Source organism: Rhodococcus sp. P1Y (assembly GCF_003641205.1).
Lineage (GTDB): Bacteria > Actinomycetota > Actinomycetes > Mycobacteriales > Mycobacteriaceae > Rhodococcoides.
Genome location: NZ_CP032762.1, coordinates 3735473 through 3850815, shown reverse-complemented (window position 1 = coordinate 3850815; position 115343 = coordinate 3735473). Strand labels below are relative to the sequence as shown.

102 protein-coding genes, 1 pseudogene and 1 riboswitch (2 of these 104 running past the window's edge) are annotated in these 115343 nt (G+C 62.8%); of the genes and pseudogenes, 53 read left to right on the top strand and 50 right to left on the bottom strand.

All coding sequences use genetic code 11. From position 1 onward, the window contains the following. Position 1: a 1-nt sliver of an enoyl-CoA hydratase-related protein gene (locus D8W71_RS17750; protein WP_121115205.1), read on the top strand. It extends 707 nt beyond the left edge of the window; a 1-nt sliver of its 708-nt coding sequence is all that appears in the window; its start codon lies off the left edge, out of view; its stop codon straddles the left edge of the window (only 1 of its three bases is visible, at position 1). A gap of 43 nt (positions 2 to 44) precedes the next feature. Here the strand turns inward: D8W71_RS17750 and D8W71_RS17745 are convergent, their stop codons facing one another. After that, positions 45 to 470 (bottom strand): SRPBCC family protein, encoded by a 426-nt coding sequence (locus D8W71_RS17745; RefSeq protein WP_121119481.1) that lies wholly within the window; start codon positions 468 to 470, stop codon positions 45 to 47. 125 nt (positions 471 to 595) lie between these two features. Continuing rightward, positions 596 to 1000 carry an SRPBCC family protein gene (locus D8W71_RS17740; protein WP_121115203.1) on the bottom strand — a complete coding sequence of 135 codons (405 nt, stop codon included), beginning with the start codon at positions 998 to 1000 and terminating at the stop codon, positions 596 to 598. 143 nt (positions 1001 to 1143) lie between these two features. Between D8W71_RS17740 and D8W71_RS17735 the strand changes: the two genes are divergently transcribed. Beyond that, on the top strand, positions 1144 to 2217 hold the full coding sequence (locus D8W71_RS17735; RefSeq protein ID WP_121115201.1) for an alkene reductase: 1074 nt from the start codon (positions 1144 to 1146) through the stop codon (positions 2215 to 2217). 19 nt (positions 2218 to 2236) lie between these two features. On the opposite strand, the gene D8W71_RS17730 is transcribed toward D8W71_RS17735, so the two are convergent. Then, entirely contained in the window at positions 2237 to 3562 is a 1326-nt protein-coding gene (locus D8W71_RS17730) for a flavin monoamine oxidase family protein (protein WP_236077491.1), read from the bottom strand. Positions 3563 to 3719: 157 nt separating this feature from the next. Here D8W71_RS17730 and D8W71_RS17725 point away from each other — a divergent pair, with 157 nt between their 5' ends. Beyond that, positions 3720 to 5003, top strand: coding sequence for an MFS transporter (locus tag D8W71_RS17725; protein ID WP_121115197.1), 1284 nt, complete (start codon positions 3720 to 3722; stop codon positions 5001 to 5003). Here D8W71_RS17725 and D8W71_RS17720 read toward each other — a convergent pair. Next, the gene (locus D8W71_RS17720) at positions 4987 to 6237 is read right to left on the bottom strand and encodes an NAD(P)/FAD-dependent oxidoreductase (RefSeq protein ID WP_121115195.1); all 1251 of its coding nucleotides are present in this window, start codon (positions 6235 to 6237) and stop codon (positions 4987 to 4989) included. The two genes, D8W71_RS17725 and D8W71_RS17720, sit on opposite strands and share 17 nt — an antisense overlap. Positions 6238 to 6330: 93 nt before the next feature. After that, on the bottom strand, positions 6331 to 7284 hold the full coding sequence (locus D8W71_RS17715) for a ferritin-like domain-containing protein (protein WP_121115193.1): 954 nt from the start codon (positions 7282 to 7284) through the stop codon (positions 6331 to 6333). Positions 7285 to 7531: 247 nt separating this feature from the next. On the opposite strand from D8W71_RS17715, the gene D8W71_RS17710 reads away from it, so the two are divergent. Further along, positions 7532 to 8095, top strand: a complete 564-nt coding sequence (locus D8W71_RS17710; RefSeq protein ID WP_121115191.1) for a dihydrofolate reductase family protein — start codon at positions 7532 to 7534, stop codon at positions 8093 to 8095. Between the two features lie 71 nt (positions 8096 to 8166). Here D8W71_RS17710 and D8W71_RS17705 read toward each other — a convergent pair whose 3' ends face one another. After that, positions 8167 to 9144, bottom strand: coding sequence for a LacI family DNA-binding transcriptional regulator (locus D8W71_RS17705; RefSeq protein ID WP_121119480.1), 978 nt, complete (start codon positions 9142 to 9144; stop codon positions 8167 to 8169). Positions 9145 to 9367: 223 nt separating this feature from the next. On the opposite strand from D8W71_RS17705, the pseudogene D8W71_RS17700 reads away from it, so the two are divergent. Both D8W71_RS17700 and D8W71_RS17695 read left to right on the top strand, forming a co-directional pair. Further along, positions 9368 to 10272, top strand: a pseudogene (locus tag D8W71_RS17700) (sugar phosphate isomerase/epimerase family protein). 81 nt (positions 10273 to 10353) lie between these two features. Beyond that, on the top strand, positions 10354 to 11379 hold the full coding sequence (locus tag D8W71_RS17695; protein WP_121115189.1) for a Gfo/Idh/MocA family protein: 1026 nt from the start codon (positions 10354 to 10356) through the stop codon (positions 11377 to 11379). A 48-nt stretch (positions 11380 to 11427) separates the two neighbouring features. Here the strand turns inward: D8W71_RS17695 and D8W71_RS17690 are convergent, their stop codons facing one another. Continuing rightward, positions 11428 to 12279 carry a DUF4436 family protein gene (locus tag D8W71_RS17690; protein WP_236077490.1) on the bottom strand — a complete coding sequence of 284 codons (852 nt, stop codon included), beginning with the start codon at positions 12277 to 12279 and terminating at the stop codon, positions 11428 to 11430. 151 nt (positions 12280 to 12430) lie between these two features. Here D8W71_RS17690 and D8W71_RS17685 point away from each other — a divergent pair, with 151 nt between their 5' ends. Together D8W71_RS17685 and D8W71_RS17680 are read left to right on the top strand one after the other, a co-directional pair. Then, positions 12431 to 13372 carry a CPBP family intramembrane glutamic endopeptidase gene (locus tag D8W71_RS17685; RefSeq protein WP_121115187.1) on the top strand — a complete coding sequence of 314 codons (942 nt, stop codon included), beginning with the start codon at positions 12431 to 12433 and terminating at the stop codon, positions 13370 to 13372. Positions 13373 to 13490: 118 nt separating this feature from the next. After that, positions 13491 to 14852, top strand: a complete 1362-nt coding sequence (locus D8W71_RS17680) for an MCE family protein (protein ID WP_121115185.1) — start codon at positions 13491 to 13493, stop codon at positions 14850 to 14852. Between the two features lie 76 nt (positions 14853 to 14928). Here D8W71_RS17680 and D8W71_RS17675 read toward each other — a convergent pair whose 3' ends face one another. From D8W71_RS17675 to D8W71_RS17665, 3 genes are all read right to left on the bottom strand, one after another. Beyond that, a complete protein-coding gene (locus D8W71_RS17675) occupies positions 14929 to 16083 on the bottom strand; it encodes an alpha/beta hydrolase (RefSeq protein WP_121115183.1) in 1155 nt (384 codons plus the stop codon). Between the two features lie 68 nt (positions 16084 to 16151). Beyond that, positions 16152 to 16997, bottom strand: a complete 846-nt coding sequence (locus tag D8W71_RS17670) for a GGDEF domain-containing protein (RefSeq protein WP_121115181.1) — start codon at positions 16995 to 16997, stop codon at positions 16152 to 16154. Between the two features lie 89 nt (positions 16998 to 17086). Next, positions 17087 to 17839, bottom strand: coding sequence for a PIG-L family deacetylase (locus tag D8W71_RS17665; RefSeq protein WP_121115179.1), 753 nt, complete (start codon positions 17837 to 17839; stop codon positions 17087 to 17089). Positions 17840 to 18030: 191 nt separating this feature from the next. On the opposite strand from D8W71_RS17665, the gene D8W71_RS17660 reads away from it, so the two are divergent. Next, complete coding sequence (locus D8W71_RS17660) at positions 18031 to 18315, top strand: DUF1490 family protein (RefSeq protein ID WP_121115177.1); 285 nt, start codon at positions 18031 to 18033, stop codon at positions 18313 to 18315. A gap of 65 nt (positions 18316 to 18380) precedes the next feature. Further along, positions 18381 to 20573 carry a heavy metal translocating P-type ATPase gene (locus D8W71_RS17655; RefSeq protein ID WP_121119475.1) on the top strand — a complete coding sequence of 731 codons (2193 nt, stop codon included), beginning with the start codon at positions 18381 to 18383 and terminating at the stop codon, positions 20571 to 20573. A gap of 7 nt (positions 20574 to 20580) precedes the next feature. Here the strand turns inward: D8W71_RS17655 and D8W71_RS17650 are convergent, their stop codons facing one another. Beyond that, the gene (locus D8W71_RS17650; RefSeq protein WP_121115175.1) at positions 20581 to 20877 is read right to left on the bottom strand and encodes a protealysin inhibitor emfourin; all 297 of its coding nucleotides are present in this window, start codon (positions 20875 to 20877) and stop codon (positions 20581 to 20583) included. An 80-nt stretch (positions 20878 to 20957) separates the two neighbouring features. Continuing rightward, the gene (locus D8W71_RS17645) at positions 20958 to 22097 is read right to left on the bottom strand and encodes a M4 family metallopeptidase (protein ID WP_236077489.1); all 1140 of its coding nucleotides are present in this window, start codon (positions 22095 to 22097) and stop codon (positions 20958 to 20960) included. Between the two features lie 371 nt (positions 22098 to 22468). Here D8W71_RS17645 and D8W71_RS17640 point away from each other — a divergent pair, with 371 nt between their 5' ends. The 12 genes from D8W71_RS17640 (at position 22469) to gcvP (ending at position 32893) form a co-directional block, all read left to right on the top strand. Continuing rightward, entirely contained in the window at positions 22469 to 22876 is a 408-nt protein-coding gene (locus tag D8W71_RS17640; RefSeq protein WP_121115171.1) for a nitroreductase family deazaflavin-dependent oxidoreductase, read from the top strand. Positions 22877 to 22904: 28 nt separating this feature from the next. Beyond that, positions 22905 to 23525, top strand: coding sequence for an NUDIX hydrolase (locus D8W71_RS17635; RefSeq protein WP_121115169.1), 621 nt, complete (start codon positions 22905 to 22907; stop codon positions 23523 to 23525). A 229-nt stretch (positions 23526 to 23754) separates the two neighbouring features. Further along, complete coding sequence (locus D8W71_RS17630) at positions 23755 to 24315, top strand: CDP-alcohol phosphatidyltransferase family protein (RefSeq protein ID WP_121119471.1); 561 nt, start codon at positions 23755 to 23757, stop codon at positions 24313 to 24315. Further along, on the top strand, positions 24308 to 25147 hold the full coding sequence (locus tag D8W71_RS17625) for a DUF881 domain-containing protein (protein WP_236077488.1): 840 nt from the start codon (positions 24308 to 24310) through the stop codon (positions 25145 to 25147). The genes D8W71_RS17630 and D8W71_RS17625 overlap by 8 nt, the downstream gene beginning before the upstream one ends. Before the next feature lie 86 nt (positions 25148 to 25233). Further along, positions 25234 to 25569 carry a small basic family protein gene (locus D8W71_RS17620; protein WP_236078057.1) on the top strand — a complete coding sequence of 112 codons (336 nt, stop codon included), beginning with the start codon at positions 25234 to 25236 and terminating at the stop codon, positions 25567 to 25569. Positions 25570 to 25577: 8 nt separating this feature from the next. Further along, entirely contained in the window at positions 25578 to 26312 is a 735-nt protein-coding gene (locus D8W71_RS17615) for a DUF881 domain-containing protein (protein WP_121115167.1), read from the top strand. A 29-nt stretch (positions 26313 to 26341) separates the two neighbouring features. After that, the gene (gene gcvH, locus D8W71_RS17610; RefSeq protein WP_201265115.1) at positions 26342 to 26764 is read left to right on the top strand and encodes a glycine cleavage system protein GcvH; all 423 of its coding nucleotides are present in this window, start codon (positions 26342 to 26344) and stop codon (positions 26762 to 26764) included. A gap of 199 nt (positions 26765 to 26963) precedes the next feature. Next, positions 26964 to 27461, top strand: coding sequence for an oxoglutarate dehydrogenase inhibitor Odhl (gene odhI / locus D8W71_RS17605; protein WP_121115165.1), 498 nt, complete (start codon positions 26964 to 26966; stop codon positions 27459 to 27461). Continuing rightward, positions 27458 to 28195, top strand: coding sequence for a transcriptional regulator FtsR (gene ftsR / locus D8W71_RS17600; protein WP_121115163.1), 738 nt, complete (start codon positions 27458 to 27460; stop codon positions 28193 to 28195). The genes odhI and ftsR overlap by 4 nt, the downstream gene beginning before the upstream one ends. Before the next feature lie 120 nt (positions 28196 to 28315). Continuing rightward, positions 28316 to 28789 carry a bifunctional nuclease family protein gene (locus D8W71_RS17595; protein ID WP_121119465.1) on the top strand — a complete coding sequence of 158 codons (474 nt, stop codon included), beginning with the start codon at positions 28316 to 28318 and terminating at the stop codon, positions 28787 to 28789. Between the two features lie 270 nt (positions 28790 to 29059). Further along, the gene (locus D8W71_RS17590; RefSeq protein WP_442972058.1) at positions 29060 to 29749 is read left to right on the top strand and encodes a MerR family transcriptional regulator; all 690 of its coding nucleotides are present in this window, start codon (positions 29060 to 29062) and stop codon (positions 29747 to 29749) included. 12 nt (positions 29750 to 29761) lie between these two features. Then, positions 29762 to 29859, top strand: a riboswitch (glycine riboswitch). A gap of 244 nt (positions 29860 to 30103) precedes the next feature. Then, positions 30104 to 32893, top strand: coding sequence for an aminomethyl-transferring glycine dehydrogenase (gcvP, locus tag D8W71_RS17585; protein WP_236078050.1), 2790 nt, complete (start codon positions 30104 to 30106; stop codon positions 32891 to 32893). Positions 32894 to 32933: 40 nt separating this feature from the next. On the opposite strand, the gene D8W71_RS17580 is transcribed toward gcvP, so the two are convergent. The 9 genes from D8W71_RS17580 to D8W71_RS17540 form a co-directional block, all read right to left on the bottom strand. Further along, the gene (locus tag D8W71_RS17580; RefSeq protein ID WP_121115161.1) at positions 32934 to 34073 is read right to left on the bottom strand and encodes a metallophosphoesterase; all 1140 of its coding nucleotides are present in this window, start codon (positions 34071 to 34073) and stop codon (positions 32934 to 32936) included. 3 nt (positions 34074 to 34076) lie between these two features. After that, positions 34077 to 35795: a substrate-binding domain-containing protein gene (locus D8W71_RS17575; protein ID WP_236077487.1), complete on the bottom strand. Its 1719-nt coding sequence runs from the start codon at positions 35793 to 35795 to the stop codon at positions 34077 to 34079. A 20-nt stretch (positions 35796 to 35815) separates the two neighbouring features. Then, positions 35816 to 37990 carry a malate synthase G gene (locus tag D8W71_RS17570; RefSeq protein ID WP_121119459.1) on the bottom strand — a complete coding sequence of 725 codons (2175 nt, stop codon included), beginning with the start codon at positions 37988 to 37990 and terminating at the stop codon, positions 35816 to 35818. Positions 37991 to 38054: 64 nt separating this feature from the next. Further along, a complete protein-coding gene (locus D8W71_RS17565) occupies positions 38055 to 38951 on the bottom strand; it encodes a 3-methyladenine DNA glycosylase (protein ID WP_121115159.1) in 897 nt (298 codons plus the stop codon). 2 nt (positions 38952 to 38953) lie between these two features. After that, the gene (locus D8W71_RS17560) at positions 38954 to 40054 is read right to left on the bottom strand and encodes a hemolysin family protein (RefSeq protein ID WP_121115156.1); all 1101 of its coding nucleotides are present in this window, start codon (positions 40052 to 40054) and stop codon (positions 38954 to 38956) included. Continuing rightward, entirely contained in the window at positions 40047 to 41429 is a 1383-nt protein-coding gene (locus tag D8W71_RS17555; RefSeq protein WP_121115154.1) for a hemolysin family protein, read from the bottom strand. The genes D8W71_RS17560 and D8W71_RS17555 overlap by 8 nt, the downstream gene beginning before the upstream one ends. A 344-nt stretch (positions 41430 to 41773) precedes the next feature. Next, a complete protein-coding gene (locus D8W71_RS17550; protein WP_121115152.1) occupies positions 41774 to 43210 on the bottom strand; it encodes a GuaB1 family IMP dehydrogenase-related protein in 1437 nt (478 codons plus the stop codon). Between the two features lie 18 nt (positions 43211 to 43228). Next, positions 43229 to 44095, bottom strand: a complete 867-nt coding sequence (locus tag D8W71_RS17545; RefSeq protein ID WP_121115150.1) for a DMT family transporter — start codon at positions 44093 to 44095, stop codon at positions 43229 to 43231. Beyond that, on the bottom strand, positions 44092 to 45381 hold the full coding sequence (locus tag D8W71_RS17540) for a DEAD/DEAH box helicase (RefSeq protein ID WP_121115148.1): 1290 nt from the start codon (positions 45379 to 45381) through the stop codon (positions 44092 to 44094). Before D8W71_RS17540 ends, D8W71_RS17545 begins: the two co-directional genes overlap by 4 nt. Before the next feature lie 170 nt (positions 45382 to 45551). Between D8W71_RS17540 and D8W71_RS17535 the strand changes: the two genes are divergently transcribed. Beyond that, entirely contained in the window at positions 45552 to 46073 is a 522-nt protein-coding gene (locus D8W71_RS17535) for a DUF4262 domain-containing protein (RefSeq protein ID WP_236077486.1), read from the top strand. 134 nt (positions 46074 to 46207) lie between these two features. Here the strand turns inward: D8W71_RS17535 and gndA are convergent, their stop codons facing one another. From gndA to D8W71_RS17515, 4 genes are all read right to left on the bottom strand, one after another. Then, entirely contained in the window at positions 46208 to 47659 is a 1452-nt protein-coding gene (gene gndA, locus D8W71_RS17530; RefSeq protein ID WP_121115146.1) for an NADP-dependent phosphogluconate dehydrogenase, read from the bottom strand. A 160-nt stretch (positions 47660 to 47819) separates the two neighbouring features. Continuing rightward, positions 47820 to 49604 (bottom strand): DEAD/DEAH box helicase, encoded by a 1785-nt coding sequence (locus D8W71_RS17525; RefSeq protein ID WP_442971982.1) that lies wholly within the window; start codon positions 49602 to 49604, stop codon positions 47820 to 47822. Between the two features lie 261 nt (positions 49605 to 49865). Further along, positions 49866 to 50828 (bottom strand): M56 family metallopeptidase, encoded by a 963-nt coding sequence (locus tag D8W71_RS17520; RefSeq protein ID WP_121115142.1) that lies wholly within the window; start codon positions 50826 to 50828, stop codon positions 49866 to 49868. A 24-nt stretch (positions 50829 to 50852) separates the two neighbouring features. Then, on the bottom strand, positions 50853 to 51269 hold the full coding sequence (locus tag D8W71_RS17515) for a BlaI/MecI/CopY family transcriptional regulator (protein ID WP_121115140.1): 417 nt from the start codon (positions 51267 to 51269) through the stop codon (positions 50853 to 50855). 193 nt (positions 51270 to 51462) lie between these two features. On the opposite strand from D8W71_RS17515, the gene D8W71_RS17510 reads away from it, so the two are divergent. Both D8W71_RS17510 and D8W71_RS17505 read left to right on the top strand, forming a co-directional pair. Then, the gene (locus tag D8W71_RS17510; protein ID WP_121119455.1) at positions 51463 to 52764 is read left to right on the top strand and encodes an alpha/beta hydrolase; all 1302 of its coding nucleotides are present in this window, start codon (positions 51463 to 51465) and stop codon (positions 52762 to 52764) included. A 95-nt stretch (positions 52765 to 52859) separates the two neighbouring features. Continuing rightward, a complete protein-coding gene (locus tag D8W71_RS17505; RefSeq protein ID WP_236078034.1) occupies positions 52860 to 55376 on the top strand; it encodes a bifunctional lysylphosphatidylglycerol flippase/synthetase MprF in 2517 nt (838 codons plus the stop codon). On the opposite strand, the gene D8W71_RS17500 is transcribed toward D8W71_RS17505, so the two are convergent. The 3 genes from D8W71_RS17500 to D8W71_RS17490 all read right to left on the bottom strand — a co-directional run bounded on the left by D8W71_RS17500 (position 55373) and on the right by D8W71_RS17490 (position 58802). Further along, the gene (locus tag D8W71_RS17500; RefSeq protein WP_121115136.1) at positions 55373 to 56227 is read right to left on the bottom strand and encodes an ABC transporter ATP-binding protein; all 855 of its coding nucleotides are present in this window, start codon (positions 56225 to 56227) and stop codon (positions 55373 to 55375) included. The genes D8W71_RS17505 and D8W71_RS17500 overlap by 4 nt on opposite strands. Continuing rightward, positions 56224 to 57219, bottom strand: coding sequence for a FecCD family ABC transporter permease (locus tag D8W71_RS17495; RefSeq protein ID WP_328588831.1), 996 nt, complete (start codon positions 57217 to 57219; stop codon positions 56224 to 56226). The genes D8W71_RS17500 and D8W71_RS17495 overlap by 4 nt, the downstream gene beginning before the upstream one ends. A gap of 107 nt (positions 57220 to 57326) precedes the next feature. After that, a complete protein-coding gene (locus D8W71_RS17490) occupies positions 57327 to 58802 on the bottom strand; it encodes an iron chelate uptake ABC transporter family permease subunit (RefSeq protein WP_442971981.1) in 1476 nt (491 codons plus the stop codon). A 208-nt stretch (positions 58803 to 59010) separates the two neighbouring features. Between D8W71_RS17490 and D8W71_RS17485 the strand changes: the two genes are divergently transcribed. From D8W71_RS17485 to D8W71_RS17445, 9 genes are all read left to right on the top strand, one after another. Continuing rightward, positions 59011 to 59772: a hypothetical protein gene (locus D8W71_RS17485; protein WP_121115130.1), complete on the top strand. Its 762-nt coding sequence runs from the start codon at positions 59011 to 59013 to the stop codon at positions 59770 to 59772. A gap of 267 nt (positions 59773 to 60039) precedes the next feature. Next, positions 60040 to 60441, top strand: a complete 402-nt coding sequence (locus tag D8W71_RS17480; protein ID WP_442972057.1) for a PaaI family thioesterase — start codon at positions 60040 to 60042, stop codon at positions 60439 to 60441. 13 nt (positions 60442 to 60454) lie between these two features. After that, a complete protein-coding gene (locus D8W71_RS17475; protein WP_201265421.1) occupies positions 60455 to 61717 on the top strand; it encodes a DUF6986 family protein in 1263 nt (420 codons plus the stop codon). A gap of 109 nt (positions 61718 to 61826) precedes the next feature. Next, complete coding sequence (locus D8W71_RS17470) at positions 61827 to 62459, top strand: urease subunit gamma (protein ID WP_121119453.1); 633 nt, start codon at positions 61827 to 61829, stop codon at positions 62457 to 62459. Next, a complete protein-coding gene (locus D8W71_RS17465; protein WP_121115123.1) occupies positions 62459 to 64180 on the top strand; it encodes an urease subunit alpha in 1722 nt (573 codons plus the stop codon). The genes D8W71_RS17470 and D8W71_RS17465 overlap by 1 nt, the downstream gene beginning before the upstream one ends. After that, on the top strand, positions 64177 to 64833 hold the full coding sequence (locus D8W71_RS17460; RefSeq protein WP_121115121.1) for an urease accessory protein UreF: 657 nt from the start codon (positions 64177 to 64179) through the stop codon (positions 64831 to 64833). The genes D8W71_RS17465 and D8W71_RS17460 overlap by 4 nt, the downstream gene beginning before the upstream one ends. A 39-nt stretch (positions 64834 to 64872) precedes the next feature. Then, positions 64873 to 65565 (top strand): urease accessory protein UreG, encoded by a 693-nt coding sequence (gene ureG / locus D8W71_RS17455; protein WP_121115119.1) that lies wholly within the window; start codon positions 64873 to 64875, stop codon positions 65563 to 65565. Further along, the gene (locus D8W71_RS17450) at positions 65555 to 66217 is read left to right on the top strand and encodes an urease accessory protein UreD (RefSeq protein ID WP_121115117.1); all 663 of its coding nucleotides are present in this window, start codon (positions 65555 to 65557) and stop codon (positions 66215 to 66217) included. The genes ureG and D8W71_RS17450 overlap by 11 nt, the downstream gene beginning before the upstream one ends. Continuing rightward, positions 66214 to 66591 (top strand): ArsR/SmtB family transcription factor, encoded by a 378-nt coding sequence (locus D8W71_RS17445; protein WP_121115114.1) that lies wholly within the window; start codon positions 66214 to 66216, stop codon positions 66589 to 66591. The genes D8W71_RS17450 and D8W71_RS17445 overlap by 4 nt, the downstream gene beginning before the upstream one ends. A gap of 28 nt (positions 66592 to 66619) precedes the next feature. Here D8W71_RS17445 and D8W71_RS17440 read toward each other — a convergent pair whose 3' ends face one another. Further along, positions 66620 to 68029 (bottom strand): NAD(P)/FAD-dependent oxidoreductase, encoded by a 1410-nt coding sequence (locus D8W71_RS17440; RefSeq protein ID WP_121115112.1) that lies wholly within the window; start codon positions 68027 to 68029, stop codon positions 66620 to 66622. A 277-nt stretch (positions 68030 to 68306) separates the two neighbouring features. Between D8W71_RS17440 and D8W71_RS17435 the strand changes: the two genes are divergently transcribed. The 7 genes from D8W71_RS17435 to D8W71_RS17405 all read left to right on the top strand — a co-directional run bounded on the left by D8W71_RS17435 (position 68307) and on the right by D8W71_RS17405 (position 75304). Then, positions 68307 to 70205, top strand: coding sequence for a hypothetical protein (locus D8W71_RS17435; protein ID WP_121115110.1), 1899 nt, complete (start codon positions 68307 to 68309; stop codon positions 70203 to 70205). Further along, on the top strand, positions 70202 to 70396 hold the full coding sequence (locus D8W71_RS17430; protein WP_121115108.1) for a hypothetical protein: 195 nt from the start codon (positions 70202 to 70204) through the stop codon (positions 70394 to 70396). Before D8W71_RS17435 ends, D8W71_RS17430 begins: the two co-directional genes overlap by 4 nt. After that, positions 70397 to 70813, top strand: a complete 417-nt coding sequence (locus tag D8W71_RS17425) for a hypothetical protein (protein WP_236077485.1) — start codon at positions 70397 to 70399, stop codon at positions 70811 to 70813. It begins immediately after the preceding gene. Beyond that, positions 70810 to 72153 carry a hypothetical protein gene (locus tag D8W71_RS17420; RefSeq protein ID WP_121115106.1) on the top strand — a complete coding sequence of 448 codons (1344 nt, stop codon included), beginning with the start codon at positions 70810 to 70812 and terminating at the stop codon, positions 72151 to 72153. The genes D8W71_RS17425 and D8W71_RS17420 overlap by 4 nt, the downstream gene beginning before the upstream one ends. Before the next feature lie 165 nt (positions 72154 to 72318). Continuing rightward, positions 72319 to 73356, top strand: a complete 1038-nt coding sequence (locus D8W71_RS17415) for a substrate-binding domain-containing protein (protein WP_121115104.1) — start codon at positions 72319 to 72321, stop codon at positions 73354 to 73356. A gap of 67 nt (positions 73357 to 73423) precedes the next feature. Further along, a complete protein-coding gene (locus D8W71_RS17410) occupies positions 73424 to 74482 on the top strand; it encodes an ABC transporter permease (protein WP_121115102.1) in 1059 nt (352 codons plus the stop codon). Between the two features lie 3 nt (positions 74483 to 74485). Next, a complete protein-coding gene (locus tag D8W71_RS17405) occupies positions 74486 to 75304 on the top strand; it encodes an ATP-binding cassette domain-containing protein (protein ID WP_121115100.1) in 819 nt (272 codons plus the stop codon). 46 nt (positions 75305 to 75350) lie between these two features. On the opposite strand, the gene D8W71_RS17400 is transcribed toward D8W71_RS17405, so the two are convergent. Further along, a complete protein-coding gene (locus D8W71_RS17400) occupies positions 75351 to 76145 on the bottom strand; it encodes a HugZ family pyridoxamine 5'-phosphate oxidase (protein WP_121119449.1) in 795 nt (264 codons plus the stop codon). A 28-nt stretch (positions 76146 to 76173) separates the two neighbouring features. Between D8W71_RS17400 and D8W71_RS17395 the strand changes: the two genes are divergently transcribed. After that, positions 76174 to 76479, top strand: coding sequence for a hypothetical protein (locus tag D8W71_RS17395; RefSeq protein ID WP_236077484.1), 306 nt, complete (start codon positions 76174 to 76176; stop codon positions 76477 to 76479). A 25-nt stretch (positions 76480 to 76504) separates the two neighbouring features. Here D8W71_RS17395 and D8W71_RS17390 read toward each other — a convergent pair whose 3' ends face one another. Together D8W71_RS17390 and D8W71_RS17385 are read right to left on the bottom strand one after the other, a co-directional pair. Further along, positions 76505 to 76774: a hypothetical protein gene (locus D8W71_RS17390; protein WP_121115099.1), complete on the bottom strand. Its 270-nt coding sequence runs from the start codon at positions 76772 to 76774 to the stop codon at positions 76505 to 76507. Continuing rightward, positions 76771 to 77349 carry an ArsR/SmtB family transcription factor gene (locus D8W71_RS17385; protein WP_121115097.1) on the bottom strand — a complete coding sequence of 193 codons (579 nt, stop codon included), beginning with the start codon at positions 77347 to 77349 and terminating at the stop codon, positions 76771 to 76773. Before D8W71_RS17385 ends, D8W71_RS17390 begins: the two co-directional genes overlap by 4 nt. A 144-nt stretch (positions 77350 to 77493) precedes the next feature. On the opposite strand from D8W71_RS17385, the gene D8W71_RS17380 reads away from it, so the two are divergent. Next, the gene (locus tag D8W71_RS17380) at positions 77494 to 77847 is read left to right on the top strand and encodes a VOC family protein (protein ID WP_121115095.1); all 354 of its coding nucleotides are present in this window, start codon (positions 77494 to 77496) and stop codon (positions 77845 to 77847) included. Here the strand turns inward: D8W71_RS17380 and helR are convergent. Beyond that, positions 77838 to 80048: an RNA polymerase recycling motor ATPase HelR gene (gene helR, locus D8W71_RS17375; RefSeq protein ID WP_121115093.1), complete on the bottom strand. Its 2211-nt coding sequence runs from the start codon at positions 80046 to 80048 to the stop codon at positions 77838 to 77840. The two genes, D8W71_RS17380 and helR, sit on opposite strands and share 10 nt — an antisense overlap. A gap of 242 nt (positions 80049 to 80290) precedes the next feature. Here helR and D8W71_RS17370 point away from each other — a divergent pair, with 242 nt between their 5' ends. Next, positions 80291 to 81988, top strand: a complete 1698-nt coding sequence (locus tag D8W71_RS17370) for a cation:proton antiporter family protein (RefSeq protein ID WP_121119445.1) — start codon at positions 80291 to 80293, stop codon at positions 81986 to 81988. A gap of 34 nt (positions 81989 to 82022) precedes the next feature. Here D8W71_RS17370 and D8W71_RS17365 read toward each other — a convergent pair whose 3' ends face one another. The 3 genes from D8W71_RS17365 to D8W71_RS17355 form a co-directional block, all read right to left on the bottom strand. Next, on the bottom strand, positions 82023 to 82676 hold the full coding sequence (locus D8W71_RS17365; protein WP_121119443.1) for an HAD family hydrolase: 654 nt from the start codon (positions 82674 to 82676) through the stop codon (positions 82023 to 82025). A gap of 53 nt (positions 82677 to 82729) precedes the next feature. Next, positions 82730 to 83227: a hypothetical protein gene (locus tag D8W71_RS17360; RefSeq protein ID WP_121115091.1), complete on the bottom strand. Its 498-nt coding sequence runs from the start codon at positions 83225 to 83227 to the stop codon at positions 82730 to 82732. Between the two features lie 69 nt (positions 83228 to 83296). Beyond that, a complete protein-coding gene (locus D8W71_RS17355; RefSeq protein ID WP_121115089.1) occupies positions 83297 to 84019 on the bottom strand; it encodes an SDR family NAD(P)-dependent oxidoreductase in 723 nt (240 codons plus the stop codon). Between the two features lie 75 nt (positions 84020 to 84094). Between D8W71_RS17355 and D8W71_RS17350 the strand changes: the two genes are divergently transcribed. Beyond that, positions 84095 to 84637 carry a MarR family winged helix-turn-helix transcriptional regulator gene (locus D8W71_RS17350; protein ID WP_121119441.1) on the top strand — a complete coding sequence of 181 codons (543 nt, stop codon included), beginning with the start codon at positions 84095 to 84097 and terminating at the stop codon, positions 84635 to 84637. Positions 84638 to 84676: 39 nt separating this feature from the next. Here the strand turns inward: D8W71_RS17350 and D8W71_RS17345 are convergent, their stop codons facing one another. Beyond that, on the bottom strand, positions 84677 to 85426 hold the full coding sequence (locus D8W71_RS17345; protein ID WP_121119437.1) for a phosphotransferase family protein: 750 nt from the start codon (positions 85424 to 85426) through the stop codon (positions 84677 to 84679). Further along, complete coding sequence (locus D8W71_RS17340; RefSeq protein ID WP_236077483.1) at positions 85423 to 85965, bottom strand: hypothetical protein; 543 nt, start codon at positions 85963 to 85965, stop codon at positions 85423 to 85425. Before D8W71_RS17340 ends, D8W71_RS17345 begins: the two co-directional genes overlap by 4 nt. Before the next feature lie 218 nt (positions 85966 to 86183). On the opposite strand from D8W71_RS17340, the gene D8W71_RS17335 reads away from it, so the two are divergent. Next, positions 86184 to 87449 carry an MFS transporter gene (locus D8W71_RS17335; protein ID WP_121115087.1) on the top strand — a complete coding sequence of 422 codons (1266 nt, stop codon included), beginning with the start codon at positions 86184 to 86186 and terminating at the stop codon, positions 87447 to 87449. Positions 87450 to 87596: 147 nt separating this feature from the next. On the opposite strand, the gene D8W71_RS17330 is transcribed toward D8W71_RS17335, so the two are convergent. The 4 genes from D8W71_RS17330 to D8W71_RS17310 all read right to left on the bottom strand — a co-directional run bounded on the left by D8W71_RS17330 (position 87597) and on the right by D8W71_RS17310 (position 90493). Next, positions 87597 to 87875, bottom strand: a complete 279-nt coding sequence (locus D8W71_RS17330) for a hypothetical protein (protein WP_121115085.1) — start codon at positions 87873 to 87875, stop codon at positions 87597 to 87599. A 168-nt stretch (positions 87876 to 88043) separates the two neighbouring features. Beyond that, positions 88044 to 88664, bottom strand: a complete 621-nt coding sequence (locus D8W71_RS17325; protein ID WP_121115084.1) for a DUF305 domain-containing protein — start codon at positions 88662 to 88664, stop codon at positions 88044 to 88046. A gap of 86 nt (positions 88665 to 88750) precedes the next feature. Further along, positions 88751 to 89170 (bottom strand): DUF6153 family protein, encoded by a 420-nt coding sequence (locus D8W71_RS17320; protein ID WP_121115082.1) that lies wholly within the window; start codon positions 89168 to 89170, stop codon positions 88751 to 88753. 495 nt (positions 89171 to 89665) lie between these two features. Further along, complete coding sequence (locus D8W71_RS17310; protein WP_121115080.1) at positions 89666 to 90493, bottom strand: MerR family transcriptional regulator; 828 nt, start codon at positions 90491 to 90493, stop codon at positions 89666 to 89668. A 165-nt stretch (positions 90494 to 90658) separates the two neighbouring features. On the opposite strand from D8W71_RS17310, the gene D8W71_RS17305 reads away from it, so the two are divergent. Together D8W71_RS17305 and D8W71_RS17300 are read left to right on the top strand one after the other, a co-directional pair. Then, positions 90659 to 91003: a nuclear transport factor 2 family protein gene (locus tag D8W71_RS17305; protein ID WP_236077481.1), complete on the top strand. Its 345-nt coding sequence runs from the start codon at positions 90659 to 90661 to the stop codon at positions 91001 to 91003. Continuing rightward, complete coding sequence (locus tag D8W71_RS17300) at positions 91000 to 91839, top strand: SDR family NAD(P)-dependent oxidoreductase (protein ID WP_121115078.1); 840 nt, start codon at positions 91000 to 91002, stop codon at positions 91837 to 91839. Before D8W71_RS17305 ends, D8W71_RS17300 begins: the two co-directional genes overlap by 4 nt. A 145-nt stretch (positions 91840 to 91984) precedes the next feature. Here D8W71_RS17300 and D8W71_RS17295 read toward each other — a convergent pair whose 3' ends face one another. Further along, on the bottom strand, positions 91985 to 92440 hold the full coding sequence (locus D8W71_RS17295) for a hypothetical protein (protein WP_121115076.1): 456 nt from the start codon (positions 92438 to 92440) through the stop codon (positions 91985 to 91987). Between the two features lie 26 nt (positions 92441 to 92466). Next, a complete protein-coding gene (locus tag D8W71_RS17290) occupies positions 92467 to 93648 on the bottom strand; it encodes a DUF6745 domain-containing protein (RefSeq protein WP_236077480.1) in 1182 nt (393 codons plus the stop codon). A 360-nt stretch (positions 93649 to 94008) separates the two neighbouring features. On the opposite strand from D8W71_RS17290, the gene D8W71_RS28010 reads away from it, so the two are divergent. Beyond that, positions 94009 to 94302 (top strand): hypothetical protein, encoded by a 294-nt coding sequence (locus D8W71_RS28010; protein WP_236077479.1) that lies wholly within the window; start codon positions 94009 to 94011, stop codon positions 94300 to 94302. A gap of 328 nt (positions 94303 to 94630) precedes the next feature. Here the strand turns inward: D8W71_RS28010 and D8W71_RS17280 are convergent, their stop codons facing one another. The 3 genes from D8W71_RS17280 to D8W71_RS17270 all read right to left on the bottom strand — a co-directional run bounded on the left by D8W71_RS17280 (position 94631) and on the right by D8W71_RS17270 (position 97694). Next, on the bottom strand, positions 94631 to 95152 hold the full coding sequence (locus D8W71_RS17280; RefSeq protein ID WP_121115074.1) for a DUF6328 family protein: 522 nt from the start codon (positions 95150 to 95152) through the stop codon (positions 94631 to 94633). A gap of 26 nt (positions 95153 to 95178) precedes the next feature. Beyond that, on the bottom strand, positions 95179 to 95634 hold the full coding sequence (locus D8W71_RS17275; RefSeq protein WP_121115072.1) for a tellurite resistance TerB family protein: 456 nt from the start codon (positions 95632 to 95634) through the stop codon (positions 95179 to 95181). Between the two features lie 92 nt (positions 95635 to 95726). Beyond that, positions 95727 to 97694 (bottom strand): phage holin family protein, encoded by a 1968-nt coding sequence (locus tag D8W71_RS17270; RefSeq protein ID WP_121115070.1) that lies wholly within the window; start codon positions 97692 to 97694, stop codon positions 95727 to 95729. A 33-nt stretch (positions 97695 to 97727) separates the two neighbouring features. Here D8W71_RS17270 and D8W71_RS17265 point away from each other — a divergent pair, with 33 nt between their 5' ends. Further along, positions 97728 to 98540 (top strand): MBL fold metallo-hydrolase, encoded by an 813-nt coding sequence (locus D8W71_RS17265; protein ID WP_236077478.1) that lies wholly within the window; start codon positions 97728 to 97730, stop codon positions 98538 to 98540. Between the two features lie 5 nt (positions 98541 to 98545). On the opposite strand, the gene D8W71_RS17260 is transcribed toward D8W71_RS17265, so the two are convergent. After that, positions 98546 to 98878, bottom strand: a complete 333-nt coding sequence (locus tag D8W71_RS17260; protein WP_121119430.1) for a hypothetical protein — start codon at positions 98876 to 98878, stop codon at positions 98546 to 98548. A 139-nt stretch (positions 98879 to 99017) separates the two neighbouring features. On the opposite strand from D8W71_RS17260, the gene D8W71_RS17255 reads away from it, so the two are divergent. The 3 genes from D8W71_RS17255 to pabB all read left to right on the top strand — a co-directional run bounded on the left by D8W71_RS17255 (position 99018) and on the right by pabB (position 102040). After that, entirely contained in the window at positions 99018 to 99356 is a 339-nt protein-coding gene (locus D8W71_RS17255; protein WP_068378296.1) for an RNA polymerase-binding protein RbpA, read from the top strand. A gap of 295 nt (positions 99357 to 99651) precedes the next feature. Next, positions 99652 to 99969, top strand: a complete 318-nt coding sequence (locus D8W71_RS17250; protein ID WP_121115066.1) for a chorismate mutase — start codon at positions 99652 to 99654, stop codon at positions 99967 to 99969. 7 nt (positions 99970 to 99976) lie between these two features. Then, a complete protein-coding gene (pabB, locus tag D8W71_RS17245; protein ID WP_121119428.1) occupies positions 99977 to 102040 on the top strand; it encodes an aminodeoxychorismate synthase component I in 2064 nt (687 codons plus the stop codon). Positions 102041 to 102068: 28 nt separating this feature from the next. On the opposite strand, the gene D8W71_RS17240 is transcribed toward pabB, so the two are convergent. Together D8W71_RS17240 and D8W71_RS17235 are read right to left on the bottom strand one after the other, a co-directional pair. Continuing rightward, positions 102069 to 102671 carry a hypothetical protein gene (locus D8W71_RS17240; protein ID WP_236077477.1) on the bottom strand — a complete coding sequence of 201 codons (603 nt, stop codon included), beginning with the start codon at positions 102669 to 102671 and terminating at the stop codon, positions 102069 to 102071. A 98-nt stretch (positions 102672 to 102769) separates the two neighbouring features. Next, positions 102770 to 115343, bottom strand: the final stretch of a protein-coding gene (locus tag D8W71_RS17235; protein WP_121115063.1) for a non-ribosomal peptide synthase/polyketide synthase. Its footprint extends 14189 nt past the window's final position; only the last 12574 of its 26763 coding nucleotides appear in the window; its start codon lies off the right edge, out of view — the gene reads right to left on this strand; it ends in the stop codon at positions 102770 to 102772.

Here is a 115343-nt window from a genome sequence, read left to right as displayed (position 1 = left end):
GACGGATAACGCCGGCCGACAGTGAGGACGCGGACGTTCACGGGTCATGGTGCGAGAGTGCGAAGCCCCTGCGAGATGGCCAGCGTCAAGATCTTGCCCACGACAAATGCCAGGCCAGGGACGGGTGCGTCGAAGCCGATGGTGTAGTCGAGGTGGGTGCCCCCATCGGCGGTTGGGCTGAGGCGCTGGACGCCCCAATGACCACGCAACGGACTGCCCTTGGTGATTCGATACTCGATCAGCGAGTTCGGCTGCGACGTCGTCGTGGTTTCCTCGAATGCGGGGAGCGGACCGATTTTCAACCGCCTCGTCGAACCGACACCGTTGCGGGTCGAGTCGCCGTCGCAGACCCGGTCGATCTTCGACTTGAACACGGGACCGAGGTTCTCGTGTTCGGACAATGCCTCGAAAACGGTCGCAGGATCGGATGCGAAGTCGTGCTCGATATGCACTCGGGTGGGGGAGCTCATGAAAGGGTGCCTCCAGTGGTTCGTGCGGGCCGCGGTCGGATCCACAGACTCTCACACGTTCTCGGAGGTCGCGGACATCTCGATCACGGGACGCGTTCATCGGCCGGGATGTCCGCTTGATGTGTTCAGCCGGATGTGCGCTTCGCCAGTCGCTCGATCCGTGGTAGTGCGAGTGCCATCACAGGGAGGTAGGCCGGTGCCCAAAGCGGGACTCCGAAGCTGACAACGCATCCACGCGCATGGGGTACTACCTCGTGTCTCGTTGCCGGTACTCCGGCCACAGTCCAACCCCACATGCGGCCGTCTTGGAATTCGGTGATGCGAAACGGCAGCGCTACACCGACGGCCGTGATCACTTTCCCGGTCGAGCCCATGGACAGCGGACCTGGCTCGTCGAGCTCGGCGCCCGATACGGTGGGCCCCCAGTCGGACCATGCGTCGAGGTCGACGAGAACGTTCCACGCGGACGCGGGCGGGGTCGCCATGAACAGTTCGACCGATGGCATACCGCGACGCAGTTTCAAACGCATAGCGACCGCGATAGCCGATCGGCGTGCACACCAAACACGGCGTGATGCCGGTCTCGAATCGGAATAGGTAACCGGGAACGTGTGGTTAGCAAGGTTCAGTAGTTGATGGGTACATATCCGAACACGGAAAAGAGTCGAGTCCAGTGAAGTTGTTCACCCCGTTGTCCCTCGGCGACCTGACCCTTCGCAACCGCCTGGTGATGGCCCCGCTGACCCGCGTGCGATCAGGGCGGGACGGTGTTCCAGGCCCGCTGGTCGTCGAGCATTACCGGCAGCGGTCTTCGCTCGGCTTGATCGTCAGCGAAGGGACTTACCCGTCGCAGGCGGGACAGGGCTTCCCGGGGCAGCCCGGGCTCGTGACGCCCGCCCAGATCGATGGCTGGCGAAAAGTTGCCGATGCAGTGCACGCCGAGGGCGGGTTGATCGTTGCGCAGATCATGCACGCCGGCCGCGTCACGCACGAGGGTACGACCGGCGGCCGTGAGGTGGTCGGCCCGAGCGCCATTGCCATCGACGGTGAAACACGCACGTACGACGGTAAGGCGCCCTACCCCGTTCCCCGCGCGCTCGACACAGACGAGTTGTCCTCGGTGATCGACGAGTTCGTACAGGGTTCGAAAAACGCGATCGAAGCCGGGATGGACGGCGTCGAAATACATTCGGCGAACGGGTATCTGCTACACGAGTTCCTCTCACCCGCATCCAATCGTCGCGACGATGCTTACGGCGGCACGCCCGAGAATCGCGCACGTTTCGTCATCGAGGTCGTCAAGGCGGTGGCCGATGCGATCGGCGCGGGCCGGGTCGGGATCCGAATCTCGCCTGAGCACAACATTCAGGACGCGCTCGAGACGGACCGCGCCGACGTGGCCGCCACATACGGCGCGTTGATCGACGCACTCGCTCCTCTGGGGCTTGCTTTCCTCAGCGTGCTGCACAAGTCTCCGTCGGGTGACCTTGTGCAAAACCTGAAGAGCTCTTTCGGCGGTCCAGTCTTGGTCAACTCCGGATTCGGTGAGATAACCAGCAGGGACGAAGCGCTGACGCTCGTGGCGGACGGCATAGGAGATGCAGTGGTCGTCGGTCGCCCCGCCATCGCGAATCCGGACCTCGTGTACCGGTGGCACGAGGACCTGCCACTGAACGAGCCTGATCAGGCGACGTTCTACTCGGACGGGGCGAAGGGCTACACCGACTACCCGGCACTCGCTCGGTAGCACACCTCGGAGGTCTCGGTCAGGGCTCCCATATCTCCGTGAGAGCCACCGCGCGGTCGACTATTCGCTGGGCCGCGCGGTGACCGGACCTGAGCGCCGCCGTCACAGTTGCTGGGTCGTCGGTCCACGTGGCTTCACCGGCGAGATGCAGCACACCGTCGATCGGCGTCGCAAGCGCGTCGTGGTCATTGGGTTCCGAGCCGACAGTCATATACGAGTAGGACCCTGACGAGTACGGGTCGTCCTGCCAGCGGGTGACGTGCACGAGTTCGGGTGGGAGCGCGCGGTCGCCGAAGATTCCTCGCAATGCGGCCATCACCGATTCTCCGATCGATTCGTCCGACCACGTCCGGGTTTCGCGCGCACATGACCCCGCGGCGAAGGTCAGCAGCATCGGTGGCCCGTCCACGGGACTGACGTCGTAGAACGAATGCCACCATCGGCCGGCGGCTCCTTGCTGCCGAATTGCATAGACGTCCTCGTCCCAGAACTTGACCGGGAATCGTAGGAACACCTTCTCGAACGCGTTCATCTCCAATCCGTCGAGTGCACCGGCGACGGGTTCGGGTAGTGGCGGATCGAATACGAATTGCGCGGACTTCAGTACGCCGACGGGCACGGTGACCACTGCTCGTGCTGCCGCGAACGTTCCTCGTTGGGTGTCGATCGTGACGCCGGATTCACCCCGGCGTACGCGTGTCACGATGTGTTCGAACCGGATGTCGAGTCCGTCGGCCAGGCGCAGCGCCAGTTCGTCGTACCCGTCCGGAAATACGACTTCGTCACCTTCGATCGAGTCGTCGTCGAGTCCGTGGGCGTCGAGATCGTCGACCGACGCACCAGCCTGTTCCTCGGATCGGTGCCACACGAACTCCCGAACACGTTCCGCGCGTTCGGTATCCCAATCGAACAGTGCAAGCGTGGCTTCGGTTGCCTGCCCGAAAGTGGTCATCGGCTCGGCGGAGGCAATCGTCGATGTCGACGAAGCCGCGAAACGGTGCACGTCCGCGGCGAAATCTGCCGCGGCCTGCGCGCTCAAGCGGGTACCGGCGGGGGAGTAGTACGCGATCGGTCTGCCGTCCGGCTGATAACTGCCGACTGTGAACTCGGTCGTACGAATTCCGAAGGCGGCAGCGGCATCCGCGACAGGGTTGCCGTCGACGCCGTGTATCCATGACGCGCCGAGATCGAGAACATTTCCATCCGAGCGAGATGTCCATACCCGGCCGCCCACTCGGTCGCGAGCCTCGAGTACGACGACGCTTCTGCCATGGCGTGCAAGGATCCTCGCTGCCGTTAGGCCGGCGATGCCGGCCCCGACAATCAGAGTGTCTATGTCCGTCACGGCGGGCTCCGATCTGTCGTTGCAGTCCGCTCCCAGGCTATCTCTTCGGGTTGTGTGGCGTTCGGTGCTACCGGGATCGATCGACGATGTTCGACGCAGCCGTTGGAAGCCGGGCGTGAACGAGCGCAGCTGACTGTGCTCTGACACGATGTCCCGCATGACGTTGGCCCCCAGGACGACTTCGTTCACCGCTGGCACTCTGACACTGCTGGGAGCGCTGTATTTCGCTCAGGGCGTGCCTTTCGGGTTCTTCACCAGTGCGTTGCCGGTGGTCTTGCGAGAGTCCGGATACTCGCTGGTGAAAATCAGTGCGACGGGCGTCCTCTTCCTCCCGTGGGCGCTGAAATTCCTATGGGCGCCGTACGTCGACAGGTACGGCACCCGCAGGACGTGGCTGCTGTCGCTGCAGATCGCGTCGGCCGGTGTTGCGCTCGGCTTGTCGTTTTTGGACCTGTCGACATCGCTTCGATGGCTCTTCGTCGGAATCTTCGTCGTCAATGTTCTGTCGGCGACCCAGGATGTTGCGACGGACGGCATGGCGGTGCGTCTGTTGAGTACACGACAACGCGGGCTCGGCAATGGACTTCAAGTGGGTGCATATCGGATCGGAATGGTCTGCGGCGGGGGACTACTGCTGTGGCTGTTCTCGGTGTCCGGTTGGCGATTGCTGTTCGCCTCGATGGCTGTACTGCTGTTGCTCGCGACGGTTCCGGTGTTGTTTCTGCGGCAGGAACTTCGTGCCGCAGACGTCCACACCGAGGACGAGGGAAGCGACCGAGAGAAGTCCGCTGCTCGACTCGCTCTCGGCTGGGTCGAACGTCTGCGACGGCCGGGGATGATCGCGTTCATCCTTCTGATCGGCGGCTTCAAGTTCGGGAATTCGATGGGTTCGGCGCTCGTCGGTCCTTTCATGTCCGACAGCGGTTTGTCCCTGGGGCAGATCGCCCTCGTCGACGGTGGGCTGTCATCGGTGGCGGCGCTCGTCGGTGCTGGGCTCGGTGCGTTGTTGTCGTTCCGATACGGACGACGGCATGCGCTGCTGTTCGGCGGGATCGCGCAGACGGTCAGCCTGGTGCTGTACGTAATTGCATCGTTGGGAATCGGCGGTTTCCCGTTGATCGTGACGGCAAGTATCGCCGAGCACGTCCTCGGTGGCGCTGCAACCGTCGCGGTGTTCGCGCTGATGATGGATGCGGCCGAGAAACGGTTCGCAGGAAGCGACTACACCCTTGTCGCCTGTGCGGTCGTGGTTGCACAGGGTGCCGCCGGTGTGACGGCCGGAGTCGTCGGAGACCTCTTCGGTTTCACGGTCATGTTCGTCGTCGCGACGGTGTTGTCGGGTGCCGGCTGTGCTGTACTTCTACTCGCACTCGATCGAGGTGTAGGTCCGTCCGGACTGAAAGCGGTTGTCCCGCCGAGACGCGCTACACCCGGCCTTTGAGGATCGAGTACCAGTAGACACGGGGTAGGACGTAACGATCGAACGCCCACGCGGACCTTCTTGGTTCGAGCGGGTCGAGGAACGAGGGCAGTGAGGACGTCACCTGTCCGGTGCGGTCGAACTCGCCGGCGATGAGGGTGTGCGCGTCGATCGGAATCGGGGCGACGGTGTAGCCGTCGTACGAACCGAGTTTTCGGCCATCGCGCGCGGCGAGAATGTTGTCGACGAGAATGCCGACCTGCTTCCGCAATCCGCCGCCGGACGGATCGGTCTCGATTGCCGCACCGTCGCCCACAGCCCATACGTCGGGGTGGCTGCGGTGTTGGAACGTGTGCGGGTCGACGTCGACGAGACCATGACGATTCGGGTCTGTCAAGCCAGTGTGTCCCAGCCACTCCTGCCCTCGGAACGGCGGCACGAGGTGCAGGAAGTCATACTGGACATCCTCGGACGACCCGTCCGCACCGGTGACAGTGATGCTGCGCTGCCCTGGGCGAAGGGTGGTCACCGCAGCGTGCTCGACGACGCGGACATCCAACTGGCGAAGGCGCTCGCGAATTCGTCTGTCCAGATCCGGAACGCCGAGCATGTTCGGTCGGTCGATCACCAACGTGATGTCGATGCCGGGCAATCGTCCGTCGCTCCGCCACTGCGCGGCAGCGAGGAAAAGGGGTTTGAGTGTCGTACCGGTGCAACTCACCGGCGCGCGGGGAACGGTGAAGACTGCACGGCCTCGCGGAGACATGGACCGGACCAACTCCCACGTCTTTTCGGCTCGGTGTACGTAATTACTTGCTACCGAAGGGGAATCGAGTGCTTCGTCGATGCCGGGCAGTGCGGTGTGATCAGGAACCAGACCGGTGCCCAGGACGAGGTCGCGATAGCGGAGTTGCTGCCCGGATGCTGTCGTGACCGTGTGCGCGCCGGGATCGATCGACTCCGCTGAATCCTCGACCCAGGTAACACCGGCGGGAATTACCGAGCGCTGCGTGCGTTCGGCAGCGGACAGCTGCGCCTGACCTCCACCGACGTACGACAGCAACGGTCGGTAGGTGTGCACCTGGTTGATTTCGACTACCGCAACGTTGTCGATCCCTTTGCGTGTCAGTCGTGCCGCGGCGCTGATCCCGGCGTTACCACCTCCGATGACCACAACGTCGAACATGCGTTGCGCTGTGCTCGACGGATCGGAACCCGAATTATTCGGTGTGGCAACGACATCGCTGTGGTTCATGAATGTCGCAATACCCGAGTGAAGCCCGCGGAAACCAGGTACAACGCACTTCGGCCCGCGCTGAAAGCGCGGGCCGAAGTATTTCGCATCGACTCAGTGAACGGCGATGACGTCCTTGGCTATTGCGGCCAGTCGAGTCTGTGCTGCTGACACGACGCCGTGGCGGTTCTTGTGTGCTTCTTCGAATGCCAACACGATCCGGACGTCCTTCGGATCGTCCAGTTCCTTGATGGCGGCCACGGATTCGGAGACGTTCAAGGTCTCGTAGTCTTCGATCGGAAGTTCGCTGGGCTCCAGAATGCCGCCTCCGGCTCGGGCCGAGTGGATAGCGTCGGCAACCCCGTCGACACCCTCGTCGCGCGTGACGTCCTCGGCGGCTTCGAGCGCAGCGTCACGGCTCGCGGACAAGGTACGGACTGCGATATCTCCGGCGTGAGCTCCACGTCCGAGCAGCTCCGACACGCGGCTGGGGGTCGCACGAGCGACGTCGAGAGCTCGGTCGAGTCCGCGAGCAGACCAGGTTGCTGGTGCGTTCACGAGCTTGACCGCACTTCCGGCAGCGGCCTGGAGGGGCGTACGCCGAAGTGCAGCAGGACCACCGAGGGCATCCTCGGCGAGGACGGTTTCCAGCCACTCGACGGTGGCGGTGTGCGCTGTGATCAGGCGATTCGCCAGACCGACGACAGAGGGTTCGTCAGCGGCCGTCGCCAGCGCCTTGATGTACTTGGACCGGCTTACCAGCTGATGTTCGAGCGCGAGGTCGCCGAACAGCGCCTCGTCGAACGGCTGTGCCTGTTCGGCGAGCGTCTTGAACAGAGCGAGGGTGCGTCCGACCAACGGACCTACTACGTCCGGCAATCCGCCGAGCTCTCGCAGGGTCGATTCGATCGCTTCCGCGCGCTCACGTCCGTTCGCTGCATTTTGGGTCAATTCGGTCCGTACGGCTTCCGTACGAGCTTGTACGACGCGAGTTTCAGCCACCTGGATTTCGGTGTTGGTCAACTGCAGTACGGCCCGCAACTGTGCGAGCAAGGTGGGTGTAGCCATCGTGCGCTCCTTGGGGTTGTTTGGGTCGTGGGCGTGCCAACAAGACAATCTTCAGGCACTGACACAATGGTTACCCGCGGGTAGCAACATAAAACACCTGTACGGCGTTGTGATGAGAGTCACGAGCGCTGGCTGGCTGGACTCCGCGATCGGTGTCGGTGTGGGTTGGAGGTGACGCCGTCGGTGTTCGACGTATCATTCACCGGTTGGGTCACCTTGAATCTGCTCACATCAGGAGATATTGCCGATGCGTACCCTGATCGTTACTGCATTCGTGTCGTTGGACGGTGTCATGGAAGCGCCTGGCGGAGAATCCGGTTACCGGAACGCGGGTTGGACTTTCAACGAAGTCGAGTTCGACCCTGCAGCGTACGAGATCAAGGGCCGTGAGCAGGCGGAAACAACAGCGCTGCTGCTGGGCAGGACGTCCTACGAAGCCTTTGCGCCGATCTGGCCGACCATGGACGACTTCGCCGGATACAACGCAATGCCGCGCTATGTTGTGTCCACAACGCTCGAGCAGGACGATTCACGCTGGCCCGCAACGATATTGAGGTCGGTAGAAGACGTGGCCGCACTCAAGGAAGAGGAAGGCGGCCCGATCGCCGTCCACGGAAGTGCAACCCTCGGCAAGAGCCTCGCCGACGCTGGACTCGTGGATCGCTACCACCTCCTGACTTTTCCCGTGCTGCTCGGTGCAGGTAAGCGGCTGTTCAGTGAAAGCGACATGGATGCAACGAAGCTGCGGTTGACCGAATACGAGGCGTTCGGCAACGGCATTCAGAAGCAAGTTTTCGACGTGGTGCGCTGACTTCCAAGCGTTTCGCCGCGCGCGTGTAGTTCTGGGCGTTTCGTGGTCCGCTGGCCGGCCGCTGCCGGGCGTTACCTGGTGGGCGCGGGACCTGTGGTCCCGCGGATCACCAGATGCGGCTCGATGACGCTCTCCCCGGGTGCGAGATTCGGGTCCTGCAGCCGGGATACAGTGAACGCCAACGCGTTCCGTGCCAGTCCGTCGCTGTCCTGTCGGACCGTGGTCAGGTCGATTCTGGCCAGGCTCGACAGAGGAGAATCGTCGTATCCCACTATCGAGACGTCCTCGGGAATCGAGATCCCAGCCCTTGTCAGCTCGTCCATGACGCCCAGTGCACTTCGGTCGTTACCGGCAAGAATTGCAGTGGGCAGGCGTGATTCCCCTAGGAGAAGCGTGACCGCGGCCGCACCCGCAGGTTCGTCGTGCGCCCCTGCGATCACTCGAATGTGCGCGTCGAGTCCGTGCGAACGCATCGACTCCACGTATGCTCGTCGCCGATCGATGGAAACGAAGTGCTCACCGCCGTCGACGTGAACGATGTCTCGGTGACCCAGTTCGACGAGATGATCGACCGACTGCCGAATTCCCTTGCTGTCGGCGGACCTGACGGTGTTGGCGGGATCGATTGCGCGACCGACGATCGTAAGCACGGCGCGCTCGGCCACCGAACGAAGATACGCGGAAGGCGACAGTGGGTCGATCAGGATCAGCCCCTCGCATCGATGACTCAAGAGTGCCTCGATGGCCTTTTGTTCGTCTCGGGACGGGCCGCTCGCCGAGAGCAGTACCTCATACCCTGCGAGTTCGGCCGCGTCGTACACGGTGCCGATCATCTCGGCTTGGAAGGTCTGTTTGACGTCGGTGAGAACGCCGAGAGTTCGACTTCGCCCTCGGGCCAACAGTTGCGCCGCCCGGTCCGGTTGGTAGTTCAGTTCGTCGGCGGCGCGTAGTACGCGATCGCGGGTATTGACCGATGCGCCGGGTTTGTCGCTGAAAATGAGCGACACGAGTGTGCGCGAAACGCCGGCCCGCTCCGCTACCTCGGCCATCGTCGTGCGCCTGCGAGGCGACGAGTCCATGGGCCCGTTCGTGTTCGGCACGTGCACTCCTGTCGGTCTCGCGTACACCATGCAGCGAGAATGTCTTGACAAACTGTTCGGCGATCATAATAGTAGGCGACTGAAGCGCGTTAGTAACGCGCGACAGTTCGTTTCACCCGCTGGGCTTCCGAGCGCCGATGCGCCGACGCCGAGACCTCTCGAAAGGACGACTATGAGCGTCATCCACGTTGGATCTGCTCCCGATTCGTGGGGAGTGTGGTTCCCGGAGGATCCGCAGCAGACCCCCTACACCCGATTTCTGGAAGAGGTGTCGGCGTCCGGCTACAAGTGGATCGAACTCGGACCGTACGGCTACCTCCCGACCGACCCGAAGGAGTTGGCAGACGTACTCGCCGCGCACGATCTCCGTCTGTCCGCAGGAACCGTGTTCGAACACCTGCACCAGGACGATTCGTGGGACGCGGTATGGACGCAGATCGAAGACGTTGCGAAACTGACCGCAGCGGTCGGTGGCAAGCATGTCGTCGTGATTCCGGAGATGTGGCGCGACCCGAGCACCGGTGCGGTCCTGGAGGATCGCAACCTGACCGTCGATCAGTGGCGGAGGAAGACCGACGGCATGAACGAGCTCGGCAGGCGCATGTTCGAGCAGTACGGAGTCTCGGCGCAGTATCACCCGCACGCGGATTCCCACGTCGACACAGAGGACAACGTCTACCGGTTCCTGGACGGAACCTCCAGCGAGTTCGTGAACCTGTGCCTGGATACCGGGCACATCAGTTATTGCGGCGGCGACAACATCGCAATCATCGAACGCGCGCCCGAGCGAATCGGCTACCTGCACCTCAAGCAGGTCAACGAGGAGGTTCGTGCCAAGGTCGAGGCGGGGATCTTCCGTTCGGCGAGGCAGTCAAGCTGGGTGCGATGACCGAGCCGCCTCTCGGCATCCCGGACATGCCGCCGCTGCTCGCGGCTATCGAAAAACTCGACATCGACGTGTTCGCGATCGTGGAGCAGGACATGTATCCGTGCGCACCCGACGTCCCGCTGCCGATCGCGCAGCGCACGCAGAAATACCTGGGTTCCTGCGGAATCCCGTCCGTCACCTTCCATTAGGCGCTCCGCGCCCGTGCGTGCGTAGTTACCTCGCGACGTAACTACGCACGCACGACAAGCACTCGTAGAAAGAGGTTCACGATGTCGAACGAATTGCGTATTGCCGTACTGGGTGTGGGGATGATGGGCGCGGATCACGTCGCTCGCATCACATCGAAGATCGCCGGAGCACGCGTCGCGGTGGTCAACGATTACTTCCTCGACAAGGCAGAGGAACTGGCAGCGTCGATTCCCGGCTGCCGCGTCGTGGCGGACCCCATCGACGCGATCTCGGATCCCGACGTCGACGCAGTGCTCCTGGCAACCCCCGGTCCCACCCATGAGAAGCAACTACTGGCCTGCCTGGAGCACGGCAAGCCCGTTCTGTGCGAGAAGCCGCTGACCACCGACGTCGAGACCTCACTCGCGGTAGTGAAAGCCGAAGCAGCACTGGGTAAAACACTGATCCAGGTCGGTTTCATGCGCCGCTTCGACGACGAGTACGTCGAGCTGAAGGCGCTCATCGATTCGGGCGACATCGGCCGTCCTCTCGTGGTGCACTGCGTGCATCGCAACCCGGCAGTCCCTCCGAACTTCGACAGCGCCATGATCGTCAAGGACTCGCTCGTGCACGAAGTCGATGTGACGCGATTTCTGCTCGACGAGGAAATCGCATCGGTTCAGATCATCAAGCCGTCCGCGAACTCCGCTGCACCGCATGGGCTTCAAGATCCGCAGATCGCACTATTCGCGACGGAATCAGGTCGTCACGTCGATGCTGAGGTCTTCGTGACCACCGGCGTTGCGTACGAGGTCCGCACAGAGGTCGTCGCCGAACTCGGGAGCGCGATGATCGGTCTCGATGTCGGATTGGTGCGCAAGAGCGCGCCCGGATCATGGGGCGGGTCGATTACTCCGTCCTTCAAGGAGCGGTTCGGGCGGGCGTACGACAGCGAGATCCAGCGCTGGGTCGACGCCGTCGTGGCTGGTCGTGAGACCGGACACTACATCGACGGACCAGGAGCGTGGGACGGTTATGCCGCAGCGGCAGTGTGTGCGGCAGGGGTGAAGTCGCTCGAGACCGGAGAGCGCGTAGCGGTCGAGATGGTCGATCGTTCGTCGATCTGAGATTCTCAGGCGTGCGCGGCCGGGCACGGTTCGAGTCGTGCCCGGCGGTTACGGTGCGTCTCGCCACCATGCGTAGACGTAGGAGATCATGGCCGTGACCAGACCCATCACAACCCAGAGTATGACTGTGTAGTCGACCCAGGACCCGATCGGTGGTGCACCCGGCAACAAATTCCTGATCGGCAAGACAGCGAACAGCATCACGGCGAACCACGTCACCATGGGCGGCTGAAACTTCTTACGCCTACGCACCGTGGACACTGCAACGAACAGCGCGCAGGTCGGCAACGCGAGCAGGACCAAACAGATGGCCAGATCGTACACCTTCGAGACAGTATTTCGGCTGACCGTCACGTCGAATTCATCACCGTCGCGAATCTCCGTCGAGCCCGCGTCGACGTTCCATCCTGTCAGTGAATTCGTGACCACCACGACTGCCGGAATCGGTTGTTGCCCAGCGTCCGTCCGACCGAACACCCGGACCGTCACCGACTGTGCGGTGTACCGATCGAACGGCCAGGATCTGGCGTCGCCGTCAGCGTAGATCGTGGCGGGGAGGGGACCGGCAGCGCTTCCGGCCGGAAACTCCAATTGGTTCTCGGCTTGCATCGGAGTCAGATCGACCACGACATCACGGTCGAGATGACCGTTGTTGTCCATCAATTCGCTACCCGGATACACCGAGACGCGAGCGTCGAGCGAGAAGTCGGTACCGGCAACCGAACTCATGTCGACGTACACCAAGGCGCCGCCTGGATCCGGTGTGTGCGTGTCGACCTCGTCGGTCGAATGCGCAGAAGCGTACGACAGCAGAACAGCGACGTAGCAGACCACTACTGCGCCGACGACGGCCGCAACCTTCCACCGGGACGACGTTCCGAGATCGGTCCCCACGGCCACACCGCCTCCGCGCTTGTCGAGTCGAGTCGGCTCAGTCTAGGTGCGGCAGGGATCGTCGGCGGCCGAATCGAGATTGCGTGCGAGACGACGTTCGAGTGCGTGCCGTGGTAGACAGATGCCGGTCGCGCGGAATGAGTGAACGAGGTGGTCGGTGCCGAACGGAACCCAGGTGTGGGTGCGGCCCGACTCGTCGTACCGCCCGAATTTACTTGTCACGATCGGATTGTTGCTCGGACTTGCGTGCCTGTGGACTCTGCTGTTTTCGATCAGCATCCTGGGGTCGCTGTGGCGGTTCAGTGAGCCGGACGCCGCTGCGCCAGTCCTTTCCGCCGCTGATCAGCGCGCGGACCTTGCTGTTCTCGTCGTGCAGTTCGTGGTCGGATCCATTGCTGTCGCATCGGTGTTGCTGATACGTAAGCGGACTCTGGCGGCCGCGCTTCCGGCGCGACGCGGAAGCGCGGCCGATGCGGCGGTTGCGTTCTGCGCCGCGATCGCAGCGTCGTCGGCGTTGGTGCTGGCTCTCGACAGTTCAGGACTGGCTCGGTTCGACATCTCGGTGCCTGCAGTTGTCGAATCGCCGGCACTGGCTGCGCTGTCGGCTGTATCCGCAGGACTCAGGGAAGAGCCCTTGATGGCGGCGCTCCCGGTCGTGCTTCTCGCCGGCCGAGTGCCGATCGGCGCGATCATGGTCGTTGCGGGCGTAATGCGGGGATTTCTGTATCTCTACTTCGGCGGCGGCGGATTCGTGTGGGCGGCATTGTGGGGCGCCGCTGCAGTGTGGGTGTATTTCAAGTACCGACGGCTCTGGGTGCTGGTCGTCGTACACGGACTCATCATGAACATCCAGGCGTTCGATCGTGTGATCGGCTACGACAGCGCCGCGATGGTGCTGCAGTGGGCCAACATTCTGATCCTTTTCGGGGCGCTGACGCTCTGGATCGTGCCGCGCGCGCTCAGCAGCGTCCGACTAGGGGACAGGCGCGGAGATCTTCGGACGTCCGACCTCGTCGAACCCGAAGTGTCCGATGTTCCCGAGTTGCCCCACGTGCCACCCGACGATGCTTCGCGGAAGCCCCCCGCTGTATCGCCTTGAGGGACGATGCGTGGTGAGTTGCAGCCGCTGACGACAGCAGGCTGGATGGGGTGGGAGTGACGTACGTTACGAGCCGCGGATAGTGAACGTTACCCGCGGTTACATTAATGTTCGATCAATGATCGATTCGCCGTCCGTGGTCAAGCGGAGACTGCTCGGCCTGCTGTTGTTTGTCATGGTCATCCTTTTCGTCGGCTGGTCGGTCACCTCGTACAGCAAGACGTTCAAGAAGGTCGTCAGTATCGACCTGGTCACGGACTCGGTGGGCAATGCGTTGCCGTCGAATGCCGATGTGAAGGTTCGCGGTCTGATCGTGGGTGAGGTCCGTTCGGCGTCTTCGGTCGACGGTGTCGTCACCGCGAAGCTCGCGATCGACCCGGACAAGGCGGAACTCATTCCGTCGAACTCCACCGCGCGGTTGCTGCCGAAGACACTGTTCGGTGAACGCTATGTGGCACTGCAGATTCCTGAGAACGACACCGCATCGCCGATCACCAACGGCACCGTGCTCCGGCAGGACACCAGTGGAAGCGCAATCGAGGTCGGGCAGTTGCTCGACAACCTGCTCCCACTGCTCGAAGCGATTCCGCCGCAGGATCTGGCGAGCACCCTCGGTGCCCTCGCACAAGGTCTGAGTGGGCGCGGACAACAGCTCGGTCTGACGGTCGATCGTTTGGAGAACATTTTCAAGGGTCTGAACACCGAACTGCCGAACATCCAGGAAGACCTGCGCGGTCTCGCGGACTTCTCGCAGACCTACGCCGATGCGGGCCCGCAGTTGATCGATGCACTCGACAACCTGTCGGTCACCGGTAACACGTTGGTCGAGCAGCGTCCGGCCGTGGACACCCTGATTTCGTCGCTGACGGCGACCAGCAGCTCGACGGCCGACTTCGTCGAGGCAAACGCGAACGACCTCATCACTATTTCCCGGGACTCGCGTGAGGCACTCGAACTGCTCGCCCAGTATTCGCCGTCGTTCGGCTGCACGTTCAGTCAGTTCGTACCGGTCGTCGAGCGCGCACAGAAGGTGATCGGGGTCGGCGACGAATACCGAGGCATCAACGTCGACATGCCACTTGTGAACCCGAAGGGTCGATACCTCCCGAACCAGGACGAGCCGAGACTGTTCGAGGATCGTGGTCCGCGGTGCTACACGCCGGCCGACACGGCTGCGGGGGAGTTCTTCCCGCAGTATCCGGGTGGTTCGGCCAACGACGGCTCCTACCAGGTGCCGTCGAGAAACCCGGGCCCGCAGGATATTCCGGAGCTTCCGGCGCCGCAGTACTCGGCCTTGCCCGGACTGGACAACGCTGCTCCGGCGAGCTACGCGGGCTCGGATTTCGAACGTGACACACTCGCCGTGATCTACGGCGGACAGACGGGGACCGCTCCGGAGGACGTTCCTTCGTGGGTCACCTCGGCAGGGGCGCCAGCGCTGAGAGGAACGTCGGTCACGCTTACCGCCTCGGTCGAGTAGGCAATTTCGGAGCACGATCAACCACGATCGGGTTCATTCGAAACCTGCGCCGTCGGACCCGCTGGCTGTGAATGCATCATCGAGGAGAAAGGCTCTGCTTCGGCGATTTGTCCACAGCACCAGGCGAACGCCGCTCGTGAACGAGTGTGGATTGGAGAAATGGCAACACGCGGGCGCTGATAGAGGCGTTGTACACGCCGGGTGCCTGCCTGGGATTGGCGTGCCCGGTGCCTGCCATCCGAACCACGCGCAACATTCCCTCGGTGCCTCCCACTCGTTCGAACAGGATCCGCTGGGAGTAGTCGACATCCACTACGGTGTCTGCTGTCGCATCCTCGGGTCGCATGAACACGATCGAAGGCTGCGGCTTGCTGCCCACGGTCTCGGCGAGTGCATCGAGGTCCTTCAACGCACCAGACGCGACGATCGTCCTGAACTGAGATTCGATGAACCCGTTGCTCGCAGCAGAGGGGTTCAGCACCTTGTCGGTCAGCACTTCGTTCAGTGCGTCGAGTGCTGCACCCCAGTCGACTCGCGGGTACCAGGACGACTGCATGTCTACGTACCGGTCCTGCCGAGCGGCCATCTCGACAACGGAACGAAGTGTGCGACTTTCGCGCGCGCCGGGGAGCCACCCGATCCACCTGAGCAGGTCCTCACCCGCGTCGCGGCTCGAGTCGCGCACTGCGTGCAGATCTAGGGGCGTGCAGTCGAGCACGACTCCGGATACCGCGGTGTCGGTGTCCTCGTACAGATGCCTGGCAACCTCGAGGGCCACGACTCCGCCCATGCTGTGGCCGACGAGCACGATGTTGCGCACGCCGGCCGTCGTCGCGCGTCTATCGACGAGGTCGCTGATCACCTTGGTATCGAGACCTCTGTTGTCGTACCGCACCGACCACACCCTGCCGATGTCGGCGAAGCTCGTCAGTGCGCGCGCAGTAGGCGCGGCGTCGACGTTTCCCAGTCCCACCAAGTCCACGACCGCGGTCGAATTGCCCTCTGCGTACCGTGCCTCGAATATCTGCTCCACGCGAGGTTGCGTGGTGGCGAGGCGTCGTTGCTCGGGCAGGACGTCCCATTGCCAGTAGACGCCGATCGTCAGAAGAACAGGGATCGATGCAAGCGCGAGCCGTAGGAACGCGCGCCGGGTCCGACCGAATACCTGCCAGTCGTGTCCGAGTCGGGTCTCGGCCAGTCTCTTCTTGCGTCGTCCGTCATCCCAGTCCACACGCGTCTCCGGTTCGTCGGTCGAATTCGGTGACGAAGGTCGTTGTCGATCAAGGCTACGCGTCTGGCTCATTGGGGTGGATCGGTCACCATCCGGTTCCGGCCCTCGCGTTTGGCCTGAAACATCAGAAGATCCGCGCGGTCGAGCGCGTGACGAAGCCCCTCGCCCGATCTCAGCACCGTGTACCCCGCCGAGAAGGTCAGGTGAGCAGGCGTCGACGCGGCGAGGGTTTCCAATGCCTTCGACGCACGGGCGCGGTCGCTGTTTCGGAACGTAACGACGAATTCCTCGCCGCCCCAACGCGTAAGGAGGCCATCCTCACCAATGCAGCGGCGAGCAATGTCCGCGAATTCCCGTAGAACCGCGTCACCCGCAGCGTGCCCGCGCCGTTCGTTGAACTGCTTGAAATGATCAAGGTCCAGAACGGCGACCACGGCGTCTCGGGCATCGTCGAAATTGACCGAGACAGCGTAGTTCAACCAGCCGCGTCTGTTGAGTGCCCCAGTCAAAGGATCAGTGCGCGAGGCGAGCAGGATACTGTCCTCCACGGCCTTTCGGTCCGTGATGTCGACGACGGATGCAAGCGTCCACTCGGCGTCGGACGGACCGGTGAAAGGGACGAGAGTGAGAAGAACGGGTCGAATTTCGCCGTCCGGACGTACAAATCTAGCTTCGATGTCCACGGAGCGATCGGCCGACGCACCTGCCGACATGAGGTCCTCGACACTCGAATGGAGCTCCAGGTCGGAACTGTGGGTGTGCACGGTCGCGGAGCGACCGATGAGCTGTTCTCGTGTAAGACCGACCAATTGGCAATACGCGTTGTTGACCTCCACGAGCAAACCGTGTTCGTCGGAGAGGGCCTGCGCTACCGGGCTGGCCTCGAACATACGTCTGTACTGGCGGTCTTCCACGACGCAGCGACTCGCTTTCTCCCTTGTACGCTGGTCGAGTCTACTCAAGCATGTCGTGACGCTGGCCGGCTCTTTTCGGCACTAAAGGTTCATCGAGGAAGGAACGGGTCCCCGTCGGTGCCTCGATGGACGAACCATTCGGTACCGATTGCAGCCCTGCGGTCCACCTCGGACAGAGAGGCGAACTGGGACGCGCCGCCACCGCGTTCGATTTCGGTTCGGTGTTCGGAGAATGCCGCCCACTTCGGCTCGTACCACGAGCTGACGTCGACGGCCAGGTTCACCTCGGCGTCCGGGATGCCGGGTACACCGGGGCCGGGCGGGGGCGGCGGTGATCCGAACAGAGTGTCCCAGGTGGATTCGATTGCGCTGCGTGGGAACGTTGCGAGACACAGATGGCTCGGTTTCCATGGCTCGCCGGCCTCGGGAAACAGTTGTGCGTACCCGGCCGCTTCGAAGGCCGCAAGCGTTATTCGGTGGGCGTGTATGTGGTCGGGGTGTCCGTAGCTTCCGAAGGCGTCGTACGTGACCACGGTGTCCGGTCGAAAGTCGCGGATGTGGCCGACGAGCTTGCCGACGGCCTCGTCGAACGGAGACGTACTGAATAGAACTCCGCCGTCGAATGCGTTGTCGGTGTAACCGAGCAGGCGTGGCTCGCCTGCTCCGAGTATCGCCAAGGACCGTTTCAGCTCGTCGACTCGTTCATCACCCTCGCGCCAGGTGCAGGTGACGACGGCCGTTCGCGCGCCGAGCTCTGCGCTGCGCGCGAGGATTCCGCCGGTGAACAGCGCCTCGTCGTCAGGGTGAGCGTGGACGCAGAGGACACTCGGAATGGACGACATGGTCGCACGTTAGCGACAAAGCACACGGCGAGTGCCCAGATCTACGGCGATGGCCGACCGATCACAAATCGAGGCCGTCAGGATTGGAGTCGGTACAACGCAGACGCGTGTCCGTATGCGCACGTGTGCACCTCGAATCGGGTACCTACGTCGGTTCGAGATTCCAGCGCGATCGGCCATATAGTGGACGAATGGCATTTCAGGTTCTACTCGTCAAGGCCGTGTCGACTGTCGTCACCGGTGCGGTCGGAGTCGCTGCCTACAACGGCGCGCGGACATTGCTCGACAAGGCACCGTTGCGCGAGGCCGCGGTTGTCACGACTGCGTGGGGTCTACGCGGGGTCCGCAAGGCTGAAGAAGGCGCGGAGTCGGCGCGCCTGAAGGTGTCGGATGTCGTCGCAGAAGCCAAGGAACGGATCGGGGAGGAAGTTCCTCCGCCGGCCGTAGGTGAAACCGGCCACGGCCACAATCACTGAGCGTGTCGACGATACTTCCGTCCTCCTCCGACGCGCCGGGCGTGGAACCACTAGGCCCCGACTCGCTGGGCCCGGAACCACTGGGCCCCGCCTTGATCGGCCCCGCCGATACCGGGATTACCGTCTTGTCCGATGCAGCAGGTCGAATCCGGTTCGACGTTCCGTGGCTCCGATCGAGTCCCGGTCGTGCAGTCGCGATCGAGGATGCCGTCGACAAGGTCTATGGCGTCCGAGCGGTCCACGCTTACCCACGTACCGCATCGGTCGTGGTCTGGGTGTCACCTTCGCGTGTCGATCGAGCTTCGGTCGTCGCTGCAATTGCGGGCGGCCGGGAGGTCGAGTGGGCTATGGTCCCCGTCCGAACACCCCGCTCCGCGGACATCGCCAGCACAGAAGTGCTTCGCATGGCGGTCGGCGGTGCCGCGCTGGTCCTGCTCGGTCTGCGGCGTTACGGCGCAGGCCGTCCGCCCGTTCTCGGTCCCACCAGTCGCCTGGTTGCTACCGGTGCCACCGTGTTCACCGGGTATCCCTTCCTCAAGGGCGCCCTGCGCTCGATAGCGGGCAACAAGGGTGCGGGCACGGATGCATTGGTCTCCGCCGCCACGGTGGCCAGCCTCGTGTTGCGCGAGAACGTTGTGGCGCTCACGGTCCTGTGGCTACTCAACATCGGGGAATACCTGCAAGAACTGACACTTCGACGAACCAGGCGCGCGATCGCCGACCTTCTGAACGGTACCCAGGACACTGCGTGGATTCGGCTGCACGACGGCAGCGAGATATCCGTCGACACCGAGTCTCTCGCGGTCGGAGACCACGTGGTGGTTCACGATCACGTCGCCTCGCCGGTCGACGGCACAGTGGTCGAAGGCGAGTCGATCGTCGATCAGTCGGCGGTGACCGGCGAGACGCTTCCCGTCGCGGTGTCCGCTGGGTCGCACATACATGCGGGATCGGTAGTCGTACGTGGACGAATCGTAGTGCGCGCCAGCGCAGTCGGAAACGACACCACCATCGGGCGCATCGTGTCTCGGGTCGAAGAAGCTCAGGAGGATCGAGCTCCGATTCAGACCGTGGGTGAGAACTTCTCCCGACGCTTCGTACCGACTTCGTTCGTGCTGTCTGCACTCACTCTGATAGTCACGCGGGATGTTCGACGAGCGATGACGATGCTGCTTGTCGCATGCCCATGCGCGGTGGGGCTGTCGACCCCCACTGCGATCAGCGCCGCGATCGGCAACGGCGCGCGGCGCGGCATTCTCATCAAGGGCGGTTCGCACCTCGAACTGGCCGGCCGCGTCGATGCCGTCGTATTCGACAAAACCGGAACGTTGACCGTCGGACGACCCGTGGTGACGAACGTAGTCGCGTTCGCCGAGGACTGGTTGCCCGAGCAAGTTCTGGCGTACGCCGCAAGCTCCGAGATCCATTCTCGACATCCGTTGGCCGAAGCAGTCATTCGTTCGACCGAGGAGCGTCACATCGAGATTCCTCCACACGAGGAATGCGAAGTGCTCGTCGGTCTCGGGATGAGAACGTGGGCAGATGGCAGAACCCTTCTGTTGGGGAGCCCGTCGTTACTCCGGAGCGAGGACGTCGCTGTCTCGGACGAAGCAGCCGGCTGGGTTCAGCGACTACAGCAGCAGGCCGAGACGCCGCTGCTGCTTGCAGTCGACGGCGATCTGGTCGGCCTGATCAGTCTTCGTGACGAGGTCAGGCCGGAAGCCCTCGATGTACTGGCACGCCTGCGCGCCGATGGTGTAAGCAGGATCGTCATGCTGACCGGCGATCACCGCGACACCGCCGCAGCGGTGGCTGCAGAGCTCGGGATCACGGAATGGCGTGCGGAAGTCATGCCGGAGGACAAGCTGGCCGTGGTTCAGGACCTGCAGCAGCGGGGCCACATCGTGGCCATGGTCGGCGACGGTACGAACGACGCTCCAGCACTAGCGGCCGCCGATATCGGTATCGCCATGGGTCTGGCCGGAACGGACGTCGCGGTGGAGACGGCAGACGTGGCGCTGGCGAGCGACGACCTGCGCAGGCTGCTCGATGTACGGGACCTGGGTGGTCATGCCGTGGACGTCATTCGACAGAACTACGGAATGTCCATCGCCGTCAACGCCATCGGACTGCTGGTCAGCGCGGCGGGAGGGCTGTCACCTGTTCTTGCAGCGATCTTGCACAACGCATCGTCGATCGCGGTGGTGGCCAACAGCTCACGACTGATCACTTACCGGTTGAACGACACCTCTCGATAGACGCGTCTCAGGGTCTACGGCCCTCGCGCAACGTGCGTTGCGCGAGGTCCCGCAGTGCTCCCGTGATCGACGAATCACCGAATTGACATGTCGTGTCGTCGACGGACACCGTCCACACGAATGTGTCGCGCTCCCGAGCCGGAGTCGGCGGGACATCCCGATGGGACAGTAGAAGTGGCCTGGCCTGGTCGACGAGTTCCTGCCACTGCCGAACCGAGTCCTCGTCGTCGATCGCGTCCGTGTCGACCTGGGCGCGTTTCGTGGCACCCGCCACTCCGCCCACTCTGACCACCTCGATGAACATCTCGCGTCCTCGCGTCTCGTGAAAGTGGGGCTCACACCCTCATGGTCACTGCCGCTGCGCAGCCACAGCCTTTCGCGCAGTCATACCCGTTGTGTGGCCGAGTCCGAACTCTTGGGATCGTCCACCACAACTCCAACGGTAGACCAGCCTGCGGCGACCGCACGACGAACATCGGACTCAGCGCCGTACCGGCGCGCAGCGGCGGCGACGGTCGCCAACGCAAAACCTTCGAAATCGACCGTGGACGGCAACGACGGGTCGGTCGCTACGTCGAACCACACCTGACCTGCTCGGTCCCACGCCGGTCCGCCGAGTGCGATTGCGGCGGATGCGAACGCGCGGTTCGGGATACCGGAATTGATGTGTACCCCACCGTTGTCCGCCGAGGTATCGACGTAACCGTCCATATCGGCGGGCTGTGGATCTCGCCCGAGTACGTCGTCGTCGTACGCCGTTCCCGGCTTGACCATCGACCGCAGAGCCAGCCCTTCGACAGCCGGAAGGAACAAGCCCGAGCCGACGAGCCACGTCGCGTCCTGGGCGTGGACTCCAAGCGAGAACTGTTCCACGAGAACGCCGAACACGTCGGAGATCGATTCGTTCAAGGCTCCGGACTGACCCGAATACTCCAAACCGGAAGCGTATTGGGTGAAGCCGTGTGCCAGCTCGTGGGCGATCACACTGAGCGATGCGGTGAACCTACCGAACACCTCGCCGTCACCGTCACCGAATACCATGCGGTCGCCGTCCCAGAACGCATTGTCGTAATCACGGTCGTAGTGCACCGTCGCCTCGAGCGGAAGTCCGTTTCCGTCGAGACTGTTGCGGCCGTACACGTCACGGAAGAACTCGAACGTCACTCCGAGCCCGTCGTACGCCTCGTCGACCGACTCGTCACCCGTCGCAGATTGTCCCTCCGCGCGCACGAGCTTTCCGGGCAGAACAGGTGCATTCTCGGCATCGTAGATCGAGCGGACGGACTTTTCTGTTGCCGGCCGCGCACCACGAGCGCTTGTTTTGGGCGCATCGACTCGGCCACGGACGAGTTCGCGGTCGATGGCCAACGTGCGCGCAGCGCTCGAGGACGCGTGCGCGACCGCGACCCCCTGGCCAGCGTCTGTGACGGCGTGATCGGCTATTCGTTCCAACAGGAACGGGGGTACCACCGGACGGATCACATGCCGGCCGAGCTTCGAGTGTGAGCTGTTACTAATGGGCACGAACAACACCTTCCGGTCGACGTCGATAGGAGACTAGACGACCGCGCCGACAATGTGGGCTCGACAAGGATCCGCAACGAATATTCTGCCGACATCGGAGCGGAAGACTGATCACGTACGGGTCGAGACACCGGAAACAGCTCGGCCGCCAGCACTTTCGTGAACACGTGTTCCAGCGAGCTTCGTGCAGTGCGGCAGCGACCGACCCGTCGGCACCATGACCCGTCGACCGAGATCACGCAACAGTCACCGCTCGAGTCAACGCAGGCGTGACGGACGGACAAGAGTCGACACGCTTGTCGGCTCCGACACCGACGCGCCGGCGGTAGGGTGATCATCCGAGAGTGACACGGCGACGTCAGGAGTATCCGGTGGCGGATTTCAACGAGCAGGTCATCGCGGAGTTCCGTGCCAACCACGGCAAGGTGGGTGGACCGTTCGAGGGCGCACCCTTGCTGCTGTTGCACACGACCGGAGCAAAATCGGGCAAGCAGCGCATCAGCCCACTGATGTACCTTCCCGACGGGGACAACTATGTGATCTTCGCATCGAAGGCCGGGTCGGACACGAACCCGGCGTGGTACCACAACCTCAAAGCGAACCCCGGCGCAACCATCGAGGTCGGTGACGACACGATCTCTGTTGCCGCCGAGGAAGTCACCGGAGACGCGCGCGATGCACTGTATCGAAAGCAGGCGGATCTGTACGCGGGCTTCGCCGACTACGAAAGGAAGACGACGCGCATCATCCCTGTCGTCGTCCTCTCGGCGTCGTCGTGAAGCAATCGCCCTTCATACACTCGTACCCATGACAGCCGACCCCGACCTGCGGCTCGAGCGCGCGGAGATCGCGGCTGCACTCCAGCAATTCCGTCCGCGTCGATGCGAAGTCGGCAACACCAGTGCCGCGGCAGTTGCGATTGCAATAGGTGGGCGAGAGTTCGACCGACGAATGCTGTTGACCAAGCGGTTGGATCGAATGCGTGCGCATCCTGGCCAGTTCGCTCTCCCCGGCGGACGCATCGATCCGGGAGAGAGCGCCGAGGAGGCCTGCGTACGAGAGCTCCGCGAAGAGCTAGGGCTTCGCGTCGTCGAATCCGAGATCATCGGCCGCCTCGACGATTACCCGACACGTTCGGGTTACACCATCACGCCGTTCGTCGTCTGGGTTGGAGACCGGCTCGATATGGTCGCACCGAGTGTCGGCGAGGTCGACATCGTGTTCGAGGTGGCGGCGGCCGAGCTCGATACCGATGCACGGTTCGTGGCCATCGCGGAGTCGCCGCGCCCGGTCGTACAGTGGCCGTTTCGGGATTCACTGGTCCACGCTCCCACCGGAGCGATCGTGCATCAGTTTCGCGAAGTGGTACTCCACGGACGTCATACGCGCGTGGCACACTTCGAACAGCCGGTATTCGCGTGGCGTTGAGCGCACCGATTGCCGGCGTCGAATCAGTGCTCACGAGCGAATCGAGGTGCCAACCATGATCGACCACGATGCCGGTGACGCACCGAACCGCAAGGCCTCCCGCGACAAAGCCCCCCGCGAGAATGTTCCGAGCCACTCTGCTGTATTGAATCCAGCAGCGTCGGACCCTGCACTGTCGGACCCTGCACCATCGGACACGGTCAGCGACCGAATTCTCACCGTGCCCAACATGCTCAGCGTCGTTCGGCTGCTGTTGATCCCGCTCTTTCTGTATCTACTGCTGGGCCCGAGAGCCGATGGTTTGGCCCTCGCCGTGCTTCTGGCGAGCGGCGCGACCGATTGGCTGGACGGCAAGCTCGCACGGGTGCTGGGCCAGACGTCGAGACTGGGCGCTCTGCTGGACCCTCTCGTCGACCGCTTGTCGGTGCTGTCGACTCTGGCGGCGTTCGTCGTTCGCGGGATCATCCCCTGGTGGGTGGCAGTCGTGCTTGTCGCACGGGATGTTCTGCTGGCAGGGACGATGCTCGTCTACCGCAGACGCGGTCTCCCGCCCCCCGAAGTGATATATCTAGGAAAAGCGGCGACGTTCGTCATCATGATTGCGCTCCCGGTTCTCTTGGCGTCGACCGGAACATCCAGTGTCGCAGCCGTTGCATCGCCACTCGGATATGCCCTTCTGATCTGGGGAACCGCACTCTACGTGTGGACCGGCGCTTTGTACTCGTACAAGGCCGTTCTCGTCGCCCGTCATGTTCCCAGGCAGGATGCGGTGGGTCGCGCCGATGGGTGAGCCGGTCGTCCGAAATCCAGTTCCATCGTTGCTGCGGGCGCTGATGACCGATCATCTGGATCCAGGGTATGAGGCAGCAGCAGCGAGCGATCCGAGGGAACCCGGTAGGCGCGAAGCGGCCGTGCTCGTCGTGGGAGCAATGCTCGTCGGATGCGTCTTCGGCGTCGCGTTCTCGCAGGCAGATCGGTCGTCGGACGAGCAGTTACGTAGTGACACCCTCTCGCGAGTTCGCGACGCCGAGAGCAGAGCAGCAGAGTTGGACTCCGACCGAGCACTGTTGATCGACGAGATCCAGACCGCGAGAGCGGGTGCCCTACAGAACGATGCAGGGGGAGCGTCACTGTTGGCCGACCTGAATCGACTGGAACTCGCCGCGGGAGCGCGGAGCGTGCGCGGACCCGGCATCGTGGTCACGGTCTCCGAGCCACCGACACTCCCGGACTTGTCCGATGTGACGGACAGAACGCGTGGATCGGCCAATGCCGCGGTGCTGGACCGAGACATGCAAGTCGTCGTCAATTCGTTGTGGGTGAGCGGCGCCGAGGCGGTGTCCGTCGACGACGTGCGGATCGGACCTGGGGTGACGATCCGCCAGGCCGGCGGAGCGATGTTGGTCGACAATCGACCTGTGTTCTCGCCCTACTCCGTCTCCGCAATCGGACCGTCGAACCGTATGCAAGCGCAATTCTCGGTCAGTGACGCGTACCTACGCATGAGCGGCCTCGAGCAGCTCTACGGCATCGGTTTCGACGTCACAGCCGAGGACACGATCGAGATGCAGCCGTCGGCTGTCCGGTCGGTTCGAACTGCGGCAGGGAAGGGCGCACCGTGACGGGAGACGGTCAAGATCGCAATTCCGATGGCGACATCGAAATCCACGCCGCATCGAAGCCGCCCGCACGTCGAGGCAGAGGGCTCGTGCTTCTCGCGGCAATCGCACTGGCTGCGGGGACCGTTTTCGGTTCGGTTTCGGGACCCGAGGTGCCCGTCAGTGTCGCACCTTACTTGCCGATAGCAGTGGTTGCGGCTCTCGATGCCGTGTTCGGCGGTCTCCGCGCCTTCCTCGACGACATATTCGATTCCAAGGTCTTTGTAGTGTCCTTCGTCTTCAATGTCCTCGTCGCGGCCCTGATCGTCTGGTTGGGCGATCAACTCGGCGTGGGCACACAACTTTCGACCGCCATCGTGGTGGTACTGGGTATCAGGATCTTCGGCAATGCGGCGGCCCTCAGACGTCGCTTGTTCGGAGCGTGAGGCCGGCCATGTCCAACGCTGCCAGGCACCGAGTCCGCGGTGGACCACGCCCGAGGACTGTTGTTTTCGGCGTCTCCACCGTGATCCTGATGGCGTTGCTCGGGTTCGGGACAGTCGTTCAGGTTCGTGGTGGCGACAGTGGTGACGCACTCGATGCGGCTCGGCCGGCAGACCTTCTGGTCGTTCTCGACAATGTCGGGCGGAGGGAGGCCTCGTTGCGCGACGAGATTGCGGAGTTGGAGGACACCCTCGAGTCACTGGCACGAACCGACGGTGGGTCGGACGGTGTTCTCGTCGAAGCGCGGAGGCGAGTCGAGTCGTTGGCCATTCAGGTAGGCACGGTCGCCGCGACAGGACCAGGAGTGGTGGTGACCGTGAGCGATCCGCGAACTGGTGTCGGATCCGAGGTTCTACTCGACACCCTTGCGGAATTGCGAGCAGCCGGCGCCGAAGCGATCGAAGTCTCGGCTGACGGCGGGGCGTCGGTGCGGATCGGTGTCGAGTCGTGGATTGCAGGCTCGGCTGGATCAGTGATCGTCGACGGCGTCGAATTGGATGCTCCGTTCGTCTTCACCGCGATCGGCGACCCGCCGACACTCGCTGCGGCACTCGACATACCAGGAGGCGTGATCGACACAGTCGCGCGCTTCGGCGGACTGTGCGAAGTGTCCGAGTCGGCGCAGGTCGAGGTGTCCACCTTGCGAGATCAATCCTCCCCTCAATACTCTCAGCCCGGAAACTAGCTCTGCCCGCGCGCGGAAGAGCTGCCACCATGGAGAGGACAGTCGAATTGAGCGACATCGAGCCCTCGGGCGACCTGCTGTACACGCCCGAGCATGAATGGGTGCAGCGACTCGGGCCGACCACCGTCCGTATCGGCATCACCGATTTCGCACAGGGGCAGCTGGGTGACGTCGTGTTCGTGCAGCTTCCGGCGGTGGGTGACGAAGTGACCGCAGGGTCGTCCCTGGGTGAGGTCGAATCAACTAAAAGCGTCTCCGACGTGTTCGCGCCGTTGACTGCGAAAGTCATTGCAGTCAACGTGGAACTCGATGCCTCGCCCGAAAAGGTGAACTCGGGTCCGTACTCGGACGGGTGGCTCGTCGAGTTGGAGGTCTCGTCGTCGGAGTCGTTGGACGAGTCGTTGGGGCAGATGCTCGACGCCGCCGGATATGCTGGAATTACGGCCGGGTAACTTCACCCACGCACAGCGGGGAACCGTCTACACGCGCGTCCGTGCGCAAGGTACGGTCGTTGATGAGACAGTTACCGCCGTAGGCGTTCACATCTGCGATGTGGCGCATGGTCCGCATGAACAATGAGAACGTGCAAGTCGAACACCGCGTAACACGGGTGGTATCAAGCCCGGGCGATCGGACTGAGAAGGAGAAACGGTGAGCGAGAACGACAACGACGGCATCTACGGAGAGTCGCCTGCGGAAACCACTTCGGTATTTCGCGCGGACTTCCTCCAGGAGCTGGACAACTCGGCGACGAGTCAGTCCTCCGAGGCTCCGGTGTCGGGCGTGGAAGGCTTGCCCGTCGGGTCGGCGCTTCTCGTGGTGAAGCGGGGTCCCAACGCGGGATCTCGATTCCTTCTCGATCAGCCGACCACCTCGGCGGGCCGTCACCCGGACAGCGATATTTTTCTCGACGACGTGACAGTGAGTCGTCGTCACGCAGAGTTCCGCCAAGAAGAAGATCAGTTCCAGGTAGTCGACGTCGGAAGCCTCAACGGCACCTACGTCAACCGTGAGCCCGTCGATTCGGCTGTGCTCGCCAACGGTGACGAGGTGCAGATCGGTAAGTTCCGGCTCGTTTTCCTGACCGGCCCACGCGGCGGCGCAGGCTCGCAGGTCGGCGAGTCGTCTGCGGGTGCAGGCAGCCAGTGACCGCCGTCGGGCAGCAGTCTCCCGGGGGGATGTCGATAGGCTCCGTCCTGGATCGGCTTCGGCCCGACTTTCCCGACGTCACGATCTCCAAGATCCGATTTCTCGAAGCCGAGGGTCTGATCTCGCCGGAGCGGACTCCGTCGGGCTACCGGCGTTTCTCGGTCTCCGACTGCGAACGGCTCCGTTACGTCCTTACTGCTCAGCGAGATCAGTACCTTCCGTTGAAGGTGATCAAAGAACAGCTGGAAGCAATCGACAGCGGCGTCGCTCGCGTCGAGAGCGCCGATCCGACCCCACGCAAGCCGCGAACGTTGTCGGTCGCACCTGGAGAGGTGTCCCCGGAGGAGTTCCTGGCCGACCGTGAGGTTCGAATAAGCCGGTCCGATCTCGTCGACCGCGCTGGTATCGATGATTCGTTCATGACGGAACTACTCCGGGCCGGTTTGATCGTTCCGGGGCAGGCGGGGTTCTACGACGAAGGATCTGTCGTATTGGCGAGGACTGCGCACGCGATGTCGCAGTTCGGCCTCGAAGTCCGGCATCTACGCGCGTTCAAGTTGGCCGCGGACCGTGAGGCAGGACTCGTCGCTCAGATCGCGGGACCGGTGGCCAAGGGGCGTGACGCCGGTGCACGCGATCGCGCAGAGGAAATGATTCGCGAACTTGCCGCTCTGTCTCTGACACTGCACACCTGCCTGGTGAAAGCGGCAGTGCGCGGCGCGCTGGACCGGTGATCGTATGTGGAGTCGCCGCACGGCAATTCCACCGAGCACGCCCATTCCAATAGAATTGTCGACAGTCGAGTCAACTCGGACCTGCGGCCCGATTCTCAACGCATGTGGGAGGCAGTCACCATGGGTGAAATGCGTGTAGTCGGCATTCGCGTCGAGCAGCCACAGAACCAACCGGTGCTGTTGCTACGCGAAACGGACGGCGAAAGATACCTTCCGATCTGGATAGGGCAAACCGAGGCGGCAGCCATCGCACTCGAGCAACAGGGAGTGCAGCCAGCGCGTCCACTGACTCACGACCTGATCAAGGAATTGATCAGTGCGCTGGGGCACCGACTCAAGGAGGTGCGCATCGTGGATCTCCAAGAAGGCACCTTCTACGCAGACTTGGTTTTCGACAAGGACATCAGGGTGTCCGCGCGGCCGTCGGATTCGGTCGCCATCGCTCTGCGCGCAGGCGTGCCGATCATCGCCGAGGAGCCGGTGTTGGCCGAAGCGGGCCTGCTCATGCCCGATGAGCGCGAGGACGAGGTCGAGAAGTTCAAGGAGTTTCTCGAGTCGGTATCGCCGGACGATTTCAAGGCAACGGATGGCTGAACCATCGGTTTCGGTAACGGAAGAGTCTCAACCTCAACTTTAGGTTCAGGTTTACGGCGCGTTGCGTTGACCTCCAAACCGCGTACCCATAGCGTTCCGTTTGTGAGGCACACGTTCGGTGATCGTATGTCGCCGAACCGCGTCGGGGCGTAGTCTTTTCCTGGTACGCGGAGTGGAGCTTCATGCGGCACAACGGCGGGATTCGTCCCGGCGGGGGCGAAATCATTCGTCCGAGCGCAGTGAACGAGACATCCGATGAGGGAGCAGTCAGTGGGAGATCAGCCGCAGGAGCGCCACCAGAGTTCAGCGACCGCTGCACCGGAGGCGAGTGATCTCACGGGCGGAGACGAGCACACATCGTCCGCTGACGTCACGACCAGCAGCGCGGAGCCGAAACGTCCGGCTACGCCGATCGGTGACTTTCAACCCGGGCTGTTTCCCGACGACTCCGTCCCGGACGAACTCGTCGGCTATCGCGTGCCCAGTGCGTGCCAGATTGCTGGAATCACGTATCGGCAGCTCGACTACTGGGCTCGAACCGGCCTCGTCGTACCGTCGATTCGCGGCGCCGCAGGCTCGGGAAGTCAACGCCTGTACTCGTTCAAGGACATGCTTGTACTCAAGATCGTGAAGCGCCTCCTCGACACGGGAATTTCACTCCAGAACATTCGCGTCGCCGTCGACCATCTACGCGAGCGCGGGGTGGGCGACCTCGCCAACATCACGCTGTTTTCCGACGGCACGACCGTGTACGAGTGCACCTCGGCCGAAGAGGTCGTCGACCTGCTCCAGGGTGGTCAGGGAGTGTTCGGCATCGCTGTGAACGGTGCGATGCGTGAACTGACCGGGCTCATCGCGGACTTCCCCGCCGAGCGCGCCGACGGCGGTGAGGCGGAGTCCTCGCCCGAGGACGAGCTGGCGTCGAGGCGCAAGAGTCGCGCCAGCCGCAAGACCGGCTAGGATCGAATTCGTCGCGCTTGCACGGGAGAGTTCCGGGACCGCCAGTTCCGGACGCCGAAGGAGCAATACCTCCCCGTCAATCTCTCAGGCACACGGACCGTGTGAGCTTCGACGACTCTGGAAAGTGATGGGATCACCCATCCGCCCAAGGGGAAAGCCGGCCACGGACCTGACGTCCACATCCGGTGAATCTCTCAGGCGCTCGCCGAAGGCGAGCATGCGACAGAGGGGGAGGATGAGCCGTGCGTGCGCACGGTCGCCACCCGTCAGCATGCAGCCTTGGAGCGCCCCGTGACCGAACCAACTCTCCGCCACACCTTTCCGGACCGTCATATCGGCCCCGACAGTCACGAGATGGCGCGCATTCTCGACGTCGTCGGCGTAGGTTCGCTCGACGAACTGGCCACCCGCGCCGTGCCTGCATCGATTCTCGACAGCTCCGTCGAGGGCGTTGCCGACGGGTTGGACGCACTCCCACCGCCCATCGGCGAGCACGAGACCTTGGCCGAACTCGCCGAACTCGCTGCGATGAACACCGTCGCAACATCGATGATCGGCCTCGGGTACTACGACACACTCACCCCGCCGGTTCTGACGCGCGGGATTCTCGAGAACCCGGCTTGGTACACCGCATACACGCCGTACCAGCCGGAGATCAGTCAGGGCAGGCTGGAGGCACTTCTCAACTTCCAAACGATGGTCTCCGATCTGACAGGCATGGACGTGTCCAACGCGTCGATGCTCGACGAGGCCTCGGCTGCCGCCGAAGCAATGACCCTTCTCCGCCGCGCGAACCGGGGTTCGTCGTCGTCGCGTTTCGTCGTCGACCACGACGTCTTCCCACAGACCGTCGCCGTCCTCGAGACCAGAGCCGAACCGCTCGGGATCGAGCTCGTCCGAGCTGATCTCACGTCAGGGCTTCCCGACGGCGAGTTCTTCGGTGTCCTCGCTCAGTTCCCAGGCGCGTCGGGTGCCGTGGTCGACATGAAGAGCATCATCGAGCAGGCGCACGAGGGGGGTGCACTTGTCTCGGTCGGAGCCGACTTGTTGGCGTCGACGGTCATCACACCGCCGGGCGAACTCGGCGCTGATGCCTGCTTCGGCACTACACAACGGTTCGGCGTTCCGATGGGGTACGGAGGGCCGCACGCCGGTTACTTGGCCGTTCGGTCCGCGCATGCCCGCCAATTGCCAGGCCGTTTGGTCGGCGTGTCCGTCGATGCAGACGGTGACCTCGCCTATCGACTCGCACTTCAGACCCGTGAGCAGCACATCAGGCGGGAGAAGGCCACGTCCAACATCTGCACGGCGCAGGTGCTGCTGGCGATCGTCGCGGCAATGTACGCGAGCTATCACGGCAGTACAGGACTGCGCGCCATCGCGCAGCGTGTCAATGGACACGCGGCGAGCTTGGCGTCGGGGTTGCGCGACGGGGGAATCGACCTTGCAAGCGACGTCTTCTTCGACACCGTCACGGCAACCGTTCCCGGTCGGGCACGAATCGTCGTCGATTCCGCCAAGGCCAAAGGAATCAATCTGCGTCTGGTCGACGAAGACACCGTCGGCATCTCGTGTGACGAAGCGACCACCGCTGCGCATGTTGACGCTGTGTTGTCTGCGTTCGGGGCAGGCACACCGACATCCGAGACGATGTCCTCGATTCCCGCGGAGCTCGACCGTACATCGAAGTTCTTGACTCATCCCGCGTTCACTCGGTACAGGACCGAAACGTCGATGCTTCGGTACCTTCGAACGTTGTCGGACAAGGACATCGCGCTGGATCGCAGCATGATCCCTCTTGGCTCCTGCACGATGAAGCTGAACGCTACGGCGGAGATGGAATCGATCACGTGGCCGGGATTCGCCCGGCTTCATCCGTTTGCGCCGGACGCGGACACCGCGGGAATTCGCGCCCTCATCGGCGACGTGGAGAAGTGGCTCGTCGACATCACGGGTTACGACGCGGTGAGCCTGCAGCCCAATGCAGGCAGCCAGGGTGAATACGCTGGGTTGCTCGCCATCAGGGCGTACCACCTGGATCGAGGCGAGGCACAGCGCGAGATCTGCCTCATCCCGTCGAGCGCTCACGGTACGAACGCCGCGTCCGCTGTCATGGCAGGAATGAAGGTTGTCGTGGTCGCTTGTCGTGCCAACGGCGATGTCGATGTCGACGACCTCGGCGCGAAGATCGCGTCGCATGCGGATAACCTCGCTGCGATCATGATCACCTACCCGTCGACCCACGGCGTGTACGAGCACGAGATCGACGAGATCTGTGCGGCAGTCCACGACGCGGGCGGCCAGGTCTACGTCGACGGAGCGAATCTGAACGCACTTGTAGGCCTTGCTCGGCCCGGACGTTTCGGTGGCGACGTCAGCCACCTGAACTTGCACAAGACATTTTGTATCCCGCACGGGGGCGGCGGACCCGGGGTGGGTCCGGTCGGTGTTCGATCGCACCTCGCGCCCTACCTGCCGGGTCATCCCATGCGACCCGAGTTGGGCGGGGGAGCTCCGGTGGCCGCGGCGCCCTTCGGAAGCGCGTCGATTCTGTCGATCACGTGGGCGTACGTCCGAATGATGGGCGCGCAGGGTCTGCGAAGTGCGACTCTGACCGCGATCGCATCTGCCAACTACATAGCTCGCAGGCTCGACGAGCACTTCCCTGTCCTTTACACCGGAGACAACGGGATGGTCGCCCACGAGTGCATTCTCGACCTGCGTGGTCTCACCAAAGCGACAGGTGTCACCGTCGACGACGTCGCAAAACGCTTGGCGGATTACGGTTTTCACGCACCGACCATGAGTTTCCCGGTCGCCGGTACGTTGATGGTCGAGCCCACCGAGAGCGAGAACCTCGATGAAATCGACGCATTCTGTGATGCGCTGATAGCTATTCGGAGAGAAATCGATCGGGTGGGGTCGGGGGAGTGGCCGGTCGACGACAATCCGCTTCGCGGAGCGCCGCACACCGCTCGGTGCCTTGTGGGCGAGTGGACCCACCCCTACTCGCGCGAACTGGCGGTCTTTCCCGACGCCGTGGCCGGGCGAGCAAAGGTGTGGCCGTCGGTCAGGCGTATCGACGGAGCGCACGGAGACAGAAATTTGGTCTGCTCGTGCCCTCCGATGGAGGCGTTCGCCTGACCCGTCGCGTCTGTGTTTCGAGCTCGTAGTCGGACGTCAGCTAGCTCGAAGTGAGTTGCAGCATCGATATTTCCGGCGGTGCTGCAACGCGGACCGGCGGACCCCACGCTCCTGCGCCTCGCGTGGTGTAGAGGGTCGTTGCTCCGACGGTGTCGAGTCCCTCCACGCTCGGCTGCTGCAGAGGCACCAGATACCGGAGGGGCCAGATCTGGCCAGCATGCGTGTGCCCGGACACTTGAAAGTCGACGCCCGCGTCGGATGCACCGAAAGCCTGCAGAGGTTGATGCGCGAGAAGAAACACGAAGTCATCTGCGTCGCGCCCGGCGAGCGCCGCGCCGAGGTCGGGTTCGTAGGGGGAGGGCGCAGTCGCGTCGTTGATTCCGGCGATGTCGATGGTCGCGCCGCCCCTGGTGACGGTCTCTCGTTCGTTGCGTAAGACGGTCACGCCCAACGTTTCCCACAGATCGAGCCACTTACCGCCATCGTCCGCGTAGAACTCGTGGTTCCCGCTCACGGCGAACACCCCGAGCGGTGCCGACAGATGTCGCAGAGGATCGAGGTCCGACCCGACCAGTTCGACGGTTCCGTCGATGAGATCTCCGTCGAGGACGACCATGTCAGGATTCTGAGCGTTGACGTCGTCTACCACCTTCTGGACGAAGTCAGATCCTCGCGCAGGTCCGACGTGCAGGTCGGAAACCAACGCCACGCGGGTGCCGTCGAACTGTGCAGGCAAACGTTCGAGCGCGACGGTTGTATTCGTGACTCTGGGGTTCGCAGCCTCGAACAGACCGTACGACACCGCGATGAGCGACACTGCCGCGACTGTGGCCGAGCCGATTCGCGTAGCGCGCAAACGGAGCGCGGTGGAGTCTCGCCGTCGTGCGGCGTACACGACGCGGATCGAGAGGGTGACGATTCCGACCAATACCGTGCCGAGAACCAGATACAGCACCACCGCCAACCAACTCAGTCCGATGAAGGCAGGAAGGCGCGCCCAGGAGGGGTCGAACAATTCACCCGAGCCGATACCAACCAGCGCCAGCGCCCATGCCAGGACCAACACGAAGTCGATGGCGACCGAGTAGGGCCGCGGTACCCGTGGTGCCCGCACGTACCTGAAGTGAAGGAACAGCCCAACCAGAGCTAGAAACGTGCCGAACGCAAGAAGTCGTGCCATTTTTCAGTACAACAGCTTTCGGAGAAGTGCAGGCAACTCCGCTCCATCGGATGACGCGACGGTGGTGAAGGAGCCGCCCGTTATGTCGGACATGGATTGCAACGTAGAAGAATCGGAATTGGTTCCGATGGACACAACGTCGATGGCGACCGGGCGTGCGGGACTCACGGTGGACCTGAGCACAGTCAGGAAGTCGTCCGAGGAAATCGACGTGTCGTCGTTCGGACCGTCGGTGATCACCAACACCCTGTTCGGCTTGCCGGGGGAATATCCGGCAAGTGCGTCGATGTAAGCGGCGGTGACAGATTCGTAGGTCGACGTCGCCGTTGCAGGCCGTACTCCGTCCGCGGCCGACTTCAGCCGATCCCTCCTACTTTCGGAATCGACCGCCTCGTCTATCGGGCCCGTGGGTACAAGCGTGCGGAAGGCGCGCGGTCCGTCGAGATCCTTGCTGAACATCCAGAGTCCGATCTCGGACGATGCAGTCACGGAATCGAACTGTCGGTCGAGCGCCGACACGGTGTTCGACAGACGCGTCCCCGACCCCTCCGTCGTATCCATCGAACCCGAAACATCGAGCAACGTCGTGACACGCTTCGGCGTCGCGGGATCGAGAACGGCGTCGAGAAGGGCACTACGGTCATCTCTGCCGAGGCCGGGGAGGCCGGCGGGCGCATCCTGCAGTTCGAATCCGGAGTCGACGAACAGTTGTGCGTTGCGAGGCTCGCGTAGGAACTCCACGAACTGGGCAGCAGCGCGACTCGACGTCTCGTCGGTCCACGGGCCGGACAGAATTACCGCAGGATGGTCGGCAATCGGGGTCGGTCCGCTCGGCGCGTAAGCGATCAGACCGTTCTGCGCAGACGATTCGAGTTGTTGTTCGGTTACCGGTACAGCGTGATATTCGGCGGTCTCCGATGCGTCACCACTCAACTGCGCGAGGGCATTGTCGGTGGAATCGTCCGTGGTCGACGAACTTCCGCGATCCGTCTTGGCCAGCGACGCCATCGCCGCAGCGACAGAGCGACTCAGGGGTGTTGGCGTCGATTGCTGGTCGCCGCCAGTCGCAACCGCGACCGCACCGAGCGCCGATGCAGTCGCACGTGATTCGGGTCCGACGGGCAGCCGAAGCCGTAGGCCACCCCAACCTGGCAAACCCATCGAGTCCAGCCCGTCGGGCGAACTTTGAAGGCGAGGGAGATCGGCCCACCCGACATTTGCCGCACCCAACGCATCGGCGACGACCGGCGGCGTCGCCAGAACGACGGGTGTGCCCGCTACAGATCGCGGTGTCCCGTCGATGATTCCCGGAGGGACGTCGACGATCCAATCGGACGACTGCGGTATCCACAGCGACGGGATATCTCCCAGTGCAGCAGTGTCCCAACTGTCTACGCCAGTTCGGAGTCCGTCAACCACGGCACTCGATTCGCGTGTAGTCACCTCGAGAGCGATGCAGTGGTCACGCACCACCGGACCGGTTTCGTCGAATGCGGCTGCGAGCTGAGTCACCTGCGACGAAATGTCCGGATCAACTGTGACGGAAACGACCTCGGTGCCCTCGACACACGTGTCGGCCGCTTGGACTCCTTGGTCCGCGATCCTGTCACGAAGCTGAAACCACCCGAGCACGGCGAGCACCAGAACGATGATGGTGCCCGCCGCGATCACGGGGCCTCTGCTGATACTTCGGGTTCCCCCCGAGGTCCGATGTTCGCCCACGGGAGAAGGTTACAAGCCGGTCAGCTGTTGGCTGCTTTGTACTCGCGCCGGCGGCGATGCAGGATCGGCTCGGTGTAGCCGTTGGGCTGGCTGGTTCCCTGGAAGATCAGGTCACTTGCCGCTTGGAAGGCGATGTTCGAATCGAAGTCCGGGGCCAGGTTCTTGTAGGTCGGGTCCGAGCTGTTCTGCCGGTCGACGACCGGAGCCATCCGCTCCAACGACTGACGCACCTGCTCTTCGGTGACGATGCCGTGACGTAACCAGTTCGCGAGGAACTGCGACGAAATACGCAAGGTCGCTCGGTCTTCCATCAACGCGATGTCATTGATGTCGGGCACCTTCGAACATCCAACGCCGTGGTCGATCCAGCGGACGACGTATCCGAGGATCGACTGCGAATTGTTGTCGAGTTCCTTTTGCTTCTGCTCGTCCGTCCAGTCCGTCGACGGTGCGAGCGGGATCTGCAGGATGTCGTCGACACTTGCACGCTTGGATTTTGCGATCTCTTCCTGACGGGCGAAGACATCGACCTTGTGATAATGCAGGGCGTGTAACGTCGCTGCCGTCGGAGACGGCACCCATGCGGTGTTCGCGCCGGCCTTCGGGTGACCGATCTTCTGCTCGAGCATGTCGTGCATCAGATCGGGCATCGCCCACATGCCCTTGCCGATCTGCGCTTTACCTTCGAGGCCCGCTGCGAGTCCGGTGTCGACGTTGAAGTCCTCGTACGCGGAAATCCACTTCTGAGCCTTCATCTCGCCCTTGGGAACGACCGGGCCTGCTTCCATCGAGGTGTGGATTTCGTCGCCCGTTCGGTCGAGGAATCCGGTGTTGATGAACACCACCCGCTCCTTGGCTGCTTCGATCGCACCCTTGAGGTTCACGGTAGTGCGGCGTTCCTCGTCCATGATGCCGACTTTGAGCGTGTTCTCGGGCAATCCGAGCACCTTCTCCACACGTCCGAACAGTTCGACCGTGAACGCGACCTCGTCGGGTCCGTGCATCTTCGGCTTGACGATGTACAGCGACCCGGTACGAGAGTTCTTCAGCACATTGTCGGCGCCCAGAGAATGCAGTCCCGCCAGCGAGGTGAACAGTGCGTCGAGGATGCCCTCGGGCACTTCATTGCCGTCGGTATCGAGTATGGCGTCGGAGGTCATCAGATGGCCGACGTTGCGCACGAACAGCAACGACCGTCCATGCAGAGTGAGTTCGCTGCCGCCGACCGCGGTGTAGGTGCGGTCCTGGTTCAGTGCACGCGTGAAGGTCTTGCCGCCTTTGGAGACCTCTTCGGTGAGATCGCCGCGCATGAGCCCGAGCCAATTGCGGTAGCCGAGAACTTTGTCGTCGGCATCGACAGCGGCGACGGAGTCCTCGAAGTCCATGATCGTGGTGACCGCGGATTCGAGTAGAACGTCCTTGACACCGGCCGCGTCGGTCTTCCCGATCGGGCTGTCGGCATCGATCTGGATCTCGAAATGCAAGCCGTTGTGCACCAGCAGAATCGCCGTGGGTGCGTCCGGGGCGCCCTGGTAGCCGAGCAGCTGCGCTGGATCTTTCAACCCCACGGTCGATCCGTCGGCCAACGTAACCGTCAACGACGCAACGTCGATCGCATAGTTCGTGGTACCCACGTGTGAGCCGGACGCCAACGGTGCTGCCTCGTCGAGGAAATCACGCGCGAAGGCAATGACCTTGTCGCCCCGGACCTTGTTGTAGCTGCTTCCCTTTTCCGCGCCGTTCTCCTCGGAGATGGCGTCGGTTCCGTACAGAGCGTCGTACAGCGATCCCCAGCGAGCGTTCGACGCGTTGATCGCAAACCGGGCGTTGAGCACCGGAACCACCAACTGTGGGCCTGCCGTCGAGGTGATCTCGGTGTCGACTCCGCCAGTGGTGATAGCGAAGTCGGACGGCTCGTCGAGGAGGTAGCCGATCTCCTTCAGAAACGTCTTGTACGCGGCCTTGTCGTAGTCGGGGCCTGCGTGCTCTCCGTGCCAGGCGTCGACCTTGCCCTGGATCTCGTCACGCACTGCCAGCAGCGCCTTGTTCTTCGGGGCGAGATCGGTGATCACCGCTTCGGCGCCGGACCAGAACTGGTCGGAATCTACCCCGGTGCCCGGAAGTGCTTCGGTCTGCACGAAGTCGTACAACACTTTGGCAACCTGAAGACCACCAACACGAACTCGATCGGTCATGAATCCCTCGCTCTTTCCGGTCACGGGCACCGTGTCGGGTACCCCAACGACAACGACGTCGATGTTACTCGGCGGTAGGTCCGACAATCGCACCGCCGCTCACCAGTAGATTCTCGCACCGAGCGATCAAAGCCGATCGGAGAGGGGCAGCCCTGTTCGACAAGTCCGACTGAGCCCGTACGTATTCGGCACGTCCCTCGGGTGTTTCGATTCGGATGGAGTCGAGACCATAGGCAGTCAAGTCGTACGGGCTCGCTCTCATATCGACGGTCCGCGCCGCCAACGCGAGCTCGAAACAATCCGTCACCAACCGAGAATCGACAAGCGGAGACAATTTGTAGCTCCACTTGTACAAGTCCATGCTCGCGTGCACACATCCTGGCTGTTCTCGCGCGGTTCGTCCCGACGAGTCGAGCTCGAGTGCATTGCGGGGCGCGGCGGCGTCGGTGAAGAACCGGAACGCGTCGTAATGAGTGCATTTGAGCTTCATCGAATCGACCACGTCGTCGGTGCCCGTATGCCCCAGCCTCAGCGGAACGCTCCCGTGGCGAAGGGCGGACTTGCCGCCTCGGTAGACCATCGCCCATTCGTGGAGGCCGAAACAACCCAGGTTCGGTTGCCGATCTCTGGTTGCGCTCAGTAGGCCCAGGATGAACTCGATCGCGGATCTGCGGCGATCCAGTAGTGACTCACGTACTGCGAACCCACCTTCGGTCGGCTCGTAGGAGGCCAGGTCGGCGTAGTCGTGGGCTCGCTCTCCTGTGAGCACAACGCCGTAACCGGGGTTCCATCGTTTGAGGTGACCTGGTTTGTAGCTGTAGTAGGTGAAGAGAAAGTCGAGGACCGGGTGATAGGCACCGCTGGCGCGGTCTCGCAGATAGTCACCGACCAGTCGCTCGACGCGTTCGACGTGTGCTTGCCTCGAGGTCGTCCATTCCGACTGCCGAAGAACGGTCACCATCGCTATCGCCGCGACCCACCCGGAGCAGGCCCCGCGACTCGGTGGGTGCCGTCGCGGACGGTCCCGACGAACTCCTCCACGAGGTCTTCCAGTGCAACGATTCCGACGATGGCCCCCGTCGAATCCTTGACCGCGCCCAGATGACTTCTTGTGCGGCGCAGTCGAGTGAGAGCGTCGTCGAGCATGGTGTCGTCGGTGACGACAGGCAGGGTTCTGACCTCCGACCTGGGGATGATCGTATCCGGCCCGGCCGAATCGTCGACCATGTACTCCAGCACATCTTTCAAGTGCAGGTACCCGACCAGCGAGCCATCGGACGCTTCGACGGGGTAGCGCGAAAAGCCAGTCGCGGTCACCGCTTCCTCGACTGATCTCAGCGTCGGGCCGGATGTGACGCCCGACCCTGAGAGTCGCACGCTGCGAACCTGAGCGGACGGGATCAAGACCTCGGCAACGGTCCGACCGGACGTGTCGAGTGCCTGAGTAAGTCGCCGATGCTCTTCTTCGTCGATCAGACCTTCCGAGCGCGATTCGCCGATCATCTGTGACAACTCGTCGGCAGATACCGAAGAGTCCAGCTCGTCCTTCGGTTCGATACGCAGCGCTCGCAACGTCAGGTTGGCACAGACGTTGTAGAAGGAGATCAGCGGCTTTGCGAGCTTGATGAACATCAGGTGGATCGGCACCAGAATCATGGCCGTGCGTTCGGGCCCGGCGATCGCGATGTTCTTCGGCACCATCTCACCCACGAGTATGTGCAGAACGACAACGAGGCCGAGGGCAACGGCGAACGAGATGGGGTGCAGGAACGCGTCGGGAATCCCGACCAGTTTCATCGGAGCCTCGAACAGATGCGCCACGGCCGGCTCGCCCACTCGACCTAAGAGAATGGAGCAAATCGTGATGCCGAGCTGGGCTGCCGCAAGCATCAGCGACAAATTCTGACCCGCCTCGATGACGGACTTCGCTCGCTTCTTTCCCTGTGCGAGCAGCGACTCCAGTCGGTCTCTGCGTGCTGAGATCAACGAGAACTCGGCGCCGACGAAGAATGCATTGCCCGCGAGCAGGAAGACAGCGAGCAGAACCGACAATATGTCACCCACGGCCGTTCTCCTCCGTCCTCAGCTGGGCCAATCGCTCGGATGCGACCGGTTGCAGAAGAATTCGGTCGATTCTCCGCCCGTCCATTCGAGTCACCTTCGCCACCCATCCACCATCGGATTCCGACGGATCGTCGAAGTCCGGTACGGGAAGGATCGTCCGGTCGCCTTCTTCCGGAATTCGCCCCAGTTCCGAGAGAACGAGGCCTCCGATGGTCTCGTATTCGCCTTCGGGTGCTCGATATCCGGTTGCGGACGCCACCTCGTCGATGCGAAGCAGACCGGAACAGATCCAACTGTCACCGACCCGCTGGACGTCGACCTCGGGCTCGTCGTGTTCGTCTCGGACGTCTCCGACGATCTCCTCGATCAGGTCCTCCATGGTCACCATGCCCGCAGTCCCGCCGTACTCGTCGACGACGAGTGCAACCTGCATTCCATCCGAACGCACACGTTCCATCACTGTGTCGCCATCGAGACTCGACGGCACCACGGGGACATCCTGAGCGAGTGCGTCGAGTCGGGTCGTGCGTCGGCGAACCGCGGGTACGGCGAACGCGTGTTTGATGTGAACGACCCCGACCGTGTCGTCGAGGTCTCCGTCGACCACCGGGAACCGCGAAAACCCGGTCCGTGCAGCAGTTTCGATGAGATCGAACGCCGTATCGGTCACCGAAAGCGACTCCACTTTCACTCGCGGAGTCATCAATTCCTCCGCGGTGCGTTCTCCGAACTGCAGCGATCGATCGACCAGACGTGCTGTTCTCTCGTCGATCGAACCTTGCTTCGCCGATGTGCGAACCAACGAACCGAGTTCACGCGGCGAACGCGCCGACCGTAGTTCCTCGGCAGGCTCGACACCCAATCGGCGTACGAGCCAGTTGGCGGAGCCATTCAGCCCTCTGATCGCCCATCGGAAAATCGCTGAGAAACCCGACATCGCACCTGCGGTCGCCCGAGCGGTTCCCATCGGCATCGCGATTGCGATGTTCTTGGGCACCAGCTCACCGAAGATCATCGAGAAGGATGTTGCGATGATCAGCGCTGCGGCGAGCGAGATTCCGGACGCAAGCGTCTCCGAAGCGCCGAGCATCGACGCCAACGGGACGAAAAATCCGGCGAGGACCGGCTCGGCGAGATAGCCGGTGATCAACGTGGTGATGGTGATACCCAGTTGTGCACCCGACAATTGGAACGACAGGGTCCGATGTGCTCGTTGCACCTGTCGCGACCGAATGTCGTCGCGGTTCGCTACTGCGGAATCGACCGTACTTTTCTCCAGCGCAGTCAGCGAGAATTCGGCTGCGACGAACAGCGCTGTGCCGGCCGTAAGTGCAACGAATCCGAGAAGACTCAGAATGCTGATGGCGATCTGCACCGGCTATCGCCGCCGGAGTTGCGAAAGAAGGAATGCGCCGCCACTGTCCGAGCCGTCACGTCCCGCGTGCGGGCCTGACCAGGAATGTGGACGAGCGGTCGAACGTTTGTCGCCGGGTTGGTCACCCGGCCCGATAGAGGAGCCCTCCGAAGTGGAGCCCTCGTCGCCCTGATCGCTAGGTGCGATCGCAGCAATGCTGATGACGGGTGCCTCAGGCACCTGGTTCCTTTCTCTCGCTCCCTGGTGCGCCCGACGAGCAGCGCATCAGGAAGTGCATGTAAATCCCGAAGCCCTTATCTTAACCGCTCGCCGGACGGATGCGGGAACGGGCGAGTGGGACGAGCTCACCAACCGCTGGGCAGCGGTCTTCCTTCGGCAAACCCTGCGGCGGACTGCACTCCGAGCACGGCGAGGTCGTGAAGCTCTCGGAGCGTTCGGGCGCCTGCATAGGTGCAGGTACTGCGAACTCCGGCACAGATGTGGTCGATGAGGTCCTCGACGCCCGGTCGGTCCGGGTCGAGGCGCATCCGCGAAGAGGAAATACCCTCCTCGAAGAGTCCCTTTCGGGCCCGGTCGAATGCGCTGTCGGTAGCTGTACGCGCAGCGACTGCGCGCTTGGACGCCATCCCGAAACTCTCCTTGTACGCGTGTCCTGCAGCATCGAATCGGAGGTCGCCCGGCGACTCGTAGGTTCCGGCGAACCATGATCCGATCATGACGTTGGCTGCACCTGCAGCGAGCGCCAGCGCAACATCTCGCGGATGACGAACTCCACCGTCCGCCCACACCGAAGCGCCCAGCTCCGTTGCGGCGGCCGAACATTCGGCCACAGCAGAGAATTGAGGACGACCGACACCGGTCATCATTCTGGTCGTGCACATAGCACCCGGTCCAACACCGACCTTGACGATGTTCGCGCCCGCAGCGATCAGGTCGCGCGTACCAGCCGCGGACACGACGTTGCCTGCGGCAAGGGGAACGCCGAGATCGAGTGCGGCGATGGCCGACAGCGCATCGAGCATCTTCTCTTGATGTCCGTGTGCGGTATCGATCACCAAGACGTCGGCCCCCGTCTCGACGAGCGCCCTCGCCTTCGCCGCAACGTCGCCGTTGATGCCGACTGCCGCAGCGACTCGCAGCCGTCCGGAGCCGTCGATCGCAGGCGAATAGATTCCGGCGCGGACCGCTCCCGTTCGGGTCAGTACACCCGCCAGCGTCCCATCCGGATTCACCAGGACGGCAAGGCTGCCGTGAGCGGACTCCAACATCTCGAATACCGACCGCGGCGATGCGTTCACCGGTGCGGTGACGAAGTCGGTGTCCGCGACCGTCTGCAAGCGCGCGAACCGATCCACGTCTGCGCACGCGGCTTCGGTGACGACTCCGATCGGGCGGCCATCTTTCACCACGATTACGCCGCCGTGCGCCCGTTTGTGTACGAGTGCGAGAGCGTCCGAGACCGAGTCGTCCGGCCCGAGAACGACCGGTGTATCCGCGACGAGGTCGCGGCTCTTGACGAATGCGATTGTCTCGGACACGGCGTCGATAGGGAGATCCTGCGGAAGGACGGTTATACCGCCTCTGCGGGCCACGGTTTCGGCCATACGCCGCCCCGACACCGCCGTCATGTTCGATACGACGATCGGGATTGTCGTACCGGTGCCGTCGACCGTGGACAGATCCACATCGAATCGGGAGGTGACGTCGGTCCGGTTCGGAACGAAGAACACGTCGTCGTAGGTGAGGTCGTATGGGGGCCTGTGGCCGTCGAGGAACTGCACGTTGCGCCAGCCTACCTGTCAACCGGCCGCTGCGCCCTCGGTGACGCCGGCCTGTGTTCGAGACAGGGCAATCGTTGCGTAGATCATGACCGCGACCGAGCCCGCGATGACGGCGAGCGCGACGGGGCCGTCGCGAACGCGTTCGTCCAAGACGGTGATCCCGAGGAACGCGGCTCCGAAGGGCTCGCCGATGGTGACAGCTGGAAGCGATGCCGACAACGGGCCCGCTTGGAACGCGCGCTGCTGAAGATAGAAGCCCACCACGCCGCACCCGACCAATGCGTAGGTCTGCCACGCAGTGAGTGCACCCAGAATGTCCTTGTCGACGAGATCGGTGACGAACTTCGTGAACGCAACGGCGACACCGAACAGCAGTCCGCCGGCGGCGCCGAGACACAGAGCTCGGTGTCCCGGATTCTTCGAGGTCAAGCCGGCAACGACGCAGCCGGTGACGACGGCCCCCGCGATGACCAACGGAATCATCCATTCGGACCATGGCGCATTCGAATGGCCTTCGGTGGGATCACCGACAACGATGAAGACAGCGAGCGCGAGCGCAAGGGATACAGCCGACAACCAGATCCTGCGTGTCATTCGGAAGCCCGAGAACTTTGCCGACAGCGGCAGGGCGAACAGCAACATCGAGACGACGAGCGGCTGCACGACGAGGACGGAGCCCACCCACAGTGCGGCAACCTGCACTCCGTATCCGCCGACGTCACCGATCACTCCGGCCCACCATCGAGGGCTTCGCAGTAGTCCGGCGACGAGCGAGTCACCTTCTGGCACCGACGCGGCCGCGCTCTGCTGGGCGACGGATGCGCAGGCGAACAACATCGCCGCGACCAGGGCAAGGAGCACTGGCAACACGGCCGAGCCGCTCAACGTCGTCCCGACCGTCGCGACCGCGTACGCCCAGGAGTGGACCCGGTCGAACGGCGTGAGCTCGGCCTCGTGCGAGTGTCAGGCGTAGTCCGTTCCACGGCGCTCAGCGCGATCCCGTTGGGTCTGCGGGCACCTGTAGCTGCGACCAGTTCGGGACTCGTCGGGCCCACATCGACCATCGCTGCTGTTATCCCGGCCTGCTGCATGAGCTCCGCAACCTGCAGCTCCTGTGATTCGGTCAACAAGGTGACCACGGTTCCCGATCGGCCGGCACGTCCCGTTCGCCCGGCGCGGTGCGTGTAGTCCTTGCCATCGACCGGGGGATCGACGTGAACGACGAGACTGACTGCGTCGACGTCGATTCCTCGTGCAACGACGTCGGTCGCAACGAGTACCGGTACGGACCCGGCCGTGAATGCGTCCAGGGTGTGGGCCCGGTACGCCTGACTTTTGTCCCCGTGCAACGCTGCCGCCGAGATACCGTCGGCGCGCAGCTTCTCGGTAAGTCGATCGACGGCATGTTTCGTACGAAGGAACAGCATCGTGCTGCCCGCTCGTGCCGAAATCGCCGCAGCTACCCGGTCCTTGTCTTCGTGGGTGACACGAAAGAAATAGTGTTCGACCGGCGAATGTGCCACCGGAACATCGTCGGTCCGATGGAGCACAGGCGTATCGAGATAGCGCTCGACCAAGATATCGACGTCGCCGTCGAGGGTGGCGGAGAACAGCATTCGCTGTCCATCGGCAGGAGTCCCGTCGATCAGCGACTCGACCTGAGGCAAAAAACCGAGGTCGGCCATTCTGTCGGCCTCGTCCAGCACCGTGATCTCTACGTCGTCGAGCGAAAACTCCGTCGTGGAGACGAGATCTTGCAGTCGACCCGGTGTTGCAACGACGACGTCGACTCCCCGGCGAATTCCGTCGAGTTGCCGCTTCATTGGCACGCCCCCCACCACGCTCGACACGCGAATGCCGCAAGCGCGACCCGGTTCTTCCAAGGCTTCGGCGATCTGGAGAGCAAGCTCACGAGTGGGGACGAGGACGACGCCGCGAGGTCTACCCGGTCTGCTGGCTCGGCCGGACAGGCGGTGCAGCAAAGGAAGACCGAAGGCAAGAGTCTTACCGGATCCGGTCGGGGCTCGTCCGAGTATGTCTCGACCGGACAGGGCATCGGGGATGGCTGCGGACTGAATGGGGAAAGGCACCTCTACGCCCACTCGGCGAAGTGCGTGCACGACGACGGGTCGCAGGCCCAGGTCTGCAAACGAAGAAATCGGTCCCGTCATAGCCGAACACTACCGCGGCCACCGCCACATGTCGGTGGTCCTTGCCATCATGTCAGCATTCGAACATGTGTTCGATAATGGATGGATTCATTCGACTGGATTCGTATCGAAACGGGGAGACTATGTGTGCACTGTGTGACGGCCGATCGATAGATGACTACGTTCTCGGCGTGGAGGGATTGATCGACCGATACGGCTGGGCCCTTCAGTACGTCAACTCCGATGCAGACACCGTGTTCGGCGCCAGCAGTGCCCGGGTGGACAACGATGCGGTGTACGGGGACTTGGTGCACGAGGACCTGGTGTACGAGGAGCACATTATTCCCGCGTTCTGCTACACCGTGGGACTCACCGCCCTTGGGCATCCTGAGCTGATCCTGACCGGGCGCTCTGCGAGCGAATCGGCATCGGTCCTGAACATCCTCGCACGCAGGGTGCTGCTCGATGGCCATTCACTCGAAGCGGGATGCGAGTGCAGCGCAGGAGGTTTGGGATTGTCGTTCGTCGACGTCGCAGAACCGGGGGACTGGCTTCTGATGGCACATCGCGTCTATCCGGGTCGGGACGTGGGAGCGGTCCAGGCTGTGTGGCGGGATGTCGAGGGCAATCTGCCGTGGGAGGGCCCGTTTCCATCGACGGTAGTGCAACCCGTTCTCGGCCCGCCGCCAGGATGGGACGAAGAATTCGACTGAATCGGCTTCCGTCGCCGAGGTCGAGCCGAACAGGCTGCTCGGTCGCGCGCACGCTACTGCCGGCGGCAGCGAAAGGCGGTCGGGATCGCTAGAGATCCCGACCGCCTCGCTGGGCTATCGCTGGGCGTCGAGTCTCACGCCTCGACTTCGCTGCGATCCCCACTCCACAGAGTGTGGAACTTGCCTTCGGCATCGATGCGTTCGTACGTGTGCGCACCGAAGAAGTCGCGTTGCCCCTGAGTCAGGGCGGCAGGCAGTCGTTCTGCACGCAACGCATCGTAGTAGGCGAGCGATGACGCGAAGGCCGGGACCGGGATTCCGAGGGAAGCCGCCGTGATGACGACGCGGCGCCAGCTATCGATCGCCTCTTCGATTGCGTCGCGGAAGTACGGCGCCAGAATCAGGCTTGGCAGTTCGGCGTTGTCGTCGTACGCATCTTTGATGCGGTTCAGGAATCGGGCGCGGATGATGCAGCCGCCGCGCCAGATGGTCGCCAGATCACCTGGATGCAGATTCCAGTCGTACTCGGCGCTGCCTGCCGCGATCTGGTCGAATCCCTGTGCGTAGGCCACGATCTTGGATGCATAGAGTGCGCGGGAGATGTCGTGGGTGAACTGCTCGGCGTCGGAGGGCTTTGCGGCGAGCGTGCCCGATGCGAGTCCTACTGCGGCCTTGCGTTGGCTCCTGGATCCGGACAGAGCGCGAGCGAAGACGGCCTCTGCGATTCCGGTGACGGGAACACCCAGATCGAGCGCAGCCTTGACGGTCCAGCGACCTGTGCCCTTCTGTTCGGCGGCGTCGACGATCACGTCGACGAGCGGCTGGCCAGTCTTGGCGTCCACCTGCTTCAACACCTCGGCGGTGATCTCGACGAGGTAGCTCTCGAGGTCGCCGTTGTTCCACTCGGTGAAGACGTCGGCCACCTGCTGCGGCGTGTAATCGAGTGCGTCGCGGAACAGGTTGTAGGCCTCCCCGATGAGCTGCATGTCGGCGTACTCGATACCGTTGTGCACCATTTTCACGAAGTGGCCCGAGCCGTCGGGACCGATATGAGTGCAGCACGGCGTTCCGTCCACCTGTGCGGCAATCGATTCCAGCAACGGGCCGAGCGCCTTGTACGAATCGACCGGCCCACCCGGCATGATCGACGGGCCGTTCAGCGCGCCTTCCTCACCGCCGGAAATGCCCGCACCGACGAACAGCAGCCCGCGTTCCTTGAGGGAGGACTCACGGCGAATCGTGTCGGTGTACAGGGCGTTTCCACCATCGATGATGATGTCGCCTTCTTCCATTGCAGACGCGAGCTCTTCGATGACGGCATCGGTCGGATCGCCGGCCTTGACCATGATCAGGACACGGCGCGGCTTGGCGAGAGCTGCAACGAACTCTTCGATGGTTTCGGTGCGCACGAAGTTCCCTTCGCTGCCGTGTTCCGCTAGGAGCGCATCGGTTTTGGCGATGCTGCGGTTGTGCAGGGCAACGGTATGTCCGTTGCGCGCAAAGTTCCTGGCGATGTTGGAGCCCATGACGGCAAGTCCGGTGACACCGATCTGGGCAAGTTCTGACGAGTCCACTGCTGAGGTCATGGGTACAGCTTTCCCTGCCGGGCCGACGAAGGAAAGTTGGGGGACACGGTTAGTCCGAACACCGTCGCTTGCGTTGCCTCCAGAGACCTCGAACCCAGAACAGGACGCCGTCTCGGTATCGAGACGACGTCCTGTCGGTGAAAGCGGCGGTCAGGTCACATCAGCGGTTGCGAGCCGGCCCGTCGAATCCTTCGTACGAACGACGATCGGTGCGGCTACGGAACCCACCCGACCGGCTGTCCTCTTGAACTGACGACGGCTGACGCCGTTCGCCGCCGCCCTGGTAGCCGCCGGTGCGGGGGCGGTCGCCCTGGTAGCCGCCGGTGCGGGGGCGGTCGCCCTGGTAGCCACCGGTGCGGGGGCGGTCACCTTGGTAGCCACCGGTGCGGGGGCGGTCGCCCTGGTAGCCGCCGGTGCTCGAGCGGTCACCTTGGTAGCCGGTACGCGGGCGGTCGCCCTGGTAGCCGCCGGTGCTCGAGCGGTCACCTTGGTAGCCGCCGGTGCGGGGACGGTCGCCTTGGTAGCCGCCGGTGCGGGGACGGTCGCCTTGGTAGCCGCCGGTGCGGGGACGGTCGCCTTGGTAGCCGCCGGTGCGGGGACGGTCGCCCTGATAGCCGCCGGTGCGGGGACGGCTGTCGCGACGATCTCGGGGCGCGGAGCTCTCGGCTCGCAACGCCTCACCCGTCGGCTTCTTTGCGCCCGTGATGGACGACAGCTCGGCCGATCCGGGGCCGACGTTGACCGAGGTTGCTTTGACCCCTGCCATTCCGGTCAAGCGCTGCACCTGGCGACGCTGGTTGGGGAGCACGATCGCAACGACAGTGCCCTTTTCTCCTGCGCGCGCCGTGCGGCCTGCCCTGTGCAGGTAATCCTTGTGGTCGGCGGGCGGGTCGACGTGGACGACGAGATCGATACCGTCGACGTGGATTCCGCGTGCTGCGACATCGGTCGCGACGAGCACAGGGGTGCGGCCGTTCTTGAATCGCTCGAGAACACGAGTCCGCTGGTTCTGGGCCTTGCCGCCGTGCAGCGACTCGGCAGCGATGCCGAGAGCGCGGAGGCGATCGGTGATTCCGTCGCATCCGAGCTTGGTCCGGGCGAACATGATCGTTCGGCCTTCACGTGCGCCGATTTCGGAGAGCACGATGTCCTTCTGCCCGCGATCGACACAAAGAAGGTAGTGGTCCATGGTGCGAACGCTCGCCTTGCCGTCCTGCGTGGAGTGCTCCACGTGGTCCGGGAGGAACTGACGAACCAACGACTGAACTTCGCGGTCGAGCGTTGCGGAGAACAGCATCCGCTGTCCGTCGGCCGGAGTGTCGGCCAAAACTGCACGGACCTCGGGGAGGAACCCCATGTCGGCCATCTGGTCGGCCTCGTCCAACGCGGTGATCTCGATCGAATCGAGAACGCATGTTCCTTGACGCAGATGGTCCGCGAGACGTCCTGGGGTCGCTACGAGGACGTCGACGCCGCGGCGAAGTTGCTCGACCTGCTTGTTGAACGGCGTGCCGCCGACTGCTGCACGGACGGTCAGACCTTGCGCACCTGCGTACGGCCCCAACGATTCGACGACCTGGAAGGCCAGCTCGCGAGTCGGCACGAGAACGAGTGCACGCGGGCGCTTGGCAGACGGACGATCGGTGTGCAGCGCGAGGCGCGCAAGAATCGGCAGGCCGAATGCGAGGGTCTTGCCGGATCCGGTCTGTGCACGGCCGAGGACGTTCTTGCCCGCGATGGCGTCTGGAAGTGCTTTGGCCTGAATCGGCGAAGGCACGGTGATGGAGTTACGCGCCAGAGCTGCGACGACCGGTTCCGGCAGTCCGAGCTCGGCGAAGGTGATCACAGGTGTTGAATCTGCAGAACTATCTGTAACCACGGGCGACGCGCTTGTGGCGTTCGCTGTGGTGGGGGTGGATGTACTAGTCGAGACAGCGTGAGTCACGCAGTTGAACCTCTCCGGATTACGGGCACGCCACGAAGCTACAGCTGGGAAAACGCCCGTGAGAGATGGGCACAAACAACAGCTAGAACACAATTATGACGAGCCAGGGCACTGTCACCTGGCCATCCGTGCGCTTGGATACTGCGCAGAGTGGGGCTGTTTGTGCCTTTTCGAATTGCTAGGCCGCAATGGCGACCGTGTACGAGTGTACGCGAGAAGTGATCAAACACCGATTCGAATCAGTGTGAGCTGCCCGACTCGTCAGCCGTGATTCATCAGCCGACTCAATTCGACGAGCCACGGCATAGCGACGAAGATCGTGGGAACAACCAGGATGATTGCGGCAGCCGAGTAGGCGGCGATGCTCGTAGCGACGTCGGTTCGAGGTCCACTCAGGCGCTGCACGCGGATAAGCGTGCTCGGCCCTCCGGCGGCGAGTGCCCCGCGGGGAGCCGTCGATCCGGCGCAGGTCACAAGGGCGCGGGCGAGCGGCGTCGGCCCGGTCACTTTGACTGCAGAGTCGTCCGCCAACAATTCGACGAGTAGTTGGACACTCCCGAGCGCCGACTTGCTTCGCACGATGCGAGGAAATGCTTCGTTCACTGCGGTGAAAGCCTCTAGTACGAGATCGTGGCGCGAACGGAGATGGGACCGTTCGTGGCTCAGTATCGCTTTGAGCTCCGACAGATTGAGATTGGTCAGAACGCCTTCGCTGAGTACCACCCTCTGGCGTAGACCCGGCAAACAGTAGGCAATCGGTTCGATCGCATCCAGAACGCGAACATCCGCGTCCCTTACTCCGGGGAACGGGCGACTGTTCGGACCGCTCCGATCGAGGAGGTCTACGAGTACTCGATGGCGTGCACGCCGCCGTCGAGTACGCACCGCAACCCGGACAACCGAGAACATCAATTTCGCGCCGATGGCGAGGGTGATTGCGAGTACGACGACGTACAGAAGCCACAGCGGCAGGCCGAGGGCTTGGATTTCGTCTGTCGGTGCCGTGGTCGGACGCCCGTCGGGCCCGGGAACGAGAAGTAGACCGCCGATCGCCAGTCCAGAACTGAAAGCTGAGAAGACCGCAGCCACGGCGATGGCCTGCCACAACACCAGGGCCGCGCGGGGTGCTCGATACGGCCACGTGGCGCGGCTCAGAAACGCAGGAACTGGCCCCGTCAACAGCAGGGCGAGTATTGCGAATACCAGCGCTGTGGTGGAGTTCATTTCCTCACTAACCGAGGGCAGGAATCAATCGGATTGTCGATCTTCGACGAGCGCGGCGGACCGCCCGCCCGATTGTGCCACTTCCAACGCGGCAAGAGCTTCTCGGAGGGCTGCAGCTTCATCAGCTCCGACTTGACCGACGAAATGCACGAGCGCTGCGGCGCGGCCACCGAAGGCCGGCGCCTGAGCGAGCGCATCCACCATGAGGCTGGCAACGAGTTCGTCTCGGCTGTGAAGGGGGACGTAGCGGTGAGCTCGATCGTCGCGCTGCTGAACGACGAGCTGCTTCTTGGCCAACCGTTGCAGAACGGTCATCACCGTTGTGTAGGCGAGTTCGCGGTGAGCGGCCAGCGCTTCGTGGACTTGTCGAACTGTCTGTGGTTCCGAGGACTCCCACAGATGATCCATCACTGCACGCTCGAGTTCGCCTAGACCTGCCATTCTTGCGAGTCTACGGGCAGTCCGACACAAATGCGTACTACTCCCGGTAGTAAGGGCGCCCTGCGTGTGTGGGATGCGTCATACGCCCGTGAAGGATGACTTATCGACCGGTTGAGGCCGGCTTGAGGGATTCGGCGTCGAACTGTGCCTATTCTGCACTCATGTCACCGTGTCGGCGTCTCGGGAGAGAGCTGTGAACTGGTTCGTCTCGTTGTCTTTGGTCAGCGGCACCACGTCGTGGGCCACCCTCGTGCTCGGGCTCCTCGGGGCGGCGTGGCTCGTCGCCGGTCGCACGCGGCGCTATCTCGTTCGGATCCTTCCCTTCTGTCTTCTCGCCGCTGCCATGGTCGCGGCAGTGCTGTACTACGTCGTCGAACAAGTGTGGCGGCCCTTTCCCGACCCCATCGAGCCCTTGATCTACGTCTGGGTCGGTGTCGGTCTTGCAGCTGTGTTCGCGGTCGTGCCGCGCATGACCGTGGCACGTGGCGTCCTGGCAAAGGTCGTCACCCTCGTCGCCGCTGTGCTCGTCGTCGTGGCTGCGTGCGCACAGGTCAATCTGGTCTTCGCTGCGTACCCGACGGTGGGAACGTTGCTCGGGGTCGACGAGGTGGACAGAATCGATCTCGCCGAGGTTCCGGGGCCACAGACCTCGGTCGTCACAGGGAGTCCACTCGATTCGGTATGGACCGCTCCGAATTCGATGCAGGCGTCGGGCAGGCTGACGTCGGGGACGATTCCGCCCACCGCGTCAGGCTTCTCCGCTCGTGACGCGCAGGTCTACCTACCTCCGGCGTACTTCGCCGACCCCCGGCCGCTGCTGCCTGTTCTGGTCCTGCTCGCCGGCCAGCCCGGTGCGCCGGAAGATTGGCTGACCGGTGGATTGCTCGCGAGCACCATGGACGCGTTCGCGAAGGACCACGCGGGATTGAGCCCGGTGGTCGTTGTCCCCGACGCGACAGGGTCCGAGCTCGCCAACCCTCTGTGTGTCGACTCCGTGCTCGGCAAGGTCGATACGTATCTCGCACGGGACGTGCCGAGCTGGATCGAGTCGACGTTCCAGGTGAACACCGACCCACGCGCCTGGGTGATCGGTGGTTTGTCCTACGGCGGGACTTGCTCGATTCAACTGGCAACCAATCATCCCGACGTCTACCCCAACTTCCTCGACCTGTCGGGCCAGGCAGAACCGACTCTGGGCGATCGCGCCCGCACTGTAGCCGAGGCCTTCGGGGGTAATGAAGCGGCGTTCGTTGCGGTCAACCCGATGGACCTGCTGAAGGCGAGAAAGTACCCGAATTCCGCAGGCGCTTTCGTTGTCGGAGCCGAAGACAACGATTACCGACCTGGACAACAAGCGATGTTCGACGCCGCCAAGGCAGCAGGTATGGACGTGCGCTATCTCGAAGTACCGGGCGGGCACAGTTTCGCCGTCTGGTCCGAAGGCTTGAAGCAGGAACTTCCGTGGTTGATGCAGAAAGTAGGACTGATCTCGTGAATGACGCGACCCGGGCGGCAGATCCGATCGTTGTGCAGGAACCGTCGTGGATCGAGGTACGAAGATCCCGCATTACTGCGTTCTGGCGCAGGACTATCCGGCAGCTCGTCAGGCTGCGAGCACTGATCGTCTTCGGCATCAAGGGCGCGCCGGTAAGCCTTGGGCTGCTGGTCGTCGTGCTTGGGCTCGGAATCGTGGGAGCCGTGATCGGCGCGGAAACCGTCCGGCACAATTTCGCGCTCGGAATCATGCCGTTCGAGCAGCTTCGACTGTGGACGGTTCTCACCGCGGGTCTGTTCGCGCCCGGCGTTCTGGGCTACGTGGTGTTCGTCGTTGCTGTGTTCGTGGCCGCCGCGCCGATCGAACGAAGAATCGGCTCGAAGAAGTTTGCCCTCGCGGCGGTGGTCACCCAGGTTCTGGGCGCTCTGTTCGGTTTGGGGATCGCCGCTCTGGCCAAACTTTTCGACGCCGACTGGGGGTTTCGCCTGCACGTCGGCACCGCGATCGGTCCGACTACATGGATCGTGGGCGTTCTCATGGTCGCGAGCGCCCGTATGGACACGTTGTGGCGTCGACGCATTCGCGTGGGTCTGCTCGCGCTGCTCATCACGTCGGCACTGTTCAGTGGCCACCTTCAGGACGTCGTTCGACTGGCTGCTGCGGTTATCGGTCTACTCATCGGTCCGACGATTGTCGGCAGATCCGCACGCGGGCCTCGCTTGGCCGGAACGGTGCGGGAGGGGCGAGTGCTGGTCGCGCTCGTCGTCGCGGCAAGCTCGATCGGTCCGGTGTTGGCCGCGTTGAGCCCCGATGCGGTCGGCCCCTTCGCGGTTCTTCGTGACGTGGTCAGCGGCGTGCCGTACACAGCTGCCGAAGTACGTGAGATCTGCGCCGACTCGGCCACCGATCCCGAGTGCCGAACCGGTCTGCTCGAACTGCGGTTGGGTGGCATAGGACCCACCATCCTGTCGCTGATGCCGTCGATCTTCCTGCTTTTCCTCGCCGACGGGTTGCGCAGGGGCCGCCGATTCGCATGGTGGGCAGCGTTGTTCGCGCAGGTTGTACTTCTCGTGGTCTCGATTGCGAACTACGCCATCCGCTTCGTGGAGGCGGGCGACGACGAAACGTTGTTCTACGGCTTGGAGTCGCCGACTGCGTACCGGACGATCGTGCCGTTCCTACTCCCTCTTGCGGTGCTCGTTCTGCTGCTGCTCACGCGGAAATATTTCGATCTGACAGCGCCCCGAGGTACGTACAAACGGTTCACGATATCGGTGGCCGTCACCGGCGCGGTCATGGCTGTTCTGTACGTGCTCGGGGGTCTGGCGGACCGGTCCGGATTCGACCGCGAACCCACGGTGCTCGGGCTTCTCGCCGATTTTCCGCAGCGCTTGATACCGCCCGTATACCTGCAGTGGCTCGAACCCCGGTTCCTGCCGGACAGCGTGCTTGCTACGTTGCTGTTCGAGTGGACCGGCGTCATCTTCTGGGGCGTGCTCTGCATGCTCGTTCTCGGGACATTTCTGACCAAGGCGCACGGCGTCCACAGCGGAGCAACCGATCGGGCCCGCGCGATACTGACCTCGAGCACGGGGAGTGCGCTGTCGTGGATGACTACATGGAAGGGCAATACGTACTGGTTCTCGGCCGACGGGACGAGCTACGTCGCGTATCGGGTCATCTCGGGTGTCGCCCTGACGACCGGAGACCCCGTCGGCCCTCCGGATCGACTGCGTGACAACGTCGTCGACTTCGCCGAGTTCGCATCCGACAACGGCTGGATTCCGTGCTTCTACTCGGTCACTCCTCGCGTACGTGAAATCACCGACAGCATCGGATGGGGTGGCATCCAGGTGGGGGAGGAGACCATCCTCGACCTCGAGAACCTGGCGTTCACCGGCAAACGATTCCAAGACGTGCGGACGGCTCTGAATCGTGCGAAGAAGGTCGGTATCGAGGCGGAGTGGATCAGTTTCGGCGAGGCACCCCTTGCGATCACCGACCAGATCACCGCGATTTCCGAAGAGTGGGTCGCCGACAAGGGCATGCCCGAGATGGGGTTCACCTTGGGAGGACTCGAAGAGGTCGATGATCCGCAGGTGAGATGCCTCATCGCTGTGGACGAGCATCGTACGGTCCATGGAATCACGTCGTGGATGCCGGTGTACGAGGACGGAGCGATCGTGGGGTGGACCCTCGACTTCATGCGGCGCCGTTCCGAGGGGTTCCGACCGACCATGGAGTACCTGATCGCGTCAGCCGCGATCCTGCTCCAGGCAGAGGGAGTCCGATTCCTCAGCTTGTCGGGGGCCCCGCTTGCCAAGGTGGAAGACGGACGCGGTGACGCGGACACATCCGAGGACGAGCTCACCTTTTCGAACTTGCTGGATCGTCTGCTCGACGTTCTCGGGAAGACTTTGGAACCCGTCTACGGCTTCCGCTCGCTTCTGGCGTTCAAGTCGAAGTTCCAGCCTCGCTACGAACCCATGCACATGACGTTCGCCGACCCGGCTGCGCTGCCCAGCATTGGAAATGCCGTCGGTCGGGCCTACCTACCGGACGTATCGCTCGGGCAGGGGTACCGGTTGGTGAAGACGATGATCGAGCGCTAGTTCGTGACCGACTTCGTGGTCGACTTCACCGGGCCGCCGACTGTTCCGTAGACGTGCCGCGTGCCGATCGGAACGATCAACGGTCGATCCGAGACTGGATCCTCGATGACCGTCGCGTCGAGGCCGAATACGTCGAGCAGTAGCTTCTCCGAGATGACGTCCTGTGGTCGGCCGGACTCGACGATCTTGCCCTGGGACATCACGATGATCCGATCGCTGTATCGGACCGCCAGGTTCAGATCGTGCAGAACCATGACGACGGTGCGACCCATCTCTTCGTGCAAGCGATCGACGAGATCGAGAACTTCCACCGAGTGGGCCAGGTCGAGATACGTCGTGGGCTCATCCAGGAGCAGGATGTCCGTACCTTGCGCAAGCGCCATCGAAATCCAGGCTCGCTGACGCTGACCGCCGGACAGTTCGTCGACCGGGCGATCGGCCAGATCGCCTACACCGGTGAGCTCGAGAGCATTGGCAACCTCGGACTCGTCGTCGGAACTCCACTGGCGAACCCACGACTGGTGCGGGTGTCTACCTCTCGACACCAAATCGCCGACGGTCAGTCCCTCGGGCGCCGTCGGCGCCTGCGGAAGCATCCCGAGAACCCGCGCGACGTCCTTGGTCCGCATGGAAGAAATGGCTTTTCCGTCCAGGACGACCTTTCCCGACTTCGGCTTCAGTAGTCGTCCGAGGGAACGGAGAAGCGTGCTCTTTCCGCAGCCGTTGGGACCGATGACGGTAGTGATGACCCCCGTGTGCACGTCGAGGTCGAGATTCTCGACGATGATGCGATCGCCGTACCCAAGGGTCAGGTCATGGGCAACGAGGCGGGACGGTTCTGTGGTGGTCATGCGGAGACCTTTCGGTTACTGCGAACGAGAAGGTAGAGCAGGAACGGGCCACCGAGAGCGGAGGTGACGATGCCGACGGGCAATTCGACGGGCAGGATCGTTCTGGCGATGAGGTCGCTTCCGACGACGAGCAGTCCGCCCATCAATGCAGAGGCGATGATCGGCGGGCCAGGGGTCCGCAGAATCCGCAGTGCGATCTGTGGCGCGGCCAGAGCGACGAATCCGATAGGACCTGCCGCAGCAGTGGCGATGGCGGCGAGGGCAACCGACGCGAGCAACAAAGATGCCTGTCCGTACTGCAGTCGGACGCCGAGCGAGCGCGCGTTGTCGTCGCCGAGCCTGAGCGCACCGAGGGTGAAAGTGGAGACGATGGTGAAACCGCCGACGATGACAACGGCCGCGAGCACGGGCCAGACTTTGCTCCAATCGGCACCGTTGAGCGAACCGTTGAGCCACAGTTGCGCACGCGAGACGTCGTTGATGTCCGCGCTGATGAGGAGCCAGCCGATTGCTGCGGTCAGCATGGCGTTGATTGCGATACCGACCAGGATCAGCCGAAACCCCTCGACACCACGCTTCCAGGCGAGGGCGTAGATCAAGACTGCAGTGATGACTCCGCCGATCAACGCGGCGATCGGCAGGCCGAGGGTTGCCAGAATTCCGACGAACGTCCCACCGCCTCCGAGCACGATCAGCGCAACCGCCGCTGCACTCGCTCCCGCCGTGATCCCGAGGATGTCCGGGCTTGCAAGGGAATTGCGTGAGATGGATTGAGTCACAGCGCCCGACATTCCCAGCGCCATTCCCACGAGGAGGCCGGTGAGCGAGCGAGGCAGCCGCAGATCCATGACGATGAATCGGTCGATCCGCGATCCGCCGCCGAACAGAACCTCGGTCACCTGCGGGATCGACAGCGGGAAATCGCCGCGACCGATGTTGACGCACATGACCAGGAAGAGCGCAGCCAACAGAAGAACGTTGGCCAGTACCATGATCGGCCGTCTGACGAGCGAGATGCGTCCGAGTCGGAACGGCGGACGCGAGGGGACTTTGTGGTCGTGGCCGTCGAGCGTCGCCGACGACGACTCCGTCTTTGTGGTCACAGGCTTGCCAACTTCCGACGACGTACGAGTGCGATGAAGAACGGTGCACCGAACAACGCAAGGACGATTCCGACCTGAAGCTCTCCCGGCCGGACGACGACTCGTCCGATGACGTCGGCGATCATCAGCATCACCCCGCCCATCAACCCCGCATACGGGACGATCCATCGGTAGTCGGGGCCTGTGACCACACGGGCGACGTGAGGAACGACAAGTCCGATGAATGCAATCGGGCCGCACGCTGCGGTCGCAGCACCGGTGAGCAACGTGATGGCAACGATGCCGATGGTGCGGGTGAGTGCGATGTTCGTGCCGAGCGATCTCGCCACGTCTTCACCGAGACTCATGACATTGAGCCCGGGCGTACTGGCCACCGCGATCAGTACTCCGACAACGAGGAACGGCAGTACCTGCCAGAGAACATCGAGCCCTCGCCCCGCCACCGATCCGACCGACCAGAATCGATATCCGTCGAGGCTCGTCTGATCGAGAAGAACGATCGCGTTGGTCATCGCCGCGAGGAAGAATGCAACGCCCGCGCCGGCCAACGCCAGGTTGAGAGGGCTTGCCTTGCCATTGCCGGCCGAGGACAACCCGAACACCACGACACTCGCGATCGCCGACCCGGCGAACGCGAACCACAGGTACTGACTTGGTGAGTTGAATCGGAAAAAGTAGATGGACAGGACTACGAGGAACGCGGCACCGGCGTTGAGACCCAACAAACCGGCGTCGGCCAACGGATTTCGCGTATGGCCCTGGATGAGCGCACCTGCAATCCCGAGTGCGATTCCGACGACCAATGCAAGCAAGGTGCGGGGTACACGGAGGGTGCGGACGATGATGTCGGTGTCGGTTCCCGTCGAGTTCAGCAGTGCGTGGCCGATCTCGGCGAACGTGAGTGGCCTTGCCCCGATTGCGATGCTGGCCAGTATCGCCGCGGCCAGAGCGAGCGTAAGGATGACGAGACCGAGTATGCGTCGTCGACGAATCCCGGCGACCGAATTGTCTCGTGCGATCGGCTCGAACAACTCGTCGAGCGCAGTTTTCTCCCGTACCACCTCGGTGGAACTCCGGCCGACACCGAGCGGAAGCAGCATGGAGCGTTTCACGCCGATGGCATCGCCGGTGGAAACGTCACGGACGATGAGGTTCGTCCACCGCATACCGGCGCTTTGGCCGTCCTTACCCTCGCGAAAACCGTGATTCCACAGGAAAAGACCGAACGCAACGGCAACCGCGATTGCACCGAACACGAATCTGTCGGCTTCGCCGCCGCCGTTGTCGTCTCGGAGCGAATCGACTATCGACCAACCGATGCCAAGTGGCAGCAGAACGATCGCCAGGTCGACGGCGAAGGCTGCGATTCGAGGCGGCCAGGGTGCCGGTCCTCGTGGGATCTCTTCCTTCGCGAAATCTTCGTTCGGGTTCGGATGAGGTCCTCCCGAGCCGAGCATTGGTGCCGTCGTCACTGTGTTCGTGACTCCTCACTGTGTGGGGGGATCCTGCGTTAGGTTACGGAACCCTTGTTCATTCTGCGCTCCCCGGGTTAGGCAAGCCAAGCCGAAAGCGTGATCGAGGAGACATCGCTGGACTCACTCTGATGCATCGTTGATGGTTAGGCTAACCTATCTATAGCGGTCCTCAGGGGCCATGTCGTCGACGACAAGGAGTGTTCCGGTGTCACTTGCAACCACGGTGTCCGATGCCTGGGCCGATGTGTATCGCTCTCGCGAACGCAGCGCGGAATGCAGTCCGCTGACGCGGTCGTGCAACCGGCTTCGTGCACTCAACCCGGACTATCCGCGGATGTACGCGGTCGCTGCGATGGCAGGTGAGGGCAAACGGCGGTGGTGGCAACTCGCAGGCGGCCTCGAAGACGGGCGAGTGGACCTGATGATCGAACGCTCCCTGGAGGACCTCAAAATTCCGGAAGCTGCGGCCATTCAAGTTGCGACCGCGCTGATCCATTCCGTCGTAGGACGCGTGTCGGCGCTCCTCGTTCTCGAAGGCCGTGCCTGGGATCCCGGCATCGACAACCTGTGGATTCACATGGACAGCGATGGCGGTATCGACTGGGCGGGTGTCACGTCTCCGATCCTCAGGGTTCTCGACGGAGATTCCCTCGACACCTCGCACGGCGCAGTGACGCTGCCGTGCGAGGAGGCTCTGCTCGTGTGGACAGCGCATCGCTGCATCACGTCATTGGACGCAATCCTGCGGTCCGTTGCGGAGAGAGCGCCCTTGGACGGTCGGACGTTCTGGAGCTTGGTCGGTGATTCGATTCTCGGTGCCTCGACCTACGTACCGGTGCTCGCGGGCACGTACGCGTCGGACGGTGCGCGCCGGGGACAGGCACTACTCGATGCGTTTGTTGCGGCCGGCGCGCCGGTGCGTTCTCGACCCGCACACACGGGGCGGCTCAGGCTTCGTGCTTCGTAGCCCTTGCAAAGGAAGTAAGGCAAGCCTACGATAAACAGGTACCAACGGATCGCGCCGGAGTCCTGAGGGCTGCAGTGACTCCCGGTCCTTGCCACGGCGGGCCTCGCATTCTCACGAATGCGGGGCCCGCCGATTTTCTCGCTCGAGTCCTCGTGTAGTCCTGGTTGGCATCACCCGCGCGCACCTTCGGTGCGCAGATCAGGAGGACCGATGAGCGAGACCGGCAACCGCGACGATGCGACCCTCGACGCACTCGACCCCTCGGCGATGACCGCACTCTGCGCCAAAGGATTCGATGGAGCGATCGGCCTCCAGTACACCGAGGTGAGCGGCGATCGCGTGCGTGCCACCTGGGAGGTGACGCCGGCTCTTCACCAACCCGCAGGAATCATGCACGGCGGTGTTCTGTGCGCGGTCGTCGAGTCGTTGGCGAGCATCGGCGGGTCAGTCTGGCTCGGCGACCGCGGGCATGTCGTCGGCGTCAACAACAACACCGATTTCCTTCGCGCGTCGAGGGAGGGCCGACTCACTGCCGAAGCGCTGCCGATTCATCGCGGTCGGACCCAACAGTTGTGGCAGGTGGACATCACGAACGAAGCCGGAAAGCACGTCGCACAAGGGAAGGTTCGTCTCGCGAACATCGTGGACACCGGGACTCTGGGACACTAGGGAAGTGAGCAACATTCCATCCCAGGAACCCGAATCCGCTCCGGCACGCTTGAGTGAACCGGCGCGTCTGCGCATCGAAGGCATTCTCGATCCGGTCGATGCGGCCCTCGCGCGCGACTTCCCGGGTGACAAGATCGGCGGTCAGCCGATTCACACGGTCTACATTCCGGCTTCCGTTGCGTCAGTAGATGTCCCGGGTGAGTGGGGTGATTCCGCACTGACGTCGATCGAATCCAACCCCGACCTGTTCGCGTCACTCGATTCGTCGGGGGTGTTGCAGACGGTCCGAGAGACGCTCGCGCGGAGACCCATTCAGGATCTACGAATCGACTTCGAAGACGGATACGGGTGGAGAAGCGACGAGGTCGAGGACCGTCACGCACGACTGGCGGGCCAGGTGCTCGCGGCCCTGTCGTCCGAAACTTCGGGCCCGGAGTGGCTGGGAATCAGATCCAAAGGGCTCGCGCCGCACGAACGACGACGGGGATTCCGGACTCTCGAACTCGTATTGGACGGCGCCGGCGGAGTGCCGGACGGATTCGTTTTCACCGTGCCCAAGCTGCGTGCGGTCGAGCAGGTCGACGCCGTGGTCGCGTTGTGCGAAGAAATCGAGCGCGCACACGGACTGGACGAGCGGTCGCTTCGATTCGAGCTTCAGATCGAAAGCCCCCAGGCCATCATCGGGTCGGACGGGTCGGCGACGTTGGCAGCGGCGCTTCACCGTGCCGACGGGCGCTGCACATCACTGCATTACGGGACCTACGACTACAGCGCTGCGTGCGGAATCACCTCTGCGCATCAGTCTTTGGCGCATCCGGTCGCCGACCACGCCAAGAACGTCATGCTCGTTGCAGCAGCGCAGACGGGCGTCTGGGTGTGTGATGGATCCACCCAGGTCGTGCCGTCGGGATCACAGGACCAGGTCGACGCGGCCACTCGACGCCACTTCGACTTGGTCACACGCTCGCTCGAGCGGGGTTTCTACCAGGGTTGGGATATGCACCCGTCGCATTTGGCCACCCGGTGGACTGCAACGCTTGCGTTCTTCCGGACGGCTATGCCGACCGCAGCGTCGAGAGTCGCGGCGTATCTCGACAGCGCGTCGGGCGGAATGATGGACGAGCCTGCCACCGCACAAGCACTTGCCGCCGTACTCGTGCGCGGACTCGACTGTGGAGCGACGACGGAGCAGGACCTACAGGAAGTGTCGAGCTCGATCACTCGGGACGTGCTGCAAGGCTTGCTCACTCGCACGGTCGGGGGCCCGCTCGTCTGACCCGAGTGCCGCTGCGTCGTTCCTCTCCGCTGCTCGAAAGCCGGAACCATGTCAGTATTAGCGTCGGTGTCGAACGAAGTGTACGAGCGATGAACAGATGGAGATCCCGATGCGGCTGACTCCCCACGAGCAGGACCGACTGCTCCTCAGCTACGCAGCCGATCTGGCCCGCAGGCGTAAATCCCGCGGGCTTCTGCTCAACCACCCGGAATCCGTGGCTCTCATCACCGACCACCTGCTCGAGGGTGCCCGCGACGGACGGTCGGTTGCTGATCTGATGTCGTCGGGGCGCGAGGTCTTGACGGCCGACGACGTGATCAGCGGTGTGCCGGAGCTACTTCCTGAAGTGCAGGTCGAAGCCACGTTCCCGGACGGAACCAAGCTCATCACGGTTCACGAGCCCATCTCACCCAAGCGCGGAGACGGACACCTGGTCCCCGGCGAGGTCATCGCCGCCGAGGGGTCGATCGAAATCAACGAGGGTGCCGACGTCGTCACCCTCGAAGTGGTCAATACCGGAGATCGTCCGGTGCAGGTAGGAAGTCACGTTCACTTTCCCCAGGCGAACGATGCACTGGCCTACGAGCGTTCGCGCGCGTACGGACGACGCCTCGACATTCCGGCCGGGACGGCGGTTCGTTTCGAACCCGGAATCCCCATGACAGTCGATCTCGTCCCGCTCGGCGGCACCCGCGAGGTCTACGGCCTGAGCTCGAACCCTCCTGGAAAGTTGGATGCCTGATGGCCCACTTGAGCCGGTCTCGCTATGCGCAGTTGTTCGGCCCGACCACAGGTGACCGAATCCGACTCGCCGACACCGATCTATTGATCGAGATCACCGAGGATCGGAGCGGTGGACCGGGCCTCGCCGGTGAGGAGGCAGTGTTCGGCGGTGGAAAGGTGATCCGAGAGTCGATGGGGCAGTCGAGGGCAACGCGCGCAGACGGCGCTCCCGATACCGTCATCACCGGAGTGGTCGTCGTCGACTACTGGGGAATAATCAAGGCCGACATCGGGATTCGGGATGGTCGAATCGTTGCGCTCGGCAAGGCCGGCAACCCGGACACGATGAACGGCGTGCATCCGGACCTAGTCATAGGTCCGTCGACCGAGATCATCGCTGGCAACGGAAAGATTGTGACAGCGGGCGGAATCGACTGCCACGTCCATTTCATCTGTCCGCAGATCATGGACGAAGCGCTCGGTGGAGGCATCACGACTCTCATCGGTGGCGGAACCGGTCCAGCGGAAGGAAGCAAGGCAACAACTGTCACCCCTGGGGCGTGGCACCTGTCGCGAATGCTCGAAGCCCTCGACGACTGGCCGATGAACATCGTGCTGCTCGGCAAAGGCAACACTGTGAGCCGTGACGCCATGTGGGAGCAATTACGGGCGGGCGCTTCGGGTTTCAAACTCCACGAGGACTGGGGATCGACACCGGCAGCGATCGATGCATGCCTCGAAGTGTGCGAGGCCGCGGGAGTGCAGGCAGCTTTGCACTCGGATACGTTGAACGAGGCGGGCTTCGTCGAAAGCACCCTCGATGCGATCGCAGGACGCGGAATCCACGCGTACCACACCGAAGGTGCGGGCGGCGGGCACGCACCGGACATCATCACGGTCGCGTCGTACGGGAACGTGCTGCCGAGTTCGACGAATCCGACTCGGCCGCACACCGTGAACACCCTCGACGAGCATCTCGACATGCTGATGGTCTGCCATCATCTGAGTCCGTCCATCCCCGAGGACCTCGCGTTCGCCGAGAGTCGCATCAGACCGTCTACGATCGCCGCCGAGGACCTTCTTCATGACATGGGCGCGATCTCGATGATCGGCAGCGACGCGCAGGCAATGGGTCGTATCGGTGAAGTGGTACTGAGGACGTGGCAGACGGCGCACGTGATGAAAAAGCGTCGGGGACTGCTCGCCGGCGACGTGCGCGCAGACAACAATCGGGTCATGCGATACGTGGCCAAGTACACCATCTGCCCAGCGGTCGCGCACGGACTCGAACATGAGATCGGATCGATCGAACCGGGCAAGCTCGCCGATCTCGTGCTGTGGGATCCGGCATTCTTCGGCGTGCGCCCCCACGCAGTCATCAAGGGCGGCATGATTGCCTGGGCTCAGATGGGCGATGCCAACGCATCCATCCCGACTCCCCAGCCTGAACTGCCGCGTCCGATGTTCGGGGCATCCGCCAAAGCAGCGGCTGCCACTTCCGTGCACTTCGTGTCGCCGCAGGCCATCGAGGACGGGCTCGCCGATCGTTTGAATTGCGAACGCCGCCTGGTCGCGGTCGGCAACGTTCGGTCGGTAGGGAAGGCCGACATGCCGCTCAACGACGCACAGCCGAGGATCGAAGTCGATCCGGACTCGTTCACGGTCAAGATCGACGGCGAAGTGTGGGCGGAGCAACCGGCAAGCGAATTGCCCATGGCTCAAAGGTATTTTCTCTTTTGAGTGCTGCGATCACGAAGGTGTCGACGATCTTGACGTTGGCAGACTCGCGTCTTCCCACCGGCGGACACGTTCATTCCGGGGGAGTGGAGGAGGCCATTGCACAGGGCCTTGTCCGCGATGTCGCGACGGTCGAAGCGTTCCTGCTGAGGCGAATCCGAACTACGGGGGCAGTGGCAGCGTCCATCGCAGCGGCCGTCTGTACATCGACGGTGTCCACAACCGATGCCGATGCCGAGTGCGATGCCAGGACCCCGTCACCCGCGGCGCGTGCCGCGTCGCGGGCACAGGGGCGTGGCCTGCTTCGTCTCGCTGCCGTCAGCTGGTCGGGGGAGGCGTGGTCGGAACTGGCAAGAAAGCCCCACCTCGCGGTGGTGGCCGGAATGGTCGGCCGGGTAGCCGGTCTGTCCGGACACGACATCGCGTCGATTCAGATCTACACGAGCATGACCGGATCTGCCATTGCAGCACAGAGGCTGCTCGCTCTCGACCCCTCGGACGTCGCCGCGTGCACGCTGCGACTGGCAAGCATCTGCGACGAAGTGACCGACCAGGTATGTTCCGGTCTCCCTGGCTTGGTCGATCTGTCGGACCCACTGCTCGACGTTCTTGCCGAGTCTCATGTCATACGCGAAAGACCCCTGTTCGTATCCTGAAGTTCACACTCACACAACGAATTTCGAAAGGTGACAACTATGCCTCCGCATCTGATCGATGGAGAGCCCCACAGTCACAGCCACGATCGCCCGAAGCGCACACGTGTGCCGGGTGAAGCACTCCGTATCGGCATCGGAGGCCCCGTCGGCTCGGGAAAGACCGCGTTGGTTGCCGCACTGTGCCGTGAACTACGCGAAGAACTGTCGCTCGGTGTGCTCACGAACGACATCTACACAACCGAAGACGCGGACTTCCTTCGCAGACACGCCGTTCTGCCGGACGAACGCATCACCGCTGTTCAAACTGGCGGATGCCCTCATACCGCGATTCGTGACGACATCACTGCGAACCTCGACGCGATCGACGACCTCGTCGACGTCAACCCGCCGCTCGACCTCATACTCGTCGAGTCGGGTGGCGACAACCTGACAGCCACGTTCTCGTCAGGGCTGATCGATGTTCAGATCTTCGTCGTCGATGTCGCCGGTGGAGACAAGGTGCCGAGGAAGGGCGGTCCGGGAGTTACGTTCTCGGATTTGTTGGTCATCAACAAGACCGACCTCGCGCCGTACGTCGGCGCCGACCTCACAGTCATGGAAAACGACGCCGTCAGAGTTCGCGAGGGACGTCCGACGGCTCTCATCTCGCTGACCGACGATCCGGCTGCGACGTTGGTCCTCGAATGGGTACGCACGCAGTTGAAGGAGACGGCCACGGCCGATGCGCACTGAGCTCACCATCGTTGCGAGTGCACATAGAAGTCCGCGGATCACAGCACGCGGAGGGCTCTCGGCGCGACTGACTGGTCCCGACACCGTTCACCTGATCGGTACCGCTGCGACCCCGCTGGGCGGTGACGACATGACCATCGACATCGTCGTCGGCGTCGGTGCCCGTCTGACTGTCCGCAGTGTCGCAGCCTCCATTGCGCTACCGAGCTCATCGAGTCGAGATTCGAGATCGCGGTGGTCGTTTGCCGTCGAGGAGGGTGGGGTTCTGGTGTTCGACCCGGAGCCGATGATCGTTGCGTCGGATGCCGAGCACGACACCACGTCCACATTGAGGTTCGCTTCGTCGGCGTCGGTCCGCTTTCGCGAGCGCGTCCAGATCGGTCGCGTCGGCGAGGCAGCGGGCCGATGGCGGGGAACCATGCACTCCGACGTCGACGGCCGACCACATCTCCGTCACCGGGTCGAACTCGGTTTCGGCACGGTGGGTAACGACGTGATTTCTGCACCCATGGCGTTGTCGAGCTCGGTGGTCTACCCAGATGTGCGCGGTCCGGAGACCGGCCCCTCCTGGGTTCGGATGCCGCTGGCCGCCGGTGGAAGTCTGTCGACGTCGACCGGACGGAGACTGGACACACTAGCGTTGGGCTTATGACGAGACCGAACGCCGACGCGGTCGGTGCGGGTGACCCTTTCGACTTCGAACACGTGGCTCAGGCACGCGCAGCGCTCGACGCGGCCGCTGACCTGAGCCAGTGGGTTCAGCGATTCGATCTCCTCGGAGATCCCACGAGGCTACGGATCTTGCTGTGTATGCACCGCGCACCGGGTATCTGCGTCACCGACCTGTCGCTGGCGCTCGGCATGACGGCGACTTCGGTCTCACACGCACTGCGTTTACTACGAAACGAAGGCTGGGTCGCTGTGCAGCGCGACGGCAAGAAGATGGCGTATCGACTCGACGACGACATCGTGCACAGCATGCTGCACGAACTCGGCGCCACCCATGCACACCACGTGCAGGAGTGACGCCGAGGGATCTGCGCGACCGCCGAAATCAGCCGGCGGCTTTGGCTTCCTGATCGGCTCGGGCCTCCCGGCCGGCCTCACTGTCGCCGGGACTACCGGATGCTTCGATCGAATTGAGTTGCTCGATGGCAAGCCGCGCGAACACCTGCTGTTCGGTCGACGCCATCTGTGCCCGTCCACGCCCGAGGAACGTGACGAACCACGAGATCACCGTCGTGATGCGGCTGCGATATCCGACGAGGTAGTACAGGTGAAGCGCCAGCCACATCAACCAAGCGATGAAGCCGCCGAATTCGAGCTTGCCCACTTTTGCCACAGCGTTGAAACGAGACACCGTGGCCATCGAGCCCTTGTCGAAATACTTGAAGGGCTGACGCTGGCTCGGATCCTCACCTTTGAGCGTGGCCTTGATCTGCTTGGCCGCGTAGGTGGCACCCTGGATCGCGCCCTGCGCCATGCCCGGGACGTCCTTGACCAGCATGAGGTCGCCTACGACGAACACGTTCGGGTGACCCTTGACCGTCAGATCCGGTTCGACGATGACACGACCTGCCCGGTCGGTTTCGGACCCGGACTGGTCGGCGAGTTGCTTGCCGAGCGGGCTTCCCTGCACACCGGCCGACCACACCTTGCACTGAGCTTCGATGCGACGGGTGGTTCCGTCCTTCTCTTTGACGGTCAGTCCGTCGTTGTCCACGTCGGTGACCATTGCGTTGAGCTGGATTTCGACGCCCAGCTTCTCGAGGCGGTCAGCTGCCTTCTTGCCGAGCTTCTCGCCCATCGGGGGAAGTACAGCGGGAGCAGCATCGAGCAGGATGACGCGTGCGTCGCGCGGATCGATGTTCCGGAAAGCGCCGTCCAGCGTGCGATCGGCGAGCTCGGCGATCTGACCGGCCAGTTCGACACCCGTCGGGCCTGCGCCGACGACGACGAACGTCATCAAGCGGTCGCGTTCTTCTTGATCGTCGGACAGCTCGGCCTGTTCGAACGCGCCGAGGATGCGACCTCTGAGCTCGAGCGCGTCGTCGATCGTCTTCATTCCCGGTGCAAACTCGGCGAAGTGATCGTTGCCGAAGTACGACTGCTGCGCACCTGCAGCGACGATGAGGCTGTCGAACGGGGTCACCGTGATGCGTTCGAGCAGCTTCGAGGTGACGGTTTTGGCGTCGAGGTCGATGTTGAGGACCTCTCCCATCAAGACTTCGGCGTTCTTCTGCTTGCGCAGAATCACGCGCGTGGTGGGGGCGATCTCACCTACGGACAGGATGCCGGTGGCAACCTGGTACAGCAGGGGCTGAAAGAGGTGGTGGGTGGTCTTCGCTACCAGCGTGATGTCGACGTCGGCCTTCTTGAGCGCCTTGACGCCGAACAGACCTCCGAACCCGGAACCGATGACAACGACACGATGACGCTTCGATTCGACCGGTTGGATGCTCATTACCTGCTCCCTAAAGATTGAGATGTAGCTGCAACGGTAGTCGCCGAGCATTCAGGTGTCTTCGCAAGGTTCCCATGTCATGATCGGTTTCGACGCCCAGCCGCGTACCGACCTCGATTGACCTGCGGTAGGACCGAGGAGAGAGTCCCGTTCGGGGTCAGGAGTGCAGGCCGACGCCGTCTGTATCGCTTCAGATCCGTCTCGGTGAACGCCCTCGGCGCGGTGAATTTTTTTTGAAACTCTGGTAAATCGGCACAGTCCGGTTCATACTCTGACCATGTCCGAGATAAGTGTTACTCGCAGTAACCTCAACGCGGCTGACGTCCTCGTCGCCCAGGGTAGTGGGGGCCAGGGCGGCGGTGCTGCTCTGGACCAGGTCTTTGCGATGAGCGCCGCGGCAGGCGTCATCTCTCTGGGGCTGCTGTACCTCGCCTTTCTGCATCGCACGCGCCGTATCACCTGGTTGGGCCGACTTGCCGACTTCGCCGGGTCGAAGACGAACCTCCCGGGGTGGGCCGCGTTACCCCTGGTGCTGTTCATCTCGACAATTCTGACGGCATTCCTGGGTTTCATCTGGGATGTCAGCCTTCACATCGGCCAAGGTCGTGACGAGGGCCCGCTCGCCAACCCGGCGCACTACTTCATTCTGGTCGGCCTGTTCTTCCTGTTCATTGCAGGCACCCTTGCGATGATTCTGCCCCTCGACGAGAAGCCGGGGCGTGCGGCGATCAAGCTGACCAGGACCTGGTACGTACCGACGGGCGGTGTCCTGATCGCTGGTGCGGGACTGTACGCCCTCATCGGCTTCCCGCTCGACGACATCTGGCACCGCATCTTCGGACAGGATGTCACCCTGTGGGGTCCAACCCATCTGATGCTCATCGGTGGCGCCGGGCTGTCCTTGATCGGCGTGATTCTGCTCGAGCACGAGGGGCGAATCGCGATGGGTTCCGACGCCGACGGCCCCGATCCGAGATGGTCGCAGAGCCCGATTCTGACCTGGATGATTCGCGGATCGGCATTCGGTGGCCTACTCATCGGTCTGTCGGTCTTCCAGATCGAATACGACTTCGGTATCGAACAGTTTCAGCTGATCTTCCAACCGATGCTCATCGTCGGAGCCGGCGCATTCGCTTTGGTCGCTGCACGCCTCATGGTCGGACGAGGCGCTGCCTTGTTCGCAGTCGCGTTCGCGGCGGTCGTTCGTGAGATCACCGCGCTGCTCGTCGGCCCGATCTTCGGGGAACCGCACAACGTATTCGCTCTGTATCTCGGGGCAGCAATCGTCGTCGAGGTAGTTGCGTTCGCTCCGTTCGTCCGACGCCGACTGCTGTTCGGCGCCGTAGCCGGCCTCGGCGTCGGAACCATCGGTGCGTGGGGCGAATCGCTCTGGGTAGACGCGGTCTATCTCTTTCCGTGGACGTCGAGCATGTGGGTCGACATTCTGTGGATGACCATCCCGGTCGGCGTGACCACCGGGCTTGCCGCTGGATTGTTCGCGCAGGCGTTGAGCGGAGACGGCTTACCGAGGCCCGCGATCAGGCGCACCGTGGTGCTCGCGATGCTCGTCGCGCTGGCAGGCACTGTGACCAACGGTCTGACGTTCGATGTTCCCATCGATGCAACGGCCTCCGTGCGCCTGCAAGAAGCTGATCCGGTCGACGGATTCCGCATGGTCACTGCCGAGGTGACGATCGATCCGCCGAACCTGGTGAGCGACGATCCCGAGTGGGTCTCGATTCTCGCGTGGCAGGGCGGTGGGCCGACGCTGCGCGGACTGGTCGTGGACAGCCTCGAACGAACGGGGGAGGGTACGTACCGCTCGACGAAGCCTGTGCCTGTGGACGGCACCTGGAAGACGGTTCTGCGCCTGCACGACGGTCGCACCCTCACTGCTGCGCCTATTTTCATGGCAGCCGACGAAGGCATCGGAGCCGAAGAAGTGTCCGCGGAACCGTCGTTCACACGAGATCTCGTCTCGGAGATCACGCTGCTTCAGCGCGAACGAAACTTCGATCATCCAACCTGGCTCTTCGCTGCAGCATCTCTCGTCGTGCTCGTCTGCACATTGCTGCTTGTCTGGGCGTTGTCGTGGGGCACGGTGCGGATCTCCGGGGCCACCCCTCGGAATGCGTTGCGCACCAATGCGACGAACAAGGTTCCGAGCCGAACATGACTCCGCCGCTCGATACTGTCTACCTGGCCGACCACTCGGTCGTCCTTGCACTGCCCGCACTGATTCCGGCCTTCCTGATCGTCGGTGTCGTACTGTTCGTGGTAGCCCGCGATCGACGAGCCGAACGAAGCGAAGACGCAGCGGCGCAGAATGATTCGAGCGACGGCTCGTCCACTCCCGAGGAGATCTGAATGAGGTCCCGTTCCATCGCTGCATTGCTGGTCGCGGCGACTCTGGGCATTGCTCCAGCATGTTCGACGAGCGAACCAGGAGGCGATGTGGACTCGGCCAGCAGCGCCGCCACGTCGACACCGCAGTCCCCGTCCGAGGCGTCCGAGCCCGGGCTCGTCCTCGACGTTGCTATCGAGGCGGGAACGGTGAGCCCGGTCAACGAGCGGTTCGATGCCGTTGTCGGAGAGCTTGTGACGCTTCGCGTGGACAGTGACGCAGAGGACGAATTGCATATTCATTCCGTCCCGGAACACTCGTTCGACGTGACGGCCGCGTCCGGACAGATATTCGAATTCACCGTCGATGTCCCGGGAACGGTCGCAATCGAGTTGCACCACAGTGGGAAGACCGTGGCGAACCTTGTCGTCAGGCCGTGAATCTCGCTCACGGTCTCGGAGGGTCGACAGACCTGCCCATTCCCGTCACCTCGGTGCTCATCGGTGGCGCGTGGGCGTTGTCGATCTCGTTCGCGGTTCTGATCTTTGCTTGGCGTAAGCCGCGTCTGGATCCGAGTCACCGATGGTTCACTCTGTCCGGCAACATCGTTCGGCTGGCGGACTCGCGCTGGACTCGTGCTGCGATCCGGGCACTCGGTCTCGCCTTCTTCGCCTATGTCGCCGTTCTGTCGTTCATCGGCCCCCAGGATGCGTCGAGTGCGCTTCCCGGGGTGTTCTATGTCCTGCTATGGGTGGGGGTTCCGGTCCTGTCTGCGCTCGTCGGGCCTGTATGGCGGTTGATCTCGCCGCTACGCACACTGCACAGTCTGGCGTCGGCCGCGGTCGGTCGCAGCCCGGCATCCGGGTTCGCCCGATATCCTGACGGTCTAGGCACATGGCCCGCAGTCGCGGGGCTTTTCGCGTTCGCTTGGATCGAACTCGCGTACTTGGATCCTGGACAGGTTTCCGCTATCCGACTGTGGTGTGTGGCCTACGTCCTGATCACCTTCCTCGGCGCAGTTGTGTTCGGAGACAGCTGGTTCGAGCGCGCCGATCCATTCGAAAAATTCAGCGACACCCTGTCGCGGATGGCACCGTTGGCCCGCAGCACAACCGAACGGACGCCTGCGCAGCGCACCCTGGTATTGCGCAACCCCCTCGATGGTCTTCGGTCTCTTCCCGTCCTCCCGGGAACCGTGGCAGTCGTGGCTGTCCTCCTGGGATCGACTGCGTTCGACAGCGCGTCGCAAATTACCGCGTGGCGCAATCTGGTCGACTCCACAACGTCGTCGGTCGCGGGCGGGGTGTTGTGGAGAACGCTGGGCTTGACGGTGATGATCTGCTTCGTCGGAGTGTCGTTCTGGTGTGCCAGTCGCGCGACGGGCGGACTGACCCGATCGAAGCGAGCCGCTCTTCCTGGTCTTTTGGCGCATTCCTTGGTGCCGATCGTGATCGGGTACATCCTGGCGCACTACTTGACGTATCTCGTCGAAAAGGGCCAGGCGACAGTGATCCTGCTGTTCGATCCGTTCGATTCGGGGTGGGACGTCTTCGGTCAGCAGGGATGGGAAGTGTCCTATGCGCTCTCGCTGCATCCAGGCGTCGTGGCGACCGCCAAAGTCCTCTGCGTGCTCGGCGGACACGTGCTCGGAGTGGCCGCCGCCCACGACGCGTCATTACGTCTTCTCCCTCCTAGGCACCGATTGACTGGTCAGCTTTCGCTGATGGTGCTGATGGTGTTTTTCACGTTCGGAGGACTGTTTCTGCTGTTCGGAGGCTGATTGAATCGCCGGACAGCGTTCTCTACGCGGCAAATTGTCACGGCAAAATTCTTAATGTCAGGACAAATGCTTGACATTGCCTGTGATGTGGATTACATATTGATCGCTACGTCGATTGATCCACCGCCGGCCCATCCAAGGGCCCGGAGTCGAGAAAGAGATTTGATGACACTTCCTACGATTCGTCGCGGCACAGGCCGTACAGGTTCGATCCGCAAGCTACGTTCAGGCGCTGCCCTCGGGCTGGCGTTGTGCGCCACCGTCGCCGCGGGTTGCTCCAGCACGGGTGGTGCTCCGGAGAGCACAGGTGGGGGATCCAATGCAGGAACCGCGGACACCCCACGTGCGACCATCGCGATGATCACCCACGAGGTTCCCGGCGATACTTTCTGGGACCTGATCCGCAAAGGCGCCGAAGCTGCTGCGGCGAAGGACAACATCGAACTTCGGTACTCTGCCGACCCGGAAGCTCCCAACCAGGCCAACCTCGTGCAGAGCGCGATCGACTCCAAGGTCGACGGTATCGCCGTCACCCTCGCGAAGCCCGACGCCATGGCCCCGGCCGTCGAAGCCGCAACTGCAGCGGGTATTCCCGTCGTCGCGTTCAACTCCGGGTACGACACCTGGAAAGAGCAAGGCGTCCAGCAGTACTTCGGCCAGGACGAGACCATCGCCGGTGAGGCAGCAGGCGCACGGCTGACTGCAGACGGTGCGAAGAAGACTCTCTGCATCATTCAGGAACAGGGGCAGGTTGCTCTCGAATCACGTTGCGCCGGAGTGAAGACCGGATTCACCGGCGGGACCACCGAGATCCTCAACGTCAACAGTAAAGACATGCCCTCGGTCGAGGCGACGATCACCGCGAAGCTACAGCAGGATCCCAGCATCGATCACATCGTCGCGCTCGGCGCGCCGATTGCGCTCACCGCAGTGCAGTCCAAGGCCAATGCGGGAAGTGACGCCACCGTCGTCACGTTCGACACCAACTCGGCCCTCGTCGACGCCATCAAGGCGGGCGACGTGGAATGGGCGATCGACCAGCAGCCTTACCTGCAGGGATACCTCGCGGTCGACTCGCTGTGGCTGTACCTGAACAACGGAAACACCATCGGTGGAGGCACACCGGTCCTCACCGGACCCGCCTTCATCGACTCGTCCAATATCGACGCCATCGCCGAGTACGCCAAGAACGGGACTCGCTAGGACTCGCGGGCGGCCCGGTCACCACGTCACCGGGCCGCCCGTGTCCCCAGCACGGAAGGATTTCACAATGAGTACACAGGCCGATTTGGATTTGTCGAAACATACTGTTGTCACCGATGAGCGGGTGAAGAAGCAGAAGCCGTTTCAGCGGTTGCTGGTTCGTCCGGAGATCGGCGCGTTGTTCGGTGCGATCGTCATTTTCGTTTTCTTCTGCATCGTCGCTCCACCGTTCCGGTCTCCCGAGGCGTTGGCGACGGTGTTGTATGCATCGTCGACGATCGGGATCATGGCGATCGGTGTGTCGTTGTTGATGATCGGTGGCGAGTTCGATCTCTCGACCGGTGTCGCGGTCACGTTCTCTTCGATCATGGCGTCGATGATCGCCTACAACCTGCATCTGAATGTGTGGCTGGGTTCGGCGTTGGCGTTGGTGCTCGCTCTGGCGGTCGGTTTCTTCAACGGTTATCTGGTGATGAAAACGAAGATCCCGTCGTTCTTGATCACTCTGTCGACGTTTCTGATGTTGACCGGTATCAATCTGGCGGTGACGAAGTTGGTGACCGGTCAGGTTGCGACGCCGTCGATCTCGGACATGGCTGGTTTCGATTCGGCGAAGAAGGTGTTCGCGTCGTCGTTCCAGGTCGGGGATGTCTCGATCCGTATCACGGTGGTGTGGTGGCTGCTGTTCACCGCGATCTCGACGTATGTGTTGATGAAGACTCGGATCGGTAACTGGATTTTCGCGGTCGGTGGTAATCAGGATTCGGCTCGTGCGATCGGTGTTCCGGTGACGAAGGTCAAGATCGGGTTGTTCATGTTCGTCGGGTTCTGTGCCTGGTTCGTGGGCATGCACCTGCTGTTCGCGTTCAATACGGTCCAGTCGGGTCAGGGTGTGGGTAACGAGTTCCTGTACATCATTGCGGCGGTCATCGGTGGGTGTCTGCTCACAGGCGGTTTCGGTACCACGGTCGGTGCGATGATCGGTGCGTTCATCTTCGGTATGGCCAATCAGGGCATCGTCTATGCCGGGTGGAACCCGGATTGGTTCAAGTTCTTCCTCGGCGCGATGCTGCTGTTCGCGGTCATCGCCAACAATTCCTTCCGCTCCTACGCGGCGAAAAGGTGACTTATGACTACTCACGCTGAAACACCCGTCGAGCCTGCTCCCTCGGGTGGTGGTAAGACTCCGTTGATCGAGTTGAAGAACATCGGTAAGTCCTACGGCAACATCATTGCGCTGTCGGGGATCAACTTGCGGGTCGGAGCCGGTGAGGTGACCGGTGTGCTCGGTGACAACGGTGCCGGTAAGTCGACGTTGATCAAGATCATGGCCGGTCTGCATCAGCAGAGCGAAGGTGAACTGCTCGTCGACGGTGTCGACACGAAGTTCGATTCCCCGAAGGATGCTCTGGGTAAGGGCATCGCCACGGTGTATCAGGATCTTGCTGTGGTGTCGTTGATGCCGGTGTGGCGGAACTTCTTTCTCGGTCAGGAACTGACGAAGAAGGGCATCTTCAAAGCACTCGATGTCAATGCGATGCGTGCGACGACCATCGAGGAGTTGCACAAGATGGGTATCGATCTTCCGGATGTCGATGCGCCGATCGGGTCGTTGTCCGGTGGTCAGCGTCAGTGTGTGGCGATTGCGCGCGCGATTTTCTTCGGTGCGCGGGTGTTGATCCTCGACGAGCCGACCGCTGCCCTGGGTGTGAAGCAGTCCGGGATGGTGTTGCGGTATATCTCCGCGGCGAAGGAGCAGGGTTTCGGGGTGGTGTTCATTACGCACAACCCGCACCATGCGTACATGGTGGGTGATCATTTCGTTCTGCTCAACCGTGGCCGGCAGAAGCTCGATTGCACCTATGACGAGATCAGTCTCGATGATCTGACGAAGGAAATGGCCGGTGGCGACGAGTTGGAGACCCTGACTCACGAACTGCGTCGCTGACCTTCGGTTCGTGGCCCCTGCCGATTCCGGACGGCGGAGGCAGCCGTCAGGTTCTGGCTCGCCTAGCGAGCTCGACTGTTGCAGAACGAAGCTCGGCGATATCGTCGATCGGGCTTGGGTACCCGACTCGCGTCGCCGCGTTTCCCCGCGGCGTCGTGACGGACAGATCGAGGCCGTAGCGGTCTGCCGATGTGCAGGTCGCGACGGTTGCGTCCGGGTAGCCTCCGAGCGTCTGCGCCATGTCCAGCAGGGCCGATGCGTGGTCCGCGTTGAGGTGCGCAAGTGCACCGGCCGCGTTGGGGGAGATCGGGTCTGCCGATGCAGCGGCATAGTCGTGCGCGGACGCCGAATCCATGCGGCCGTAGCCGCCGACCCACCGCGCTCGCTTCACCCGCAGGACCCACAGCGAGAAGTCGCTGTAGTCGATGTAGTACTTCGCCGCGGGCACAGCCTCGAGGTGGGCAGCCCTCGCCGCGGCCAGTTCTTCGCCGATCGGTGATTCCACCGAACCGGCGAGGGTCACCCTCGATACCGCCAACGGGTCCGACGCTGACTCGGGTGCCACGATCGAGACGCTGGCCCTTGAATCCTGGAGTAGGTTTCGGCCGTGCTCAGCCATTCGCGAGACGCAGAGAACCGGGGATCCACCGAGCAGGCCATAGGTGATGTACGACGCCCATGGATCGCCGTCGGCGGTCAAGCTTGCGAGCGTTGCAATGTTCGTCGAGGCTGCGACAGTGCGCGACTCTTCAGCGGCCGACGGTCGCCTGACCGGTTCGAGTTCGGTGAGCGGGGGAGGGGTGGACGGTGCGTCACCTGGGTCGCCGTGATCGAGTGCCATGCTCGGAAGTCTACGGAGTAGGACTGTGGTGAGGGCAACCACCGGTTCTCGTTTCAGCACGGCCGCCTGGGGGCATGCGATATCGGTGATCAGGGCGATGCGTACCAATCGAACGGTACGAGCGGTGTTGGCGGCAATGGGGCTTTTCGCCGTCGTGGCGGCAATCTGGGCCGGAGTTGGTTACGTCTATGCGGACCACGGGAAGGCCGCGTCGGCGACGACGGTTGGACTCTGTGTGCTGTCAGTGGGTTGGCTCGCCGTTCTCGGGGCCGTCGCCGTCAAATTTCTCCGACTGAAGGCCCGCCGCCGCGGCAGCACCTCGACTACCGAATAGCACGTCGCTCGACAGCGAACCCGAGCTACGACGTCAAGGTCAAAAGTTCGGAGCGCGAGCGTGATTCGGCGGCGAGGGCTGCATCCAGTGTCCGCCACGCACGTTCGAGCGCAAGTCGGTCCTCCGCAGCTCGTGTGCGCGCGTCGGCTAGTCGACGGCGTGTTTCGTGCCTGAGATGTTCGTTCACGTCGAGTTGCTGTAAGAAGATGAACAATTCGACCGGAATATGGATCATCGCGTCTGTTCCTCCTGTCGGTCCTGATTGCTGACCGTCGCGGGGTTGTTCGTCGATCACGGGTTGAACGGGAAGCCGTGTGCGAACACCATGACGTGTTCGCCGCCGTCGACTTTCGTCTCGCTGCGGTCGTCCGACATCTCTCGCCACTTGTCGAGCACGTCCTGAACTTCGCGCATCATCGTGCCGGTCTCCTCGGGGGTCAACCGAAGCACGCAATCACTACTGTGGGCGGCCGAGCTCCAGGTCTCTCCCCAGCTCTCGGCGGACGCTTCGTATTCTCGCTGCCGCAGAAACTGGTTGTCGACCAGTACCTGCTTTGCTGCCTTGCTCGTAGCGACGCCTTCGGGAGTCCCCGCGAAATCCGTTGCCGACCATGAAAATCCCTCTACGGGAACACGCCACCACCGTTCTCGCGCATCGGATCCGAGGTCGGGAGCCTCCATGACGAAACCTGCGTCGCACAACTTCCGCACGTGATAGCTGACCGAGGCAGGTGACTCGTCGACGATCTGCCCGAGGCGGCTCGCGGTGGCTGTGCCCTCGGCGCGCAGTGCATAGAGAATTCTGACCCGAAGGGGGTGCGTCAAGGCCTTGAGTTGCGAAACGTCGGCGACCGGGCGGGGGGATTGCATAGGAGAACCCTAACTACGAAAGCTTTATTGCGCAATGATTGTTGCGCAATAAAGCTTGCGGAGATGGTGTCGGGGGATGGCCGTCTTGTCCTGCTCGGCATGGAGGAGAACAATGCGCACTTGTCGCCGACGAGTGGAGAATCAATGCGAGCTACGAAGATCGTGACCAATCTGCCGGTATCGAATATCGATGGCGCGAAGGCCTTCTACCAAGAATTTCTCGGGCTATCGGAAGAAGAGTTCAACCTCGGATGGGTGGCGAGGTTCACCGAACCCAGCTCCGGCGCGAGCGTTCAACTTGTCACGGGCGACGAAACTTCGCCTGAAGACTCGGCAATGTCGGTGATGGTCGACGATGTCGAAGCCGCATACGAGGAGGCGGTGGCTCGCAGCTACGACATCGTTCACGCGCTGACGACGGAGCCGTGGGGCGTGCGTAGGTTCCTGGTCCGCTCACCCGACGGCACCGTCGTCAATATAGTTCACGATCACTCGTGAACCATTCGCCCTCGGTCGGAGGTGAGGACGACCAGTTTCTGGGTCGCACGCGTCATCGCGACGTAGCGATCGACTGCGCCTTCGATTCCTCGACCGAACGACTCGGGGTCGACCACGACTACTAGGTCGAACTCGAGACCTTTGGACAGCTGAGGGGTCAACGACCTGATCCGGTCGGTGGATTGGAACGACGGGAGACCGATGACGCATCCGATCCCATCGGCATTGTCGCGGAGCCAACCTCCCAGAATGCGGTCCAGTTCCGATGTCTGCTCGTATACGACCGCAATCCCGCTGGAACGCACAGACATCGGGACGTTCGCGTCCGGAAGTTCGGCCCTGATCACCGGTGCTGCCGCGGCCATGATTTCCTGTGGCGTCCGGTAGTTGACGGTCAACGACTTCAACTCGATTCGATCGAGCCCGATTCTGTTCAGTCGTTCCTGCCACGATTCGGTGAAGCCGTGTCGTGCCTGCGCTCGGTCACCGACGACGGTGAAACTACGAGAAGGACATCGGTGCAGCAGCATCTGCCATTCCGCATCGGTCAGCTCCTGCGCTTCGTCCACGACGACGTGCGCGAAGGGTCCGTCCAGTCGGTCGGATTCGATGGTGGGAAGGGCAGCGCCGTCGACGAGGGCCTCCCGGATTCCGTCCTGTCGAAGCTGTGCGTACAAGCCGTCTTCGTCGTCGAGTTGGAGAATCTCGTCCACGACTGCGTCCATGCGACGACGTTCCGCTTCGATCGCGGCGGCTCGTCGCTGCAGAACGCGATCAGATTCAGGATCGCCGAGTCGGCGACGTGCAGCATCGAGTAATGGGATGTCCTCCGCAGTCCACGCCCGCGGATCGGATCGTTGTAGTGCCAGTACTTCGTCTTTCGAAAGCCATGGGGCACAGTGGCGCAAGTACGCGGGCACCGACCAGAGATCAGCCAACAGGTCTGCAGCCTCGATCAGTGTCCACGCACTGTCGAGCGCAGAACGCAGGTCGTCGTGGCCCAGCAGTTCCTTTCGCATGGTCGACCGAGGCGCTTCGCCGTCGTACTTGTCCAGCAGAATGGTGACGAGCATGTCGCGTATTTGCTCTCTCGCCTCGTTGTGACGTTTGTCCGGGTCTCGTGCACCGAATGCCTCCGCCCAGTCCTCGGGCGACACTCGCAGGTCGGCCCAGTCGGTTTCCACGGTCATTGCCGTCGTCGGAGGTTGCTCGTAGAACTGCACGGCCGCGTCGATCGTGTTCATCATCTCCATCGACGACTTGAGTCGGGCAACGCCGGCGTCGGCTTCGGGCCTTGCGTTCTCGCCCTCGTCGACGAGGTCACCCAACGTGCAGGTCAGGACACCTTCCTCGCCCAGGCTTGGCAGGACGTTTCCTACGTAGGAGAGGTATGGCTTGTGCGGTCCTACGAATAGAACTCCGCCGTTGCTGTGCCCGACGCGTGAGTCCGAGTAGAGCAAGTAGGCCGTGCGGTGCAGAGCCACAACGGTTTTCCCGGTACCGGGGCCTCCGTCGACGACAAGGGCACCGGCTGATCCTGCTCGAATGACTGCGTCTTGGTCGGCCTGAATCGTCCCCAGAACATCTCGCATCTGCCCAGACCTGCTGCCCCCGAGACTCGCAATGAACGCCGACTGATCATCGAGTGCGGCGCGCCGCTGATCAGTAGCCGATTCCTGCTCATCCGAGTAGAAGACCTCGTCCCAGTAGTCGACGATCTTTCCGCCGCTCCAGCGGTATCGACGGCGACGAGCCAACCCCATCGGATGCGCGTGCGTAGCTCCGAAGAACGGTTCGGCGGCGGGGGAGCGCCAGTCGATCAGAAGCTGGCTGCCATCGTCGTCGAGAAGCCCGGATCTTCCGATGTACACGGTCTCGCCGCTTCGTGCCTCGACCACATGGCCGAGACACCGATCCAATCCAAACCGTCGAAGAGAACGCAGACGCGAGGTCAAACGGTGGATTTCGAAGTCTCGTTCCATCACCTCCTGTCCCATTCGTGCCGTCGACCGCCGGACGTTCGCAAGCCTCTCGGCGGCATCTGCAATGGAACGTTGGGTGGTGCGCGCGACGGAAGCGAAGAACAGTTCGTCCTCGTCGATCAACGTTGCGCTGGCTTTACCGACGAGGTTGTCGCTCAATGCGAAGGCGGAGCCGGCCCCGTCGACGATCGATCTGTCCAACGATTCGTGTGCAGCCATGTGAGGCTTCCCCGCTTCTGTAGTTCCAGGCGTCGACGGAAGCTATTTTGCGACGTCCATGGGGTCTTGCCACAAGCCCCTGGGTGCGCTATAGATTGGCAGTGTAGGAAGTATGTAACCTCCCCGCTCGCCCACGCACTGAGAAATCTGCGCACAGCCGTAATACTGAACCGGGTCCGGTATCACTTGGACTCGTCGTGCACTTCGTCCACGACCCGATCACGAACGGCAAGGGTGCGCGCATGACCGTAGTTGCAACGTATCTCGTCATCACGTTCGGACTCGGCGGTCTCGCCATGGCTGTGCGGCTTCCTCCCCTGGTCGGGTTTCTGGCTGCGGGGTTCGTGATCAACGCATTCGGTCTCGAACATGTCCCGCAGCTCGAGACGATGGCGGACCTGGGCGTCACCCTGCTGCTGTTCGCAATCGGCCTCAAACTGGACGTACGGATATTGCTGCGGCGCGAGGTCTGGCTGACAACGTCGGCACACATGGTGATCAACGTCGTACTCGGCACTATCGCGATGTGGCTCTTCGCCCTTGTCGGGGTCTCGATGCTTGCCGGGCAGAGTGTCGAAACGATTGCGCTCCTTGCCTTCGCGCTGTCATTCTCGAGCACAGTATTCGTGGTCAAGGTCCTGGAAGAACGAGGTGAATCGCACGCTCTGTACGGTCGGGTGGCCGTTGGAATCCTCGTGATGCAAGACATCATCGCGGTGGTCTTTCTGACGGCTACCAGCGGTGCATTGCCGAGCATCTGGGCACTCACGCTGGTGGGTCTGTGGCCGTTGACCCGGATTCTTCGGAAGATCTGGACCGGGCTCGGTCACGGGGAAATGCAGTCGCTCTTCGGGATAGTGATGGCGTTCGTCCCCGGCTACGCGCTCTTTTCGGCGCTCGGCCTGAAGGGTGACCTGGGTGCGCTGGTGATCGGAGTTCTTCTGGCTTCCCATCCTGCGGCGTCCGAACTGTCGCGATCGTTGTTCCATATCAAGGAGCTACTGCTCGTCGGGTTCTTCGTTTCCATCGGTCTGACAGGTCTACCGGACCTGCCCAGTATCGGTATAGCACTGCTGATGTTGCTGTTCTTGCCGTTCAAAGCAGTGTGGTACTTCGTCCTGTTCACCTTGATGAAGCTGCGCCATCGAACGGCCTTGCTTGCCGGTTTGAGCCTGATGAACTACTCCGAACGCGGTCTGATCGTCGTGGCAGTCGGAGTGTCGTCCGGCACGCTGGCGCCTTCGTGGTTGGTCGAGATGTCGATTGCCGTTGCGTTGAGTTTCGTCGTGTCTGCTCTCGTCAACGGACGCGGTCATCTGATGGTCGAGAAGATCGCCGCACGCCTTCCTGTTCAGGACGAACGAAAGTTGCACCCGGAAGAGAGGCCCGCGGACGCAGGGGACGCCGAAGTCGTCGTCATCGGCATGGGTCGTGTCGGGTTCGCGGCGCATCAACGCCTGACTGGTCACTACGCCCTACGAGTGGTCGGCGTCGACTACGACGGGCCCAGAATCGAGCGACTTGCAGCGGAGGGACTCAGGGTTATCGAAGGCGACGCCACGGACCTCGATTTCTGGAATCAGTTGCGGCGCTCCGAATCAGTGCGTATTGCAGTTCTGGCTATGCCTCGACACGGCGCCAACGTCACCGCGCTCGCCTGCCTTCGCGAATCGGGTTTCAGCGGAAGGGTCGCGGCTGTCGCACGGTACGAGGACGAAGTTCAGTGGGCAAGGGAACATGGTGTGGATATCGCGTTCAATGTATACGCGGGCGCGGGGTTGGAGCTGGCGGATCAAGTGGCAGGCGGTAACCCGGCCAGACCCGTGCACCCCGAACCTGGGGCGGCAGAGTCCTCCGACGGGGCCGGGCGGGCGCAGACGGGGACGATCCCATGGGCGCACCGCCGAGTTAGGCCGACAAACTTCAACGGCATCGGTTGAGCCTTGTAGTAGGGGAACAACGATGTTGCCAGCATCAATCGAAGCGCTGCAACCACTCTCGCAACCATGGCAAGATCTCGGTGAGGTCCTGCGCGATAATAGCTGTGGATGCAGCATCTTGCGCCGCCGCGTCGGCGTTCAGGGCAAGCGATGCCGGGACTGCCTGAAAGAGTGGGATGTCTGATCGGCTGTCACCGACCGCGCAGCATCCGCCGACGGGTACCCCCATCTTTCCCGCGAACCGAAGCGCACGATCGCGCTTGTCGAACTCGTCGAAGTGTTCGGCTACGGTGCCGTCGTAGACGGATCCATCGAAGCCGACTCTAGGCCCGCCGTTTGCGGTGAAGCCGTGTCTTTCTGCGATCCACCTGCTCACGGGCAACCACGCAAGTGAGGCGAGCACCGGTTCTACGTCGTTATCCCTGCACCACGACACCACAGTGTCGATACCCTCGATGAGCGGCAAGCTTTCGAGCCATTGGTCGATGGACATAGCACTGACGCCGCGCCAACCGAGCGCATCGATTTCGCTGACCTGCTGGTTGGTCAATTCACCCTGCGCGTAGAGCGTTTCAGCACGGTCCAATTCGGGTTGGTGACCCAACCTGGCCGCAAGGAAGCTACTGCTCGAGCCAGACGGGACAAGCGTCCCGTCGATATCGAAGAACACAATGCCCTTGGGTTTCACCACCGCAGAGTAACCCGACTGCGATGCGGACTCACTCGTACGACTGCCGGGCGTCAGACGACAGCGGCATCAGGATCGTCCGTAGCTTCGCCGAAAAGTTGGCGTGCGTAGAGCGCCGAAGCGAACGCGGCGACCACCCCGATCGCGGTTGCGTATCCGTAGGCGGCGTCGGCGATCGTCCACGACTGCCGAAGCAGAGCGTGGAAGCCGATGACAAGACCCGCTGCGCCGCTACCTGTGACGGCAGCCAACCACACCGTCCGCGATGCGAACGACGCCGTCGGACGCAGTACACGAACGACACCGCGCACTAGTACCGCTGCCATGACCGCGGCCCCACCGAAAATCAGGGAACACATTCCAACGATGGCTGGGACGACGACAATTATCCAAGCTATCGATTCGACAGGACCCGGCCAATACCTGAATCCGTCACGAGCAAGGGCGAACCCGCCCAAGCCAATCAACGTGACTGCCGATGAGAGGGCGGGCCACAGGAAAGCTTGCGCCCGCCAACTCAGCCCAACGGTCCGCGCGCTGTCGACCTTCACACCGGACAGTGTAGAACTGACGCGACTCCTCGAGCTGCCTCGGGCGTATTCCACGACCGACGGAAACTTCTAGCGAGAAGGCCACTCGCCGCCGTTTACGGCGAAGGTTTGGGCGGTGATCTGGCGGGCACGGTTCGAGGCCAAGAATTCCACCATGTCGGCTATGTCGTCAGGTGCCCCAGCGCGTTTTGTCATTGCCGATGCTGCAAGACCGTCCTTCGCCTCGTGTGTGAGAACGTCTCGAAAGAACTCGGTGTCGGCAATGTAACCGGTTGCAACGACATTGGCGGTGATCGATCGCGCGCCGATCCGCCGCGCAAGGTCGATGTTCCACGAAGCAATTGCGGCCTTCGCTGCGCCGTACAGGCCCGACCCCTTGTCTGCTGCAATCGAGCCGATGGTCACTATGGCGCCGCCGTCGTTCATTGCCGGAAGCAGGCTTGTGGTCATCAGCACTGCGGTAATCACATTCGACTCGAAATTCGCTCTCCATGAGTCTGCAACGCTGCTGAGCGAACTCGTCGGCGCTCGGTCGAAGTCGGTATTGCCACCGGCATTGTTGACCAGTATGTCGACCGGCCCGACTTCGTCTGCGAATGCACTCACGGCATCCGGGTCTGATGCGTCGACCTGTGCCGCAACGACGTTGCCGGCGATGTCGGCTGAGGCGCGCTCGAGTACGGAGTGCCGCCGACCTGTAATCAACACCCGGGCACCCTTTTCCGCGAACCGGGTCGCAACAGCGCGTCCGATGCCGGTGCCGCCTCCGGTCACCACGACTGTTCGTGTCATGTCGATCTCCTTGACGTTGTAGGCTTTGTTTAGGCCTAAACGATGCTACACAACGTCCAAGAGATGGAGCGACGGATGCCCGACCTCGACCCAGGCGACCCCATAGACGCGATCGCTATTGCGTGGACCCGTGAACGCCCGAACACTCCGGTCGACTCGATTCCCATCGTGACTCGAATTGCCCACGTCGCCAAGCTATTCGGTGACGACAGAACACGGTTGCTGAGGCAGTCCGGTACCGACTCCGCGACCCTGGACCTGCTCTCGACTCTTCGACGCAGTGGTCCTCCGTACCGGCTTGGAACACGTGAGCTTGCCAGTACGGCGCTCATCACCGCCGGCGCAATCACCCAACGCGTCGATAGGGCGCAGCAGCAGGGCTTGGTCACTCGGAATCCCCGTGCGGATGGATCGCGGCAGGTCGACGTCGAACTGACCGAATCAGGCCATCGAACCGTTGAACGCCTCGTAGACGAGGTCCTCGGCCGCGAGGCCGAACTGCTCGCCAACCTCACGGGTAGAGAAAAGCAGCAACTACAACTGTTATTGGGGCGTCTGCTCGAGGGATTGCACGATGCGCTGGGTAGTGATCGGCGACCGCCGCACGTGGGTAGATGATCGTGTCCGCGCGCCCGGGGTTCCCTCAGTGATTCATCGTCATCGATTGCGCATTGCTTGTCGATTCAGCACGTCGACTTCGCAACCCGGCGCAGCGGGATCGAACCCATGCTCGACCAGCCAGCGCACGCCCCTCAAACTGCGCAACGACCACCACGCGCGGACGACGTCGAGGTCGACGTCATCGCCGTAACCTTCGACGACGTCCACGAGATGCTCCGGGTGGCCTAGGGTCATCGTTGCGAGGTCGTACAAGGGATCACCTTGCGCTGCTTCGGACCAGTCGATAACACCGCACACGTCATCACCGGAGACGAACACATGCGACGCCTGGAGATCACCGTGCGTGAAGACAGGCGTCCACGACCGGAGCGCAACCTCGGCAATTGTGCGGTTCGCTGCAATCACTCCGGTCTCGACTATTCCGCTCTCTGTCAGCCATGCACATTCGCGGTCGAGCTCCGAGGCGATGTCGTCGAGACTGCGTCCTGGCCACGGCGGCAACGGTGCGTCATGCAGCGTCCGAACGGACGCACCCGCCGCGGCCCACGCCGCCGACGACGTTGTCGACGGTCTTCCGAGGCGGGCGAGCGCTCGTCCCGGTAGCGCAGCCAGCGCGAGCACGGGAGGCTTGCGCCACAGAACCTGCGGCGTTGGCACGGGGGCTCGAAGCATTGCTTCGACTTCGATATCCGTATTCGACTGATCGGAGTCGATCTTGAGGAAAATCTCGCCGACGCGCAGCGTGGCACGATCACCATGCGCAACTACAACCTCGACGTCGGTCACCACGCCAGCGTGTCATTGCCAACACGAACTTTTCCGAAGAACCGTTTGTCGACGTCTGACCCATCGTGGTTGTAGCTGTTCATGACTGTGGCCAGTTCGTCGGCGAGGGCTCGAAGCGCGGGGGACACCGTTGCAACTCCGTACTCGTGCACCCAGCCCCACTCCTGCGGCACCGAACTCAAAGTAATGACGATTTCGCTGCCGAACCGAGTGTCGACGTCGAACAGAATCTCCGCGGGTGCGTTGCCAACAAGGTCTTCTATCGCGAGGTCGCCCGCCGCGGCGTTGGTCGAGAAGACAGTTCTTGCGAGAACGATGTCCTGACGGATCATCTCGGCGATTCGAGTGAGGCCGGCGTGACGGCCAGCCCGTGCATGGCGCGTGCCGTAGCTGCGATCGGTACACGACAGAGGTGACCGCGATTTCGCGAGGATGCGATCAAGCATGCGCTGCGCGGCTGCGCGCTCGCTTGTGCCCGTACGTGGGTGATCGATGAGAGTTCGAAGCCGCGACATTCTGAGCGCTCGATTGCTGACCACCCGCGGAGCATATCTCGGCGCCACAAGTTCCGCCCGCGATAGCCGGCGACCGCCATGATATCTTCCCTGAGTGGTGACGATCCAAATGTGCACAGCAGCGCCGACGACTCGGCGCGTTTCACCACTGAACTAAACCCTCAGCGACCACCGAGATCTCCTCGTCTCGGTGCTGCGCATCTACGGGTCGGTCTCTGTCGCCTCAGCGAATCAGGACCGTCATGCTCCCTTTCCAGTCCTCGTCGCCTAGACGTGTTGCTCATCCGTTGGTCAACAAGCACTTTCGGTCGCTCTGGTGCAGCGGTCTCCTGTTGTCAGTGTCTTCGCAGATGTCGACGTTCGCCGCAGTGCTGATCATCTGGGAGCTGACGTCGAGTGCGTTGTGGGTGGGCCTACTGGGCCTTGCCCGCCTGCTCCCGATCGTGCTCTTCGCCGGCGCCGGGGGAGTGCTGGCGGACCGTGTCGACCGTCGGACGGTCGTGATCGCCGGCGCCGTCGGCCACGTCGTCGCCGCAGCATCCATGACTTTCGCTGTATACGACGGCACCTCCGCCGCATTGGTTTTGGCGACATCGGCTGTGCAGGCCGCGTCGGCTTCCCTCGGTGCGCCGGCACGCAAGGCGTTCGTTTTCACGTTGCTTGGCCGTGATCAGCTGGGCGCTGGGCTCGCGCTGACTCTGGCATCCTACTACGTCGGAGTGGTGCTCGGCCCCCTCGCCGGTGGAGTGACGGCGACGTCGAATGCCGGTCCGCTCTGGTCGTGTGCCGTCGCGACCGTTCTGGCCGTTATCGCAGCGACGGCGGCTGCGCGGATTCCGAAGGAGCAGAAGTCAGGCTCGGGTGGGGCTGGGCATCACACAGGTGGTCTCGCTCCGGGGCTTCGTTACGCGTGGCGAACACGGATACTGCGATCGGCGCTCCTACTGGATCTCAATGCCACTGTCCTGGCGATGCCAACCGCACTGTTTCCATCGTTCAATTCCGACCGACTGGGAGGTAGCCCTGTGACGTTGAGTCTGCTGTATTCGGCTCTCGCCGTGGGCGGCTTGGTGGCAAGCCTCTCGTCGAGGTACTTCGCAGCGGTGAACAGACTCGGTGCGCTGATGTTTGCGGCAGCCGCGCTGTGGTCGATCGCGCTGGGAGCCTTTGCTGTCAGCACGCACATCGCGGTGGCGGCGAGTGCGCTGTTGGTCGCGGGTGCCGCCGACACGGTGTGCGTGGTCGTGCGAGGAATGATCGTTCAGAGCACGGTCGATGGTTCGCTGCGGGGGCGCGTCAGCGCGGTCGACCACATCGTGGACATCGCGGGACCGGAATTGGGTAACGTCCGCGCCGGCAGCGTTGCGCAGCTGACGAATTCGACGTTCGGGCTGACTCTCGGTCCGGCGAGTTCGTTGATCGGTGTCGTCATCCTCGCCTGCATGTCGCGGGAACTGCGAGATTACACCGTCACCGGCACTCTCGACAGAGACCATAAGCGGCCGTAGTTAGTCCGCGCAGAGCGGTTCAGTCATCAACCACTACACCAGGTCACCGGGTTGGCTCACTGGTGTTCGGCATTTGTTTCGAGGGTGGTGAAACGCGCCCTGGCTCGGTCGCTCCTGCGAACGGTGACGTCGGCCGTGGCTATGCGGTTACAGGGACGAGGTCGCGAACGTCAGGAATACCGTAAAGAGTGCGACGCCGCCGAGTGCGGCGCCGATAACAGCCTCACGGCCATTGCTTGCAGTGCCATCGACGTCCCGACCGAGTCCTACCCATCCGGCTACTACCGCGACCACTCCCGCGGGGACTGCGATGAAGTCTCCGACGAACGGAATGAATGCACAGACCACTGCGACGATGCCGGCGATCAACGCGGCGTTCCCGACGCCATCCCGGTACAGGAAGCGGGAGGGCGGCTTCCTGGCCATTGTGTCTCCCTTGTGCGTTGGTAGGAGGGCGGCGTCCTACAGTCACGTCATATTAGGACGTTACTCCCGTCTGACGTGCGGAGAGAATTTTCACTAGCGCGGTAGAACGCACCGAAGGCCGCACTCTCGAAAGTTGAGGGTGCGGCCTTTGATCGATTGTCGGTCTGGTCAGCCGAGCAGACTCTGCATGGTGTCGATCTCCTGCTGCTGGGTGTCGACGATCGTACGGGCCATCTGCTGAGCGTCAGGATTGGAACCGTCGGCGATCTCGATGTTCGCCATCGCGATGGCACCGGTGTGGTGGGCGATCATCATCGTCAGCCACTGTCGGTCGAACTCGGGCCCCGACGCCACCATCAGCGCGTCCATGTCCTGCTGGGTCATCATGCCGCTGTCGGCGCTGTGATCCATTCCGCTCATCTTGCCCATGTCGGCCGACGGTGCGGGCTGGCCCCAGTCGGCGAGCCACGCCGTCAATCGATCCATCTCCGGTTGCTGTGCAGCTTCGATCGCCGACGCCAACTTCAGCACCTCCGGGTTATCGGTGCGGCCGTTCGCCATCGCGGCCATCTCGACGGCCTGCGCATGGTGCGGGTACATCATCTGCGCGAACATCACATCGGCATCGTTTAGCTCCGCCGCCGCGCTCTCAGACTCCGACGTTGAAGGAGAGGACGAGTCCATGGAAGGTCCGTCCATCGATGAATCGGTCGAGTCGTTGCTGCAGCCGGCGACGACGAGCGCGCTCATGGCGGCGGCAGCGAGCGACAGCATTAGTTTGGTACGCATGGAATACTCCTTGCAAGAGAACTGATTTCAGGGAAATAGATGTGTTTCGATCCGCCGGTGCGCATGCTTGCTCACCGGGCTCCCTGTCACACTCGCAAGGTCACCGATCTGTCCAACTCCCACAGCGTCCACGGCGGCGCACGACCGCGGGCTGAATCGGTGTGACTACCGATTCCGGAAGCTGTCGTCGGCGCGAGGTCGATGTCGAAGCTCAACGTTGGGACCGTCAGCGCAGGCCACGACACTGTGGTGCCCGCACAGGGATGCATCATCTGATGCGCCGAAGGGCAGTCATGTTTGCCGAACGCCACCGGAACCGCACTCTCGACAGCGGACGTCGGCGACATCGAGGCATGGCCACCGCTCATCGACGAGGGCATCGGGCCAGCCATCGGCGTGGTCGGTGTCACTGAGTGCATCAACAGCACCCCGAACATCGTCAGTACGATCAGCAATCCGGTCGCCGAGGCTGCGCCCCGCCGACGGCATCGGACCTGCAATCGCATGTTGTCGACAGTATCAGATATACCCCCCGGGGGTAATATGGTCGAATTCCCTCTTTGCGATCGCTGGGGGTGCGACTACACAGTTGCTGCGGTCGGACAGCTGATCGCGCAACAAAATTGGAGTCCTACTCTGAAACAGGGGGGGCAGATCGATGATCACACTGGCGGCAGCTACCGGTATTGCCCTGGTCGAGTTGGGACTTGCTGTCACGCCCGGGCCGAACATGTTTTATCTCGTCTCCGCAGTATGAGCCAAGGGTGGCGCGCCGGCTTGATGTCCCTCGCTGGCACCGCCGCCGGTTTCGTTGTCCCTAGCGACTCCTTCGGCAAACTTTTCCGCATGGGGCTTGTGACCAACCTTCTCCCCGCTGTTCCCAACTAGCCTACACATGCCTCAAGCCATCCGGCGTCGCCATGAAGAGATGACGCAGACGTAAATCACTGGGAGAAAACAGGATTCAATTTATCGGCCAGCTCAGCTGCGTCTTTGGGGGATTAGTCGGGGAATGGGGAGGTGCTGAAGATGGGCCAGCAGATTTCCGTGCTGGTGAATGTTGTTGGATTTGATGCCGTGCTGCCGATGTAGTGTTCGCGGATCGGTCCTTGATGGCTGATCAAATGTTCGTTTGTGTATGTACCCAGGGTCGCGTAGCTGCGGTCGATGCCCTTGTGCCCGCCGGCGTGGGTGAGGACCGCAAATTGGGCCTGCGGTAAGACCTGTGCCCGGACGCCATCCGGGTGATCCGCTGACGGCGGAGCTGCGACGAAAAGAGTGGCCTCGCCCCGCGATTCGAGGAAGAGTGCCCGGTCGTACAGGCCGCCCGGCACGACCTCGGAGTCCACGCTTGTCGCCGCTGCAACTGCATCTCGCAACGTGCTGACCGTCACCGCGAACCAGCTGTCGATCTCGTCGACCTCGATAGTGGCGCCGATGGACCACACGGGGAGCGCAGGCTCGAGGCGCAGCTCGATCTCGGCCGGGGCGCGTACGGGGGAGAGTAGTTCGCGTAGCGCACCGACAGTGTCGCGAGTGTGCTGCAGCTGTACTTCCATCTGTTCGAGATGAGTCGTGAGGATCCCGGTGCGGGCAGTGGCGTCTTCTGTACTCAGCAGTGCCTTGATGTCCGGGATGGACATGCCGAGCGATCGGAATCGACGGATGATGTGTGCGTGATCGACCTGGCTGGTGTCGTAGAAGCGGTAACCGGTGTGCGCGTCGACGAGGGTTGGTTCGAGAATCCCGATCTCGTGATAGTGCCGTAGCGCTTTTCTGCTGAGACTGGTCATCACTGCAAAGTCACCGATCGAGACCTGTGCGCCCATGGCGTCCTCCTGTGCGTTGCGCCGTCCGCGCAGTTTGCGGAAAGCCCATTGTGAGCTTTCCCCCTAGGACAAGGTCAACCGTAGCGGGACCGAGTGTCGGGCAGGGACATCAATGTTCCGATCCGGTGTTGACATTCCCCTTAGGGAAAGCATCACCGTGGTGTCATGACCACAGAATGGGATGGACTCCCGGACAACGTAAAGAAGTTCATGACTGCACTCGACGCCCGAGAAGGCGCTCCAGCGCTCGCCGTGTTCACCACAGATGCCGTCGTGACCGATGAGGGCCACGACCACTCGGGCCGTGGTGAGATCGCGGCCTGGCTGACCGACTCGGTCAGCGAGAGTGAGTACACCTACACAACCGAGTTCACCGGAGCGATCACGACCGGCACGACCGTCGACGTCACGCAGCACCTGGAAGGCAATTTCCCCGGGGGAGTCGTCGACCTGCACTACCGCTTCACTCTGGACGGCGCGCTGATCAATCGGCTGGTGATCGAGCCATGAGCAAGCGATGGTTCATCACCGGTGGCACACCCGGAGGCTTCGGCATCGCGTACGCCGAGGTGGCGCTGGATGCGGGGGACCGCGTAGTACTCACTGCCCGGCGTCCAGGGGAACTGGCGTCGTGGGCCGATCAGTACGGTGACCGTGTTCTCGTCGTGCCGATGGATGTCACCGACGCAGCACAGGTACTGCAGGCGGTGCGAACAGCCGAAGAGCGTTTCGGTGGTATCGACGTGCTGGTCAACAACGCCGGCCGCGGCTGGTACGGATCAATCGAGGGAATGAGCGAAGCCTCGATACGGGCGATGTTCGAGTTGAATTTCTTTGCCGTACTGTCTGTCACGCGCGCAGTGCTGCCAGGTATGCGCACCCGCGGAAGCGGGTGGATCGTGAATGTGTCCTCAGTGGCTGGGCTTCTGGCGGCGGTCGGATTCGGCTACTACAGCGCCACGAAATACGCGATCGAGGCCGTCACCGACGCGCTGCGGCAGGAGGTCGCCGGGCAAGGCGTCTCCGTCTTGGCGGTCGAACCAGGGGCTTTCCGCACCAACGCTTACGCCGGATTCGCCGACGAGCCCGTCGCGGAGGCGATTCCGGAGTACCACGACATGTTGGAACAGGTCCGTGCCGCTTTTGTCGACATGAACGGGGTGCAGCCGGGCGATCCGCATCGCGGTGCCCGTGCGGTGATCGCAGCGATGGCGCAGGACCCGCCGCCGCGCCGGCTGATCCTGGGCAACAGCGGGTACGACGCCGTGATCGACGCGCTGGAACACAACCTTTGCGATATCCGGTCGAACGAAACGTTAACTCGTAGCGCGGATTTCCCCGCCTAACCGTGCTCGCCGGAACAAATTCGATACTTATTATCCGGTGCGCTGGCTAACCGATCCAACTGTGGTGACGGCCAGGTCGCTTTCAACGACCTGGCCGTCACCACGCCCAGCAACAGTGCTTGTCGCCCGCGGGTCAGCGTCCCACTCAGTCGGCGACCAACTGCGTCGACTCGAAGTACCTACCGCGGCCACGCTCACGTTGCCTGCCGATAACGTAGCGACCCGGGGCGATTCCGGTGGCTCCGTGTTCGGGGTGGATCAGGTAAGCGGTCACCGTGTTGTCGAGAATTCCGAGCGCCAGACGCCGCGAATCGCTCACCGGTGTCGACCACGTGCATCGACCGCCGTCGGCTACGAGGCTGTGCGGATTCCCGCCCGCTGCGCTGCGAAGCAACTCGATTCCGGACAGGGGCACGTCGTCTATCCGCGTCCACACTCCGGTGGAAACGACGCCTTCGAGCAGCGCATACGGAACGACGATGAGGTCGCCTTGGGCTTGCATGCCGTCGATGATCGGCACCGAGATCTCCTTGTCGAGATAGTCGAAAACATCGAGGCCGGTCATTGTTGTCAATGCGGACAGGGTCATGTTCTGGTTCATCTGAGTCACCTTGTGTGAGAGTAGGTTCAGGTACGGCGGAGCAATTGGGCGTAGTTCTCTCCGCTGAGGCCGTAGGTCCGGCCTGCGGCGTCGAGGGCCGAGGAGAATTCACCTGGAACGTACAGGCCATAGCGTCTGCGCCGGCCGTCGCGTTCGCGAGACCCGTTGACAGCGAGAAGAACTCGACCTTCGCCACCCCAGCCGGCGGGTGTGGCGAACAGCTGCAGGGTGCAGCCGTCGTTGCCTGGGTCGTCGGCGTTGTCGACCAGGGCGAGTCCTGCAGCGTCGATGTAGTTGTCCCACCCGATGCGTTCGATTGCGGAGCGACGGATCTCGACGTTGCGTTCGACAGTAATGCGTTCGATACTCGGGTCGAGCACCACCCAATCCGGCACAATTGTGCCGTTAAGGACGTATACCGCACTGCCATCGGCGAATTGGATCGCCGGTTCGTCATGATGGTGCAGCCGTCGTTCACCGTGTACTCGATCGGGAATGGGTTCGGAGTACAGCTGGGTTGGTCGTTCGGACATAACGCAGACGTCGTCGAACGCCCACCACCATCCCGTCGATTCGGTCAGGTCGACTAGCGAGTCGAGCAGTTCGTTGTCCTGTGGTTGGAAGGTTGCGAGGCCGAGGCTGCGGTAGATGTCGTAGTACGCGATGCGGTGTGCTTCTTGCTGGCCGTACCAGGGAATTCCGCCGACGAGGGCCGGCATCAGTGTCTTGATGGCGGCTGCAACGCCGTCGAACAGGCTGGTGTGCAATGAGTCCCATACCGTCGATCGAATGATCGGGTTGAGTCCGATGCCCTCTCGGACCGAGGTTTCGGGTGGCTGATTTCGTACTGCAGCCGCTATGCGGCCTTGGGCTGCTCTCAGCGCCCGAGACTGGATCGTCATCGGCCAGCGCGGTGGTGGCCGTTCGCTCACCGGCACCCGGATGCGTGCGTCCATTCGAGAGCGTGAAATGGAGAGCAGTGTTGCGATGCGAGCCGATGCACAGGTCGGGCCCTCGACGGCAAAGGTAACAGCGGAAGCCAGCTTGTCCCTGGCGATGCGGGCCGCTGCAGCTGCCGGAGACAATTCCCATGCGAAGCGAGGAACGGGGAGGTCGGCATATCGATACAGCTGTGCCACAGCAGATTCGGCAGAGTATCGATCCGATGGTCCGGCGCGCATCCCGTGACCGAGGTAGCTGTCACGCATGGATACAACACTGCGGACGAGATCTGAATGGGGGCCTTCGATTAACGTCCCGTGCGACGAAGAAGTCGGGGGGACCTGCACGGCGCTCACGCGATGGAGGCTGTGTCAGCCTTTCCGGTAGTCATGAGAACAGCCTGACACAAATGTTCCGTTGCCGCCAGTGGTGCGCTTGCCAATTCTGAGTGGGCTATTGAATTCTGGCGGTGGGCGTCTCGGGCATCAGTGGCTGACGGGGGAGCAGCTAGCACTGGCACCACGACGTTGGCCGGGGCACGCTGGTGGGGGCCGCACCCCGTCTGCGTAAGTCAGGCTATTTTTCAGAAGCGTGGTTCGCCGCGCAGCACGGTGGTAAGGGTGACTATGCGCAAGCTGGTCATTACCCAGAACATCACCATCGACGGCGTCATCGAAGCGACAGACGACTGGTTCACCCAGGCGGGCGTTGACCCGGAGCTCGACACGGTGCTCGCGGCTCAGCGCGATGCCTCGGACGGCTTCCTGGTGCCATCACGGCGGTTGCACGTGTTGGAGAGCCAAGTCCTTCCGTCCGGAGTGGTCTTGATGCGGTACGGAGTCGGGTACCGGCCGATTCGCACGGAGCTAGCGGAATACTGGATGCGATCGTGCAAAACGCTTAACGCAACTTTGAGTTGACATAATGTAGATTATCGGCAAAACAGGGAGCTGCGGCGATGGGCGCACGACGGTATGCGGGCCGTCTGAACCGCATGTTCGCGCGATACGGCGTAGTCGGTGTTCAGTTGGCCAATTGCTCGACCCCATCGGCTCCCGCCGTTCGGTCTCACCCCGATGCCGCGGTAGCCGTCCGGGCGTTTGGTCGCACCGCGAGGCCGCAGCAATCGTCCGTGCTGACACAGCGCTGCTAGATGCCTTGGAGTGATTTGCGTGCGCCCGTTGCGGTCCTCACCGACGACAACACGTGAGCCACCGTTGATACGTCACGTGACGTATCAACGGTGGCTCAGCTCCTAACTGAAGGACCGAGATCTGTACCGCTGCGATAGGCACGAGGCAGGACGAACCAGAAGGCAACAAGCAAAAGTGTCACCGCCACAGCAGCCGGTAATGCGGCACTGACCCCCAGGACGATCTCGAACGTCAAGGCAACAGCTCCGGTCAGTGTGACACCCAGCATGACCAGTCCACCGATCGCGAGCCTGTTTCCGACTCGCACCAGCACACCGATGGCCCGCTGTCTGAACAGAAGTCGGTGCATTCCCACGGGCGCGACGAGCAGGATTGTCGCGAAGATCGATGCCGATACCGTCAGGAGGTACACAATGTGGCCGGCGGCCGACAGATCGTCGAACCGGGCTTGGAACGGCAAGGTGAGTAGGAAGCCAGTCAGTAATTGAACACCGGTTTGGACCACTCTGAGCTCTTGTAGCAGTGCCAGCCAATTCCGGTCGAGCTGCTGAGTCGGAGTTTCGTTGCGTGCCTTGCCGTTCCATTCGAGGTGGCCTGGGTCCTCGTCTGCCGTCATCAGTCCAGACTAGTCGGCTCCCACCGTCAGAGTTCGAATTCGACCGGGTCGATCCCCACTGCGAAACATGCGTTCCGCACAGCGGTCTTCTCGTGGTCGTCGAAGTTTCCGTCGGCGCCGCCGATGATGATGCCGATCTGGATGACGGCGCGCGCCTGGTCGGGCTTGCCCTTCAGCTTCCCGATCGTGGCGGTTGCTTCGACCTTGCCGAAGTCGAAATCGCCGGCCAGCTTGTCGCAGTACCAATCGAACTTCTGCCGAAGCTCTTCTGCGGGAAATACTTTGAGGGCTTCATTGCTGGAGATCAAGGCTGCCGTCTTCTGACGCTCGGCCGGATCGATGGTCCCGTCGGCTGCGGCGATGAGCGCACACATCGCCATGCTGCCGTTGGCGAACTCCTTGTTCTTGAACTGTACGGTCTTGGTTTGCAGTTGTCCGTTGAGTTCGGCGGCCTTCGCCTTGAGCTGGTCCCAGAAAGCCATGAGATTCCTTTGCGTCGCGTGCCGTGGACCGCACTGTTCGCGCAGTCGAACCCATTGTGCACGTGGGCCGACCGGTATGCCCGAATCCGCTGCTAGAGCAGGGTCTGGGAAGCTCGCCATCCGGCGAGAATGCGGTGTATCTCCTCGGCTCCGAAGATTGTGTTCTGCGGAACATGCAAGTTCACGGGGTGCAACAGGAACGGCGCCGACTGTGGACCGCCCAGACCGCCGTGCGAGCCCACCTGTTCCTCGAACGCAGCAACCTCGTCGGTCTCCGGCCAGTAGGTGCCGTTGATCATCAGATCGGGAACATTGTCGAACTGATCCGTCCGTCGAATCGTGTCGAGTGCGCGGTCACCGAACGCAGCGAGAGGATCTTCCCCCGCCACTGAACCGTCTGCTAGGCATACACTTCCGCGTGCACCGAGGATCACCGACGGACCATTCTCGGTTGCGACCAGAACGAATCCGATACCCGCGTGGTCCACCAAAGCCTGGAGTAGGCCCGGGTGCGCTGTTTCGATCCACTCCCGTGTTGCACGGCCCTCACACCGGGTGAAGCTGACAAGGCCGACGTTCCCCGACGCGAGAACAACCACCTTGTCCGGCCGGGTTGTTTCTTGGCTCGCTTTGGTAATGCCCACACTCGCCGCGGCATAGGCACCGCCCTCTGGTCCCCCACCGTGCATCGGCTCGAACGTGGAGTGGGCCGGCAAGTCGGCACATGCACGCCGCACGAAGGACTCGAGGGTCTCGCCGAACCGACTAGAGAACGTGGCGCCTTGGCTCTGGCCGTGATCGGACAGCAGAACGAGATCGTAGGGACGGTCGCTGCTTTGCGTAACCGCATGGATCATCGCCACCTCGGCGTCGAGCTTTCCGAGCACCGCCAGAGTCTCTGGGCGCTCGATGCCCGAATGATGCGCCACCTCGTCGTACCCGACGAGATCGGCATAGATGATCGACCTTCCCCTCACGATGTCGCCGATGACCGCCGCGACCACAACATCGGTTTCCACCACGGTGGTGAACGCACGTACGAGCGGATAGATACCGCCGCGTGGTACCCGAGGCTCGACCCCGTGCCGTTTCGACGAGATGCTCTGTCGTAGTTCACGTACCACTTCGGCCACGAGCCGCACTGTGGTGCGAACAGCGTTGGCAGGGTCGATGAAGTACCCGGCGTAGCCCGCTCCCCCACCTCCTAGTCGTGCTCCACGCATCCGGCTGACGACAAGGACATTGTCATCGGTCCCCCCGGTGAACAGGTTGCCGCGGCTCGCTCCGTCGGTGGCCAACAACCCTCGCAGGTGGGCGCGCTCCTCTTCCCGCTCGACGTTGCACGCCGGGTCGCTGAACACCGCAACGGTCCCTGTCGCCTTGTCGTACCAACGGAACGCCGGCACATTGTGGTTGGAGCCGTGCAGGATTCCCAGCTGACTGGCGCCGGTCTGACTACTCCAGTCGGTACGCCACGAAACCAGCGAATGGCTGTTCGACGAGACCAATCCCGCCATCGTCGGAACCACACCCGAGGACATCGCCCTACGCAGTACGTCGTGGCCCAGGCCGTCGATCTGGATACATACGAGTCCGCGAGAGGCATTGCGAGCGTGCCCGGAAGGACGTGAACGTCGATGCCTACGCACGACCATCGTTCGGTAGGTGTTGTCGCGCCGTGCGGCGATCGCGCCGGACACGATGGACGTGGTGGCCGAAAGCACGAGCGCAAGAATCGTCGTGTCGACAGGACCGTCGAAGTGCGCGACCGGCGCAATTGTGACGCTCAGCAGCATCACAGCACCGCTCACCACGAACACCGTAAGAAACAGCAGAGCAGGGCCTACCCACATCATCGCGCGCATGAACAACGGCCACAGAATCGCATTGAGTGCGCCGAAGACAACGGCAAGAACAAGTGCGCTGGGAAACGTCCCTAGAAATCCGGCGCTGTCGATGCGGTCGAGGTGAAACCCTGGCATCAGCACATCGGCGACGATCAGCACGACTGTGGAGACAATGGTCAGAACGGCGTATTCGATGCCCAACCGCCACACCATGGTCTCTCCCCAAAGTCCGACAGGGTCTGCTCGATGTCTGGAATCGTAGACCTCATGGCCGACGGCCGAGTGAAACACGATGGAGTAGAACAGGGCAGCGTGGCCTGGTGGGGGCACGCGACGGTCGCGGTCGCCCTGAACCGAACAACGGTGCTGACCGACCCGGTGTTGACGAACCGTGTGGGCCACCTCGTCCGACGGCGGGGCGAACGCCCTCCCGCTTCCGTGCTCGCGCCCGATGCTGTTCTGCTCTCGCACCTTCATGCCGACCACACTCATCTACCGTCGCTGAGGCTGCTCGCGAGGTCGGTACCGATTGTCCTTCCGCTCGGTGCGCCTCGGCGCTTGCCCGCCCTCAGACGACTGGGCTGTCCCCTGATCGAGCTGACCGTCGGTGACAGCGTCGAGATCGGCAATCTACGGGTGAGCGCTGTCCCCGCCGAACACGACGGTCGTCGTTGGCGCCACGGTGCTCGTGATGTCGAGGCGCTCGGCTACACGATCGAAGGTTCTACCCTCGTGTACTTCGCAGGCGACACCGCGTTGTTCGACGCCATGTCGGAGTGGGTGCCGACCTGCGAGCTAGCGCTTCTGCCCGTGGGCGGGTGGGGCCCGAGTCTGGGCAGCGGTCACATGGACCCCCGCTCCGCGGCGACCGCCGCATCGGCCGTGCAGGCTCGCATGTCGATTCCGATCCATTACGGAACGTTCTGGCCTGCCGGTCTTGCCCGGGTGCGTCCACACTTGTTCCGCGATCCGGGAGAGAGCTTCGCGGCCGAAGCAACACTGCTCGGAAGATCCACCGTCGTGCTGGATCCGGGCGGAACGTGGCCACTGCCGCGGTGACGGCGTCAGCGCAGTCGCTCGGCGTCCTTGGCACGGCTGATCAGCTCGGCGCACAGACGGACCAGCTCATCTGTGGCTGCGCCCTCGGACACCGCCGTCGCGACGTCCTCGGCTGCACACCTGACCTCGAATGTTCGGTCGATCAGTGCGGATGCTTCGTCGGCGGAGAGCACGACGGCGTCCTCCGGGATGGATGTGCCCTTGACTGCGCTTCGGTGTTCGTACGCCCGCTGCCTGCATGATTGCCTGCAGTAGCGCCTGCGCCTACCCATTCCGGAATCTGCCACCTCACGTCCACACCATGCGCACGCGTGGACTCGACGCGACTTCCCTGACATGGTCTCGAGCCTACGGGTGGGTGACGGTAGAATCGTCTCTGCGTGTGCGCGGATCCATCCGTGTCGTCGATTCGGGTCGGGAACGATTCGCACCGGTGAAGCGTTGATGACTTGTACGACAGAGGGAGAGGACCACACAATGGCAGATCGCGTACTTAGAGGGAGCCGTCTCGGCGCCGTGAGCTACGAGACCGACCGCGACCACGACCTCGCACCACGCCGCGTCGCGCGTTACCGCTGCGACAACGGTGAGGAGTTCGACGTTCCGTTCGCGGACGACGCTGAGATTCCGGGAACGTGGCAGTGCCGCAACGGCCTGGAGGGGTCCCTGCTGGAGGGTACTGCGCCCGAGGCGAAGAAGGTCAAGCCACCGCGTACCCACTGGGACATGCTGCTCGAGCGTCGCTCCGTGGAGGAGCTCGAGGAATTGCTGAAGGAGCGTATGGATCTGCTCAAGGTCAAGCGCCGCGGGGCCTGATTCGGCAGTACATCGCTGACTGCACCGGGTGAATGCAAAACATTCGCCCGGTGCAATTTTTTGTTTGCTTTTGCGAACTCGAGTTTGTTTCCATTCCGAGACGGTCAAATTCGAGCAAACGGTGATTGATTCGTCATTGTCAGGATGAAGATTCTTCGGCTCGGTGCGATTATTGTGGATCAAGTTCGTTTACGCGTCGCGGGTAACAACCACGAGTGAAATCACGATTACAACTCGTGCGCGTGACGAAACATCGGAAGCGATATTCGACTGTGGAACGAGGGGGCAACTACACGTGACCGAAGAGCCCGATACCCAACTCACCTCGTTGCGAGCCGAGCTAGACGCCATCGATGCACGTCTGCTGGAGAACATCCGAGATCGAATCGAAGTCTGCTCCAGGGTGGCACTTGTGAAACGCGAGTACGACATTCCGATGATGCAGCCCGATCGTGTCGGTGTAGTCCAAGAGCGTGCGCGCGACTTCGCGCGCACACACGCAATGTCCGAGGACTTTCTCGTCGGGGTGTACGAGTTGTTGATCGGCGAGGCGTGCCGAGTCGAAGATCTCATCATCGATGCGGGTACCTCTGTCGGCGAACGCGGCAGGTGATCTTGCGATGACGGTGCGCACACTGCTGATCGACAACTACGACTCGTTCACTTACAACCTCTACAGCTTGTTGTCAGAGGTGAACGGGGTCGAACCCGTAGTGGTGCGCAACGACGTCGAATGGGGATCGATCGATCTCGCTGCATTCGACAACATCGTCGTATCGCCCGGTCCAGGTCGCCCGAGTACCCCTCACGATCTGGGAATCAGCGCGCGAGCAATCACGGAGACCGATCTACCGATTCTCGGCGTGTGCCTGGGCCACCAGGCGATGTGCCATCTCCTCGGTGGTGAGGTCGACCTAGCCCCGATCCCGATGCACGGGCGCATCTCGGACATCTCGCACGACGCAACGGATCTGTTCGCGGGAATCCCATCTCCGTACTCAGTGGTTCGATACCACTCGTTGACGGCTGTCGAGCTGCCCGACGAGTTGGAAGCGTGCGCGTGGACCGAGGACGGCATCGTCATGGCTGTGCGTCACCGAACCCGACCGATGTGGGGCGTGCAGTTCCACCCTGAATCGATCAGCACCGAGTACGGACGCGAACTCCTGGCCAACTTCCGTGACTTGACGCGCGCCGCGCAACATTCGTTCGTCGCCCCGGCGAGGTCGACGTACTCGCTCGAAACCCTTTGCATCGAGGGAACATTCGACACCGAGCAGGTGTTCACCGCCCTGTTCGCTTCCGGTGCGAACAGTTTCTGGCTCGACGGAAGTTCGGCTGTGGAGGCCGGCTCCCGATTCACCATCATGGGCGACTGTTCCGGCCCGCTGGCGGAGTACATCACGTACCGGGTGGCCGAGAGACGCGTCCATGTAGAGCGAGCCGACGGATCAGCGGAGTCCGTGGATTCGACCTTCTTCGAATACATCGACCGACAGCTGAAGACACGTGCGGTTCCGCCTCGACACGATCTGCCGTTTGCTTTCGCTCTCGGCTACATCGGGTATCTGGGTTACGAATTGAAGGCCGACGTCGGAGGTCAGCTCGTCCACACTGCCGCCACTCCCGATGCGGCTATGGTGTTTGCCGACCGCGCTCTGGTTTTCGATCACGAAGCGCAGACGTGTTATGCGATGGCCCTCGTTCTCGAGCACGGGGACCCGGTGACCGCCGCGTGGTTCGACTCGGTTGCAGCATCGATCGGCGCTTTGGTGGACACCCCCACTGCGTCACGTCGTCAGCCGACCCCCTTGCTTGCCCCGGCGTTCGAGGCGGATCTACAACTGCGCCACGTCCGCGAGAAGTATCTCGGATTGATCGAGCAGTGCCTCGCAGAGATTCGGTCGGGTGAAACGTACGAGGTGTGTCTGACCAACGTCGCGTCGTTCCCCGGGCCCATCGACGCGTTGGAGACGTACACCTATCTGCGAGAGATCAACCCGACTCCGTACAGTGCGTTCCTCGGATTCACCGACGTGTCGATTTCGAGCGCATCACCCGAACGTTTTCTCAAGATCGACGCGGACCGAGTGGTGGAGTCGAAGCCGATCAAGGGCACGCGTCCCCGCGGCGGCACGCCGGAGGAAGACGAACTTCTCAAGGCCGATCTCGTCGGCAACGAGAAGGACAAGGCCGAGAACCTGATGATTGTGGATCTGGTACGCAACGACCTGGCCCGCGTCTGTGTACCAGGGTCGGTCCACGTACCGAAGTTGTTCGACATCGAGACCTACGCGCCGGTCCACCAGTTGGTATCCACAGTCCGCGGACGTCTGCGTGACGACGCCTCCGCTGTCGACTGCATCAGTGCGGCTTTCCCCGGCGGATCTATGACGGGTGCACCGAAGATCAGGACGATGGCAATCATCGACAAGCTGGAAGACGGGCCACGCGGTGTGTATTCCGGTGCGGTGGGCTATTTCTCACTGACAGGGACTGCCGACTTCTCGATTGTGATCCGCACGATCGTGTCGACCGAGCACGAGGTGACGTTCGGTGTGGGCGGCGCGATCGTCGCCCTGTCCGATCCCGAAGAAGAATTTCAGGAAACGATGGTGAAAGCAGTCTCGATGCGTCGCGCGCTCGCCGGGTCTACGCAAAACAAAGCCCGGCGGGACGTCTGAGGTTCCGCCGGGCTTCGTTTCCTGACAGCTAGGGAGTTGCGAAGTACTCGAACACTGCCGGCTGAACGTTCGGATTTGCGTTGACCGTTCCGATGATCGTGCCTGCAACGACGCCGATCGCGGTGCCGATGATGCAGCCTGCGATGAAGTTCGGGAAGATCGACACACAACCGATGGCAAAGCCAAGTCCGGCTCCGACTGCAGTGCCGATTGCACCACCGTTGGTGTATCCGATCACGATCTGATTAATTGCATTGTCGAGCGCAGCCTGCTTGCTGACAGGGCCTGCGACCTGATTCACCAGCGCGGCGGCGGGCTGCGGGGTGAGCAGCAATTGCCTCTCCCCCACAATGGCGGGCGCGATGGAATAGGTTGCGCCGTTCACCGAATACGTCAGTGGCAGGCTCGCCAAAACGGTTCCGGAACTGCCGACGACGTCGACCGTGTCGGAATCTGCATCGACGCGAAACGCGCCTGCATCGAGCACGGTGCTGACTGCACCTTCCGGTGTGACCGAGGTTTCGTAACCGATCGACTCCGTAGGATCAGCATTTGCCGTTCCCCCACCCAAGGCAATGGTCACCGAAGTGGCCGCCAGCAGGGTCACTGCCGCTGTCGCCACTGACTTCATTCTTTTCACACGCATCCCCAGACCGTTGTCGGATGAACTATTACACTTCTTCGCCCAAATGATATTCCCACAATGCCGATTTCAGTGCACAAAGGCGCTCAGTTTCCCAGGTAGTTCTCGAGCACGGAGCCGATGTGCTCGAGAACGTCTGGCTCGATCATTTGATTGTGCGCACAATCGATGGGTTCAATTCGGACCTGACCGGTAACGAATTCATTCCATTGCTCCGGGTCGCGCTCGATTCCGTCACCGGAGCCTTGCGTTGCAGAGAAGAACAGAATGTCTCCGTCGAACACGTCGGGAACGAACCGATTCATGATGGCCGTCGAGTTCGCGAATCCGTCGTTGATGCGCTCCAGGTGAGCCGGAGTCAATCCGGTTTCCTGCCCGAACGATGCGTTCAGCAACTCGACTGCGCCCTCGTACGTCAACGGCGATTCGGTCTCGGACTCAGCGAGGTCGAGGCCGAGTCCGGCCAAGAGCTCCTCGACGCTGAGTCGTCCCTGAGGCGACTCAGCCGAGTCGTCGACGTAGCTGTCCATGATGGTCACGGACTCGACGTCTTGGCCTGCACGCCGCAATTCGACCGCGACCGCGTGTGCGATAGCACCGCCGAGCGACCAGCCCAGCACGTTGTACGGACCCTCCGGTTGCACCCGGCGGATCTCGGACGCGTAGCGCTGCGCAAGCGCTTGGATCGAGTCGAACGAACCACCCTCGGTGATCGTCGGCAGCTGGAGGCCGAACACGGGCCGGTCTTCGGCCAGATGCCTGACAATTCCCGAGTATCCCCACGACAGTCCGATTCCCGGATGGATGCAGAACAACGGAGTGCCACTCCCCTGAGCGCGCAACGGAATCACCACGCCGAAGGCGCTGTCGAGTCCCGTCGAGGTGTCGGCGTCGTGGCCGTCGATCCGTGCGGCGAGCCCGGCCGCGGTCGGATCGAGGAACAGCGACTGCAACGGCACCCGGACACCGGTCGCTGCCTCGAGGGCAGGCACGACACGTGTTGCGACGAGCGATGTTCCGCCCAGGTCGAAGAAGTTGTCGTCGAGACCGACGCGTTCGACGCCAAGGATGTCGGCGAAGACGTCGACGACGGCCTGTTCGGTCGGGGTCGTAGCAGCGCGGTACGGCACGGTAGTGGCGGTCAATTCGGGAACAGGCAGAGCCCGTCGATCGAGTTTGCCCACCGGTGTCAACGGGATCTCGTCGAGAACGACGATCGCCGTGGGGACCATGTGCCGCGGCAGGATAGACGCCACGTACTCGGAAACCTCGGCGACATCGATTCCGTGCCCGTCCACGACTCGGACGTACGACACCAGCACGGTGTCCCCGGACGGTGCGGTATGGCCCACCGTCGCTGCGAAGTTCAGCGAAGGATGGTCGGTGAGAACCGAATCGATCTCACCGAGTTCGATTCGGAAACCGCGAACCTTCACCTGGAAGTCACTGCGACCGACGAATTCGATCGTGTGATCGCCGGTCCACCGTACGACGTCACCCGTGCGGTACATACGTTCGCCCTCCGCGCCGTACGGGTCGGCGACGAAGCGTTCGGCGGTCAGGCCGAAGCGATCGACGTATCCTCGCGCTGTTCCGGGTCCAGCGATGTAGAGCTCACCGGGCACACCCATCGGCACAGGACGCAGTCGCGCGTCGAGCACCAGGAACCTGAATCCTATTGCGGGACTACCGACGTCGATGATCTTGCCCGGCATCAACGGGCCACCGACGCTTGCCTGAATGGTGGTCTCCGTCGGTCCGTAGCCGTTGAACATCATTCGGCCCGGTGCCCACCGTGAGACGAGTTCCGGCGTACATGCCTCGCCGCCCACGGCGAGGACACCCACGTCCGCCAACCGTGTGTGGTCGATGGACGCCAGTGCAGCAGGCGTCAGGAACGCGTGGGTCACCCGGCTGCGTTCGAGCAGATCTGCCAGCTCGTCACCGCCGAAAATTCCGGGAGGCACGATAACGACCGTGGCACCCACGCCGAATGCCATCGTGAGCTCGTACACCGAGGCGTCGAAACTCGGCGACGCGATATGCGAGATCCGGGACTCGCGGGTGGGGTGGAACCGGAGCGTGACCTCGTCCTCGAGGTTCGTGAGTCCACGATGGCGGACCGCAACACCCTTCGGACGTCCGGTAGAGCCCGAGGTGTAGATCAGGTACGCCGGATTGTCCAAGTGCAGCGGTGTCGTGCGATCGGCATCGGACACCGGATCCGTCGGGTATCGCTTGATGTCCGCAGTGAAGTCCTCGTCGTCCACCACAAGCCACGTGATCGAATCGGGTAGTGCACCCCGATGACTGCGCACGGTGATTCCGATGGGCGCACGGGAATCATCGAGCATGTGTGCGATGCGATCCGTCGGATAGTTCGGATCGACAGGCAAGAATGCAGCCCCGGTCTTGGCAACGGACCAGATCGACAGAATCGACTCGATCGAGCGTGGCAGTGCCAGCGCGACGAACGTCTCGGGTCCGACACCGAAATCGATCAGCATCCGCGCGATTCGCGTCGACCACTCGTCGAGGTCGCGGTAAGTCAGTCCGACATCGCCGTATTCGACGGCCACGCCGTCGGGATTGTTCGCGGCCGCGGCAGCCAGGATCTGCGGCCACGACTTCTCCTCCGCACCCTCGTCGCCCCTGGCTGGAGCGAAACGCGGGTGTTCCGTCGGCCCGAGGATATCGACGTCGCCGACGGGCGAGACAGGATCTCCGACAACAGCGTCGAGCACCCTCACGAACCGATCCGCGAACGACGCCGCGGTCGATGCGTCGAACAGCGAGACTGCGTAGTCGACAGCACCTTCGATGCCTGCCGCGTTGCCAGTGGCATCGAACGTCTCCGACAGCAGCAGTTGCAGATCCTGCTTGGCAACCGGGGCGTCGAAATCGAATCCTTCGACCGTCAGATCCGGAAGCTCGAGCTGTGCCTTGGTGTTGTTTTGGAAGGACAGCGCGACCTGCGACAGCGGGGCGTACGACGTGGACCGTGCCGGGTTGACGACCTCGACGATCCGTTCGAACGGAATCTCGGTGTGTCCGAACGCCTCTAGATCCGACTCGACGACACGGGCGAGCAGTGCATCGAAGGATTCGCCCGCGTCCACGATGGTCCGCAGGACGAGGGTGTTGACGAACATTCCTACGAGATCGTCGAGCGCGGCTTCACCGCGTCCTGCTACCGGCGTCGTGATCGCAATGTCGTCGATGCCGCTCAGCCGCGCCAAGGTTGCCGCGAATGCACTGTGCACGACCATGAACATCGTCGCATTGCGTTCACGCGCAAATGTGGCGATTCGCTGGTGAAGGTCGGCGTCGATATCGAATTTGACTCGCCCACCGCGGAAATCCTGCGTGGTCGGTCGCTGTCGATCGGTCGGGAGCGGCAAGAGGTCCGGCACACCGGCCAGAGCCTCACGCCAGAACCCGATCTGACGACCGGCAATGCTCGTGGGGTCGTCCTCGGAACCGAGGAGCGAGCGCTGCCACATCGTGTAATCGGCATACTGAACCTCCAGCGGTGCCCACGACGGCTCTGCGCCGGCGGTGCGCGCGGAGTACGCAACCATGACGTCGCGAGCGAGGGGGGCCATGGACGCCCCGTCCGCTGCGATGTGGTGAACGACGACTGCGAGCACATGCGTCGTCTGCTGCGTGCCCTCGATTCGGTACAGCGCCAGGCGGATCGGAATCTCCGTCGTGACGTCGAATCCGATGCCGGCGAACTTCACGAGCCGAGGCTCCAGCTCGTCCTGGCCGACGGCACTGATCTCGATCTCGGGTAGGACGTCCGCTGCGTGGTGGATGTACTGCTCCGGACCGAGGTCCGTGGACGGGAACGTCGTGCGCAGGGACTCGTGACGCTCCAGCACGTCCGATACGGCGAACCGAAGGGCCGAGGTGTCCAAGGAACCTGTCAGCTTCACCACGAGTGGAACGTTGTACGCAGGTGACGTCGGATCGAACCTGTTGATGAACCACATCCGCTGCTGCGCAAGCGACAGCGGGATCCTCGTCGGACGGGGTGCGGCGCGCAGAACCGGTCGACGCTCGCCCTCCCCGGCCTCGTCCGCGAGGCCGGCGAGTGCAGCGACCGTCGGCGCCTCGAATATTGCGCGGACACCGAGACGAGTCCCGAGCGCCGCGTTGACCCTGGCGATCACTCTCGTCGCCGACAGCGAATCCCCACCGCGGTCGAAGAAGTTGTCGAGAGCTCCCATGCGATCGGCACCGAGCGTGTCGGCGAAAATCTCCGCGACCGCGGTTTCCGCGGGCGTACGAGGCGGAAGATAATCGCCGAACCCGACAGAGAACTCCGGCGTCGGGAGAGCTCGTCGGTCGAGCTTGCCGACCGGGGTCAACGGAATGCTGTCCAGCTGCACGATCACCGACGGCACCATGTGGCCCGGCAGGGTGGCCGACGCGTGTGACGTGAGTTCGGCGTGGTCGATCGACTCACCGACGACCGCCGACCGGACATACGCAACGAGAACTGTTGCGCCGGAAGGACCGTCGGTTCCGATCGTAGCCACGAAGTCGACGCTCGGATGGGTAGCGAGAACGGCGTCGATCTCGCCCAGTTCGATGCGGAATCCGCGGACCTTGACCTGGAAGTCGCTACGGCCAACGTATTCGACGGTGTAGTCGGAGGTCCATCGGACGACGTCGCCTGTGCGGTACATGCGCTCCCCCGGTGCGCCGAACGGGTTGGCGACGAACCGCTCGGCAGTCAGACCGGGACGGTCGTGGTAACCCCGGGCGAGGCCTGCGCCCGCGAGGTACAGCTCGCCCTGGACGCCGATCGGAACTGGCTGCAGTCGCCTGTCCAACACGACCTCGTGCACCGCGCGGATCGGACCACCGATCGTGAGCGGACCTGCCGGGTCGATCGGATCGCTGATGTTCGACATGATCGTCGTCTCGGTCGGACCGTACCCGTTGTAGAGACGTCGACCCGGTGCCCATTTCGCGACAAGTTCGGCCGGCACTGCTTCGCCGCCGACCACGACGTGCTGGAACGACTCGAGACCGACGGGGTTCACCGATGCCAGCGCGGACGGCGTGATGAATGCGTGGGTCACCTGCTCACGAGAGAGGATCTCGTGCAGCTCTTCGCCGCCGTAGACAGTCGGAGGCACGACGACCATGGTCGCGCCCGCACCGAATGCCAGAAGGTATTCGAGAACCGATGCGTCGAAACTCGGCGACGAGACGTGCAGGGTCTTCGACTCCAGGGTGATGGAGTAGCGCTCGTTCTGTTCGTGGGAGAAGTTCTCCAGCCCCGAGTGTGTGACGACGACGCCCTTGGGCAGCCCGGTCGAACCCGAGGTGTAGATCGCGTAGGCGGTGCTCTGCACCGTCAGACCGGAAACACGCTCGTGCTCCTTCAACGGGAGTGGCGATTGGGCCTCGAGTTCCGCGATCACGTCTGCGTCGTCCAGGACGAGCCACTCGTTGCCACCTGCCAGCGCATCCGGGAGATCGCCGACGCGACTGCTCACAGCGATACCGAACTCGGCTCCGGAATCGGCGACCATGTGTTCGATGCGATCTCGGGGGTAGCCCGGATCCACCGGAACGAACGCCGCTCCCGTCTTCGCTACAGCCCACACTGCGACAACCGATTCGATGGATCGTGGCAGTCCGAGAGCGACGAACGACTCGACAGACACACCACGCGCCAGCAGAACTCGGGCGAGGCGACTCGATCGATCGTCCAACTCGTCGTAGCTCAACGTAGTTTCACCGAACCGGACAGCCGTCCGCCCGGACGCGACGACGGCGGCGTTCTCGAAGATGTGCGCGAGAAGCTTCGTACTACCGCCCTCGGGTCCGAAGACAGGTGCGAGCGCCGCACGTTCGGCGGAATCGAGCAGTCCAACGCGTGCAAGCGGTACGCGATCGTCGGTCACGACCGCATCCAAGACCCGGACGACGCGCGCGATGATTCGCTCGATATCGCTGTCGGAGAACAGTTCCGGCAGGTATTTGACCTTGAGGTGGAGTCGATCGTCCACCGACGCCACCAACGTGAACGGGTAGTGAGCGGCGTCGGCGCCGAGAACGTCCGCGACGCGGAGCCCGGCGATGTCGGTCTCCTCCGACAGTCCAGCCCGGTCCACCGGGTACGACTCGAACACGGTGAGGGTATCGAACGAAACACCGTTACCCGCTGCGCGCTGAATATCGGTCAGGCCCAGGTAATGGTGATCGAGGAGCGACGCCTGCTCCGACTGAACGCGGTCGACGAGGTCGCCGAGCGCTTCGGCCGGGTCGAGCGAAATCCGCACGGGCAGCGTATTGATGAACAGCCCGATCATGGACTCGATACCCGGTATCTCCGGCGGCCGCCCCGAGACTGTCGCCCCGAAGACGACGTCGTCTCGACCGGTCAATGCTGCGAGCACCACACCCCATGCGCTCTGCACGATGGTGTTGAGCGTGGCGCCTCGCTGAGCAGCCAGATCTCGCAGCGATGCAGTGACCTCGCGCGAGAGTGAATGCGTCGATTCGACCGACGTGCCCTGGAGCTGCCGTCCGCGGTCCGCATCCGCCAACAGTGTCGGCTCTTCGACACCTGCGAGAGCCCTCGTCCACTCGGCTTTGGATACAGAGGCGTCGCGCCGACGCATCCAGCTCAGGTAGTCGCGGTACGCCGGTACCCGGGGCAACATCGAATCGTCGCCTGCCGTGGCGTACAACGTGAGCAGTTCCTTGATCAGCAGCGGCGTGGACCATCCGTCCAGCAGGATGTGGTGGTTGGTGAGCAGCAATCGCCACTCACCCTCCGCCTTGGTGATCAACGTGAACCGCAGCAAAGGCGCGCGGTCGAGGACGAAGCGCACTGCCCTGTCCTGCTCGAGAACTGCCTCGAGGTCGGAGGACGGGTCTTCTGAGCCCCGAAGGTCCACGTGCGACCACGGAACATCGATCCCTGTCTGCACGATCTGCACGGACTCGCCGCTTGCGTTGTGTACGAACGCAGTTCGAAGGTTGGCATGCCGGTCCAGCAGCGCCTGCGCCGCGGCCTTCATGCGGTCCGCATCCACCACACCGCGCAGTTCCAGTCCGAGCTGCACCATGTAGGCGTCGACACCGAGGTCGACCTCGCCGGTGACCTCGCCCGCGAGACGTGCGTGGAACAGAAGTCCAGACTGCAGAGGCGACATCGACCAGACGTCGTCGAGCCCGGGGAACTGCTGCTCGAGCACCGTGATCGTGGACTGATCGATATCGACGAGATCGAGGTCGGACGGCGTGTAACCACCGGAGGTGGATGCGTCGGCGTGCGTGGTGAGCGCGGTCAAGGCCTGAACCCACAGTTCGATCAACCGATTCACGTCGGACGCGGCCAGGACGCCGCTGGGGAACGCGAACGTTGCGTCCAGAACCGGTCCCGCGTCGGTCGTATTGGTCACTGCGTTGATATCCAGCAGTGCCGGAACCGGCATGTTCGGGTTCTGCGCGTCACCAAGGGTGAGGTCCGACACCGGAATCCAACCGACGTCCTCCATGCCCTCGGACGACCCGGTGGAGAATCGTCCCAGGTAGTTGAAGCTGACCTGGGGCTTCGCAAAGCCGCCGAGGGCCTCGCGTCCGACCGGCGTCGAGTACCTGGCCATGCCGAATCCGATCCCGTGATCGGGGATCTTCAGCAGCTGTTCCTTGACGGCCTTGATCAGCTCGCCTGCTGCGTTGCCGCCGGCCAGAGCGTCGTCGACGTCGATTCCGACAAGATCGAGCCGCACCGGGAAGATGGTGGTGAACCAGCCGATGGTCCGCCCGAGGTCGGCGCCGGGAACGACACCGTCTTCACGTCCGTGACCCTCGAGGCTCACGAGTGCGTCGGACACAGAGGATCCGCGTTCGTTCCTCCACGCCACGAGCGCGAGCGCAAGACCTGCGAGCAGCCCGTCGTTGACGCTGCCGTGGAACTTCTCCGGCACCGTGGTGAGGAGGTGCTCGGTCACCGACGCCGGCAACGATGCCCTGATTCGCTCCACGGTGGCATCCACGTCGACCGTGGGATCGAGTGGGCGCGAACCGATGTCGGGATCGTCGCCGGAAAGGATGTCGGTCCAGAGGTCGATCTCGTCGGTACGGGTGGCAGCTACCTCGACGAGCCCGGTCGCCCAGCGCCGCATCGAGGTTCCGGTTTCGGCGAGAACCGGCTCGGTACCCGAAACGATCTGCGACCACGCCGTCGCCAGGTCCGGTACCAAAATTCTCCAGGAGACGCCGTCGATGACGAGGTGATGAGCGACGACGAGCAGTCGACCTGCGCCTGCCGGACTCTCGAACCACACCATCTGAACCATTCGGCCGACGGCAGGATCGAGACGGTCCGCAGCCGCGTCGAGTTCGCGAGCTGCAATCTGCGAGAACTCGTCTCCGACGACGGCGTCGACGTCCACGTGGTGCAGGACCGACGATGCCGGTACCGACCCGACTGGCGCAACGCTCTCGGTCCACTCACCGTCGACGCCCTTGGAGAGCTGTGCCCTCAGCATGTCGTGGGTGTCGAGAACGGCCTGCACCGTGCGCTCGAGCACGGGTCGTTCGATTGCGGGCGGAAGCTGAAGTAGCGCGGTCTGGGTGTAGCGACCGAACTGCTCGCTCCGTTCGAGCATCCACTGCACGATCGGTGTCAGCGGCAACTCACCGACTCCGCCGCCCGGGAGCTCTTCCAGTACGACGACCTCGGCGTCTTCGGCGAGGGCCACAACTTCGGCGAGGCCTGCGACCGTCTTACGCTCGAAGACGTCACGTGGTGCGATGACCAGGCCGGCTGCTTTCGCGCGGGAGACCAGCTGAATGGACATGATGCTGTCGCCGCCGAGCGCGAAGAACGAGTCGTCCACTCCGACGGAGTCCAGTCCGAGAACCTCGGCGAACAGTGTCGACAAGCTCTGTTCGATCTCCGAGGCGGGCGCACGGCTCTGCGTGACCCGAGAAGAGAAATCGGGCGCAGGCAGAGCTTTTCGGTCGAGTTTTCCGTTCGCTGTCAGCGGCAACTCCGCAAGAACAACGAGCGCGGCGGGCACCATGTACGACGTCAGAGTCGTGGACACCTGATCGAGAACAGCGGTGGTGTCGAGCGTGCGGCCGACTTCCGGAACGAGATAGCCGACAAGACGATCTCCTGCGCCGTCGTCGCGGACCGAGACGACGGCCTGCGCAACTCCGTCGGAGTCGAGCAGAGCAGATTCGATCTCACCCAGCTCGATCCGGAAACCGTGAAGCTGAACCTGCATGTCGCTGCGGCCGAGGTACTCGAGCTGTCCGTCTCGATTCCACCGAGCTGTGTCGCCGGTGCGGTACATCCGGTCACCGGATGCGCCGTCGGGGTCGGCCACGAAGCGAGTGGACGACAACCCGGTGCGACCGAGGTAACCACGCGAGAGTTGCCCGCCCGATACGTACATCTCACCCGTCACGCCGGGAGGAACGAGGCGTAGTCGATCGTCGCGTACCGACACGGCGAGTCCGGGGATGGCCTGGCCGATGACACTTGCGGACGCGGACGCAGCGAAATCCTCGGTCAGCGGTAGATGACTCACGTGGACTGTTGTCTCGGTGATGCCGTACATGTTCACCAGAACCGGAGAATCCTCCGGGTGACGTGCGTACCAACGGCCGAGCTGCCCCAGGTCGAGCGCTTCGCCGCCGAACACGATGTAGCGCAGGGAGAGGCGCTCGGATTCGGAAGGTGCAGTCCGGTCCGCTTCGGCGAATTGGTAGAACGCGGTCGGCGTCTGATTGAGCACGGTGACCTGTTCGCTCACGAGCAGTTCACGGAACAACTCGGGTGAACGTGCGGTGTAGTAGTCGACGACGACGAGGGTTCCGCCGTGGAGCAACGGACCCCACAGCTCCCATACGGAGAAATCGAAGGCGTAGGAGTGGAACATCGTCCAGACGTCCGTCTCGTCGAACCCGAACTTGTCGATCGTGTTCTCGAACAACGTCGCAACGGTTTGGTGGGTGACCTGAACGCCCTTCGGTCGCCCGGTGCTTCCCGAGGTGTAGATGACGTAGGCGATCGACCCCGCCGTCGACTCGCCGTTGAGTTCCGACGCTGTCAGCGCCCCGGATGCGAGCGAGGCGATCGCCGCGGCAGTCTCCGGCTCGTCGACGAGCACCGGCGTAACACCTTGTGCAGGTACGGATTCGATGTCGGCGACGGTCGAGACGACACAGACTGGTTGCGCGTCTTCGAGCATGAACGCGAGTCGATCGGCCGGATAGGTGACATCGACCGGAAGGTATCCGCCGCCTGCCTTCAACACGGCCAGCAACACGACGATCAGGTCGGCGTTGCGCGGCATGGCGACCGCAACGAGCGTTTCGGGACCAACCCCCACGGACACGAGATGCCGCGCCAACTGATTGGCCCGCTCCTCCAGACGAGCGTAGGTGTATCGCTCGGTGCCGAACACGACCGCAGTGTGATCCGGGAATCGCAGTGCTGCAGAGCTGAATCGAGCCGTCAGGGTCTCGTCCGACGGGCGTACACCGGCGTGGTTGAACTCGGTCCGTAGTGCCGTGAGCTCGGACTTCGACAGAATCTCGATGTCCCCTACGGCCGTTTCGGGCGCCGACGCCACACCGTCGACGAGGGCGGTGAACCGATCCGCGAACTCGCGAACCGTCCGCTCGTCGAACAGATCGGTTGCGTACGTCAGGGCCATGGAGATGCCCGCCGCCGCGCCGTCGGAATCGTAACGTTCCGACACTGTCAGTTGCAGATCGAACTTGGCGACGCCTGCATCGAATTCGAGGCCCCGAACATCCAGGCCGGGCAGCTCGAGGTGCGCCGGTTCGTTGTTCTGGAATTCGAGCAGGACCTGGAACAGAGGTGATCGGTCGGTCGCACGCGAGGGTGCCAGGACGTCGACAAGCCGCTCGAAAGGAATGTCCGTGTTGTCGAATGCAGCCAGATCTGCAGCGCGCGTTGCGGCGAGCAGTTCGTCGAACGTGGCGTGCGGGGACACCTCCGTTCGGAGTGCAAGGGTTCCGACGAACATGCCGACGAGCGCGTCCAAGCCAGCTTCACCGCGGCCCGCGATCGGTGTACCGACCACTATGTCGGTGGTGCCGCTCAGCCGTGCCAGCAACATGGACCACACGGCGTGCACGGTCATGAACATCGTGGATTGCGCTCGACGGGCCACACCGACGAGAGCTGCATGGGTCTGAGCAGGTACGTCGAACGTAACCGAGGCACCGCGCAACGACGGCCGTGCGGGTCGAGGCCGATCGGTCGGCAACGTCAGGGAATCCGGTACGTCCGCGAGTGTTTTCGACCAGAACGCGAGTTGACGCGCAGCCAACGACTGGGGGTCGCTCTCGTCCCCGAGCAGGGATCGCTGCCAGAGCGTGTAGTCGACGTACTGTACGTCGAGCGGCCGCCACAGCGGCGCTGTTCCCGCCACCCGGGACGAGTACGCCACCATCACGTCTGCGGCCAACGGAGCCATCGATGCGCCGTCGGCAGCGATGTGGTGAACGACGATTGCCAGCACGTGACGATCTTCCGAAACCCGGTACAACGTCGCTCGGAACGGCGAATCGACAGTGACGTCGAAACCGCGTGCTGCATCGGTCAGTACCCGCGTAGTCAAATCGGCCTCGCCGATCTGCACTGCGACGAACGTGAACGAGTCCTCGAACGGATGGATCAGCTGACGCGGTGACTCCCCCGCCATCGGGAACGTCGTCCGCAGCGTCTCGTGTCGGTCCAGTACGTCCCCAACAGCCGCGCCAAGAGCAGCAACATCCAATTCGCCGGTCAACTGGACCGCGAGCGGAATGTTGTAGGCGGGCGACGATGTGTCGAACTGGTTGATGAACCACATTCGCTGCTGCGCCTGCGACAGCGGCACGACATCCGGTCGAACGACCGGCTCCAAGACAGGCCGCGGGTGAGTACCGTCCTCGGTCTGCGCGCGGACCGCCAGCGTGGCCACTGTCGGAGATTCGAACAATGCCCTCACGGTGATCGCTGTTCCCAGCGAGGAATTCACGCGAGAGGTCACACGGGTGGCACTCAACGAGTCGCCGCCGAGATCGAAGAAATTGTCGTCGATCCCGACCGAATCCAGCCCGAGTACCTCGGCGAACACCCCGGCGATGGCGCGTTCGGACTCCGTCGTCGGTTCCCGATGCTCCGCGCCTCCGAGCAACTGTGGTGCGGGCAGAGCTCTCCTGTCGAGCTTGCCTGCAGGCGTCAGCGGAATCGACTCGAGCACGACGAAGGCCGAGGGAATCATGTGAGACGGAAGTGCTGCGGCCGCATGCTCCCGCAGCGCCTCCACGTCGATGACACTGCCTGCCACCGGCAGCACGTATGCCACGAGAACCGTGTTGCCTGCAGGTCCGTCGACACCGAGAGTCGTGACGAAGTCGACCTCGGAACGCGAGGCGAGAACCGAATCGATCTCCCCCAACTCGATACGGAACCCACGCACCTTGACCTGGAAATCGCTACGACCCACGTACTCGAGCGCACCGGAGCCGTTCCACCGCACCACATCTCCAGTGCGGTACATACGCTCACCCACACCGAACGGTGCGGCAACGAAACGCTCCGCCGTCAACCCGAACCGCGCGTGATACCCACGAGCAACACCTGGACCCGACAAATAC

What these genes read in the sequence shown, in the direction of transcription:
- D8W71_RS17745 (WP_121119481.1), bottom strand. Translation starts at nt 470, where the DNA reads ATGAGCTCCCCCACCCGAGTGCATATCGAGCACGACTTCGCATCCGAT.
- D8W71_RS17740 (WP_121115203.1), bottom strand. Translation starts at nt 1,000, where the DNA reads ATGCGTTTGAAACTGCGTCGCGGTATGCCATCGGTCGAACTGTTCATG.
- D8W71_RS17725 (WP_121115197.1), top strand. Translation starts at nt 3,720, where the DNA reads ATGACGTTGGCCCCCAGGACGACTTCGTTCACCGCTGGCACTCTGACA.
- D8W71_RS17720 (WP_121115195.1), bottom strand. Translation starts at nt 6,237, where the DNA reads ATGAACCACAGCGATGTCGTTGCCACACCGAATAATTCGGGTTCCGAT.
- D8W71_RS17715 (WP_121115193.1), bottom strand. Translation starts at nt 7,284, where the DNA reads ATGGCTACACCCACCTTGCTCGCACAGTTGCGGGCCGTACTGCAGTTG.
- D8W71_RS17710 (WP_121115191.1), top strand. Translation starts at nt 7,532, where the DNA reads ATGCGTACCCTGATCGTTACTGCATTCGTGTCGTTGGACGGTGTCATG.
- D8W71_RS17705 (WP_121119480.1), bottom strand. Translation starts at nt 9,144, where the DNA reads ATGGCCGAGGTAGCGGAGCGGGCCGGCGTTTCGCGCACACTCGTGTCG.
- D8W71_RS17695 (WP_121115189.1), top strand. Translation starts at nt 10,354, where the DNA reads ATGTCGAACGAATTGCGTATTGCCGTACTGGGTGTGGGGATGATGGGC.
- D8W71_RS17680 (WP_121115185.1), top strand. Translation starts at nt 13,491, where the DNA reads ATGATCGATTCGCCGTCCGTGGTCAAGCGGAGACTGCTCGGCCTGCTG.
- D8W71_RS17665 (WP_121115179.1), bottom strand. Translation starts at nt 17,839, where the DNA reads ATGTCGTCCATTCCGAGTGTCCTCTGCGTCCACGCTCACCCTGACGAC.
- D8W71_RS17660 (WP_121115177.1), top strand. Translation starts at nt 18,031, where the DNA reads ATGGCATTTCAGGTTCTACTCGTCAAGGCCGTGTCGACTGTCGTCACC.
- D8W71_RS17650 (WP_121115175.1), bottom strand. Translation starts at nt 20,877, where the DNA reads ATGTTCATCGAGGTGGTCAGAGTGGGCGGAGTGGCGGGTGCCACGAAA.
- D8W71_RS17635 (WP_121115169.1), top strand. Translation starts at nt 22,905, where the DNA reads ATGACAGCCGACCCCGACCTGCGGCTCGAGCGCGCGGAGATCGCGGCT.
- D8W71_RS17630 (WP_121119471.1), top strand. Translation starts at nt 23,755, where the DNA reads ATGCTCAGCGTCGTTCGGCTGCTGTTGATCCCGCTCTTTCTGTATCTA.
- D8W71_RS17625 (WP_236077488.1), top strand. Translation starts at nt 24,308, where the DNA reads ATGGGTGAGCCGGTCGTCCGAAATCCAGTTCCATCGTTGCTGCGGGCG.
- D8W71_RS17615 (WP_121115167.1), top strand. Translation starts at nt 25,578, where the DNA reads ATGTCCAACGCTGCCAGGCACCGAGTCCGCGGTGGACCACGCCCGAGG.
- gcvH (WP_201265115.1), top strand. Translation starts at nt 26,342, where the DNA reads ATGGAGAGGACAGTCGAATTGAGCGACATCGAGCCCTCGGGCGACCTG.
- D8W71_RS17595 (WP_121119465.1), top strand. Translation starts at nt 28,316, where the DNA reads ATGGGTGAAATGCGTGTAGTCGGCATTCGCGTCGAGCAGCCACAGAAC.
- gcvP (WP_236078050.1), top strand. Translation starts at nt 30,104, where the DNA reads ATGGCGCGCATTCTCGACGTCGTCGGCGTAGGTTCGCTCGACGAACTG.
- D8W71_RS17580 (WP_121115161.1), bottom strand. Translation starts at nt 34,073, where the DNA reads ATGGCACGACTTCTTGCGTTCGGCACGTTTCTAGCTCTGGTTGGGCTG.
- D8W71_RS17570 (WP_121119459.1), bottom strand. Translation starts at nt 37,990, where the DNA reads ATGACCGATCGAGTTCGTGTTGGTGGTCTTCAGGTTGCCAAAGTGTTG.
- D8W71_RS17565 (WP_121115159.1), bottom strand. Translation starts at nt 38,951, where the DNA reads ATGGTGACCGTTCTTCGGCAGTCGGAATGGACGACCTCGAGGCAAGCA.
- D8W71_RS17540 (WP_121115148.1), bottom strand. Translation starts at nt 45,381, where the DNA reads ATGACGGGACCGATTTCTTCGTTTGCAGACCTGGGCCTGCGACCCGTC.
- gndA (WP_121115146.1), bottom strand. Translation starts at nt 47,659, where the DNA reads ATGACCTCAGCAGTGGACTCGTCAGAACTTGCCCAGATCGGTGTCACC.
- D8W71_RS17520 (WP_121115142.1), bottom strand. Translation starts at nt 50,828, where the DNA reads ATGAACTCCACCACAGCGCTGGTATTCGCAATACTCGCCCTGCTGTTG.
- D8W71_RS17515 (WP_121115140.1), bottom strand. Translation starts at nt 51,269, where the DNA reads ATGGCAGGTCTAGGCGAACTCGAGCGTGCAGTGATGGATCATCTGTGG.
- D8W71_RS17500 (WP_121115136.1), bottom strand. Translation starts at nt 56,227, where the DNA reads ATGACCACCACAGAACCGTCCCGCCTCGTTGCCCATGACCTGACCCTT.
- D8W71_RS17495 (WP_328588831.1), bottom strand. Translation starts at nt 57,219, where the DNA reads ATGGTACTGGCCAACGTTCTTCTGTTGGCTGCGCTCTTCCTGGTCATG.
- D8W71_RS17480 (WP_442972057.1), top strand. Translation starts at nt 60,040, where the DNA reads ATGACCGCACTCTGCGCCAAAGGATTCGATGGAGCGATCGGCCTCCAG.
- D8W71_RS17470 (WP_121119453.1), top strand. Translation starts at nt 61,827, where the DNA reads ATGCGGCTGACTCCCCACGAGCAGGACCGACTGCTCCTCAGCTACGCA.
- D8W71_RS17465 (WP_121115123.1), top strand. Translation starts at nt 62,459, where the DNA reads ATGGCCCACTTGAGCCGGTCTCGCTATGCGCAGTTGTTCGGCCCGACC.
- ureG (WP_121115119.1), top strand. Translation starts at nt 64,873, where the DNA reads ATGCCTCCGCATCTGATCGATGGAGAGCCCCACAGTCACAGCCACGAT.
- D8W71_RS17450 (WP_121115117.1), top strand. Translation starts at nt 65,555, where the DNA reads ATGCGCACTGAGCTCACCATCGTTGCGAGTGCACATAGAAGTCCGCGG.
- D8W71_RS17445 (WP_121115114.1), top strand. Translation starts at nt 66,214, where the DNA reads ATGACGAGACCGAACGCCGACGCGGTCGGTGCGGGTGACCCTTTCGAC.
- D8W71_RS17440 (WP_121115112.1), bottom strand. Translation starts at nt 68,029, where the DNA reads ATGAGCATCCAACCGGTCGAATCGAAGCGTCATCGTGTCGTTGTCATC.
- D8W71_RS17435 (WP_121115110.1), top strand. Translation starts at nt 68,307, where the DNA reads ATGTCCGAGATAAGTGTTACTCGCAGTAACCTCAACGCGGCTGACGTC.
- D8W71_RS17430 (WP_121115108.1), top strand. Translation starts at nt 70,202, where the DNA reads ATGACTCCGCCGCTCGATACTGTCTACCTGGCCGACCACTCGGTCGTC.
- D8W71_RS17425 (WP_236077485.1), top strand. Translation starts at nt 70,397, where the DNA reads ATGAGGTCCCGTTCCATCGCTGCATTGCTGGTCGCGGCGACTCTGGGC.
- D8W71_RS17415 (WP_121115104.1), top strand. Translation starts at nt 72,319, where the DNA reads ATGACACTTCCTACGATTCGTCGCGGCACAGGCCGTACAGGTTCGATC.
- D8W71_RS17410 (WP_121115102.1), top strand. Translation starts at nt 73,424, where the DNA reads ATGAGTACACAGGCCGATTTGGATTTGTCGAAACATACTGTTGTCACC.
- D8W71_RS17405 (WP_121115100.1), top strand. Translation starts at nt 74,486, where the DNA reads ATGACTACTCACGCTGAAACACCCGTCGAGCCTGCTCCCTCGGGTGGT.
- D8W71_RS17400 (WP_121119449.1), bottom strand. Translation starts at nt 76,145, where the DNA reads ATGGCACTCGATCACGGCGACCCAGGTGACGCACCGTCCACCCCTCCC.
- D8W71_RS17385 (WP_121115097.1), bottom strand. Translation starts at nt 77,349, where the DNA reads ATGCAATCCCCCCGCCCGGTCGCCGACGTTTCGCAACTCAAGGCCTTG.
- D8W71_RS17380 (WP_121115095.1), top strand. Translation starts at nt 77,494, where the DNA reads ATGCGAGCTACGAAGATCGTGACCAATCTGCCGGTATCGAATATCGAT.
- helR (WP_121115093.1), bottom strand. Translation starts at nt 80,048, where the DNA reads ATGGCTGCACACGAATCGTTGGACAGATCGATCGTCGACGGGGCCGGC.
- D8W71_RS17370 (WP_121119445.1), top strand. Translation starts at nt 80,291, where the DNA reads ATGACCGTAGTTGCAACGTATCTCGTCATCACGTTCGGACTCGGCGGT.
- D8W71_RS17355 (WP_121115089.1), bottom strand. Translation starts at nt 84,019, where the DNA reads ATGACACGAACAGTCGTGGTGACCGGAGGCGGCACCGGCATCGGACGC.
- D8W71_RS17350 (WP_121119441.1), top strand. Translation starts at nt 84,095, where the DNA reads ATGCCCGACCTCGACCCAGGCGACCCCATAGACGCGATCGCTATTGCG.
- D8W71_RS17335 (WP_121115087.1), top strand. Translation starts at nt 86,184, where the DNA reads ATGCTCCCTTTCCAGTCCTCGTCGCCTAGACGTGTTGCTCATCCGTTG.
- D8W71_RS17330 (WP_121115085.1), bottom strand. Translation starts at nt 87,875, where the DNA reads ATGGCCAGGAAGCCGCCCTCCCGCTTCCTGTACCGGGATGGCGTCGGG.
- D8W71_RS17325 (WP_121115084.1), bottom strand. Translation starts at nt 88,664, where the DNA reads ATGCGTACCAAACTAATGCTGTCGCTCGCTGCCGCCGCCATGAGCGCG.
- D8W71_RS17320 (WP_121115082.1), bottom strand. Translation starts at nt 89,170, where the DNA reads ATGCGATTGCAGGTCCGATGCCGTCGGCGGGGCGCAGCCTCGGCGACC.
- D8W71_RS17310 (WP_121115080.1), bottom strand. Translation starts at nt 90,493, where the DNA reads ATGGGCGCACAGGTCTCGATCGGTGACTTTGCAGTGATGACCAGTCTC.
- D8W71_RS17305 (WP_236077481.1), top strand. Translation starts at nt 90,659, where the DNA reads ATGACCACAGAATGGGATGGACTCCCGGACAACGTAAAGAAGTTCATG.
- D8W71_RS17300 (WP_121115078.1), top strand. Translation starts at nt 91,000, where the DNA reads ATGAGCAAGCGATGGTTCATCACCGGTGGCACACCCGGAGGCTTCGGC.
- D8W71_RS17295 (WP_121115076.1), bottom strand. Translation starts at nt 92,440, where the DNA reads ATGAACCAGAACATGACCCTGTCCGCATTGACAACAATGACCGGCCTC.
- D8W71_RS17290 (WP_236077480.1), bottom strand. Translation starts at nt 93,648, where the DNA reads ATGCGTGACAGCTACCTCGGTCACGGGATGCGCGCCGGACCATCGGAT.
- D8W71_RS28010 (WP_236077479.1), top strand. Translation starts at nt 94,009, where the DNA reads ATGCGCAAGCTGGTCATTACCCAGAACATCACCATCGACGGCGTCATC.
- D8W71_RS17280 (WP_121115074.1), bottom strand. Translation starts at nt 95,152, where the DNA reads ATGACGGCAGACGAGGACCCAGGCCACCTCGAATGGAACGGCAAGGCA.
- D8W71_RS17275 (WP_121115072.1), bottom strand. Translation starts at nt 95,634, where the DNA reads ATGGCTTTCTGGGACCAGCTCAAGGCGAAGGCCGCCGAACTCAACGGA.
- D8W71_RS17270 (WP_121115070.1), bottom strand. Translation starts at nt 97,694, where the DNA reads ATGGTGTGGCGGTTGGGCATCGAATACGCCGTTCTGACCATTGTCTCC.
- D8W71_RS17265 (WP_236077478.1), top strand. Translation starts at nt 97,728, where the DNA reads ATGTCTGGAATCGTAGACCTCATGGCCGACGGCCGAGTGAAACACGAT.
- D8W71_RS17260 (WP_121119430.1), bottom strand. Translation starts at nt 98,878, where the DNA reads ATGTCAGGGAAGTCGCGTCGAGTCCACGCGTGCGCATGGTGTGGACGT.
- D8W71_RS17255 (WP_068378296.1), top strand. Translation starts at nt 99,018, where the DNA reads ATGGCAGATCGCGTACTTAGAGGGAGCCGTCTCGGCGCCGTGAGCTAC.
- pabB (WP_121119428.1), top strand. Translation starts at nt 99,977, where the DNA reads ATGACGGTGCGCACACTGCTGATCGACAACTACGACTCGTTCACTTAC.
- D8W71_RS17240 (WP_236077477.1), bottom strand. Translation starts at nt 102,671, where the DNA reads ATGAAGTCAGTGGCGACAGCGGCAGTGACCCTGCTGGCGGCCACTTCG.